The 114,439-nt window shown below is 61.7% G+C and carries 103 protein-coding genes, 3 pseudogenes and 1 riboswitch (2 of these 107 cut by a window edge); of the genes and pseudogenes, 69 read left to right on the forward strand and 37 right to left on the reverse strand.

The window, feature by feature from the left end:
- A protein-coding gene (locus HFO99_RS12365) for a LacI family DNA-binding transcriptional regulator (RefSeq protein ID WP_222361488.1) crosses the window boundary here: on the reverse strand, window positions 1-697 show its 5' portion. The gene continues 311 nt to the left of window position 1, outside the view; 697 of the gene's 1,008 nt are visible here — the first part of the coding sequence; the start codon lies at window positions 695-697; its stop codon lies beyond the left edge, outside the window.
- Between the two features lie 193 nt (window positions 698-890).
- Here HFO99_RS12365 and HFO99_RS12370 point away from each other — a divergent pair, with 193 nt between their 5' ends.
- From HFO99_RS12370 to HFO99_RS12415, 10 genes are all read left to right on the forward strand, one after another.
- On the forward strand, window positions 891-2,816 hold the full coding sequence (locus HFO99_RS12370; protein ID WP_222361490.1) for an ABC transporter substrate-binding protein: 1,926 nt from the start codon (window positions 891-893) through the stop codon (window positions 2,814-2,816).
- A 102-nt stretch (window positions 2,817-2,918) separates the two neighbouring features.
- Window positions 2,919-3,905 (forward strand): ABC transporter permease, encoded by a 987-nt coding sequence (locus HFO99_RS12375; RefSeq protein WP_222309054.1) that lies wholly within the window; start codon window positions 2,919-2,921, stop codon window positions 3,903-3,905.
- A gap of 11 nt (window positions 3,906-3,916) precedes the next feature.
- Window positions 3,917-5,050, forward strand: a complete 1,134-nt coding sequence (locus HFO99_RS12380) for an ABC transporter permease (protein WP_222361492.1) — start codon at window positions 3,917-3,919, stop codon at window positions 5,048-5,050.
- The gene (locus tag HFO99_RS12385) at window positions 5,040-6,089 is read left to right on the forward strand and encodes an ABC transporter ATP-binding protein (RefSeq protein ID WP_261323118.1); all 1,050 of its coding nucleotides are present in this window, start codon (window positions 5,040-5,042) and stop codon (window positions 6,087-6,089) included. Before HFO99_RS12380 ends, HFO99_RS12385 begins: the two co-directional genes overlap by 11 nt.
- Window positions 6,089-7,147 (forward strand): ABC transporter ATP-binding protein, encoded by a 1,059-nt coding sequence (locus HFO99_RS12390; protein WP_222361496.1) that lies wholly within the window; start codon window positions 6,089-6,091, stop codon window positions 7,145-7,147. The genes HFO99_RS12385 and HFO99_RS12390 overlap by 1 nt, the downstream gene beginning before the upstream one ends.
- On the forward strand, window positions 7,147-7,980 hold the full coding sequence (locus tag HFO99_RS12395) for a 5-deoxy-glucuronate isomerase (RefSeq protein ID WP_027688889.1): 834 nt from the start codon (window positions 7,147-7,149) through the stop codon (window positions 7,978-7,980). Before HFO99_RS12390 ends, HFO99_RS12395 begins: the two co-directional genes overlap by 1 nt.
- Window positions 7,981-8,049: 69 nt before the next feature.
- Window positions 8,050-9,915 carry a GH39 family glycosyl hydrolase gene (locus HFO99_RS12400; protein ID WP_222361498.1) on the forward strand — a complete coding sequence of 622 codons (1,866 nt, stop codon included), beginning with the start codon at window positions 8,050-8,052 and terminating at the stop codon, window positions 9,913-9,915.
- Window positions 9,916-9,944: 29 nt separating this feature from the next.
- A complete protein-coding gene (locus HFO99_RS12405) occupies window positions 9,945-10,763 on the forward strand; it encodes a sugar phosphate isomerase/epimerase family protein (RefSeq protein WP_222361499.1) in 819 nt (272 codons plus the stop codon).
- Between the two features lie 4 nt (window positions 10,764-10,767).
- Window positions 10,768-11,784 (forward strand): hydroxyacid dehydrogenase, encoded by a 1,017-nt coding sequence (locus HFO99_RS12410; protein WP_222361501.1) that lies wholly within the window; start codon window positions 10,768-10,770, stop codon window positions 11,782-11,784.
- A complete protein-coding gene (locus HFO99_RS12415; protein ID WP_222361502.1) occupies window positions 11,781-13,202 on the forward strand; it encodes a mandelate racemase in 1,422 nt (473 codons plus the stop codon). The genes HFO99_RS12410 and HFO99_RS12415 overlap by 4 nt, the downstream gene beginning before the upstream one ends.
- Window positions 13,203-13,334: 132 nt before the next feature.
- Here HFO99_RS12415 and HFO99_RS12420 read toward each other — a convergent pair whose 3' ends face one another.
- The 6 genes from HFO99_RS12420 to HFO99_RS12445 are packed head-to-tail and all read right to left on the reverse strand — an operon-like array spanning window position 13,335 to window position 20,374.
- The gene (locus tag HFO99_RS12420; RefSeq protein ID WP_222361504.1) at window positions 13,335-14,171 is read right to left on the reverse strand and encodes an HpcH/HpaI aldolase/citrate lyase family protein; all 837 of its coding nucleotides are present in this window, start codon (window positions 14,169-14,171) and stop codon (window positions 13,335-13,337) included.
- On the reverse strand, window positions 14,168-14,620 hold the full coding sequence (locus HFO99_RS12425) for a MaoC family dehydratase (RefSeq protein WP_011654322.1): 453 nt from the start codon (window positions 14,618-14,620) through the stop codon (window positions 14,168-14,170). The genes HFO99_RS12420 and HFO99_RS12425 overlap by 4 nt, the downstream gene beginning before the upstream one ends.
- Complete coding sequence (locus HFO99_RS12430) at window positions 14,620-16,485, reverse strand: acetyl/propionyl/methylcrotonyl-CoA carboxylase subunit alpha (RefSeq protein WP_222361506.1); 1,866 nt, start codon at window positions 16,483-16,485, stop codon at window positions 14,620-14,622. The genes HFO99_RS12425 and HFO99_RS12430 overlap by 1 nt, the downstream gene beginning before the upstream one ends.
- Before the next feature lie 7 nt (window positions 16,486-16,492).
- Window positions 16,493-18,103 (reverse strand): carboxyl transferase domain-containing protein, encoded by a 1,611-nt coding sequence (locus HFO99_RS12435; RefSeq protein WP_222361508.1) that lies wholly within the window; start codon window positions 18,101-18,103, stop codon window positions 16,493-16,495.
- Window positions 18,100-19,245 (reverse strand): isovaleryl-CoA dehydrogenase, encoded by a 1,146-nt coding sequence (locus HFO99_RS12440; protein ID WP_222361510.1) that lies wholly within the window; start codon window positions 19,243-19,245, stop codon window positions 18,100-18,102. Before HFO99_RS12440 ends, HFO99_RS12435 begins: the two co-directional genes overlap by 4 nt.
- Window positions 19,246-19,303: 58 nt before the next feature.
- Window positions 19,304-20,374, reverse strand: a complete 1,071-nt coding sequence (locus tag HFO99_RS12445) for an AraC family transcriptional regulator (RefSeq protein WP_222334618.1) — start codon at window positions 20,372-20,374, stop codon at window positions 19,304-19,306.
- 82 nt (window positions 20,375-20,456) lie between these two features.
- Here HFO99_RS12445 and HFO99_RS12450 point away from each other — a divergent pair, with 82 nt between their 5' ends.
- From HFO99_RS12450 to lpdA, 7 genes are all read left to right on the forward strand, one after another.
- Complete coding sequence (locus HFO99_RS12450) at window positions 20,457-21,224, forward strand: 3-hydroxyacyl-CoA dehydrogenase (RefSeq protein WP_222361512.1); 768 nt, start codon at window positions 20,457-20,459, stop codon at window positions 21,222-21,224.
- 23 nt (window positions 21,225-21,247) lie between these two features.
- Window positions 21,248-22,456, forward strand: a complete 1,209-nt coding sequence (locus tag HFO99_RS12455) for an acetyl-CoA C-acyltransferase (RefSeq protein ID WP_222361514.1) — start codon at window positions 21,248-21,250, stop codon at window positions 22,454-22,456.
- Window positions 22,453-23,580, forward strand: a complete 1,128-nt coding sequence (locus tag HFO99_RS12460) for an acyl-CoA dehydrogenase family protein (protein WP_222334621.1) — start codon at window positions 22,453-22,455, stop codon at window positions 23,578-23,580. Before HFO99_RS12455 ends, HFO99_RS12460 begins: the two co-directional genes overlap by 4 nt.
- Before the next feature lie 64 nt (window positions 23,581-23,644).
- Window positions 23,645-24,877 (forward strand): thiamine pyrophosphate-dependent enzyme, encoded by a 1,233-nt coding sequence (locus HFO99_RS12465; protein ID WP_131589147.1) that lies wholly within the window; start codon window positions 23,645-23,647, stop codon window positions 24,875-24,877.
- 1 nt (window position 24,878) lies between these two features.
- Window positions 24,879-25,892 (forward strand): alpha-ketoacid dehydrogenase subunit beta, encoded by a 1,014-nt coding sequence (locus tag HFO99_RS12470; RefSeq protein ID WP_017958371.1) that lies wholly within the window; start codon window positions 24,879-24,881, stop codon window positions 25,890-25,892.
- A gap of 3 nt (window positions 25,893-25,895) precedes the next feature.
- A complete protein-coding gene (locus tag HFO99_RS12475) occupies window positions 25,896-27,125 on the forward strand; it encodes a dihydrolipoamide acetyltransferase family protein (RefSeq protein ID WP_222334622.1) in 1,230 nt (409 codons plus the stop codon).
- Between the two features lie 5 nt (window positions 27,126-27,130).
- Window positions 27,131-28,528: a dihydrolipoyl dehydrogenase gene (gene lpdA / locus HFO99_RS12480; protein WP_222361516.1), complete on the forward strand. Its 1,398-nt coding sequence runs from the start codon at window positions 27,131-27,133 to the stop codon at window positions 28,526-28,528.
- A gap of 145 nt (window positions 28,529-28,673) precedes the next feature.
- Here lpdA and HFO99_RS33405 read toward each other — a convergent pair whose 3' ends face one another.
- Window positions 28,674-28,802: a hypothetical protein gene (locus HFO99_RS33405; RefSeq protein WP_261318792.1), complete on the reverse strand. Its 129-nt coding sequence runs from the start codon at window positions 28,800-28,802 to the stop codon at window positions 28,674-28,676.
- Window positions 28,803-29,094: 292 nt separating this feature from the next.
- Between HFO99_RS33405 and HFO99_RS12485 the strand changes: the two genes are divergently transcribed.
- The 3 genes from HFO99_RS12485 to HFO99_RS12495 all read left to right on the forward strand — a co-directional run bounded on the left by HFO99_RS12485 (window position 29,095) and on the right by HFO99_RS12495 (window position 32,197).
- The gene (locus HFO99_RS12485) at window positions 29,095-29,799 is read left to right on the forward strand and encodes a carbonic anhydrase (protein WP_222361518.1); all 705 of its coding nucleotides are present in this window, start codon (window positions 29,095-29,097) and stop codon (window positions 29,797-29,799) included.
- Between the two features lie 4 nt (window positions 29,800-29,803).
- On the forward strand, window positions 29,804-31,330 hold the full coding sequence (locus HFO99_RS12490; RefSeq protein ID WP_222361520.1) for a SulP family inorganic anion transporter: 1,527 nt from the start codon (window positions 29,804-29,806) through the stop codon (window positions 31,328-31,330).
- Window positions 31,331-31,948: 618 nt separating this feature from the next.
- Complete coding sequence (locus tag HFO99_RS12495; protein WP_064245731.1) at window positions 31,949-32,197, forward strand: hypothetical protein; 249 nt, start codon at window positions 31,949-31,951, stop codon at window positions 32,195-32,197.
- 85 nt (window positions 32,198-32,282) lie between these two features.
- Here HFO99_RS12495 and rsgA read toward each other — a convergent pair whose 3' ends face one another.
- From rsgA to HFO99_RS12525, 6 genes are all read right to left on the reverse strand, one after another.
- Complete coding sequence (rsgA, locus tag HFO99_RS12500) at window positions 32,283-33,335, reverse strand: ribosome small subunit-dependent GTPase A (RefSeq protein WP_222361522.1); 1,053 nt, start codon at window positions 33,333-33,335, stop codon at window positions 32,283-32,285.
- Window positions 33,336-33,370: 35 nt separating this feature from the next.
- Window positions 33,371-33,547, reverse strand: a complete 177-nt coding sequence (locus HFO99_RS12505; RefSeq protein WP_222309085.1) for a hypothetical protein — start codon at window positions 33,545-33,547, stop codon at window positions 33,371-33,373.
- A gap of 443 nt (window positions 33,548-33,990) precedes the next feature.
- Entirely contained in the window at window positions 33,991-35,550 is a 1,560-nt protein-coding gene (locus HFO99_RS12510) for a gamma-glutamyltransferase family protein (protein ID WP_222361525.1), read from the reverse strand.
- Window positions 35,551-35,622: 72 nt separating this feature from the next.
- Window positions 35,623-37,104 carry an FGGY-family carbohydrate kinase gene (locus HFO99_RS12515; protein ID WP_222361527.1) on the reverse strand — a complete coding sequence of 494 codons (1,482 nt, stop codon included), beginning with the start codon at window positions 37,102-37,104 and terminating at the stop codon, window positions 35,623-35,625.
- Between the two features lie 15 nt (window positions 37,105-37,119).
- Window positions 37,120-37,920 carry a BtpA/SgcQ family protein gene (locus HFO99_RS12520; RefSeq protein WP_222334629.1) on the reverse strand — a complete coding sequence of 267 codons (801 nt, stop codon included), beginning with the start codon at window positions 37,918-37,920 and terminating at the stop codon, window positions 37,120-37,122.
- A 68-nt stretch (window positions 37,921-37,988) separates the two neighbouring features.
- Complete coding sequence (locus tag HFO99_RS12525; RefSeq protein ID WP_222334630.1) at window positions 37,989-38,840, reverse strand: DeoR/GlpR family DNA-binding transcription regulator; 852 nt, start codon at window positions 38,838-38,840, stop codon at window positions 37,989-37,991.
- Between the two features lie 164 nt (window positions 38,841-39,004).
- On the opposite strand from HFO99_RS12525, the gene HFO99_RS12530 reads away from it, so the two are divergent.
- Both HFO99_RS12530 and HFO99_RS12535 read left to right on the forward strand, forming a co-directional pair.
- Window positions 39,005-39,796, forward strand: a complete 792-nt coding sequence (locus tag HFO99_RS12530; protein ID WP_163879255.1) for an SDR family NAD(P)-dependent oxidoreductase — start codon at window positions 39,005-39,007, stop codon at window positions 39,794-39,796.
- Between the two features lie 46 nt (window positions 39,797-39,842).
- Entirely contained in the window at window positions 39,843-40,991 is a 1,149-nt protein-coding gene (locus HFO99_RS12535; protein WP_222251861.1) for an ABC transporter ATP-binding protein, read from the forward strand.
- 116 nt (window positions 40,992-41,107) lie between these two features.
- Here the strand turns inward: HFO99_RS12535 and HFO99_RS12540 are convergent, their stop codons facing one another.
- The 3 genes from HFO99_RS12540 to HFO99_RS12550 all read right to left on the reverse strand — a co-directional run bounded on the left by HFO99_RS12540 (window position 41,108) and on the right by HFO99_RS12550 (window position 44,305).
- Complete coding sequence (locus tag HFO99_RS12540; protein ID WP_222254121.1) at window positions 41,108-41,926, reverse strand: carbohydrate ABC transporter permease; 819 nt, start codon at window positions 41,924-41,926, stop codon at window positions 41,108-41,110.
- On the reverse strand, window positions 41,923-42,864 hold the full coding sequence (locus tag HFO99_RS12545) for a sugar ABC transporter permease (protein WP_315857382.1): 942 nt from the start codon (window positions 42,862-42,864) through the stop codon (window positions 41,923-41,925). The genes HFO99_RS12540 and HFO99_RS12545 overlap by 4 nt, the downstream gene beginning before the upstream one ends.
- Window positions 42,865-43,018: 154 nt before the next feature.
- Window positions 43,019-44,305: an ABC transporter substrate-binding protein gene (locus tag HFO99_RS12550; protein WP_222361529.1), complete on the reverse strand. Its 1,287-nt coding sequence runs from the start codon at window positions 44,303-44,305 to the stop codon at window positions 43,019-43,021.
- A gap of 219 nt (window positions 44,306-44,524) precedes the next feature.
- Here HFO99_RS12550 and HFO99_RS12555 point away from each other — a divergent pair, with 219 nt between their 5' ends.
- The 6 genes and pseudogenes from HFO99_RS12555 to HFO99_RS33915 all read left to right on the forward strand — a co-directional run.
- A complete protein-coding gene (locus HFO99_RS12555; protein WP_222361531.1) occupies window positions 44,525-45,973 on the forward strand; it encodes an NAD(P)-binding domain-containing protein in 1,449 nt (482 codons plus the stop codon).
- On the forward strand, window positions 45,970-47,007 hold the full coding sequence (locus tag HFO99_RS12560; protein ID WP_222361533.1) for a questin oxidase family protein: 1,038 nt from the start codon (window positions 45,970-45,972) through the stop codon (window positions 47,005-47,007). Before HFO99_RS12555 ends, HFO99_RS12560 begins: the two co-directional genes overlap by 4 nt.
- 18 nt (window positions 47,008-47,025) lie before the next feature.
- A complete protein-coding gene (locus tag HFO99_RS12565) occupies window positions 47,026-48,222 on the forward strand; it encodes an amidohydrolase family protein (protein ID WP_222361534.1) in 1,197 nt (398 codons plus the stop codon).
- Between the two features lie 37 nt (window positions 48,223-48,259).
- Window positions 48,260-49,609 carry an 8-oxoguanine deaminase gene (locus tag HFO99_RS12570; protein WP_222361535.1) on the forward strand — a complete coding sequence of 450 codons (1,350 nt, stop codon included), beginning with the start codon at window positions 48,260-48,262 and terminating at the stop codon, window positions 49,607-49,609.
- Window positions 49,610-49,618: 9 nt separating this feature from the next.
- Window positions 49,619-50,851: an amidohydrolase family protein gene (locus HFO99_RS12575; protein ID WP_222361536.1), complete on the forward strand. Its 1,233-nt coding sequence runs from the start codon at window positions 49,619-49,621 to the stop codon at window positions 50,849-50,851.
- 65 nt (window positions 50,852-50,916) lie between these two features.
- Window positions 50,917-51,003, forward strand: a pseudogene (locus HFO99_RS33915) (alpha/beta hydrolase); the annotation flags it as partial.
- 53 nt (window positions 51,004-51,056) lie between these two features.
- On the opposite strand, the gene fhuB reads toward HFO99_RS33915, so the two are convergent.
- The 6 genes from fhuB to HFO99_RS12605 all read right to left on the reverse strand — a co-directional run bounded on the left by fhuB (window position 51,057) and on the right by HFO99_RS12605 (window position 56,840).
- Window positions 51,057-53,027: a Fe(3+)-hydroxamate ABC transporter permease FhuB gene (fhuB, locus tag HFO99_RS12580; RefSeq protein ID WP_222361537.1), complete on the reverse strand. Its 1,971-nt coding sequence runs from the start codon at window positions 53,025-53,027 to the stop codon at window positions 51,057-51,059.
- Complete coding sequence (locus tag HFO99_RS12585) at window positions 53,027-53,905, reverse strand: iron-siderophore ABC transporter substrate-binding protein (protein WP_222361538.1); 879 nt, start codon at window positions 53,903-53,905, stop codon at window positions 53,027-53,029. The genes fhuB and HFO99_RS12585 overlap by 1 nt, the downstream gene beginning before the upstream one ends.
- Before the next feature lie 13 nt (window positions 53,906-53,918).
- Window positions 53,919-54,713 (reverse strand): ABC transporter ATP-binding protein, encoded by a 795-nt coding sequence (locus HFO99_RS12590; RefSeq protein WP_222361539.1) that lies wholly within the window; start codon window positions 54,711-54,713, stop codon window positions 53,919-53,921.
- Window positions 54,714-55,245: 532 nt separating this feature from the next.
- Window positions 55,246-55,533: a type II toxin-antitoxin system RelE/ParE family toxin gene (locus HFO99_RS12595; protein WP_222361540.1), complete on the reverse strand. Its 288-nt coding sequence runs from the start codon at window positions 55,531-55,533 to the stop codon at window positions 55,246-55,248.
- A complete protein-coding gene (locus HFO99_RS12600) occupies window positions 55,530-55,772 on the reverse strand; it encodes a type II toxin-antitoxin system ParD family antitoxin (RefSeq protein WP_222334641.1) in 243 nt (80 codons plus the stop codon). The genes HFO99_RS12595 and HFO99_RS12600 overlap by 4 nt, the downstream gene beginning before the upstream one ends.
- 165 nt (window positions 55,773-55,937) lie before the next feature.
- Complete coding sequence (locus HFO99_RS12605) at window positions 55,938-56,840, reverse strand: MBL fold metallo-hydrolase (RefSeq protein ID WP_222334374.1); 903 nt, start codon at window positions 56,838-56,840, stop codon at window positions 55,938-55,940.
- Here HFO99_RS12605 and HFO99_RS12610 point away from each other — a divergent pair.
- Window positions 56,818-56,955 (forward strand): hypothetical protein, encoded by a 138-nt coding sequence (locus HFO99_RS12610; RefSeq protein WP_222334666.1) that lies wholly within the window; start codon window positions 56,818-56,820, stop codon window positions 56,953-56,955. The genes HFO99_RS12605 and HFO99_RS12610 overlap by 23 nt on opposite strands.
- Here the strand turns inward: HFO99_RS12610 and HFO99_RS12615 are convergent.
- A pseudogene (locus HFO99_RS12615) lies at window positions 56,943-57,570 on the reverse strand (DsbA family protein). The gene HFO99_RS12610 and the pseudogene HFO99_RS12615 sit on opposite strands and share 13 nt — an antisense overlap.
- A gap of 115 nt (window positions 57,571-57,685) precedes the next feature.
- On the opposite strand from HFO99_RS12615, the gene HFO99_RS12620 reads away from it, so the two are divergent.
- Entirely contained in the window at window positions 57,686-58,579 is an 894-nt protein-coding gene (locus HFO99_RS12620) for a LysR family transcriptional regulator (protein ID WP_222361541.1), read from the forward strand.
- A gap of 30 nt (window positions 58,580-58,609) precedes the next feature.
- On the opposite strand, the gene HFO99_RS12625 is transcribed toward HFO99_RS12620, so the two are convergent.
- Window positions 58,610-58,849 carry a hypothetical protein gene (locus HFO99_RS12625; RefSeq protein WP_128400762.1) on the reverse strand — a complete coding sequence of 80 codons (240 nt, stop codon included), beginning with the start codon at window positions 58,847-58,849 and terminating at the stop codon, window positions 58,610-58,612.
- A 768-nt stretch (window positions 58,850-59,617) separates the two neighbouring features.
- Here HFO99_RS12625 and HFO99_RS12630 point away from each other — a divergent pair.
- The 8 genes from HFO99_RS12630 to HFO99_RS12665 are packed head-to-tail and all read left to right on the forward strand — an operon-like array spanning window position 59,618 to window position 67,802.
- On the forward strand, window positions 59,618-60,268 hold the full coding sequence (locus HFO99_RS12630) for a Rieske 2Fe-2S domain-containing protein (RefSeq protein WP_128400760.1): 651 nt from the start codon (window positions 59,618-59,620) through the stop codon (window positions 60,266-60,268).
- Window positions 60,265-61,110, forward strand: coding sequence for an aromatic ring-hydroxylating oxygenase subunit alpha (locus tag HFO99_RS12635; RefSeq protein WP_128400759.1), 846 nt, complete (start codon window positions 60,265-60,267; stop codon window positions 61,108-61,110). Before HFO99_RS12630 ends, HFO99_RS12635 begins: the two co-directional genes overlap by 4 nt.
- The gene (locus tag HFO99_RS12640; protein WP_222334379.1) at window positions 61,107-61,766 is read left to right on the forward strand and encodes a glutathione S-transferase family protein; all 660 of its coding nucleotides are present in this window, start codon (window positions 61,107-61,109) and stop codon (window positions 61,764-61,766) included. The genes HFO99_RS12635 and HFO99_RS12640 overlap by 4 nt, the downstream gene beginning before the upstream one ends.
- A gap of 1 nt (window position 61,767) precedes the next feature.
- Window positions 61,768-63,147: an amidohydrolase gene (locus tag HFO99_RS12645; protein WP_222361542.1), complete on the forward strand. Its 1,380-nt coding sequence runs from the start codon at window positions 61,768-61,770 to the stop codon at window positions 63,145-63,147.
- Between the two features lie 25 nt (window positions 63,148-63,172).
- A complete protein-coding gene (locus tag HFO99_RS12650) occupies window positions 63,173-64,270 on the forward strand; it encodes a BMP family ABC transporter substrate-binding protein (protein WP_222334383.1) in 1,098 nt (365 codons plus the stop codon).
- 3 nt (window positions 64,271-64,273) lie between these two features.
- Window positions 64,274-65,797 (forward strand): ABC transporter ATP-binding protein, encoded by a 1,524-nt coding sequence (locus tag HFO99_RS12655; RefSeq protein WP_222334385.1) that lies wholly within the window; start codon window positions 64,274-64,276, stop codon window positions 65,795-65,797.
- The gene (locus HFO99_RS12660) at window positions 65,794-66,894 is read left to right on the forward strand and encodes an ABC transporter permease (RefSeq protein WP_222361543.1); all 1,101 of its coding nucleotides are present in this window, start codon (window positions 65,794-65,796) and stop codon (window positions 66,892-66,894) included. Before HFO99_RS12655 ends, HFO99_RS12660 begins: the two co-directional genes overlap by 4 nt.
- Window positions 66,891-67,802, forward strand: coding sequence for an ABC transporter permease (locus HFO99_RS12665; protein WP_222334389.1), 912 nt, complete (start codon window positions 66,891-66,893; stop codon window positions 67,800-67,802). Before HFO99_RS12660 ends, HFO99_RS12665 begins: the two co-directional genes overlap by 4 nt.
- Before the next feature lie 39 nt (window positions 67,803-67,841).
- Here HFO99_RS12665 and HFO99_RS12670 read toward each other — a convergent pair whose 3' ends face one another.
- Window positions 67,842-68,375: an NUDIX hydrolase gene (locus tag HFO99_RS12670; protein WP_222334390.1), complete on the reverse strand. Its 534-nt coding sequence runs from the start codon at window positions 68,373-68,375 to the stop codon at window positions 67,842-67,844.
- Window positions 68,376-68,471: 96 nt separating this feature from the next.
- On the opposite strand from HFO99_RS12670, the gene HFO99_RS12675 reads away from it, so the two are divergent.
- From HFO99_RS12675 to HFO99_RS12695, 5 genes are all read left to right on the forward strand, one after another.
- Window positions 68,472-69,116 carry a DUF47 domain-containing protein gene (locus tag HFO99_RS12675; RefSeq protein ID WP_222334392.1) on the forward strand — a complete coding sequence of 215 codons (645 nt, stop codon included), beginning with the start codon at window positions 68,472-68,474 and terminating at the stop codon, window positions 69,114-69,116.
- Complete coding sequence (locus HFO99_RS12680; RefSeq protein WP_222334393.1) at window positions 69,116-70,120, forward strand: inorganic phosphate transporter; 1,005 nt, start codon at window positions 69,116-69,118, stop codon at window positions 70,118-70,120. Before HFO99_RS12675 ends, HFO99_RS12680 begins: the two co-directional genes overlap by 1 nt.
- A 467-nt stretch (window positions 70,121-70,587) precedes the next feature.
- Complete coding sequence (locus tag HFO99_RS12685; protein WP_222361544.1) at window positions 70,588-71,901, forward strand: CmpA/NrtA family ABC transporter substrate-binding protein; 1,314 nt, start codon at window positions 70,588-70,590, stop codon at window positions 71,899-71,901.
- A gap of 56 nt (window positions 71,902-71,957) precedes the next feature.
- Entirely contained in the window at window positions 71,958-72,851 is an 894-nt protein-coding gene (ntrB, locus tag HFO99_RS12690; protein ID WP_222361545.1) for a nitrate ABC transporter permease, read from the forward strand.
- A gap of 11 nt (window positions 72,852-72,862) precedes the next feature.
- The gene (locus HFO99_RS12695) at window positions 72,863-73,660 is read left to right on the forward strand and encodes an ABC transporter ATP-binding protein (protein ID WP_222361546.1); all 798 of its coding nucleotides are present in this window, start codon (window positions 72,863-72,865) and stop codon (window positions 73,658-73,660) included.
- A gap of 87 nt (window positions 73,661-73,747) precedes the next feature.
- Here the strand turns inward: HFO99_RS12695 and HFO99_RS12700 are convergent, their stop codons facing one another.
- The gene (locus HFO99_RS12700) at window positions 73,748-74,422 is read right to left on the reverse strand and encodes a GntR family transcriptional regulator (protein ID WP_130746342.1); all 675 of its coding nucleotides are present in this window, start codon (window positions 74,420-74,422) and stop codon (window positions 73,748-73,750) included.
- Window positions 74,423-74,762: 340 nt separating this feature from the next.
- On the opposite strand from HFO99_RS12700, the gene HFO99_RS12705 reads away from it, so the two are divergent.
- From HFO99_RS12705 to HFO99_RS12745, 9 genes are read left to right on the forward strand one after another with little or no spacing between them, the layout of a single operon-like run.
- The gene (locus HFO99_RS12705) at window positions 74,763-75,890 is read left to right on the forward strand and encodes a BMP family ABC transporter substrate-binding protein (protein ID WP_222251628.1); all 1,128 of its coding nucleotides are present in this window, start codon (window positions 74,763-74,765) and stop codon (window positions 75,888-75,890) included.
- Between the two features lie 20 nt (window positions 75,891-75,910).
- Entirely contained in the window at window positions 75,911-77,038 is a 1,128-nt protein-coding gene (locus HFO99_RS12710) for an ABC transporter permease (protein ID WP_222361547.1), read from the forward strand.
- Entirely contained in the window at window positions 77,038-77,964 is a 927-nt protein-coding gene (locus HFO99_RS12715; RefSeq protein ID WP_018070738.1) for an ABC transporter permease, read from the forward strand. Before HFO99_RS12710 ends, HFO99_RS12715 begins: the two co-directional genes overlap by 1 nt.
- A 12-nt stretch (window positions 77,965-77,976) precedes the next feature.
- Window positions 77,977-78,993 carry a formamidase gene (locus HFO99_RS12720; RefSeq protein ID WP_222361548.1) on the forward strand — a complete coding sequence of 339 codons (1,017 nt, stop codon included), beginning with the start codon at window positions 77,977-77,979 and terminating at the stop codon, window positions 78,991-78,993.
- Between the two features lie 11 nt (window positions 78,994-79,004).
- Complete coding sequence (locus HFO99_RS12725; protein ID WP_222361723.1) at window positions 79,005-79,706, forward strand: cysteine hydrolase family protein; 702 nt, start codon at window positions 79,005-79,007, stop codon at window positions 79,704-79,706.
- Window positions 79,706-80,761: a cyanuric acid amidohydrolase gene (gene atzD / locus HFO99_RS12730; protein ID WP_222361549.1), complete on the forward strand. Its 1,056-nt coding sequence runs from the start codon at window positions 79,706-79,708 to the stop codon at window positions 80,759-80,761. Before HFO99_RS12725 ends, atzD begins: the two co-directional genes overlap by 1 nt.
- A gap of 1 nt (window position 80,762) precedes the next feature.
- On the forward strand, window positions 80,763-82,313 hold the full coding sequence (locus HFO99_RS12735) for an ABC transporter ATP-binding protein (RefSeq protein WP_222361550.1): 1,551 nt from the start codon (window positions 80,763-80,765) through the stop codon (window positions 82,311-82,313).
- A complete protein-coding gene (locus HFO99_RS12740; protein ID WP_222299920.1) occupies window positions 82,313-82,981 on the forward strand; it encodes a cysteine hydrolase family protein in 669 nt (222 codons plus the stop codon). Before HFO99_RS12735 ends, HFO99_RS12740 begins: the two co-directional genes overlap by 1 nt.
- Window positions 82,974-83,327: a cupin domain-containing protein gene (locus HFO99_RS12745; RefSeq protein ID WP_222299918.1), complete on the forward strand. Its 354-nt coding sequence runs from the start codon at window positions 82,974-82,976 to the stop codon at window positions 83,325-83,327. The genes HFO99_RS12740 and HFO99_RS12745 overlap by 8 nt, the downstream gene beginning before the upstream one ends.
- A gap of 51 nt (window positions 83,328-83,378) precedes the next feature.
- On the opposite strand, the gene HFO99_RS12750 is transcribed toward HFO99_RS12745, so the two are convergent.
- From HFO99_RS12750 to HFO99_RS12765, 4 genes are all read right to left on the reverse strand, one after another.
- Window positions 83,379-84,170: an amino acid ABC transporter ATP-binding protein gene (locus HFO99_RS12750; RefSeq protein WP_222361551.1), complete on the reverse strand. Its 792-nt coding sequence runs from the start codon at window positions 84,168-84,170 to the stop codon at window positions 83,379-83,381.
- Window positions 84,167-84,835 carry an amino acid ABC transporter permease gene (locus HFO99_RS12755; protein WP_222361552.1) on the reverse strand — a complete coding sequence of 223 codons (669 nt, stop codon included), beginning with the start codon at window positions 84,833-84,835 and terminating at the stop codon, window positions 84,167-84,169. The genes HFO99_RS12750 and HFO99_RS12755 overlap by 4 nt, the downstream gene beginning before the upstream one ends.
- Window positions 84,832-85,473, reverse strand: coding sequence for an amino acid ABC transporter permease (locus tag HFO99_RS12760; RefSeq protein WP_222251636.1), 642 nt, complete (start codon window positions 85,471-85,473; stop codon window positions 84,832-84,834). The genes HFO99_RS12755 and HFO99_RS12760 overlap by 4 nt, the downstream gene beginning before the upstream one ends.
- Before the next feature lie 98 nt (window positions 85,474-85,571).
- The gene (locus HFO99_RS12765; protein WP_162117566.1) at window positions 85,572-86,399 is read right to left on the reverse strand and encodes a transporter substrate-binding domain-containing protein; all 828 of its coding nucleotides are present in this window, start codon (window positions 86,397-86,399) and stop codon (window positions 85,572-85,574) included.
- A gap of 230 nt (window positions 86,400-86,629) precedes the next feature.
- On the opposite strand from HFO99_RS12765, the gene hutC reads away from it, so the two are divergent.
- The 4 genes from hutC to HFO99_RS12785 all read left to right on the forward strand — a co-directional run bounded on the left by hutC (window position 86,630) and on the right by HFO99_RS12785 (window position 90,405).
- Window positions 86,630-87,337, forward strand: coding sequence for a histidine utilization repressor (gene hutC / locus HFO99_RS12770; protein ID WP_222361553.1), 708 nt, complete (start codon window positions 86,630-86,632; stop codon window positions 87,335-87,337).
- A gap of 30 nt (window positions 87,338-87,367) precedes the next feature.
- Entirely contained in the window at window positions 87,368-88,300 is a 933-nt protein-coding gene (locus HFO99_RS12775; RefSeq protein ID WP_222361554.1) for a LysR family transcriptional regulator, read from the forward strand.
- A 216-nt stretch (window positions 88,301-88,516) separates the two neighbouring features.
- Window positions 88,517-89,872: an LLM class flavin-dependent oxidoreductase gene (locus HFO99_RS12780; RefSeq protein WP_222361555.1), complete on the forward strand. Its 1,356-nt coding sequence runs from the start codon at window positions 88,517-88,519 to the stop codon at window positions 89,870-89,872.
- Window positions 89,869-90,405: a flavin reductase family protein gene (locus tag HFO99_RS12785; RefSeq protein ID WP_222361556.1), complete on the forward strand. Its 537-nt coding sequence runs from the start codon at window positions 89,869-89,871 to the stop codon at window positions 90,403-90,405. The genes HFO99_RS12780 and HFO99_RS12785 overlap by 4 nt, the downstream gene beginning before the upstream one ends.
- On the opposite strand, the gene HFO99_RS12790 is transcribed toward HFO99_RS12785, so the two are convergent.
- On the reverse strand, window positions 90,385-91,548 hold the full coding sequence (locus HFO99_RS12790) for an aminotransferase (protein WP_222361557.1): 1,164 nt from the start codon (window positions 91,546-91,548) through the stop codon (window positions 90,385-90,387). The genes HFO99_RS12785 and HFO99_RS12790 overlap by 21 nt on opposite strands.
- A gap of 130 nt (window positions 91,549-91,678) precedes the next feature.
- Here HFO99_RS12790 and HFO99_RS12795 point away from each other — a divergent pair.
- Window positions 91,679-91,810: pseudogene (locus HFO99_RS12795) on the forward strand (arginase family protein); the annotation flags it as partial.
- Between the two features lie 190 nt (window positions 91,811-92,000).
- On the opposite strand, the gene HFO99_RS12800 reads toward HFO99_RS12795, so the two are convergent.
- Window positions 92,001-92,585 (reverse strand): cysteine hydrolase family protein, encoded by a 585-nt coding sequence (locus HFO99_RS12800; protein WP_222361558.1) that lies wholly within the window; start codon window positions 92,583-92,585, stop codon window positions 92,001-92,003.
- A gap of 80 nt (window positions 92,586-92,665) precedes the next feature.
- Window positions 92,666-95,038: a putative bifunctional diguanylate cyclase/phosphodiesterase gene (locus tag HFO99_RS12805; RefSeq protein ID WP_261323120.1), complete on the reverse strand. Its 2,373-nt coding sequence runs from the start codon at window positions 95,036-95,038 to the stop codon at window positions 92,666-92,668.
- 127 nt (window positions 95,039-95,165) lie between these two features.
- Here HFO99_RS12805 and HFO99_RS12810 point away from each other — a divergent pair, with 127 nt between their 5' ends.
- Window positions 95,166-95,972, forward strand: a complete 807-nt coding sequence (locus tag HFO99_RS12810) for a transporter substrate-binding domain-containing protein (protein WP_222361560.1) — start codon at window positions 95,166-95,168, stop codon at window positions 95,970-95,972.
- An 89-nt stretch (window positions 95,973-96,061) separates the two neighbouring features.
- On the opposite strand, the gene fdhA is transcribed toward HFO99_RS12810, so the two are convergent.
- Together fdhA and HFO99_RS12820 are read right to left on the reverse strand one after the other, a co-directional pair.
- Window positions 96,062-97,252: a formaldehyde dehydrogenase, glutathione-independent gene (fdhA, locus tag HFO99_RS12815; protein WP_011654396.1), complete on the reverse strand. Its 1,191-nt coding sequence runs from the start codon at window positions 97,250-97,252 to the stop codon at window positions 96,062-96,064.
- Window positions 97,253-97,470: 218 nt separating this feature from the next.
- A riboswitch (cobalamin riboswitch) is annotated at window positions 97,471-97,671 on the reverse strand.
- Window positions 97,672-97,845: 174 nt separating this feature from the next.
- Window positions 97,846-98,757, reverse strand: a complete 912-nt coding sequence (locus tag HFO99_RS12820) for a DMT family transporter (protein WP_222361561.1) — start codon at window positions 98,755-98,757, stop codon at window positions 97,846-97,848.
- A gap of 112 nt (window positions 98,758-98,869) precedes the next feature.
- Here HFO99_RS12820 and HFO99_RS12825 point away from each other — a divergent pair, with 112 nt between their 5' ends.
- Window positions 98,870-99,745: a LysR substrate-binding domain-containing protein gene (locus HFO99_RS12825; protein ID WP_222251870.1), complete on the forward strand. Its 876-nt coding sequence runs from the start codon at window positions 98,870-98,872 to the stop codon at window positions 99,743-99,745.
- Here the strand turns inward: HFO99_RS12825 and HFO99_RS12830 are convergent.
- Window positions 99,720-100,718 (reverse strand): GlxA family transcriptional regulator, encoded by a 999-nt coding sequence (locus HFO99_RS12830; protein WP_315857744.1) that lies wholly within the window; start codon window positions 100,716-100,718, stop codon window positions 99,720-99,722. The two genes, HFO99_RS12825 and HFO99_RS12830, sit on opposite strands and share 26 nt — an antisense overlap.
- A gap of 100 nt (window positions 100,719-100,818) precedes the next feature.
- Between HFO99_RS12830 and HFO99_RS12835 the strand changes: the two genes are divergently transcribed.
- From HFO99_RS12835 to HFO99_RS12880, 10 genes are all read left to right on the forward strand, one after another.
- A complete protein-coding gene (locus tag HFO99_RS12835) occupies window positions 100,819-101,721 on the forward strand; it encodes a 3-keto-5-aminohexanoate cleavage protein (RefSeq protein WP_222361562.1) in 903 nt (300 codons plus the stop codon).
- 7 nt (window positions 101,722-101,728) lie between these two features.
- Entirely contained in the window at window positions 101,729-103,216 is a 1,488-nt protein-coding gene (locus tag HFO99_RS12840) for a carnitine 3-dehydrogenase (protein WP_222361563.1), read from the forward strand.
- 10 nt (window positions 103,217-103,226) lie between these two features.
- Window positions 103,227-104,387: an acyl-CoA dehydrogenase family protein gene (locus HFO99_RS12845; RefSeq protein WP_222299896.1), complete on the forward strand. Its 1,161-nt coding sequence runs from the start codon at window positions 103,227-103,229 to the stop codon at window positions 104,385-104,387.
- Window positions 104,388-104,391: 4 nt separating this feature from the next.
- Window positions 104,392-106,446 (forward strand): acetate--CoA ligase family protein, encoded by a 2,055-nt coding sequence (locus HFO99_RS12850; RefSeq protein ID WP_222361564.1) that lies wholly within the window; start codon window positions 104,392-104,394, stop codon window positions 106,444-106,446.
- Window positions 106,447-106,452: 6 nt separating this feature from the next.
- Window positions 106,453-107,235, forward strand: a complete 783-nt coding sequence (locus HFO99_RS12855; RefSeq protein ID WP_222251650.1) for a carnitinyl-CoA dehydratase — start codon at window positions 106,453-106,455, stop codon at window positions 107,233-107,235.
- 118 nt (window positions 107,236-107,353) lie between these two features.
- The gene (locus tag HFO99_RS12860; RefSeq protein WP_222334417.1) at window positions 107,354-108,943 is read left to right on the forward strand and encodes an ABC transporter substrate-binding protein; all 1,590 of its coding nucleotides are present in this window, start codon (window positions 107,354-107,356) and stop codon (window positions 108,941-108,943) included.
- A 94-nt stretch (window positions 108,944-109,037) separates the two neighbouring features.
- The gene (locus HFO99_RS12865; protein ID WP_222334418.1) at window positions 109,038-110,042 is read left to right on the forward strand and encodes an ABC transporter permease; all 1,005 of its coding nucleotides are present in this window, start codon (window positions 109,038-109,040) and stop codon (window positions 110,040-110,042) included.
- Window positions 110,039-110,866 (forward strand): ABC transporter permease, encoded by an 828-nt coding sequence (locus HFO99_RS12870; protein ID WP_222361567.1) that lies wholly within the window; start codon window positions 110,039-110,041, stop codon window positions 110,864-110,866. Before HFO99_RS12865 ends, HFO99_RS12870 begins: the two co-directional genes overlap by 4 nt.
- Window positions 110,859-112,490, forward strand: a complete 1,632-nt coding sequence (locus HFO99_RS12875; protein WP_222361569.1) for an ABC transporter ATP-binding protein — start codon at window positions 110,859-110,861, stop codon at window positions 112,488-112,490. The genes HFO99_RS12870 and HFO99_RS12875 overlap by 8 nt, the downstream gene beginning before the upstream one ends.
- Window positions 112,491-112,541: 51 nt before the next feature.
- Window positions 112,542-114,439, forward strand: the 5' portion of a protein-coding gene (locus tag HFO99_RS12880; protein WP_222361571.1) for a CocE/NonD family hydrolase. Its footprint extends 106 nt past the window's final position; only the first 1,898 of its 2,004 coding nucleotides appear in the window; it begins with the start codon at window positions 112,542-112,544; its stop codon lies beyond the right edge, outside the window.

Below are 114,439 nucleotides of genomic sequence, written 5' to 3' on the forward strand. Positions count from 1 at the left end.
TTTGCCCGCCTGCCGCGGTCGGATCGCAATAAACGACGCCTTGTGCCTTGAGCCCGTGGGCCGACAGCGTCTTGCGAAAGCCGACAAGCCGGCTCTTGCCGCCAAACGAACTGCGCGGCCCGGCAATGATCGCTATCCTGCGGCGCCCGCGCTCGACCAGATGGTCGATGGCACGCGACGCTCCCGTCTCGTAGTCGGTGACAATCGTCCCGGCGACCTCGTTGGGCGCCTCGCGGTTGATGAGCACCACGGCGCGGTGGGGCGCAAGCGCCTTATGCAGCGCGGCATCGGGCAGTCGCGGGCTGCAGACGATGATCCCATCGACCCGGTGCCGCAGCAGCGTTTCGATGAGTTCCTCCTCCCGCTTGCTGTTCTCGACGACATTGGACAAAAGCAGGTTATAGCCGGCAGCGCTTGCCGCATCCTCTGCTCCCCTGATGACTTCGGGAAAGAACGGATTGGTGATGTCGGGAACAAGTAGGCCGATGGCCTTCGATCGATCGGACCGCAATCCGCGCGCAAAGGGATTGGGCCGGTAATTGAGTTCGCTCGCCGCTAAAATAATCCGTTGACTGGTCTCCGCACTGGCTCCGCCCCGATCGTTGAGCACGCGCGATACCGTCATCGGCGACACCCCTGCGGCGCGGGCGACATCGGCGATGGTTATTTTGGATTCTGGCTCTTTGGAGCTGCTCAACTGGATTGTCTCTTTAGAAGGGGCAGGAAGCTACGATAACGATAACTAACATAATTTCCAGGAAAGCCAAGGCTGCTCCGGCCTAGTATAGGGCATCGAGAATCTCTTTGACAAGATTTGACGGTAACGATAACGTTAGAGGAAGAGGAGAATACGTTAACGATAACCTAGAGCAGAATATTGGGAGGAAAGAATGCAACACGTCATAATCTTAAGACGGCCGGTTGTCTCCACCGTTGCCGCGGCGATCCTCATGGGCGTCGGCTGGGCCGGTGCCGCATTCGGCTTTGAGGAGTCGCCGGAACTGAAGGCGCTGGTCGATGCCGGCAAGCTGCCGCCGGTCGAAAAGCGGCTGCCCAAGGAGCCGCTGGTGCTCACTCCGCTTGAATCGGTCGGTACCTATGGTGGCACCTGGCGCACGGCCACCTTCGGGGGTGGCGACAGCGAGATCGAACGTTCGATCGGCTACACGAGACTGGTCCGCTGGAATCCGGAATGGACCGAGGTGATCCCCGATCTCGCCAAGAGCGTCGAGGTCAATGCCAATGCCACCGAATATACGTTCACCTTGCGGGAAGGCACGCGCTGGTCGGACGGCGAGCCGTTTACCGCGGACGATCTTGTGTGGTGGAACGAGAACGTGATTCGCAACACCAAGATCACCCCTGCCGCACCCAACTGGCTGACCGCGGGCGGAGAGACCGTCAAGGTCGAAAAGCTCGCCGACGACAAGGTCGTCTTCAAATTTGCCGCGCCGAACGGTCTGTTCCTGATGAACATGGCCACCGTGCGCGGCTCCGATATTCTGGCCGCCGCACCGGCGCACTACCTCAGGCAATTCCACAAGGATTTCAATCCCGACGGCATCGATGCCCTGGTGAAGGCGGCCGGCGCAACCGACTGGGTCCAGCTCTTCAACAACAAGATCAGCTTTCCCGGGCGCTGGCGCGATCTCGGTCGTCCAACGCTTGATGCCTGGGTGTTGACCGCACCCTATAACGGCACCACCCAGGTCGTTGCCGAACGCAATCCATACTATGCCAAGGTGGATACCGCAGGAAACCAGCTGCCTTACTTCGACCGGATCACCATCGATGTGATGCAGGATACCCAGGCCATCATCCTGAAGGCGATCAGCGGCGAAATCGACATGCAAAACCGCTTCATCGAGACGACGGACGCCCGTACGGTGATCGTGCAGAACCAGGAAAAGGGCGGCTACGGCCTGTTCATCGCCCGGCCGGCGTGGTCGAACGCCCTACTGATCACCCTCAACCAGACCCATAAGAATCCGGCCTTGCGCGCTGTCTTTTCCAACAAGGATTTCCGCATCGGCCTCAGCTACGCCATCAATCGCGAAGAGCTCAATCAACTGATCTATGCCGGACAGGCCAAGCCTTATCAGGCAGCACCGCGTGAAGGCACCGCGCTCTACGACGAGAAGATGGCGACGCAGTATCTGGAGTATAATGTCGATCTCGCCAATCAGTATCTCGACAAGGCCGGCCTTACCAAACATGACGCCGAAGGCTATCGCCTCGGTCAGGACGGCAAGCGGATTACCTTTGCGATCGACGCCTTGACCGGAAGCCCGATCCAGGTGGACGCCCTCGAGATGATCCAGCGCTACTGGCGGGCCGTCGGCATCGACATGCAGCCCCGCCCGGCCGAACGTTCGCTGATCTTCTCCCGCCTGCAGAACAATGAGAATGACGGCCTTGGATGGGTCGGCGGCGGTGGCTACGACTTCCTCGGCCTGCTCGATCCTAAATGGTATTTCCCGCACGAATACGAATCGAGCTTCGCGACCGCCTGGGGTCTCTATTACCAGAATCCTAAAGATCCGAACGCGCAAGAACCGAGCCTCGCTGCCAAGAAGCAGATGGACCTCTACCGGCAGGTGAAGGAAGCGCCGACGCTCGAAAAGCAGTTGACTGCGATGAAGGAACTGCTGGCGATCACCCGTGACGAATTCTACGTCATCGGCACCAACCTGGAGCCGGATCGCGTCGGCATCGTCAAGACCAATATGCGCAATGTCCCGAAGGTCATTCCCAGCACATCCTTCTACATGACACCGGGACCGGCAAAGCCCGAGACCTTCTACTACCAGCAATAACGGCACGCGACCGACAGGGATGGCGTCCACGGGCGCCACCCCATCAACACCAGCCCAGTCCCAATCATCCGATCGGCGATCGCCGATTGAAGGAGCTTGACCATGGCCGGCTTCATCATCAGACGTCTGCTTTACATGATCCCGATGATGTTCGCGATCTCCGTCGTGACCTTCATCATCATCCAGTTGCCGCCCGGCGACTTCCTGACCGCGATGACGGCGCGTCTGGCCTCCCAGAACGAAACGATCGATCCCGGCGTCATCGCCGGCCTGCGTGAACGTTATGGCCTCGATCAGCCCTGGGCGGTGCAATACTGGAAATGGATCAGCGGCATCCTGCTGCGCGGCGATTTCGGCCAGTCCCTCGACTGGAACAAGCCGGTCAGCGAGCTGATCTGGGCCCGCATGGGCCTGACGATGGTGGTCTCGGTCACCACGCTGCTCTTCGTCTGGGCGGTGGCCTTTCCGATCGGCATCTATTCGGCCGTGCGGCAATATTCGGTCGGAGATTACTTCGCCACCTTCTTCGGCTTCCTCGGCCTTGCCGTCCCGAACTTCCTGCTGGCGCTGGTGCTGATGTATGTTTCGGCACAGTATTTTGGCCAAAGTACCGGCGGGCTGTTTTCACCCGCCTATATCAATGCAGTCTGGAGCTGGGCAAAGCTCGGCGATCTCATGTCGCATATGTGGATCCCAGTCGTCGTTCTCGGCACCGGCGCCACCGCGGCGCTGATCCGGATCATGCGCGCCAACCTGCTCGACGAGCTCAACAAGCCTTATGTCGACATGGCCCGCGCCCGGGGCTTGAGCGAAATCCGGCTGCTGTTGAAATATCCGGTGCGGGTAGCGCTCAACCCGTTCGTCTCGACCGTCGGCTGGGTGCTGCCGCACCTCGTCTCCGGCTCGGTGGTGGTCTCCATCGTTCTCAGCCTGCCAATCACCGGACCACTGCTGCTCAATGCCCTCTTTGCCCAGGACATGTATCTGGCCGGCACGTTCATCCTGCTGATGAGCATGCTGACGCTGATCGGCACGCTGATTTCGGACCTGCTGCTCGCCTGGCTCGATCCACGCATACGCAACGGCTGAAGGATGATACCATGACCGATCAAGCCATCGCGCTATCCCCTGAACTGATCCAGAATTCCGACGCGGTCGCCGGGCAGTGGAAGCTCATCTGGCGGCGCTTCCGTCGCCATCGGCTGGCGCTGGCGGCAGGCATCGTCATCTTTTTGATCTACCTGGTCGCCCTGTTTGCCGAGGTTCTCGCCCCGGTTTCATCGCAGACCTACGATTCCCGCTACACCTATGCACCGCCGCAGCAGATCAAGTTCGCCGGCTACGACGCGGCCGGGCAGTTTCATCCGCTCTACGTCAACGGTTATTCGATGAAGGTTGACCCGATCGCGCTCAGCCGCAATTACGTGCCCGATCCGGCCGTCGTCATCCCCCTCGGCTTCTTCGTCAAGGGCGAACCCTACCGGCTTTGGGGGCTGTTTAATTTCGACCGGCACCTGATCGGCCCGATCGAGATGGGCAAACCATTCTACCTGTTCGGTGCCGATCGCCTTGGTCGCGACGTCTTCAGCCGGACGGTCCACGGCACGCGCGTTTCGATGTCCGTGGGGCTGATCGGGGTCGCAATCAGCCTCATCCTCGGCATCATCCTGGGCGGCATTTCGGGGCTCTACGGCGGCTGGGTGGACGATGTCATCCAGCGTTCCATCGAGCTCATCAACTCGATCCCGACCATCCCGCTGTGGATGGGCCTTGCGGCTGCCGTCCCGATCAGCGCCGATCCGCTCCTGGTCTATCTCTGGATCACCATCATCCTGTCACTGATCGGCTGGACCGACCTGGCGCGGGTGGTGCGCGGGCGCTTCCTGTCGCTCAAGACGGAGGACTTCGTCATTGCCGCCCGTCTCGATGGCTGCTCGCAGATGCGCATCATCTGGCGGCACATGGTTCCATCCTTCATGAGCCACATCATCGCCTCGGTGACGCTCGCCATCCCGACGATGATCCTCGCGGAAACCGCGCTCTCCTTCCTCGGCATCGGCCTGCGCCCGCCGGTGGTGAGTTGGGGCGTGCTGCTCCAGGAGGCGCAGAACATTCTCGCCGTCTCAAGCGCACCCTGGCTGTTTCTTCCCGGTCTCGCGGTGATCGTCACCGTGCTCGCCCTCAATTTCCTCGGTGATGGATTACGCGATGCTGCAGATCCCTATGAATACTGATCCCAATTTTGCCGCAGCCGGCGGCCGGCACGGGGATCGCGACCCGCTGATCGAGGTCGACGATCTCAGGACCCATTTCTTCGGCGGTGCGGGCACCATCAAGGCGGTCGACGGCGTCTCCTTTTCCATCCCGCGCGGCAAGACGGTCTGCGTTGTAGGCGAATCCGGTTCGGGCAAGAGCATCACCGGCCGCTCGATCCTCAACCAGGTCCCGCGCGGAGGCAGGATCGTCTCGGGCGCAATCCGCTACCGGCCGGATCCCGCCGCACCCTCCGTCGACCTGGCGGCGCTCGATCCGCGCGGCCACGACATGCGGGCGATCCGCGGTGCCCAGATCGGCCTGATCAGCCAGGAGCCGATGGCCGCACTTTCCCCCGTTCATACGATCGGCAACCAGATGGTCGAGGTGATCCGCCTGCATCTGAAGATGGGAAAGAAGGAGGCGCGCGAACATGCCATCGAGACGTTGGCTCTGGTCGGCATCCCGCGGCCGGCCGAGCGTATGGAAAGTTATGCCTTCCAGTTTTCCGGCGGCATGCGCCAGCGCGTCTGCATCGCCTTGGCGCTCGCCTGCCGCCCCAAGCTGCTGATCGCCGACGAACCGACGACGGCGCTCGATGTGACCACCCAGGCCAATATCCTCGATCTCCTGGCCTCGCTGCAGGCCGAATTCGGGCTCTCGGTCCTGTTCGTGACCCATGATCTCGGTGTGGTGGCCGAGATCGCCGACGAAGTCGTCGTCATGTATGTCGGCCGGGTCGTCGAGGCAGGCGATGTCGACACGATCTTCCACGCACCTGTTCATCCCTACACCAAGGCGCTGCTGCAATCGGTGCCGCGCATGCATGGGCAACCCACCGAACGGCTCGCGATCATCGACGGCATGGTGCCGTCGCGTTTCAACCGGCCCCCGGGCTGCAGCTTTCATCCCCGGTGCAAAGAGGCGAGGGCGGGCCTGTGCGACCAAAAGGATCCGCAGCCCGTCACCATCGGCGACGGGCATGTCGCCAGCTGTCTGCTTTACGAAGGAAGACAATGATGGCCGATCCCATGACCCAACCAAGCCCGCTGCTCGAACTGAACGATCTCAGGATGCATTTTCCCATTCGCAAGGGCGCATTCCGGCGTGTGGTCGGACACGTCAAGGCGGTCGACGGCGTTTCGCTTCGTGTCGAGGATGGTGAAACACTCGGCATCGTCGGAGAATCCGGCTGCGGCAAGTCCACGCTTGCCCGTACGGTGCTGCGCATCTATCAGCCGACAAGCGGCGAAATCCGTTATCGCAATCGCAGCGGCGGCACTGTCGATCTCGCGGCGTTGTCGGGTTCTGCCCTCGACGAAATCCATCGCGACCTGCGCATCGTGTTTCAGGATCCGCAATCGTCGCTCAATCCGCGCCTTCCCGTCATCGACATCATCGGCGAGGTGCTCAGCGTCAACGGCATCGCCAAGGGCCGCGAGCTCGAGCACCGGGTCGCCGACCTCATGCAGAGCGTCGGCCTGCGGCCCGAATACATGCACCGCTATCCGCATGCGTTCTCCGGCGGCGAACGCCAGCGCATCGGCATCGCCCGGGCGCTGGCCTCCAATCCGCGCCTGGTAATCGCCGATGAGGCCGTTTCGGCGCTCGATGTCAGCGTGCAGGCACAAACCATCAACCTGCTGCAGGACCTGCAGGAACAGTTCGGCCTGACCTATCTCTTCGTCGCTCACGACCTCTCGGTCGTCCGGCACATCTCGGACAATATCGCCGTCATGTATGTCGGTCGGGTGGTCGAAAAGGCGCCGACGGAGCAGATCTTCTCGCGCCCGCTCCACCCCTACACCGAAGCGCTGCTCTCGGCCGTGCCGATCGCCGATCCGAGGATGCGCCGCCACGGCCAGCGCATCCGGCTGGCGGGCGAGGTCGCCGACCCCGCCCATCCGCCTCCCGGCTGCGCATTTCATCCGCGTTGTCGCTACGCCACCGAGCTTTGCAAGCAGGAGGTGCCGGGCTTACGCACCGTCACCGCCGATGGGCACGCAGTGGCCTGTCATTACGCCGAATCCCTGAGGCTCAATCCCTTTGCCGACCGTATCGTTCCGGAGTTCAATTGATGCCCGAATTCATTCCACGCTCCGAGCAGCGTCCCATTGTGGATACCTCCTCCACGACGCTCGATCTCATCTACTTCGATCTCGTCACGCTCGCCTCCAACGAGCAGGACATCCGGCGGCTGCCCGCGCACGAAAGCCTCTACGTCGTGCTGTCGGGTCAGGTGGATATCGAGGTGGATGGCATCATGTTCGAAGCGGTGGGCCGGCGAGCCGATATCTGGGGAGGCGATGCGGACTCGGTTTACGCGCCCGTCGGCGCCAATGTCCGGATATCGGCTCGTGGCGCGGCGGCGGAAGTCGCCATTGCCGGCGGCCTCTGCGACACGCGCTACGCCCCGTTTCGCATCACGCCGGATGAGGTCGATGCGGTCAATGTCGGTTCGTCGGACACGCATAGCCAGCGGCGGATCGTCCATCTGCTCGGCCAACGGCAGAACGGACGCTGCGGCAACCTGCTGGTGAGCGAACTCTATGCCGGCGAGGGCTGCTGGTCCGGCTATCCCCCCCACAAGCACGATACGGAAGACGGCGATGTCGAGACCCGGCACGAAGAACTCTATCACTACCGCTTCCAGCCCGAGACCGGTTTCGGCAGCCAGATCACCTATGACGAAGACGGCCCGGTCAAGATCCTCATGACCCGCAACGGCGACACTGTCCTGGTCGATCGAGGTTACCACCCGACGGTCACCTCGCCGGGGCACCGGGGCTATATCTTTACCATTCTCGTCGGCAAGCATCGCCGGGGGCTGATCCAGCGCTTTGATCCCGCCCATCAGCATCTGACCAAAACCATCCCCGGCATCGATGCGATGCGCGACAAGTTCAAATAATCCGGCTCCTGGTCTCGTGCACCGGCATTGCGGCGCACTGCCAAACTTCCGCCCAAGGAGAGACGACCCATGCGTGAACGTACGCGAATAAACGTTGATGCCGGTGAAGCGGTACGTCCGTTCAACCGGTTCTGGCGCGGCACCGGCTTTTCGCCGGCCGAGCTGCTGCTCGAGCCCGAGATGCGGCAGATGCTTGCTTATATCGGCGGCCTGCCGAACGAGGGCATCCGGTTCCTGCGGGTGCATTATCTCTACAATCTGCTGAGCGCGAAGGGCGAGGCCGGCTACGACTGGTCGCTGCTCGATCGCGCGCTCGACGTGATGATCGAACACCGGCTGAAGCCGTTCTTCGAGCTGATGGGCAACCCGTCGGGTGTCTTCACCGATTATGAGGACATGGACCAGGTCAAGCGCTGGCGGGACCTTGTGACAGCGACGGTCGACCGCTATGGCGCGCGCTACGGCATGGACGAATTGCGCACATGGTATTTCGAAACGACGAACGAGGCCGATTCCGGCTGGTGGACCTACGGGATCAAGGGTTACACCAACTACTACGACGCCTGCGTCGCCGGGCTCGACGCCATCGATCCCAGCCTGCCGATGGGCGGGCCTGGCACCGCCCGCACGCTGTCGCCGATCTTTCGCGCCCTCATGGCCCATTGTGACAGCGGCACGAGTTGCCTCAGCGGTGACGGCCCGCCGCGCATCGATTACATCTCGATTCACGAAAAGGGCGTCAACGGCAGCAAGGAAGACCTGACTCCGAAAACCAACGGTATCGTCGACCGTACGTTGCTCGTCGTCGACTATCTCAAGGAGCATCACCCGCGCCTGGCGGGCCTGCCCATCGTCAACGATGAATGCGATCCGCAGCTCGGCTGGAGCGATCATCATAGCTGGCACGGCAAAGCCTATTACGCCGGCATCATCGCCCGCATCATCGAACAGCACGACCGGCGCATCATCGCCCCGAAAGCAGCGAATTTCACCTTTCTGAGCAATGACCACGCCTTTATCGGCGGCTGGAGCCAGCGCACGATCTTTGCCTATTTCGGTTCGCGCAATTTCACCAAGGCGCAGTGGGAGCACAAGACCAATCTGGATATGCTGGTCACGGACGTCGACAGGGCGCCGCCCTTCGACATCATCAAGAAGCCCGGCCTCACATCGATGGAACTGCTGGCAACGCTTGGCGATACCGTTTGCAAGGTGACGGCCGAACCGCCGCTTGCTGCCGACCAGGATGGCCTGGCGATCCTGCCGACGCGGCTGCCGGGCGGCGGTGTTTCCATCAGCCTCATCCATAGCGTCGATGCCATCAACCGTTCCGGTCGGACCGCCGTCCGTCTCGAGGTTGGCGGTTTGGTTCCCGGCCGCCATGCGCTTTGCCTGCTGCGCATCGACGAGGAGTTCACCAATCCGATGGAGGTCTGGGAAGCCCAGTGCGACGAAAGCAATCCACGCGGTCCCTACGAGCCGGTCGGTGCGCCGCCCGCACCGACCGAGGCGCAGTTTGCCGAAATGCGCCGGGCGCAGGAGCCCGCCCTGCTGCATCCGATCAGCGTCGTCGCGTGCGATGACGGCCGGATCAGCGTCGACCTGGATGTGCCATTGCCGTCGCTGACGCAGGTGCTTGTCGTTCCCGATATCGGCGCGCCCCCGGCGGCACCGACCGGCCTTGTCGTCGAACGCTACCTTGGTCTTGGCGGCCGGGAGGAGCGCATGCTGTTCTGGGCTGCCGGCGATGCCGGGCCGGCCATCTTCTACGATGTCCTGGTCAGCACCGATGGCGGGACTTTTGAAAAGGTCAGTTCCGCGCCGCTGATCTCGACGGCATTCCTGCACATGTCGCCGCCGGAAGGCGTGCGCTATGCGGTGCGCGCCCGCGATGCATTCGGTCGCCGCAGCGAACTTTGTGTCTCCCGCTCATGAACAATGCCGTTCTGCCTGGGATGTGATCCATGGATATCGCCTATTTCACCAAGACCCTCGAAGGTCTACCTCTCGAGAAGGCGGCCGAGATCACGGCCGGTTTGGGGTTCGAGTGCGCTGATCTCCTTATTCGCGATGGCCATGCCGTTGCCCCTGACAGGCCGGAGGAGATCGTCAATGCCGTAAAGATCTTTGCCGCGGCCGGCCTGCGCACCCCGATGGCGACCATCGACTCCACGCGGCCCGACGATGCCGCATCCCGGCTTCTTAGTTGTTGCGGCGAGGCTGGCATCCGGCAGGTCCGGCTTGGCTTCTGGCGCTACGACCCGTCGCGGCGCTGGCAGGCCCAGGTCGATGAGGCGCGGCGCGATCTCGACGGCTTCGAGTGCCTGGCCGAACGCTTCGGCATCACGCTCACCATCCAGCTTCATGGCGGGACCCTGCACAGTTCGGGGGCGCTGGCAGTGCAATTGCTGGCCGAGCGCGATCCGATCCGGATCGGCGCCTATCCCGATCCGGCCAATCAGATCATTCGCGAGGGAAGCGAAGACTGGCGTTTGACCCTCGATATCCTCGATCCGTGGTTCTGCTGCATGGGCGTCAAGAACAGCGGCTGGTTTCCCGGCACTTACGGATCCCACGGCCAGCGCGCCTGGCATTCGGACTGGTATGGGCTCGACGAAGGCATGGTGCCCTGGAACGAAATCGTCCCGCATCTGGTGGCCACCGGATTTGCCGGCGTGCTCTCGATGCATTCTCAATACCGCGTTTCCCGAGAGCAGGCGCTCGACAAGGTCCGCGCCGATCTTGCCCATCTCAGGCGCCTGGTCGCCGCAGCGAAAGAGTAGAACCATGATTGAACAGGCTCCCGTTATCGCCGTACTGCTGACCGAAAAGACCCGCCGGATGATGCTGGACGATGCGGCGATTGCCCAGTTGAACGCCCTTGGCGAGGTGCGTTGGCCGACCGCCGCCACGATCGACGCTGCCGATGTCGACCAGCTGCTGCAGGGCGCCACGGCATGCCTCACCGGATGGGGCACGCCGCCCTTCGATCCCGCTGCGCGCCAGCGCCATCCACAACTCGCCCTTGTTGCCCATTCGGCAGGCAGCGTCCGCACACTGGTCCCGGCGCGTCTGTTCGACGATGGCATTCGCGTCACCCATGCCGCCTCGAAAATTGCCGCCTCGGTTGCCGAGTTCGTCGTCGCCGAAGCGCTTCTGGCGATGCGCGGCATTCATCGGCTGCATCATCAATTGCGCAACGGCGGCGAATGGCTCGATGTTCGCGGCGCCGTGCCGCAGAGGTTGCTGGGCGCCAGAACGGTCGGCATCGTCGGCGCCGGATATGTCGGGCGGGCGGTCATGCGGCTGCTCGTTCCATTCGGTTGCCGCGTGCTGGTCGTCGATCCGTTTCTGAGTGATAGCGAGGCCACGGCACTCGGCGTTGTCAGGGCCGGGCTGGACGATATGCTGGCTCAAAGCGACGTGATCTCGCTGCATGCGCCTGTCTTGCCGGAAACGCGCCGCATGATCGGCGCCCGCGAACTGGCGCTATTGCGTCCCGGCACGCTGTTCATCAACACGGCGCGCTCGCAACTGGTCGACGAAACGGCACTGCTCGCCGAAATCCGCTCCGGCCGTATCGAGGCGGCCTTGGATGTCTTTGACGACGAGCCGCTGGCTGCGGATAGCCCCTTCCGCGACCCTGCACTGACCAATGTCACCATTTCGCCGCATGCCGCCGGTCACACTGAAGAGGCGCATTTAGCCCAGGGCCAGGCCATGGTGGACGAGATCGGCCGGCTGCTTCGCCGGGAACCGCTCCATCACGAGGTGTCGCGCGCCATGCTCGACCGGATGGCATGATCGTGGACAGTAACATTGGAGGTTCCGTGACGGCGCCGCGCATCAGAGTGATCGAGATCGACGCCTTCGAGCGCGATATCAGGCTGCGCCTGCCGTTCCGCTTTGGTGCGGCAACCCTCGAAAAGGCGCCGCAAGCCTTCCTCAGGGTCCGCGTCGAGGATGAAGAGGGACGAACCGCCCTTGGCGCGGCCGCCGAGATGATGGTGCCGAAATGGTTCGACAAGAACCCGGTGCTGACGCCGGCGCAGAATGTCGATCAGTTGCGCACCTCGATCCGCACCGCTGCGGCTGCTTCGCTCGAACCGTCGGCGCCGGCGACATTGTTTGCCGCCGCCCGCCTGAACGAGATGGAGACCGTGCGGCGCCTGCCTGGAAATCCATTGGCCGCCTGTTTCGGTCCGTCACTCATCGCTCGCGCCGCGCTCGATGCTTATTGCCGCCTTGCCGGCATTTCCTTCTTCGATGCGGTGCGGGGCAATCTCGTCGGCATCGGCGGTCCCATGCTGCCCGGCGACATCGACGCGGATGCAGCGTTGGCGGTGCTTTCCGATCTTCGTCCTGCCGGCTCGATCTCGGCCCGGCATACGATCGGGCTTGCCGATCCGATCACCGACGGCGATATCGTCCATCCCGTCGGTGACGGACTGCCGGAAAGCCTCGAGGCGGTGATTGCCCGCTATGGCAACCGCTGGTTCAAGATCAAGCTTTCGGGCGCGATCGATGCCGATATCGACCGCCTGACGCGGATCGCCGCCGTGCTGGACCGCCTGCCCGACTATCGGGTGACGGTCGACGGCAACGAACAGTTTGGCGCCCCCGAACAGCTTGCCGCCTTGCTGGCGCAAATCGAGGCGACGCCTCGTCTGGTGAGGTTGCGTTCGGTCATTGCCTTTGTCGAACAGCCGTTCTCGCGCGCGATCACCATGGAAACGCCGCTAGGAGACCTGGCGGGGCAATTGCCCTTCCTGATCGATGAGAGCGACGACGGCGACGGCGCCTTCGCAGCCGCCAGGCGGCTCGGTTATACCGGCGTCTCCTCGAAAACCTGCAAGGGCATTTACCGATCGCTCATGAAGGCGATCCGCATCAGAACCGGAACAGCGCCGGGACTGTTCCTATCGGGCGAGGATCTGACCTGTCAGGCCGGGCTTGCCGTGCAGCAGGACCTGGCGCTGGTCTCGCTGCTCGGCCTCTCCCATGTCGAGCGCAACGGCCATCACTATGTCGCCGGCATGCAGGTTGCGCCGCAGGCCGAGAAGATGCGCTTTGCCGCGGCCCATCCTGATCTCTATGAGCAGGGTGCTGACGGACCGCTCCTGTCGATCCGCGACGGACGGATCGCCATCGCTTCGCTCGGGGCGGTCGGCTACGCAAGCGGCGCCTTGCCCGATTTCGAAGCGATGACGCCATTGTCATGACGCCCGACCCAGCGTGCAGCAGGTCGCTAAAGACTATGTGGCGGTCGGTGACACCTATAGGACAAGCGCGGCCTGTCGCCTCCAACGGGCGGCGAAGTCGGGCTGAAGGCGGTCAAGCGGGCGGCTTCCTGACTATCGCCCAGTGAGGTCCAGGATGCGCATCGCAAGCTTAAGATGCGGCAAATCCAGCATGCGTCCGCCGAGCTGGATGACGCCCGCGTCGGGCCTGGCGGCGAAGGCGGCGGCGACTTTTTCGGCCCAGGCGATCTCGGAAGGGTCCGGCGTGAAGGCGTGATTAATTGTTTCGACCTGGCCCGGGTGGATGGCCATCATGCCGGAAAAGCCGTCGCGCCGGGCGCGGCCGACATAGCCCCTGAGACCGCCCACATCGTGGAAATCTGGATAGACGGTGTCGATTGCCGCAACGGCGGCGGCATGGGCTGCGAACAGCGTGAGCGAGCGGGCAAGCTCGTAAGGCGGCGTGTAGCGGCCATCCGTCCTCCGCGCGGTCGCGGCCCCTATCGCGGCAGACAGATCCTCAGCACCCCAGGTCAGGCCGCTGAGGCTGCTCGCGACATCCCGGTAGCTGCCGATCTCGAAGATCGCGGATGGCGTTTCGGTTGCGATCGGCAGGATGGGAATTGCAGATGCAAGAGAGCCTGCGAGTTTTAGCACGGAAGCAGCACCCTCGGCCTTCGGCAGCACGATCGAGAAAGGATGAAGGCCGCTCAAAGCGGTAAGGTCGTCTTCGAATTCTTGCGAGGCGAGGGGATTGATACGGATCAGGAGAGGGATCTCGCCGGCATGATGCAAGACGAACTCGTGCACGCTCTCGCGCGCTTTCGGCTTGTTTATGGGAGCAACCGAATCTTCCAGGTCGAGAATGACGGCATCGGCGCCTGAAGCGAGCGCTTTTTCGAAACGCTCCGGCCGGTCACCGGGCGCAAAGAGCAGCGAGCGTAGCCTCATGACGGTTTCACCTTCAGCATTGCCGTGCGCAGGCACTGGCAGACGATCTCGCCGCGCTGGTTCAGCGTGATATGCCGGAAGGTGACGATGCCGGCATCGGGGCGGGAGTTCGAGCGACGCAGCTCCATCACCTCCGTTTCCACCCGCAGCGTATCGCCGATGAAGACCGGCTTTGGCATCGTTACCTTGTCATAGCCGAGATTGGCGACGAGCGTGCCGAGCGTGGTGTCGCCGACCGAAAGGCCGACGGTGAGCGCAAAAGTGAAGGTGCCGTTGACGACGATCCGGCCGAATTCGGTGCCGGCCGCATAGTCAGCATCGAGATGCAGCGGCTGCGGATTGTGGGAAAGCGTCGTGAAGAGCAGATTGTCGGTCTCGGTGACCGTGCGGCGGATGTCGTGGGCGATGCGGTCGCCGACCGTCCATTCGTCGAAATAACGGCCGGCCATCAAACCTCCTCCTTCACAATGCTGACGACCAGCTGGTTTTCCGAGACCCTGATCCCCGAGGCAACCTGCAGTTTCTCGACGATGCCGTCGAAGGGCGCACGCAGAGAATGTTCCATTTTCATCGCTTCGACCGTCAGCAGGCGGTCCCCCTTGGCGACCCGATCGCCTTCGGCGACATCCACCGAAATGACGAGGCCGGGCATGGGCGAAAGGATCGCGCCATCGCCGGCCCCCTGACTTGCCTCGACTTCGCTTGCGACAGGCAGGCTGATCGGCCAGGCATTGCCGGCGTCGAAAAGCACCGTGGTTTCACCGATCGTGACGGTATTTGCCTCAAGCTCCGGACGTGATTGCCCCCAATGGAGGTGATCGCCGATACGGATGCGCACCCTCTTGTCATCCGCGCCGGCGATGCGGAACCCGGTGAGCGCGGACCATGGGTCACCATCTGTGTTTCCTGGGAGCACGGTGGCCGCGGTGTCGATTGCGATTTCGCTTGGCTCCATCGCCACCAGGCTATCGCCATGGCGATCGAGGAAGCCGGTATCGATCCGAGCGGCGCAGAAATCCGGATCGACGGCGATGCGGGCAAGCAGGCCGGCATTTGATTTGACCGGCCAGACCTCGATGCCGGCGCAGGCGGCTGCGAGCTTCGAAAGTGCGGCTTCGCGGTTCGGCCCATGGGCAATGATCTTGGCAATCATCGGGTCATAGAAGGCGGTGATGTCATCCCCTTGTTCGACGCCGCTATCGACACGGACGGTTTGCGGCAGGCTGAGATGTTCGAGCCGGCCGGTCGAGGGCAGATAGCCGGCGGCAGGATTTTCGGCATAGAGGCGGGCTTCGAAGGCCCAGCCGTTCATGGCGATCTCGTCCTGCATTTTCGGCAGCGGTTCGCCGCTAGCGACTTTCAACTGCCAGAGCACCAGATCCTCGCCAGTAATTGTCTCGGTGACCGGGTGTTCCACCTGCAGGCGGGTGTTCATCTCCATGAACCAGATGCGATCTTCTCGGAGGCCTTCCGAGGCATCGGCGATGAATTCGATGGTGCCGGCGCCGACATAATTCACCGCTCTTGCGGCTTTCATCGCCGCGTCGCAGATCGCCGCCCGGGTGGCGGCATCGAGGCCGGGGGCAGGGGCCTCCTCGATGACCTTCTGGTGACGGCGCTGCAGCGAACAGTCGCGTTCGAACAGATGAACACAATTGCCGAACATGTCGGCGAAAACCTGCACTTCGATATGGCGCGGATTGGCGATATAGCGTTCGATCAGAACACGGTCGTCGCCGAAGGAAGCGGCCGCTTCACGGCGACAGGAGGCGAGACGTTCGGCGAAATCTTGCGCGCGGTCGACGCGGCGCATGCCCTTGCCGCCGCCGCCGGCGACCGCTTTGATGAGCACGGGATAACCGATAGTGTCCGCCTCGGCCGCCAGCCTTTCTTCGCTCTGGTCCGCGCCCATATAACCGGGGGTCACGGGCACGCCTGATGCCTGCATCAATTCCTTCGCCGCATCCTTGAGCCCCATCGCCCGGATGGCAGTCGGGGGTGCGCCGACCCAGAGGATACCGGCCTTTTCCACCGCTTCGGCAAATCCGGCATTTTCCGAAAAGAAACCGTAGCCGGGATGAATCGCGGCAGCGCCGGTTTTCCGGGCAGCTTCGAGGATGCGGGTCTGACAGAGATAGCTTTCGCGGGCCGGCGAGGGGCCGATGGCGATCGCCTCGTCCGCCTCCCTTACGAAGGGCAGGCCGGCATCGGCTTCGGAATAGACGGCGATGGTGCGGATGCCGAGCGCCTTTGCCGTGTGGATGATGCGGCGGGCGATTTCGCCCCTGTTGCCAATGAGAAGACTTTCCATCATTGGCGCCTCACATCCTGAACAGGCCGAAGCGCGGCCCTTTCGGGATCGGCGCATTCAGGCAGGCGGAAAAGGCAAGGCCCAGCACATCCCGGGTCTGGCGCGGATCGATGATGCCGTCGTCCCACAGGCGAGCAGTAGCATAATAGGGATTGCCCTCGGCCTCGTAGCCGGCGCGGATCGGCGCCTTGAAGGCTTCCTCCTCTTCAATGGGCCAATTTTCACCGCGCGCCTCCATGGAATCCCGGCGGATCGTGGCGAGCACCGAGGCCGCCTGTTCGCCGCCCATCACGCTGATGCGGCTGTTCGGCCAGGTGAAGAGAAAGCGCGGGCGATAGGCGCGGCCGCACATGCCGTAATTGCCGGCGCCGAAGCTGCCGCCGATGATGACCGTGACCTTCGGCACGCTCGCGGTCGCAACCGCCGTCACCAGCTTTGCCCCATCCTTGGCGATGCCGCCGGCCTCATAGCGGCCGCCGACCATGAAGCCGGAAATGTTCTGCAGAAACAGCAAAGGTATGCGGCGCTGGCAGGCGAGCTCGATGAAATGCGCGCCCTTCAGTGCGCTTTCGGAAAACAGCACGCCGTTATTGGCGATGACGGCGACGGGCATGCCCCAGATGCGGGCGAAACCGCAGACCAGTGTGGTGCCGTAGAGCGGCTTGAACTCATGCAGTTCCGAGCCATCGACGATCCGGCCGATGACCTCGCGCACATCGTAGGGCGAGCGCACATCCTCCGGGATGAGGCCGCAGAGATCCTCGGGATCGAGTTTCGGCGGCCGTGGCTGCTTGAGTTCGATATCAATGGCCTTCACGCTGTTGAGAGTGCTTGCGATATCACGCACGAGCAGTAGCGCATGTTCGTCGTTTTCGGCGACATGATCGACGACGCCGGAGCGGCGGCCATGGGTTTCGGCGCCGCCGAGCTCTTCGGCTGAAATGATCTCGCCGGTCGCGGCTTTCACCAGCGGCGGGCCGGCGAGGAAGATCGTGCCCTGATTGCGGACGATGACCGTCTCGTCGGACATGGCGGGCACATAAGCGCCGCCGGCGGTGCAGCTTCCCATCACGCAGCCGATCTGTGGGATTCCCTCGGCCGACATCTGGGCCTGGTTGTAGAAGATCGCGCCGAAATGGTCGCGGTCGGGAAAGACTTCGGCCTGATGCGGAAGATTGGCGCCGCCGCTATCGACCAGATAGAGGCAGGGCAGGCGGTTCTGCATGGCGATCTCCTGCGCCCGCAGATGTTTCTTCACCGTCATGGGGAAATAGGCGCCGCCCTTCACCGTCGCGTCATTGGCGACGATCATCACCTCGCGGCCGGAAACGCGGCCGATGCCGGCGATGATGCCGGCGCCGGGCGCCTCGTCATCATACATGCCGTTGGCGGCCAGCGTGCCGATCTCCAGGAAGGGGCTGCCGGCATCGAGTAAAAGCTGAATGCGATCGCGCGGCAGGAGCTTGCCCTTGCCGGTATGGCGCTCGCGCGCCGTTTGCGATCCGCCCTCGCGCGCTTTCGCCGAACGATTGTGCAGTTCGTCGATCAGGGCGTTGTTCTTGCTGGCATTGGCCTTGAAGCTCTCGCTGTCGCGATCGATCGCAGTCGAAATCACCGTCATGACGCAATGAGCTCCCGGCCGATCAGGTAGCGGCGGATCTCGTTGGTGCCGGCGCCGATATCGTAAAGCTTGGCGTCGCGCAAAAAGCGTTCGACCGGCCATTCCTTGGTATAGCCGGCGCCGCCGAGCGCCTGGATGGCTTCCAGCGAGACCTTCACGGCATTTTCGCTGGCAAAGAGGATTGCTGAGGCGGCATCGGTGCGTGTGGTGCGGCCGGCGTCACAGGCGCGGGCGACGGCATAGACATAGGCGCGCGCCGAATTCAGCGCGACATACATGTCGGCAATCTTGGCCTGCATCAGCTGGAAATCGCCGATCGGCTTGCCGAACTGCTTGCGATCGCGCACATAGGGCAGCACGACATCGAGGCAGGCCTGCATGATGCCGAGCGGTCCGCCGGCAAGCACGGCGCGCTCGTAGTCGAGGCCGGACATCAGGATATTCACGCCTTCTCCCTCCCGGCCCATCAGCGCCTCGGCCGGCACCGCGCAATCCTCGAAGACCAGTTCGGCCGTATCGCTGCCGCGCATGCCGAGCTTGGAGAGCTTCTTGGAGACGCTGAAACCGGGCAGGCCCTTTTCGATGATCAAGGCGGAGATGCCTTTCGGGCCGGCTGCGGGATCGGTCTTGGCATAGACGACAAGCACATCGGCATGCGGCGCATTGGTGATCCAGAACTTGGTGCCGTTCAGGATATAGCGGTCGCCCTTTTTCTCGGCGCGCAATCGCATGGAAACGACATCGGAACCGGCGCCGGCTTCCGACATGGCGAGTGAGCCGACATGTTCGCCGGAGATCAGCTTCGGCAGATAGCGGCGCTTCTGCTCCGGCGAGGCCCAGCGGCGGATCTGGTTGACGCAGAGATTGGAATGGGCGCCGTAACTGAGCCCCACGGAGGCCGAGGCGCGCGAAACCTCTTCCATGGCGACGACATGATCGAGATAACCGAGACCGGCGCCACCGAATTCTTCCTCGACCGTGATCCCATGCAGGCCGAGCGCACCCATCTCGGGCCAGAGCTGGCGTGGAAATGTGTTGCTTTCGTCGATCTCCACAGCCAGTGGAGCAATATGATCGGCGGCAAACCGCGCCGTCGTTTCACGGATCGCGTCCGCGGTTTCGCCGAGCGAAAAATCAAACATGGCACTCCTCCCGCTGAAATATGTAGCGCGGGTTGCGGCAGGGTCAAAGTGCCCTTGATTATGATGGCTCATCCAATTGCGAGAGAGCTTCCTCCCGGCGAAAGGTTTCGGGACTGTTACCCATCCATTTCCGGAAGGCCCGGAAGAATGCGCTCGGCTCGGAATAGCCGAGTTGCACGGCAATCTCGCCGATGGTCATCGACGTGTTCAGCAGCAGTTCGACGGCGAGATCCCGGCGGATGTCGTCCTTGATGGCGGCATAGCTTTGTCCCTCGTCGTGCAGGCGGTGGCGGAGCGTGGAGGGGGGCATGCGCATATCGGCGGCAAGCTTGGTGAAGCTCGACCAGGCAGCCGGTGTGGCCTGGCTCAGGCGGCGGCGGACGGCGGCGGCGATGCCGGCATCATAGCGGTAGCGCACCAGAATGTTGGCGGGTGCGCCGCGCAAGAATTGCTTCAAGGCCTGTTCACTGCGTGAGATCGGCAGATCCAGCAATGCGCTGTCGAAGCCGAGCCGGCTGATGGCTTGCGAGAAACGCACCGGGGCGCCGAAGAAGAGCCGGTAGTCGGCCCCTTGTTTGGGTTCCGCGCAGCGGAAATCGACGAGCCGGATCGGAATGCGCCGGCCGACCAGCCAGCAGATGATGCCGTGCAGGATGATCCAGTAGGTGCGGTAGGCGAAGGCCGAACGCGGGCCGGCGGCGTCGCTGAGTTCGATCTCGGCCAAACCGTCGCGGATGACGAGCCGTCCCCGGGGATCGTCGAGCACGACATCGAGGAAGCGCAGAGCCCGGCGCAGGGCGTGACCCAGCGTCGGCGCATGCAGCACAGAGTGGCAGAGCAGCGTGAAGCTACCGCTGCGCATCGGCCGTGCGCCCATGCCGAAGAACTCATCGTCGAGCTCGGCAGCGATCGCCAGCCAGAGCGCGCCATAGGTCTCTGCCGAAACCGGCTGAGCGACCGGGGATGCCAGGCCCACGTGGGCAAGGACCGGCGCCGTCGGCTTGTCGAGCCGCCGCAGGCTGTCGAGTGCCTCCTCCACGAAGCCTGGCGCGATCATGCGTCGCTCGATCTCGGCCATTCCATCCTCGCTATGGCAAAACTGGCCGAAATAATGGAGCAGTTCTGTCATCGCTTGCAATAGGTGGAGCGAATAGAATCGTATCCGTCGGTTGCGCCTGGAGGGGGTGCTGTCGACAGGGAGGAAGAGATTCATGCTGATCCATGGAGCAGGTTTCATCGTGACCGGCGGCGGCTCCGGCTTGGGTGCGGCAACAGTGCGCGCGCTTGTGGAGGCCGGCGGGCGCGTGACGATTGCCGATCTCAATAGGCAAGCGGGCGAAGAGATTGCCCGGGAATTTGGAAGCGATGCCTGCTTCGTCAAGGCCGATGTGACCGATGGCGAGCAGGGGGCGGCGGTGATTCGCGCTGCCGTCGAAGCCTTCGGCGACTTGCGCGGATTGGTGAATTGCGCAGGCGTGGCGCCGGCCGAAAAGGTGATTGGCCGCGACGGACCGCACCGGCTGGAGAGTTTTGTCCGCACGGTCGGCATCAATCTCATCGGCACGTTCAACATGATCCGGCTTGCCGCCGCAGCGATCCAGAATACCGAGCCGGATGCGGAAGGCGAACGCGGCGTCATCGTCAATACCGCCTCGGTTGCCGCTTTCGACGGCCAGATCGGCCAGGCAGCCTATGCCGCCTCCAAGGGCGGGGTGGCTGCGATGACCTTGCCGATCGCCCGCGAGCTTGCCCGTCACGGCATTCGCGTCGTGTCGATCGCGCCCGGCATTTTCGAGACGCCGATGATGGCCGATATGCCGGCCGAGGTTCAGGCAGCACTCGGCAAGAGCGTGCCCTTTCCGCCGCGGCTCGGCCGTCCGGCGGAATTTGCCGGGCTGGTGCGCCATATCTTTGAAAACAACATGCTGAACGGCGAGGTCATCCGCCTCGACGGCGCATTGCGGATGGGCGCGCGCTGAGCGCGTTGCCCAGAGGAGGAAACATGACATTGCAGGATCCCATCGTTATCGTCGGTGCAGCGCGCACCCCGATCGGCAGCTTTCAGGGAGAGCTGAAGGAGGCGACTGCGCCGGAACTCGGAGCAACCGCGATCCGAGCGGCGCTGCAGCGGAGTGGCGTCGAGGCCGAGGCGATCGAGGAGGTCGTCTTCGGCTGTGTGCTTCAGGCGGGGCAGGGGCAGGCGCCGGCGCGCCAGGCGGCGATCCATGCCGGTCTGCCCTTCGCCACGGCGGCGAGCACCGTCAACAAGATGTGCGGCTCGGGCATGAAGGCGGTGATGATGGCGCATGACCTGATCGCCGCCGGCAGCGCCTCCGTGGCGGTCGCAGGCGGCATGGAAAGCATGACGAATGCGCCCTATCTCCTTGACAAGGCCCGTGGCGGCTACAGGCTCGGCCATGGGTGTGTCGTGGATCACATGTTCCTCGACGGGCTGGAGGATGCTTATGACAAGGGGCGCTTGATGGGCAGCTTCGCGGAGGATTGCGCCGAGGCCTATCAGTTCACGCGCGAGGCGCAGGATAATTACGCCATCGCCTCGCTGACGCGGGCGCAGAATGCGATTGCCGAAGGCTGTTTCGACGGCGAGATCGCGCCGGTCACGGTGAAATCGGGCAAAGCCGAGCAGGTGGCGAGCCGCGACGAACAGCCCGGAAAGGCGAAGCTCGACAAGATCCCGACGCTGAAGCCCGCCTTCCGCGAGGGTGGCACGGTGACTGCCGCCAATTCCAGCTCGATCTCCGATGGCGGGGCAGCCCTGGTGCTGATGCGCCGCTCCGAGGCAGAGCGTCGCGGCCTGAAGCCGCTTGCCACCATCCTCGGCCATGCCACCCATTCACAGGCACCCAATCTTTTCGCCACGGCGCCGATCGGCGCGCTGCAGAAACTATCCGATCGCACCGGCTTGCCGCTCTCTGATGTCGATCTGTTCGAAATCAACGAAGCTTTTGCTGTCGTCGCCATGGCGGCGATGCGCGATCTCAACCTGCCGCATGAAAAAGTGAACGTGCATGGCGGCGCCTGCGCGCTCGGCCATCCGATCGGCGCTTCAGGAGCCCGGATTCTGGTGACGCTGCTTGCAGCGCTGGAGCGATACGACCTGAAGCGCGGTATGGCCGCGCTCTGCATCGGCGGCGGCGAGGCGACGGCTGTCGCCATCGAGCGGCACGAGCGGGGAGGGCGGAACAGATGATCCTTTCCGACCTCCAGCAGCAAATCTCAGATCTCGCCCGCGACTTTGCCCGCGACCGGCTGGCGCCGGGGGCGGCCAAACGCGACCGGGAGCATCTCTTCCCGCGCGAGGAATTGAAGGAAATGGGCGAGCTCGGGTTGCTCGGCATGCTGGTGCCGGAAGCGTATGGCGGCTCGGATACCGGCGTCGTCGCTTATGCTGCCGCACTGGAGGAGATTGCCGCGGGTGATGGACCTTGTTCGACGATCATGAGCGTGCACAGCTCCGTCGGCTGCGTGCCGATCCTGAAATTCGGCACCGAAGAGCAGCGGCAGCGGTTCCTGCCGAAACTCGCAAGCGGCGAATGGATCGGAGGTTTTGCGCTCACCGAACCGCAGGCTGGTTCCGATGCCTCGAACCTGAAGAGCCGGGCGCGGCGCGACGGTGATCATTACGTGATCGATGGCGCCAAGCAGTTCATCACTTCGGGAAAGAACGGCAATGTCATCATTGTCTTTGCTGTCACCGATCCGGATGCCGGCAAGAAGGGTATCACCGCCTTCATCGTGCCGACGGACACACCAGGCTACGAGGTGATCCGTGTCGAGGAAAAGCTCGGGCTGCATTCCACCGATACTTGCCAGATCGCCTTCAACGAAATGCGCATTCCGGTCGACTTGAGGCTCGGTGCGGAAGGCGAAGGTTATCGCATAGCGCTCGCCAATCTCGAGGGCGGGCGGATCGGCATCGCCGCGCAGGCGGTCGGAATGGCGCGCGCGGCCTTTGAGGCGGCGCGCGATTACGCCAAAGAGCGCACGGCCTTCGGCAAGCCGATCGTCGATCATCAGGCCGTCGCTTTCCGCCTTGCTGATATGGCGGTGCGGATCGAGGCGGCGCGGCAGCTCACCTTTCATGCCGCCGGCTTGAGGGAGGCCGGGCTGCCCTGCCTCTCCGAAGCCTCGATGGCGAAGCTCTTTGCCTCGGAGATGGCCGAGCGCGTCTGCTCTGACGCGATCCAGATCCATGGGGGCTATGGCTACATGGCCGACTATCCGGTCGAGCGCATCTATCGCGATGTGCGCATCTGCCAGATCTATGAGGGAACGAGCGACGTGCAGCGAATGGTGATTGCCCGCAATCTATAACAACCATATCCGGGCCCTGCTTCCGGGCAGGGACGCACGGCCGGCAAAGGGAGGAAGAAAGAACATGGTGGATTCCGCTCGTTTGAGCCTGCACGTCCCCGAACCTGCCGTCCGCCCGGGCGGCCAGCCTGATTTTTCCAACGTCAAGATCGCCAAGGCCGGTTCGGTGCCGCGGCCGGAGGTGGATGTCGCATCCGAAGATATTCGTGACCTCGCCTATTCCATCATCCGCGTTTTGAACCGCGAGGGCGAGGCGGTCGGTCCCTGGGCCGGTTCGCTCTCCGATGAGGCATTGCTGACTGGGCTTCGCAACATGATGAAGCTGCGTGCCTTCGACGCCCGCATGCTGATGGCGCAGCGGCAAGGCAAGACCTCCTTCTACATGCAGCATCTCGGCGAAGAAGCCGTCAGTTGCGCCTTCCGCAAGGCGCTCGAGACGGGAGACATGAATTTCCCGACCTATCGCCAGGCAGGCCTGCTGATTGCCGACGACTATCCGATGGTCGAGATGATGAACCAGATCTACTCGAACGAGAGCGATCCTCTGCGCGGTCGGCAACTGCCGATCATGTATTCCTCCAAGGAGCACGGGTTCTTCACTATCTCAGGCAATCTCGCCACCCAATATGTGCAGGCTGTCGGCTGGGCGATGGCCTCGGCGATCAAGAACGACAGCCGCATTGCCGCAGCCTGGATCGGCGACGGATCGACGGCGGAATCGGATTTCCACTCGGCGCTGGTTTTCGCCTCGACCTACAAGGCGCCGGTTATTCTCAACATCGTCAACAATCAGTGGGCGATCTCGACCTTCCAGGGCATCGCCCGCGGCGGTTCCGGCACTTTCGCGGCGAGGGGCCTCGGCTTCGGCATTCCGGCGCTGCGTGTCGACGGAAACGACTACCTCGCCGTCCATGCCGTCGCCCACTGGGCGGCCGAGCGCGCGCGGCGCAATCTCGGCCCGACGCTGATCGAATATGTGACCTATCGCGTCGGCGCGCATTCGACTTCCGACGATCCGAGCGCCTATCGGCCCAAGACAGAATCGGAGGCCTGGCCGCTCGGCGATCCCGTGTTGCGGCTGAAGAAACATCTGATCGTCAAGGGCGCATGGTCGGAGGAGCGGCATGTGCAGGCGGAAGCCGAAATCATGGACGAGGTGATCGAGGCGCAGCGCCAGGCGGAGGCGCATGGCACGCTGCATGCCGGCGGCAGGCCTTCGGTGCGCGACATTTTCGAGGGCGTCTATGCCGAGATGCCGCCGCATATCCGCCGCCAGCGGCAGAAGGCGGGGTACTGACATGGCCAGGATGACGATGATCGAGGCCGTGCGCAGTGCCATGGACGTCTCGATGGCACGCGACGACAATGTCGTCGTTTTCGGCGAGGATGTCGGTTATTTCGGTGGCGTCTTTCGCAGCACGCAGGGCCTGCAGGCAAAATACGGCAGAACACGCTGCTTCGATACGCCGATCAGCGAATCCGGCATCGTCGGCACGGCGATCGGCATGGCGGCCTATGGGCTGAAACCCTGTGTCGAGATCCAGTTCGCCGATTACATGTATCCGGCCTATGACCAGCTGACCCAGGAGGCGGCGCGCATCCGCTACCGTTCCAACGGCGATTTCACCTGCCCGATCGTCGTGCGCATGCCGACAGGCGGCGGTATCTTCGGCGGCCAGACGCACAGCCAGAGCCCGGAGGCGCTTTTTACCCATGTCTGCGGGCTGAAGGTGATCGTGCCGTCCAATCCCTATGACGCCAAAGGCTTGCTGATCGCGGCGATCGAGGATCCCGATCCGGTCATGTTCCTGGAGCCGAAGCGCCTCTACAACGGCCCCTTCGACGGCCATCACGAGCGGCCGGTGACGCCCTGGTCGAAACATGACCTCGGGGAGGTGCCCGATGGCCATTACACCATCCCGATCGGCAAGGCCGAAGTGCGGCGCGCGGGATCGGCGGTGACGGTGGTTGCCTACGGCACCATGGTACATGTGGCGCTTGCCGCGGCCGAGGATGCCGGCATCGATGCCGAGGTGATCGATTTGAGAAGCCTGCTGCCGCTCGATCTCGATACGATCGTCAAATCGGTCTCGAAGACGGGACGCTGCGTCGTTGTGCATGAGGCAACCCTGACATCCGGCTTCGGCGCCGAGGTCGCAGCACTGGTGCAGGAGCATTGCTTCTATCATCTCGAGGCGCCGGTGGTGCGCGTGGCCGGCTGGGACACGCCCTATCCGCATGCGCAGGAGTGGGACTATTTCCCCGGTCCCGGCCGTGTCGGGCGGGCGCTTGCCGAAGTCATGGAGGCCTGAGCCATGGGCGAATTCATCATCAAGATGCCCGATGTCGGGGAGGGGGTCGCCGAAGCCGAGATTGTGGAATGGCATGTGAAGACCGGAGATCCCGTCCGCGATGACATGGTGATCGCCGCCGTCATGACCGACAAGGCCACTGTGGAAATTCCGTCTCCCGTCAATGGCACAGTCACCTGGCTTGCCGGCGAGGTCGGAGACCGCATCGCGGTCAAGGCTCCGCTGGTGCGGATCGAGACGGCGGGAGATGTCGGCGAGGCGCAGTCTGTTGGGATTTCGCAGACGCCGATTGCCGAAACGCCCACGGCCGAGATTGCAAAACCTGCTCCGGCAATGCCAACTCCTGCGGCAGCGCCGGCGGAAAAGCCGCTTGCCGCTCCCTCGGTGCGGCTCTTCGCCAGGGAAAGCGGTGTCGATCTCAGGCAGGTGCAGGCGACAGGACCAGCCGGGCGCATCCTGCGCGAGGATATCGAGCAATTCCTAGGCCATGGGATCGCGCCTGCAACGGCAAAGAACGGCTTTGCCAGGAAGACAGCGACCGAGGAGATCAAGCTGACTGGCCTGCGCCGCCGCATTGCCGAGAAGATGGTGCTTTCCGCCTCGCGCATCCCCCACATCACCTATGTGGAGGAAGTGGATATGTCCGCGCTCGAGGAGTTGCGCGCCACCATGAACGGCGATCGCAGGCCTGATCATCCGAAGCTGACGGTTCTGCCCTTCCTGATGCGGGCGTTGGTCAAGGCCATCTCGGAGCAGCCTGACGTCAACGCCACTTTCGACGACGATGCCGGCATCATCACGCGCTATGGTGCTGTGCATATCGGCATCGCCACGCAGACGCCGGCCGGTCTGACCGTGCCGGTGGTGCGGCATGCCGAAGCCCGCGGCATCTGGGATTGCGCCGCCGAGATGAACCGGCTGGCGGAAGCGGCGCGATCGGGTACTGCGACACGTGATGAGCTGTCCGGCTCCACCATCACCATCAGTTCGCTCGGCGCGCTTGGCGGCATCGTCTCGACACCCATCATCAATCATCCTGAGGTGGCGATCATCGGCGTCAACAAGATCGCCACAAGACCGGTCTGGGACGGCACGCAGTTCGTGCCGCGCAAGATGATGAATCTCTCCTCCAGCTTCGATCATCGCATCATCGACGGCTGGGATGCGGCAAACTTCGTGCAGCGCATCCGCACGCTCATCGAAACTCCGGCGCTCATTTTTATCGAAGGCTGAGATCCATGAAAGAGATCGTCTGCAAGCTCCTCGTCATCGGCGCCGGTCCGGGCGGTTATGTCTGCGCCATCCGCTCCGGACAGCTCGGCATCGATACCGTCATCGTCGAGGCCGGCAAGCCGGGCGGCACCTGCCTGACGGTCGGCTGCATTCCCTCCAAAGCACTCATTCATGCGGCCGAGGAATTCGGCGCCGCGCAAAAGATGCTTGCCGGCAAGAACCCGATGGGCATCCGCGTCGAAGGCGCCTCGATTGACCTCATGAGGACGATTGCCTGGAAGGACGGGATTGTCGGCCGGCTGACCAGTGGTGTTTCGGGGTTGCTGCAGAAGGCGCGCGTCAAGATCGTCCACGGTCGAGCCCACTTTCGCGACGGCAAGACGGTGGAGGTGGAGACGGAAACCGGCCAGCAGATCATCCGCGCCGAGACCGTGGTGATCGCCACCGGTTCCGATCCGGTGGAGCTCGCAAACCTGCCTTTCGGCGGCCGCGTGATTTCCTCGACAGAGGCGCTGTCGCTGACGCAGCTGCCGAAAAAACTCGTCGTGGTCGGCGGTGGTTATATCGGGCTGGAGCTCGGGACTGCCTTTGCCAAGATGGGGTCTGATGTGACGGTTGTCGAGGCGACACCACAGGTGCTGCCGCAATATGATGCCGAACTGGTGCGGCCCGTCATGCGCAAGCTGACCGAAGCCGATATCCGGGTGCTGACGGGTGCGAAGGCGATCGGTCTTGCCGACAATGGCGAGGCTCTGATCGTCGAAACGGCTGATGGCCGGCGTGAGACCCTGCCGGCGGATCGCATCCTCGTCACCGTCGGCCGCCGCCCAAGAACCGCAGGATCCGGCCTCGAAGAGCTCGATCTCGACCGTGCCGGGCCCTATCTGAGGATCGATGACCGTTGCCGCACCTCGATGCGCGGCATCCATGCGATCGGCGACGTAACCGGCGAGCCGATGCTTGCCCATCGGGCCATGGCGCAGGGGGAGATGGTGGCGGAAATCATCGCCGGGAAGAAGCGGGCCTGGGACAAGCGATGCATACCCGCGATCTGCTTCACCGACCCGGAGATCGTCAGCGCCGGCCTGTCGCCAGCGGAAGCGAAGGGGCAAGGCTATGAAATTCGCATCGGCCAGTTTCCGTTCAGCGCCAACGGACGGGCGATGACGATGCTATCCGAAGAGGGCTTCGTGCGCGTCGTGGCCCGCGCCGACACCAACCTCGTGCTCGGCCTGCAGGCGGTGGGAGCCGGGGTCTCGGAGCTTTCGGCGGCTTTTGCGCTGGCGATCGAAATGGGCGCGCGCCTGGAAGACATCGCCGGCACCATCCATGCGCATCCGACCCGCAGCGAAGCCGTGATGGAGGCGGCGCTGAAAGCTTTGGGAAGCGCGCTGCATATCTGAGATCAGGTCCGGATCGGATATCGCCGTTTCGATCCGCCTGATAACATACATACCGGATGGTGCGCCGGGCATGGTGCCGATCGCTGATTCCGGTCGGCCTCTGTTCGGTCGGGCTCTCAATTATATCGCTATTCAGCGTTCTGCTTCAGTATTTCCAGATGTTAGCAGCAAACCATTCGACCAGATCGAGCAGCAGAGCTGTCCGGTCTCCCAGCCAAGTGAGCGCTTCGCCAGTGCGCTCCGCGATCAGCGAGAGGACGGACGACTTGCCCATCCCAGCCGCGCCTCGACGATGACGATCGGAGTCTGCGCATCCAGGATGCTGGCGACAACCTCGGGCCGATCGAGACGACCCCCTTTGCCTACAGGCCTATATTCCGACTGATTGCCCCGGCGCGGCAACAGCAGATCACATTTGTTCAAAAAATGTTGCGCTGCAATATGCTTCGGGGCTCTTTTTTTGCCCTCGTCTTGTCCTTTATTGTGCACGTGCGAACAGATCGCTTCTGCAACCCGCCGGACGAGAGACATTCCTCCCAGTGTCCGGCCAGAAAGAGGATCCGAATATGGGTGATCTCCTGAAAGGTATCTCCAATTTTCGCGGCGCCGTATTCCCGACCCATTCGGCGCTTTACCGCAAACTCGCGCGCGAAGGTCAGCAGCCCCATGCCCTGATGATATCCTGTGCCGACAGCCGCGTGATGCCGGAAACGATAACGCAGTCCGGCCCCGGCGATCTCTTCGTCTGCCGCAATGCAGGCAATATCGTTCCCCCCTTCTCAACCCTCAATGGCGGCGTCTCGTCCGCAATCGAATACGCCATCCTGGCGCTCGGCGTCAGTGACATTGTCGTCTGCGGTCACTCCGATTGCGGGGCGATGAAAGGGCTGTGCCACCCACAAATGCTGGAACCAATGCCGAATGTCGCAGCCTGGCTGCGGCACAGCCACGCCGCTTATTCGATTGTTTGCCAAGCCTATCCCGACGACCTTTCCGACGCTGAGCGTGTGCGTGCGGTAGCGATGGAAAATGTTGTCGTACAGATTGACCACCTGAAGACCCATCCATCAGTGGCGGCAAAGCTCGCGACCAGCGAAATCACACTCCACGGCTGGTTCTTCGACATCGAGACGGGTGAGGTCCAGGTCTATGACGGGGTTCTGGCCAGGTTTACGGAGGTAAAGGAGGGGGAGCCGCTGCCGGTCGCCTTCACAGGACGAGGCCATCGGCATGTCATGCCGCGGATTGCCGCGGCACTTGCAGGGGAGTAGCGCCATGACAAACATCGGCTCTGTTTCACGCGATCTCGCTTCGTCTCTCGTGGTTTTCCTTGTTGCTATTCCGCTCTGCCTGGGCATTGCGATCGCATCGGGGGTGCCCGCGGCCATGGGGCTGATCTCCGGTATCGTAGGTGGCATCGTTGTCGGCCTGCTCGCGGGGTCGCCTCTACAGGTCTCCGGACCTGCCGCCGGTCTTGCAGTCATCGTTTTCGGTTTCGTCGAAGAGTATGACATTGCCATGCTCGGTCCTGTGCTGCTCGTTGTCGGAGTTCTGCAGATCGTGGCGGGTTTCCTGAGAATTGGCTCCTGGTTCAGAGCGATTTCTCCGGCGGTGGTTCATGGGATGCTGGCCGGCATCGGCATTTTGATCATCCTGGGACAGATCCATGTGCTCATGGGTGCCAAGCCCGCAGCAGGCGGCATAGAGAACGTCACCGCCATCGAGGAGAGCGTCAGCCGGTTAACCGGCACCAGTGTCACCAACGAGGCCGTCGCACTGTTGGTCGGCCTCATCGCTCTCCTTGCGATGGTGTGTTGGGAGAAATTCCGCCCGAAATCACTGTCGCTGGTCCCGGGAGCTCTTGTCGGTGTTGCTGCCGCTACAATCTTGACAACCACGCTTGAACTCCCGATCGCCCGCGTGGACGTGCCCGCCTCTCTTATTGACAGCATATCCTTTCCGACGGCCGGGAATTTAGCCCAGCTTGTGCAGCCGGGCATTATTTTAATGACGTTGATGATTGCCGTCATTGCAAGCGCCGAAACGCTTCTTTCCGCGGCCGCCGTCGACCGAATGCACGATGGAGAGCGTAGCCGCTTCAACAAGGAACTATTCGCCCAAGGCGTCGGTAACGGCCTTTGTGGATTGCTCGGGGCATTGCCGATCACCGGTGTCATTGTTCGTTCATCGGCCAATATCCAGGCCGGAGCTCGCACGCGCACCTCGGCAATATTACATGGGGTTTGGATTCTGGCGTTGGTGGCGCTTTTGCCGGGCGTGCTGGGAATGGTGCCGTTGACGGCGCTTGCCGCCGTACTGCTCGTCACTGGCTGGAGGCTGATCAGTCTCCACCATGTGCGTCACTTGTTCGAGCACCATGGTCTCGTACCGGTCGGAATCTGGGCGGTGACGGTGGCCATGGTCGTCCTACAGGATTTGCTGGTCGGAGTGGCGCTCGGCCTTGCGCTGTCGATTCTGGAAATTCTCCCCTATCTGCGCCGAAAGCTTGCGATCCGGCATGCTGAGGTCGATAACGAAATTCATGTTCGTTTGCGCGGAGCGGTCACCTGCAAAGACGTGCCGGCGCTACTCAGCACGTTCGAAGGGCTACCCGACGGCCGCAAAGTAAATATCATCGGCAAACACCTGTTTTACATGGATCACACCAGCGCTGAGTGGATTAGCGAATGGCTCCGGCGCGAGACGAAATCTGGCCGAATCGTCGAGATCCACCCGCCCCAAGCCGCCGGTCATCCCCGCCTCAAGCCGCTCTTTGACCGATTCTCGGCCGAGGCCGCGTGAACCTGCGAGGGAGGGCAGCTCCATTGCTCTCCCGCCGCTCATCCCCAAACGCAGACGTCGTCAACGGGGCGAATGGTCGGAGGGTAATTGGACGGTTGCAACCGGCGCCGTACACCGCTTCTGCAGATATCTGACAACGGTACACGCTTCGTTCGGTGCTAGCGTGTCTGCGAAACAGTTCTTGTTCCGGCCCACCTTGAGCTCTTGGCACCAACTTTTCATCTCCGCAAATTGCTACAAGCGAACTGGCGCTGGCGGAGGAGAGGAGGCTGGACGACATGCATGCTGCCGCTCCTGACCGTGATGGCGACCAAGTTGGGGAATCGGAACCTTTCCGGTCTACCCAATTCTTCGACGAAGGGAAAACGACGTTGAGACGGAGGGCTTTTGTAACGACATCGGTTCTGACCCTTCAAGAGCACTAAACGGGCGGGAGTCGCACCGATTTACAATGATTGCTTCGAGTCTTTCTCGCAACACCTAAGCGGGAACTGTAATCTTGGACGGATTTGGCTGGATTAGAGCGATTCAGTTGCGGTATCCGTAGGACTGCGAAGCGATTTGCGCGAGCGGGACAGCTAGAGACAGCACATCCGCATCTCCTAAAGCAGGACCTTGATGAACGCGGATATGATAGCCGCCTGGGCGGTGGAAAATGGATTCCATGCGATGGATTCCGGGAATTATCGTCGCCATGACAATGCAGGCGTGATCACGATCGAGATAAAGAGGATGTCATTCCTCCTCATCGATGAGAGGCAAGGATTGCGACCGCGCCTCATATCGCGGTTGTTCAAAGACTTATCCCTCACAAGCGGGAGCGGCCGCTTGCAGGGTCTTCTTCGTGACCGCAATCCCAATCATTGAACGCTCACGCTATCCCCCAGCCCAGCCAATTCAGGTGGCGTATCATGGCTGACGCCGATAGCACCGTCGCAAACGTTCAACACTTTCAATATTTCTTCTTGCGAACGATCTTGTTGCCGCGGGGTCCGCTCACGACCGGTGTTCGGTCGCGGTTTTCGGCAAGCAGGTTCCGCCAGCGTTCCAGGCGATCGGCGACCAGGGCACCGCTTGCGACAGCTGCCTGGACCGCGCACCCAGGTTCATGGGCATGGGTGCAATCGCGAAAGCGGCAAAGCGGCGCCAGTTCAGTTATTTCAGCAAAGAGGGTGTCTATACCGTCGGCAACATCACTGACGTAAAGCGTTCTTATTCCCGGCGTATCGATGACCCAGCCACCGCCTGAAATTGCATGCAGGGATCGCGCCGTGGTTGTGTGTCGGCCCTGCGCGTCATATTCGCGGATGGTGCCTGTCTTTTGCTTTGTGTCAGATTCTGGCCCGGTCATGGTGTTCACCAGCGTTGATTTTCCGACACCAGAAGATCCCACCAACGCAACCGTCTGGCCAACGCCGCACCAGGGCCTCAACAGGGAAACGGCGTCCGCGGAGCGCCCATTCAAGGCAATGACAGGCAGATCGCGCTGCAAAGCTTCGGCTTGCGCCTGGTATATGCCTGCATCTTCCGCGGTGTCAGCCTTCGTCAGCACAATCACCGGATTGCTCCCGGCCTGGTTGGCCATGATCAGGTAACGTTCCAGCCGAGCAAGATTAAAATCGGCATTGCACGAGGTCACGATCAACAGGGTGTCGACGTTGGCGGCAACAAGTTGCTGGCCACGCCCGCCTTCCGGGCGTCGTTGAAAGACGCTTTTTCGGTCGAGATGTCTGATAACCATGTCAGTCAGTGCATCGGCAAGAACCCAGTCGCCCACCGCGTAGTCACCGGTACTGGTATTGGATGGAAATTCCAGTCCGACCGGCCCGGTGACATCGATTGCCTCGATGCGTGCCCGGTGAACTGAAGCGATGCGTCTGGGGATCAAGTCAGCTTCGCTGGGCTGGACCTGGTCCGCGAAGAATTCAGACCACCCAAGCAGTTCCAGCGGCGAAGAAAGTTGGGAGCTGGTCAAATCCTGTTCCACATTCGTTAAGGCTGCCACAAAGGGTTTTTCAATGATCTTCCGCGGCTTCTCGCCTAGCTGCGTGGATGATCCCGTTTTGGCAACGAGGTTGCGTAAGCAGCAGCTTCGCCGGGGTAGGGGAAATCGTCCCCGAGCTGACGGTCGCCATCGTAGACTTTGAAGACAGGCCCTTCAACTTCAACGATCTTATAGCCATTCACGTATTCGATCTTCGGTGTTTTCCAGCCCATCAAAAGCTCTCCTGTCCGGTCCGAGGGTTGTCTCTGAACATGGTGCCAAGACCTCATACACAGCGGTCTATGACCTATCAGGTGCTTCACGATTAGCCAACGCTGGTTCGATCCCGTTCAAGACCGACAGGCACATACCTGTAATTCGGAGCCGAAGGTTGACCCATTATAGGCAAAGCTCTTGATACTGATTTTCAAATGTAATTCGACGCCAGGCAGAGGTCACGGCCATCGCCGATCATGACCCTGAAGCGCCATGGCCGTCCACTGGGACTCTCGGCAAGTTTCGAATCCGTAGCGAAATGATACCCAATGCGGAGAACGTCGCCGATCTGCGAGGAGTCCATGCTTCGGAAGGGTCTTCAGCGGCCAGTCTCATCAATTATTAGCTTTTCCCGCTTCTGTGCGTTTGAAGGCGTCTCGCCGGCGCGTAACCCCATAACTCATGCCCCGGAAGAGATCCCGATCGCCAATCCGTCGCCACGTGGATCATGCGCGCCGGTCGCCGTGCCGTCCTCGTCGATAACGATCACACCTGCCTGCCCTGCAAGCGGGCTCTGCGCCTCGATCGGTGACAGTGCGTGGCCTCGTGCGGCCAGTTCGGCAAACACCGCTTCGCCGGCATCACTTTCCAGCTTGAGGCTGTCACGGCTGTCGGAAAAGGTCTTGCCGAGAAGAAAACGTGGACCGGCCAGCGCTGCTGCTGGTTCCTCGTCGAAGTCGATCAGCCGGGTCAGCAGCATTGCCAGCGTCTGCGGCTGGCCGTCGGCGCCCTGCGTGCCGTAGAGCAGGGCGGGCTTGCCGTTGCGCAGGCCGAGGCCGGGATTCAGAGTATAGAAAGGCCGTTTGCCGGGTGCGATGCCATTGACATGTTTGGGATCGGACGAAAAGGCCGCCCCGCGGTTCTGCCAGAGAATACCCGTATCGCCGACCACTACGCCGCTGCCCCAGTCGAAATACGTGCTCTGCAAGACGCTGACGCTTCCGCCCTCTGCGTCGGTTGCGGCAAAGAACACGGTGTCGCCGCTGCGAAAGGGCGCCGGCCATTCGAGCGCTTGTGCTGGATCAATGGAGGCTGCCGCCTGCGCAAGATGCTGCGCGCTCAGCCATTCCTCCACCGGCTGCGGCACGACATCGGGATCGGCAATGCCGCCGCGGTCGAGGAAGGCGCGTTTGACGGCTTCGACGCAGAGATGGAGATGATCGGCGCTGCCGGCCGTTTGGCTGGCAAGATCGAAATGGGCGAGAATGCCCATGATCGCCAGTGTTGACAGACCCTGTGTCGGCGACGGCGGCGCAAGCAGCTCGAAGCCGCGATACGAGAGACTGAGGGGTGCCGCTTCGCGCGTTCGGGTTGCCTTAAGATCGTCGCTGGTCAGCGGAGAGCCCGCGGCCTGTAGGCCCGCCGCAATCCTCGTGCCGAGTTCGCCCTCGTAGAATGAACGCGGACCATCACGGGCAATCAGCGAAAGCGACAGCGCCAAATTCTCCTGCCGGAACAGGCTGCCCGTTTCCGGCGCCGCGCCATCTGGCATGAAAAGTGCGGCAAAACCCGGCCAGCCGGCTGCCTCCGCCTGCCGGAAGGCAAGCCAGAAACTCTGCGAGTGGGTAACAGGAAATCCCTCTTCGGCATGACGGATCGCATCAGCAAGCAAGACGGGGAAATCGATCTTGCCGCGCCAGTGCCGTGCGGAATAGTCATGGGCGTGCCGCCAGGCATCGACGGCGCAAGCCGAGGTCAGCGCCGAAAGCGGTCCGCGCAGCGGAATGCTGCCGTCGAAATCCGGCAGTTCCCGCGCCGCTTGCCCGATGCCGAGAAAACATGTTTTCCGCCCGCTGCGATCGGCAATGATCCAGACGGAATCGCCGCCAAGCCCGCAGAAATGCGGGTAGACGACCGCAATGGTGCTGCCGATCGCAATCGCAGCTTCCAGCGCATTGCCGCCGGTCCGCAGGATCGCGGAACCCGCCTCGCTCGCCAGCGCATGCGGGCTTGTTACCATGCCGCCGCACCCGACTGCCTGTCTCGTGCAATCCCGTTCTGCCGGTGTCGTCACGCTCAAATCTCGCTGGGTCTATGGCCTGTAAAGCGCACGATAGGTCCGATAACCCCGATCATAAACCCCTGCATTGTCGGGATTGGGTGCTATCCTTTCACCTTGGCCGACAAAGGCGGTAACACCGGACCAATCGTCGGTCAGTCCGGCACCGATTGCCGCTGCCCAGGCGACACCGAGACAGGAGCCGGGATGGCCAGTGAGACCCTGCAGCGGCTGCTGCAGCACGTCCGAAACGATCTGCATCCAGATACGGCTCTGCGATCCCCCGTCGGAAACGATGAAACGCGTCGTCGGATGGCCGATGTCGTTCAGCACGTCGATATGATGGCGCAGCGCATAGGCATAGGCTTCCAGCATCGCCCGCCAGAGATGGCCGATATGATGCGACAGCGTCAACCCGTCGATCAGCCCGCGCGCGCTGGCATCGTGGATAGGCGTCTTTTCGCCGAGGAAGTAAGGCAGGATCGTCAGCCCGTCCGCGCCGGGCGCGCATTGCCCCGCCAGCCGGTCGAGATAGCGGTGCACGGATATTCCCTCTACCTTTGCGGCGATCTCCTCACGCCCGGCGAAGGTGCTGATGAACCAGTTGAGTCCCGAGCCGCCGGTCGACATGCAGCCGTTCGGCATATAGAGCCCCGGAACCAGATGATAGTCGAGAAACATGCGAGGATCGGGCCGCACGACATCCGTTGCCGTCAGGATATCGACCGCACCCCCGAATTTCAGCAGCACGTCGCCCGCCTTGTTGATCCCCGCACCGAAGGCCGAGGCGATCATGTCGGCTGCCCCGCCGATAACAGGCGTTCCAGGTGCGAGCCCCGTCGCCTTGGCGGCCTCGTTGGTCAGATGGCCAAGCACCTCATGCGAAGCGGCCTTCCTGGGAATGGCGTCCCGCCGCACTCTGGCAAGCCCGATCAGTTCGTCATTGAGCTTGCCGGTGTTGATATCGACGAAACCCGCTTCCAGCGCCCAGTTCTGTTCGATCGCCTTTTCGTCAGTCAGCTTCCAGTTGATGAAATCATAGGACCCCATGACTGTGGCAATGCGCTCGAAAACAGTAGGCTCATGCCGGGCGATCCAGCGCAGCTTCGCCGTCACCAGCTGCTGGTTGATGCCGTTTCCTGCCTTGGCGAGAAAATCCGACTCATCCCACTCGGCCTTAAGTTCCTCGACCTCCTCACCGCAGCGCCCGTCGCTCTGCTGGATGCTCGGCCTCAGCACGTAGCCGGCGTCATCGAGCAACACGACGGCCGGCAGCATGCCGGTTACGCCGACGGCCGAGATTTGCCCGGCCTCGATCCCGGTCGTTGCAATCAGTTCCCTGGTGATCTCGCAGACATTCGCCCACCATTCCGCCGGGTCTTCCTCGGCCCAGCCGTGCTGCGGTGAATGAAGCGTCGACCGCCGTGAGGCGAGCCCGAGCACGCGGTTCGGCAGCTCGATCAAGATGCCGATGGTGGAGGTGGTGCCGATGTCGAGGCCGAGCGTGATGGACATGGCGGCTCCTCTCGTTCAGCGCAGCGCCTCGACGATCTCCATGAAACGCTTGACCCGGTCGCCGTCGACCGGGTTCCAGGTATTACCGTCCACCTTGAAATGCGTACCGATGATGACGCCGCTGGCAACGCTCAATATGTCGCGCACATTATCCTTGTTGACGCCGGTATTGGCAAAGACAGGGACATCCCTGACTGTCTCGCAGACACGCCTGAGGTCCGATTGATCGACCGCCTGTCCGGTCAGTGGTCCCGACACCAGGATGGCATCGGCGAGCGACGAGAACACGGCACTCTTCGCCCTGAGTTCAATCGGGCGCTGGTCCAGCGAATGGGCAAATTCCGCGTTGATGTTGAAGAGCATCTTCATCTCGTCGCGGCCGAGGCTATGTCGCAGCCGCGCCGCCTTGGCGCAATCCGGCTGCCAGATGCCCATGTCGGAGGCGAAGACGCCGGTGAAGATCTCGCGAACAAAGCTCGCGCCCGTCACTGCGCCGATAGCAACACTTGCCGAGGGATCCCAGAGATAGTTGACGCCGAACGGCACTGTCAGTTGCGGTTTCACCCGCTCGACGATCGCGGTCATCGCCGCCAGCCCCTCCGGCGGCGCCTGGAAGACGTAAGGCCGGTCGTTCTCGTTGCCGAACATGATGGCGTCGACGCCGCCCGCCTGCAGCTTGTCGATGTCGGAAAGCACGTCGTCGACGAGCTTGTTCACACCGGCGGTGGCGTCATAGGCGGGCGAGCCGGGCAGGGCTCCGATATGCGCCATGGCGATGACTGCCTTCTTCTTGACGCCAAAAAAGTCGAAGACCATGCGGGAACTCCCTGAAGCGAAATCGAGTGGAACAGTCATCCGCCGGGGACGGATGCGGGAAAGGCAAATCAAAGCAGCGGCTGCTCCTCGGGCGCAATGCGCACATCGACCCCAGCGGTGGCGAGCGCATCGGCAAGATCGGCCGGCGGCATCGCATCGGTGATCAGCATGTCGAATTGCTGCAGCGGCGCGATGTGCACCAGCGACATACGCTTGAACTTGGTGGAATCGCAAAGCACCACCTTCTGCGTCGCGCGGCGCAGATAGACTCGTTTCATGTCGGTGTCCTCGAAGGAATAGTCGTAAATTCCCTGCGCCGTAATCCCGGACACGCCAACGAAGGCGATGTCGAACCAGAGTTCCTCGAATTGCGAAACGGCCGATTGGCTGCTGATCGCCATTTCCTCGCCGCGCATGCGCCCGCCGGGCAGATAGACCTCGCCGAAGCCAGTGCCGAGCTGCATGGCATTGCGTACGCTGTTGGTGAAGATCTTCGTATGCGGCTGGTTGAGCAGCAGGCCGGACAGCAGATAGGTCGTGGTGCCGACGTCGAGGGCCAGGGTGCGCGCGCCGGCAGCAACGCCTGCCGCTGCCATCGCGATCGTCCGCTTCGCGGCGGCATTGCGCGTCAGCCGGGATTCGAAGGTCGGCTCCTCGCGATCGACCGTTTCGCTGGCGATCGGCTCGAAGGCCTTGCCGCTGCGCACCGCCCCGCCATGCGTGCGCACCAGCCTGCCGTCCTTTTCGAGTTCGATCAGGTCGCGGCGGACGGTCATCTCGGAAACGGCAAGCTGGGAGGCGACATCGCTGACGGAGACTGCGCCTTTGCGGGCCAGTGTCTCCAGGATGCGCGCATGCCGCACCTGGGCCAGAACCTTCGGTTTTTCCGCTGCGGCGACCATCTGCTGTTCCGCGTCCATGATACCGTTCTCATCCTCCCGCCGTCGCAACTCGTGGCTACGATTGTCTGATAGTTGCTCCCTATGTATCGAATGACTCGAACAAATTCAAACATAAATTTTTCTTGTTGTGTATGATTTTGTTGTTATATGATCGGTGATGTTTCCAGTCGATGAGGGCGAACATGCAGTCTCCGAGCTTTCCAGAACTATCCGGCAAGCGTGCGATCGTCACCGGCGGGGCGACGGGGATAGGGCGCGCGATCGCGACCGCGCTCTCCCGCCAGTCGATCCAGGTGGCGATCTGCGACATCAACCTGGCCGCCGCCGAACAGACGGCGGCCGAGATCGGCAACGGCGCCACTGCCTATGCGATCGACGTTCGCAAGCGCACCTCCGTCGAGGCGACCTTTTCCGAGGTGGTCGAGAGGACAGGCGGTTACGAGATCCTCTGCGCCAATGCTGGTGTCTCCACGATGCAGCATGCGCTGGAACTGACCGACGAGGAGTGGGACTATAATTTCGACGTCAACATTCGCGGCATCTTCCTGACCAACCAGATTGCCGCCCGGCGCTTTACGAGCACCGGCACCGGCACCGGCGTCATCGTCAACACCGCCTCGCTTGCCGCAAAGATCGGCGCACCGTTGCTGGCTCATTATTCCGCCAGCAAGTTTGCCGTGCTCGGCTGGACGCAGGCGCTCGCCCGCGAGCTCGCAGCTTCAGGCGTTCGCGTCAACGCCGTCTGCCCCGGTTTCGTCAAGACCGGCATGCAGGAGCGCGAGATCGCCTGGGAGGCGAGCCTGCGCGGCGTCACGCCCGAACGCGTCGTTGCGGACTATATCGCCCAGACACCGCTCGGCCGGCTGGAAACGCCTGAAGACGTGGCCGATGTCGTCGTTTTCCTCTGCTCGAATTCGGCCCGCTTCATGACCGGGCAGGGCGTCAACGTCACCGGCGGCGTCTACACGACCTGATCGGTCCAGGACCTGCAACAGGCCTCCCGTCCAGCAAGGAAAGAGCATGGCTGAAATCGTCTTCGACCAGATCAGCAAGAGCTACGGCGATGGTTATGCGGCGATCCGCAACCTGAACATGACCATCCGCGACGGCGAATTCCTGGTCCTCGTCGGGCCCTCCGGCTGCGGCAAGTCGACAGCGCTGCGTATGATCGCCGGCCTGGAGGAGATCACCGACGGCCGCCTGACGATCAACGGCGCCGTCGTCAACGACCTTGCCCCGCGCGATCGCGATGTTGCCATGGTGTTCCAGTCCTACGCGCTTTACCCGCATCTGACGGTGGCCGAGAATATCGGCTTCGGCCTTCGCGTCCGCGGCCTCGACAAGGCCGACATCGCCAGCAAGGTGCAGGAGACGGCAAAGCTCCTGGAGCTCGAGGACTATCTCGCCCGCAAGCCCGCCCAGCTCTCCGGCGGCCAGCGCCAGCGCGTCGCCATGGGCCGGGCGCTTGCCCGCAGCCCTCAGGCCTTCCTGATGGACGAGCCGCTTTCCAACCTCGATGCTCGCCTGCGCGGCCAGATGCGCGCCGAAATCGCCCGCATGCAGAAGATGTCAGGCATTACCACGGTCTATGTCACCCACGATCAGGTCGAAGCCATGACCATGGGCGATCGCGTCGCCGTCATGAAAAGCGGCATCCTGCAGCAGCTCGGCACTCCGCGCAGCCTCTATGATCAGCCGGCCAATCTGTTCGTCGCAAGCTTCATGGGCTCGCCAGCGATGAACCTGCTGGCGACCGATCTCTTCGCGACGGAGAACGGCCCCGAGGCCCGCTTCGGCCAGGCCACCATCCTTTTTTCGGGCGAGGTGCTCGCCGAGCGGCCGCGCATCGCCTCCGCCGCCGGGCGTGCCGTTGTGCTCGGCATCCGACCGGAAGCATTCCAGCCGGTCGACGCAGGCGGTCTCACTGGAACCGTTGCCTTCGTCGAGGATCTCGGTGCCAACTTGCTTGTTCATGTCGATGTCGAGGCCGCCGACCGGCTGAAATCGCTTTCGGCCGAAGAGGACGACGTGACGCTATCTGCCCCGCGCCTGCGCCTCATCATTGACGCCACCCGCCGCGTCAAGATCGGCGAGCGCCTGTCGCTTGCCACCGACCCCGCCCGCGTCCACGTCTTCGATGCCGCGACCGAAGCGGCGATCCGCGCTTGAGCGCATCGTCTCTTTACAGCGCCGCGCGTCTTTTCAGACGCGCAAAGGACGCTGTAACACTTTGAATCTACGCATCGTGCTTTCCGAAAATCGATTCCGATTTTCGGGCCGATGCGCTAGTGAATGCCTTTTGTCAGGCCCTGCACGAAATAACGGTTGAGGAAGAGCACGATCAACACGATCGGGATCGTCGAAAAATGCGCCAGTGCGCCGAGCGTGCCCCAGGTGATGTCCTTCGTGCCATAAGCTGAAAGCAGCGCCACCGAGATCGGCTTGGAATCGAGCCGGGTGAGAAACATCGGATAGAGGAAGTCGTTCCAGGAAAACATCAGGCAGAACAGCGTGGAGGCGACGACGCCTGAGCGCACCGCCGGCAGCGCCACGCGCCAGAAGGAGCCGAACAGCGTACATCCATCCGTTAGTGCCGCCTCTTCCAGCTCCTTCGGCAGGCTGCGGAAATAGGAAAACATCATCCAGGTGACGAAGGCCGAATTCAGCATCGCGTTGATGAGCACGACGGCGACCCAACTGCCGAGCAGCCCGATATCGCGCATCATCAGATAGAAGGGGATCAGCGCCGCCACTGCCGGCACCATGCGGATTGCCATGAAGAAATAGGCAACCGCAATGGCATAGCGGCTGGTCGAGCGTGCAAGCGCATAGCCTGCCGGCACGCCGAGCAGCAGCGACAGGATCACCGAACCGCCGGCGATCAGCAGGCTTGACGATACGAGGCTCCAGACGTCGAACAGGCGGAAGACCGTCGCGAACTGCTCGAGGGTCGGTGTAAAAGTCAGTTTTGGCGGGATCGAGAAGATGTCGCGCGACGGCTTGTAGGCGGTCGAGGCCAGCCAGAGGAAGGGCAGCAGGAAAAAGGCGAGCATGACAAGGATGAAGGCGCGCTCGCCGATGCGGCCGAGGGTGCGTGTGCTCATCGCCCGTTCGCCTTTCTGTCCGCCTTGCGGATCAACAGGATGAAGCCTGCCGCGATTACGGCGATGCAGATCAGTGTCAGGTTGGAGATCGCCGAGGCGCGGCCGATATTGAAGAATTCCAGCCCCTGCTTCACCGCATGCAGCATCAGCGTGTTGGTCGCGTTGCCCGGCCCGCCGCCCGTCGTTACGTAAACGCTGTCGAAGATGCGGAAGGCATCGATGGTGCGCAGCGTCAGCGCCAGCAGGATAGAAGGCAACATCAGCGGAATGACGATGATTCTCAGCCGCTGCAGCGCCGTTGCCCCATCCACTTCCGATGCCTCGAGAATATCGCCCGGCAGCGCTTTCAGCCCAGCAAGCAGAATCAGCGCCACCAGCGGCGTCCATTCCCATATGTCGACGAAAATAAGGGTCACCAGAGCCGAACTCGGATTGGCAAAAAGCCCACGCGGATCGGAAAGCCCGAACTCGGCGAGATAATAGCCGACAAGCCCGTAATCGGCGAGCAGCAGCGCCCGGAAGATCAATCCGACCACCAGCGGCGTGATCGTCACCGGTATCAGGATCAGCGCTAGGCAGATCCGGTTGAAGCGGTCATCGCGCCAGAGCGCCAGCGCAGTGGCAAAGCCGAGCAGCAGTTCGACAGTCACAGCGCCGACCGTGAAGATGACGGTGTTGACGAAGGCCCCGCGTGTCACCGGGTCGGAGAGAAGGTCGATATAGTTGCCGAGGCCGACGAAATGCGTCCGCGCCGGCTTGAGCAGATTATATTCGTAGAGGCTGAACCAGATGCCCTGCGCCAGCGGCCAGACGCCGATGACGAGCACGTAGATGAAGGCCGGCAGCGTCATCAGGATGAAGAACAACCGCCTGCGCTCCAGATAGGAAACGCTCAAGGCCGGGGAGGGCTTCAGCGCGGAAGTGAGGGATAGGGTCACGTCATGTCCATCAGGTTCCTGGTTCGATGCGCGCTACCGGGATCGAGCCCGGGGCTCACCCGATCATGAAGCCTGAGGCGCATCGGATCAATGGTCTGGAAACGGTGGAGCCGCGACATAGGCCGCGGCCCCCGGGGAGGAAACCGTTTTGTTCTCAGAAGAGCTTTGCAGCGGCTTCCTGAGCGGCGTCGAGCGCCTTCTTGGGATCGGCATTGCCGACCAGCACGTCGTTGACGGCGGTGCCGAGCAGGTCCTGAATCTCTGGATATTGCGGGATGCGCGGACGATATTCGCCGTCACCATGCTCGAAGGTTTCGGCGATGACAGGCAGGAAGGGGAACTTCTTCAGCAGATCGGGATCGGTCATCTCGCTCTTGCGCAGGAAGCTGCCGGCGCCCATCATGTTGAATTCCTTGTGCACCGGCGGACTGACCAGCCACTTGATGAAGGCCCAGGCGGCTTCCTTCTGCGTGTCCTTGATGCCGGCGTTGATCGCCATGCCCCAGCCGCCGATCCCATAGACCTTCGGCAGACCGGCGCCGCGGGGCGCCGTCGTGATCGCCACCTTGTCGACGATCTTGGAAATCGACGGATCATAATAGCCGGGCGCGCCGACCGACCATGTCTGCATGGTCGCGGCAATGCCCTGGCGGAAGCTTTCCTCGCGTCCTCCCCAGTCATAATTAACGGCGCCGGGAGGTGCCGCTTTCATGAAGAGGTCCTTATAGACGATCAGGCTCTTGATATTGGCTTCGGAATTCAGCGCCGGCTTGCCGTCGGAATCGAGGATCGAACCGCCCATCTCGGTATTGTACTGCATCCAATCCTGTGCGACCGCCGGGCCCTTCTGGCCGTTGGCGACGAAGCCGTAGATCTTCTTGCTGGGGTCGGTCAGTTTGTAGGCGGCCTCGACCATTTCCTCCATCGTCGTCGGCGCCTTCAGGCCGGCGGCGTCGAAGAGATCCTTGCGATAGGCAAGCACGTTGGCATAACCGGCAAAGGGAAAGGCGACCTGCTTGTCTCCCCAGTGGCCAAGCGCGTTGAGAAGCGTCGGATAGATGTCGTCGAGCTTCAGTTCGGCGGCGTCGCGCTTCATCCACTCGGTGAGATCGACGGTGTATTTGTTTTCTGCATATTGGCCCGCCCAGACGATATCCATCGTCACCAGGTCGTAGCCGCCGGTGCCGCCGACGAAATCGGTCGTGGTCTTGGTTAGCAGCGAGCCGTAATCGAGAATGTCGACCTTGATCGTGGCGCCCGTCTCCTCGGTGAATTTGGGGGCGATGGCCGCCAGAACGGCGGCGAACTGGTCGTTCTGCGAGGCAAGCGTGAGCGTGATGCCCTCATATTTCTTGTCGGCGCCGATGGCGGAGCCCACAAATGCGACCGAGACGAGGCCCGCGATCGCCAATTTCCGTGTGAGACTGTTGAGCGATTTCATTTTTGCTCCCCTTTTTTGATTGGCTTGAGGCACTATACATCAAACAAAATCGCACTCAAGCGCACTTGACAAAAAAGCACAAACATTAAAAATCACAAATTAGAACATATTCGCGCATAAATGTCCATATTTTGTGCGCGTTGCATAAAAAATAGCAGGGAGTTGATCATTCCCTGCGCGTCTATACTGTCCTGTCCAACGCGCACGAGCTGCACATTCATGACGACTACGCCCGATGAGCGCCTGAGAGAGCTGGAGCGCCGCGCCCATGATGAAATGGCGCGCATAGAAGCCCTCTGCGCCGACTGGCCGACGCTTGGCGATCACAACCGCGATCTCCATTCCGTCACGATCTGCGGTGCCGGCGTCTCCGGCCTGTCGATCGCCTTTGCCCTGAAGCGGCGCGGCATCAGGTCCGTTCATGTGATCGATCAGAGCGAGGAAGGCCGCGAAGGCCCCTGGATCACCTGCGCCCGCATGCAGACACTGCGTTCGCCGAAATATCTCTCAGGCCCGGATCTTGGCATCCCGAGCCTGACGCTGCGCTCCTGGTACGAGGCGCTAAATGGCGCCGACGCCTGGGAAGTGCTCGACAAGATCAGCCGCCAGGACTGGATGGCCTATCTCGTCTGGTTTCGAAGGACCGTCGGCATCGACGTCGAAAACGACACGACGCTTTCCTCGATCAATCAGGCGGAAGGCGGACTTGCTCTCACGCTGTCAAAGGCTGACGGCACCAGCCGCACAGTCACCTGCCGCCAACTGGTGATGGCGACCGGCATCGACGGCTGCGGCGGCCCGCGCATACCGGCTATGGTCAAGGCGCTGCCGAAATCCGCCTGGACGCACAGCAACGAGCCGATAGCGATCGATTTCCTCAAGGGCAGGGATGTCGCGATCCTTGGCGGCGGCACGTCGAGCTTCGACTGGGCGGTGGCGGCGCTCGAAACCGGCGCCCGAGAGGTGACGATGTTTGCGCGAGGCGCCGATCTGCCGCGCACCGAGGTTCTCGCCTGGACAAATTTCCCCGGCTTTCTCGGCCATTTCGCCGACCTGCCGGATCTGGAGCGCTGGCGGTTCGCCCACCTCTACTTCAATTTCAAGGTGCCGCCGACCCAGGAGCAATATGACCGGGCCCGCCGCCACCCCGGCTTCACCATGCAGCTCGGCTGTGGCGTCCGCGAACTCTCGATGGACGGCGGCAGGATCAGGCTGACGACCGCAAATGGTAGCCACTATGCCGATCATCTCCTGCTCGGCACCGGTTACGACATTAATTTCGCCCTCAGGCCCGAGCTTGCCGGCCTCGTCGACGCCGCAGCGTTTTGGAAGGACCGTTTCGACCCGCCGCAGGGGGAGGAGAACGCCATGCTTGCCGACTATCCCTATCTCGGGCCCGGTTTCGAACTCACGCCCAGGCATGCCGAAGCCGGCTGGGTCTCGCGCATCCATATGTTCAATGCCGGCGCCCTACCGAGCCTTGGGCCGATCAGCAATGGCGTCACCGGTCTCAAATACGGCGTGCCGCGCATCGTCAGCGCCTTGGTGAAAGCTCTGTTCATCGAGGACTCCAACCGGTATCTTGAGGCATTGGCCGCCTATGACGAACCGCATTTCGATCCTGGCATAGACGAGGACGTCACGACATCAAGGGAGGTTTTGGCATGAGACAGGCTGCCGCCGTTCAATTATCGGGATTGGAGGCCGTCCTTTTGCGGGCACGCGAGGATAGCGTCGAATTTCCCTATCTGTTGGCCAACCACGTTCCGATGGTGCTGATCGCGCTCGATCGCCTCGGCGCCTCGGCGGAGCGGCTGGAACAATGGTACGAGCAGTATCGCGAGAGCCATGCACTTTCGCTGATGCCGCCGCCGGTTGCCCCGATTATCAGGGCGGACTGGGCCGACGCGCTTGGCGATCGTACGCGCGAGGCGGATTACCGTGCCTTCTTCATCGCCGAAACCCGCCGGCTCGGCATCGATGCCGTCATCCGTACCTATTTGCCGGCCATGGTGAACGGCCTTGCCGGCAGCGCCACGCATCCGCTGATGCGCCTTGCCTATGGTGTGCTGAAGAAGGACGACCAGGAGGTTGGCACTGCGCTCGGCTATTGGGCGGCCTGCTATCTGCCGCTGCCATCCGCGACCGATGCCGCCCCCGATACGGATGATCCGGGGAGCGTGCTTGCCGATGTCGGCAATATTGAAGGTATCCGCGATTATGAGCCGGAAACCGATCTGCTCTGGCATAATATCCGCGCCGTCGCCGCACTTCCGGGCTTCCGCCCCGTTATCGACCGCCTTGCCTTCAATGCCGATACGCCGCGCCGTATGGCCGCGACCTCGCTTGCCCTCTTTGCCGGAACCATGGATTTCACCGCACTTCATTCTGTCACCGGCATGCACTGGCTGCGCCTCGTCTCTCCGCACCTCGAAAATGCCGAGCCTTTCTACCGCGCCTTCTGGCAGGTGATCGCCTCGCTGGTGCCGAAGATCGGTTTTCCAGCACTCCCCACTGCCGAGGCGCTGGAAGAAATACGCAGACGACAGGCGCCCGCCTGGGCGGAGATCAAACGCGCCGCGGTATCCTCGGACGACGAACACGATGTCAGCCTGGTCTTTTCTGCCCTGCAGGAGGAAGAGGTGTGGAAGGATCCACTCTATCGCGTCGTCGCGGCGCGCCGGGTCGGGCTGATTGCATAGCGGATGATGGAAGAATTGATGACGCCGAGCCTCGTAGTCGAAAACGCTCGGACCGAAGCCGGCGAGATCGTCTCGCTCGTCCTGAACAATGACCGGATCGCCGCGATCGGCCCGAATGCGGCCGCCGGCATCGACCCCGCAGTGCCGCGTTTCGATGCTGCCGGCGGCCTTCTCTGCCTTCCCTTCGTCGACGGCCATATTCATCTCGACAAGACGTTGATCGGCCTGCCCTTCATACCGCATATTCCGGGCGGCACGGTCGCCAAGCGCATCGAGGCAGAAAAATCCCTGCGGCGCACGGTGGCGCTGCCGGTCGAAGCCCGCGGCGGCGCCCTGCTGGAGAAGCTTGCAGCCTACGGCACTCTCTCCGTTCGCAGCCACGTCGACATCGACACCGAAGTTGGCCTGAAAGGCCTCGAGGCCGTGCTCTCGCTGAAGCAGAGCCATGGTCACCTCGTCGATATCCAGACCGTTGCCTTCCCGCAATCCGGCGTGCTGCGCGATCCCGGCACGGCCGGGCTGCTCGATGCGGCCATCGCCGCCGGCGCCGATCTCGTCGGCGGCCTCGATCCCGCCGGCATCGACAACGATGTGACCGGCCATCTCGACGCGATCTTTTCCGTCGCATCCAAATACAGCGTCGGGCTCGATATTCATCTGCATGACGGCGGTGCACTCGGCGCCTTCGAACTTCGCCAGATCGCCGATCGCACGGCAGCACTCGGCCTCGAAGGCAAGGTGGTCGTCAGCCACGCTTTCTGCCTCGGCGAGCTGGAGGATGCCGAATTCGGCCGCACTGCCGCGGCCCTCGCCAGATCGGGCGTGGCGATCATGACCAGCGCGCCAGGAGCCGTGCCGATGCCACCGGTCAAGCGGCTTGCCGCCGCCGGCGTCCGGCTCTTCTGCGCCAACGACAATATCCGCGATGCCTGGTCGCCGTTCGGCAATGGCGACATGCTGGAGCGTGTCGGCATCCTCTGCGATCGCCAGGATTTCCGTTCGGATGAGGATCTGGCGGCGGCTTTCCGCCTGGCCACCCAAGCGCCGGCCGAAATCCTCGGCCGTCCGGTCGAGCCGCTCCGGGCCGGCTCGCGTGCCGATTTTGTTATCTTGCCCGCCGCGTCGCTGGCAGAAGCCGTCGCTACCCGTCCTCTCGATCGCATCGTCTTTCGCGGCGGCACTATTATCGCCCGCGGTGGGCGGCTGGTCGTCTGATTTCTCCATCAATTTATGGCGCATGGGAGCACTGCAGATGAACGGCCGACTTTGGATCCAATCGCCGCTCGCCATCATGTCAGAAGGCGCCGGGGGAGGCATCGTCATCGAGGGTGGCCGCATCGTCGAGCTGGTGGCGGCTGGACGGCAGCCTGCGACCCCCGTCGATGCACACTTCGACGCCGGCCGGCATGTCGTCATCCCCGGTCTCGTCAACACCCATCACCATATGTTCCAGACGCTGACGCGCGCCCATCCGGCCGCGATCAACAAGTCGCTTTGGCCATGGATCCGCGCGCTCTATCCGATCTGGGCACGACACATGACGCCCGAAGCCTTCCGTCTTGCCGTCCGTCTCGCGCTGACCGAGCTCCTCCTCTCCGGCTGCACCACCACCTCCGACCACCATTATCTCTATGCCGCCGGCCTGGAAGACGCGATGGATGTCGAAGTCCAGGAGGCGGCTCGCCTTGGCATGCGCATCACGCTGACGCGGGGCAGTCTCAATATCAAGGACCAGCAGGGCGTGATTTCGCCCGCCAATGTCGTGCAGGAAGACGACGTGATCCTCGCCGACAGCGAGCGTGTGCTCCGGCGTTATCACGACCGCTCCGAAGGGGCGATGACGCAGGTTGCGCTCGCGCCATGTGCGCCCTTCGACGTCACGCTGGAGCTGATGCGCGAAACGGCGGCACTGGCGGAACGCTACGATTGCCGTCTTCACACCCATCTGGTCGAGACCAGGGCGGAAGCAGAATTCTGCCGCAGCAAATTCGCCTGCACGCCGGTGGAATATCTCGACCGCTGCAACTGGCTGAGTGCCCGCACTTGGCTCGCCCACGGCATTCATTTCGACGATGCCGAGATCGTCGAACTCGGCCGGCACGGCGTCGGCATCTGCCATTGCCCGACATCCAACATGGTGCTTGCATCAGGCATGTGCCGCACCTGCGAGCTGGAAGCCGCAGGAGTGCCAGTCGGTCTTGGCGTCGACGGCTCGGCTTCCAATGACAATTCCAACCTGATGGAAAGCGTGCGTCATGCCCTGATGCTGAACCGCCTGACCTATGGCGCCGAAGCCGTTACCCATCTCGACGCGCTGCGTTGGGGAACCGCTGGCTCGGCAAGGCTGCTCGGTCGCGACGACATCGGGATCATCGCGCCGGGCCGCCAGGCGGACCTAGCCCTCTACAAGCTCGACGAATTGCGTTTCTCCGGTGCCGGCGATCCGCTGGCAGCCCTCGTGCTCTGCGGCGCCACCACGGCTGATCGCGTCATGATCGCAGGCGAATGGCGCGTCACCGACGGCATCCCGGAGGGTGTCGATATGGAGGCGCTGATTGCCGATCACAACCGCGTCGCCCGCAATTTTCTCCTGTCGGTCTGAGGAGGCCCCATGGCGATCGATTTCGTCATCCGCAATGCCCGTATCACCGGCTCGACCGAGCCGACCGACATCGCCTTCGAGGCGGGCCGCGTCGCGGCAATCTCGCCTCGTTTTGTCTGCGACGCGCCGCACCATGATGCCGGAGGGAAATTCGCCTGCGCCGGCCTGATCGACACCCATATCCACCTCGACAAGGCCGGCATCATCAGCCGCTGCAATCTCTGCACCGGGACGCTCTCGGAGGCCGTCAGCGAGACCTCGAGGGCCAAAACGGCCTTCACCGAAGAAGATGTCTATGCCCGCGCTGCCGCGGTGATCGAAAAGGCGATCGTCAACGGCACCACCCGCCTGCGCACCTTCGTCGAGATCGACCCGCGCGCCGGCTTCCGCTCGTTTGAGGCGATCAGAAAATTGAAGGCCGACTATACCAGCCTCATCGACATCGAAATCTGCGCATTCGCGCAGGAAGGTCTGACGAACGATCCCGGCACGGAGGGCATGCTCGAACAGGCGCTGAAGGCGGGGGCCGATCTGGTGGGGGGCTGCCCCTACACCGATCCGGAGCCGACCGAACACATCCGCCGCATCTTCGACCTCGCCGTGCGCCACGACGTCGCCGTCGATTTCCATCTCGATTTCGACCTCGATCCCGCAGGCTCGAATCTCCCTGTCGTCATAGCCGAGACACTCGCTCGCCGCTACCAGGGGCGCGTTTCGGTCGGCCACGTCACCAAGCTCTCTGCTTTGCCGCCGGAAGAGCTGGAGCCGATCGGCCGCCGTCTTGCCGAGGCCGGCATCGCGTTGACCGTCCTGCCGGCTACCGATCTCTTCCTGACAGGCCGTAATTCGACCCATCTCGTGCCGCGCGGCGTGACACCCGCTCACCGGTTGGCAGGGCTCGGCGTCGTCGCGACCATCTCCACCAACAATGTCCTGAATCCGTTCACGCCCTTCGGCGACGTCAACCTGATGCGCATGGCCAATCTTTACGCCAACATCGCCCAGATCGGCACTCCCGATGGCCTCGACGGCGTCTTCGCCATGATCACGACACAGGCTGCCACCCTCCTGGGAAAAAAGGCTTACGGCATTGCGATCGGCAGCGCGGCAGATATCGTCCTCTTCGATGCCCGCTCGGCTGCCGATGCCGTCGCGACAATCGCCCCGGCGAGCGCCGGGTGGAAAAATGGTCGCCGGAGCTTCCTTCGCCCGCGGCCGCAGCTTTTCCTGGACCAAGGCTAGGCACCACATACGCTTCGTGCTGGCGGGCAGTCTCCTCCAGCAGCTTCGGGCCGCACGCCGTCATGTCCGACGAGCCCTATGATCCGCTCCGTCGGTCTTGGAACCTGGGCCCTCCGCCGGTCAAATCCTATCCGCCGTTCGAACCTGCCGGCGAATGAGATAACGCCAAGGTGAGATCGTTGATGGTGTTACGTGGGCAACCCCCTCAGCTGACGCCGCGCTTCCGCATCATCAACATCAAGAACGGCGCTCCGATGAGTGCGGAAACAAGACCGGCCGGGATCTGGTAGGGCGATACGATCGTGCGGCCGACGAAGTCAGCCGCAACCATAAGTCCCCCTCCGATCAGAGCGGCGCCAACCATTTGCGGCAGCGCGCGCGCCAATCCCGCCTCCCGCGCAAGGTGAGGTCCCATGAGGCCGATAAATGACAGTGGGCCAACAGTGAGCGTCGCGGCGGCCGTCAACAATCCTGCGAGGCCAAAAAGCGCAAATCGCGATTTCGCCAAGGGTATGCCGACCGCCGCCGAAGGCGACGGCCCAAGCGGAAGGATGTCAAGCCAGCGGCGAACGGCGAGCGAGACGGCAATCAGCACGGCGCCGAGCGCCACCTCCATTGCGGCAGTCGGCCCCTCGATCAGATAGGTGGAACCGCTCATCCACCGCATCAGCAGAGCTGCTCTCGGATCTCCAGTCGAACTCAACACGCCGACGACGGCATCGACCATCGCGCTTAAGGCAATGCCCGCCAGCAGGACTCGCTCAGGCGCGAAGGCGGATCGCCGGGAGCTGACGAAGATGACAAAAAGAACGCTGATCGCACCGGCCACTGCAAATGCAAATTGCCCGGAAAACCCTGGAGCGACGGCAAAGAGGCCAATTGCAACACCGAAGGTCGCGCCGGCACTGATTCCCAGAACTTCGGGACTTGCCATTTCGTTTCCGGTCAGCCGCTGAAGGACAGAGCCCGCGACCGCAAGCATCGCGCCCGATGTCAGGGCGGCGAGGATTTTAGGTATCCTGATAGCAAGGACATCGACCGAAAATTCGCCTGATATAAAAGCCCAGCCGCCATTGACGTCGCGTCCGAGAAAGGCGCTGACCATCAACAGGACGAGCAGGCCGGCGGCCGCGATGATGACGGGTGCGCTTCCATCCCACCGACGGGATCGTCTGAACGGCGGCGATTGCTGCAGTCTATGACGGATCTTCAGCCGCGGCAGGAGCGCGAGAAGCAGCGGCGACCCGAAGATGGCTGTTACCGCCCCCGTCGGCAAGAAATCGCCAAGTCCGCCGGCGACGAGTTGCAGGATAGAGTCGGCGAAAAGCAGCAGCCCGGCACCGATCAGCGGAGACCAGAGGATAAGCTGCGCGGGACGCCGTGCTCCGGACAATCGCGCAATCGTCGGCGCGACCAGTCCAATGAAACCAATGACCCCAACAGCGCTCGTGACAAATGCGGCAAGCGCGACGGCAAGGGCGACGACAACGAAACGCAGACGGACCAATCGGACGCCGAGTGCCGTGGAACTGCTCTCGCCAAGATCGAGCAGCGAAAGCGGTCTCATCACGAAAACGCAGCCGATGGCGATGACAGCCAACTTCCAAAGAAGCGACAGGGGAATGACCCAGCTTTGCTGTGCCAGCGAGCCGGCGCCCCAGATGAACAGGCTCGAGAGGTAGCGCTGGTTCAAATAGGTCAGGATGGCAGCGAGGCCGCCGCACCAAAGACTGAGAACCAGCCCCGACAGAACAAGCGAATAAGGTGAAAAACCGCGGCGCGCCCCAAGGCTGACGACGATCACAGCAGCCGTCGCACTGCCGATCAGAGCGACAAGATCACGGCCGGCGCCAAGCAAGTCGGGGAGAAACAGCGATGTTACCACCAGCGCCAGGTTTGCTCCGGCCGACACGCCGAGGGTGGTAGGATCGGCGAGCGGGTTGCGCAAAACTTGCTGAAACAGCGCCCCGGACAAGGCAAGCGCGGCTCCGGCAATCAGCGCCGTCGCAAGACGGGGAAGCGTCGAATAGGTGAACACCATTCGCGTGACATCGTAATCCGGTCGCGCCATTTCTGACATCGCAGGAGCGGCAAGAAACCACGATGCCACGCCTCCACCGCACATCAGGAGTAGGAAGACAATTGCTGGCCCGATATTATCGCGGCGGGAAACCATCAAGCTTCCTTTTCCAGAAGATCTGTCAAAAGGCCGGCGAAACGCATGGCCTCGTTCACCATCCCGAACATCAGGGCTGGCGGCAGAATCGAAAGATGGCCTGGACGCGCAAACGCGAGCCTGTTCCACAGCGGGCTCTGAGCGAGCTTCGGAAGAACGTCCGGAGGAACGGGGTCAAAGGCGATCAGACGTGCGTCCGGATCGGTGATCTTGGAGAGATCTTCAATCCCGATCGTTTCGAAACCCCAGTAGTTCGACTCTCTGGTCCAGGCATTCCGGACACCGATGCGCTCGAGCACGTTGTGGAACAGTCCGGGAGTCGAGTAGATGCGGGCATGGCGGGCATCCATGAAATTCACCAGGGCGACCGGCGGCAGGTTCTTGCCCACCAGGCGGCTGCGGCATCGCTCAAAGAAGACGTCGGCTCGCGCCAGGAACAGCTCTGCTTCGTTCTCACGGCCAAGCTCAACGGCCAATTTACGCGTCGCCGCGATGGCAGCGGTAAGAATAGGTCCAATGCCCGGCGTAAAGATTTCCAGCCGAACGACTTTCGCCACCGACTGAAGCTTGGGCAACAGCTCATCCAGGTAGGGTGTGGTCAAAATGATGTCGGGATTCAGCGCGACGAGAATTTCAAAATTGACCTCGAACGAACTGCCGATATCGACGACGGATTTTGGCATCGGCGGTTCGACAACCCATCTGTCCCAATCGGCGAGGTCCGAAATCCCGACCGGAGGCAATCCGAGGGATAAAAGAGTGGACGCAAGACCGTAGTCGAGGCTGACGATCCTTGGGCCCATCGACTGGGCAATCAGCGGAGCGGGAATGAGCAAGGCCCCGGCAAACTGCAAAAAGAACCGCCGCGAAACCCCCATTGATCGGCCGGCCTCAGCAAACATAAGCGAGCGGATAGGGCAGGTTGGGCGCGGAGATCACATCCATGTCGATCCCATAGATCTCTTGCAGCGTGTTCGGCGCGAGGATCGCGTTCGGTGTTCCGCTGGCAACCACGCGACCGCGTTTCAATGCGTGGATCCGATCGCAGAAGCGAGCGGCCATGTTGATGTCGTGGAGAACGATGACGACACTCCTTCCGCCTTCATGCGCCAAGCGTCGCACAAGTGAGAGCACCTCGACCTGATGAGCAACGTCGAGTGCCGCAGTCGGTTCGTCGAGCAACAGGCAGCGAGCATCCTGAGCGATCAGCATCGCAATCCAGGCACGTTGCCGCTCGCCGCCCGATAGCGTTCCCACAATACGGTCGGCGAACGTCTCTATATGCGTGGCTCGAAGGGCGTCCTCGACTTTCTCTTCATCATTTTGGGTGAACCGGCCGAGCGCCCCGTGCCACGGATAACGACCGCATCCTACAAGCTCGCGGACCGTCATTTCCGATCCGGTCGTGACGTCCTGGGGCAGATATGCGACCGAACGCGCAAAGGCGCGTTCGCTATACATCCTCAGATCCTGGTTTCCGTAAGAGATCGATCCAGTGCTCGGCGCAAGCTGGCGCGCCAGCATTTTAAGAAGACTGGATTTGCCGGAGCCGTTGTGGCCGACCAGTGCGACAACTTCTCCTGCGGGAAATTTAAGAGTGACGTCGCAGAGAATTTCGTTCCGCTCTATCAAAAGACCTATGTTTTCGGCGACAAAAGTTTCAGCCGTTCGAGGCGGATCTTGCATCGGGAGTATAGCCACGTGACATCCTTTAACCGGGTGATAGGTCGGTACTAAAGATGAGAGCAGCAATCAACTATTTTCGTTGCTCCTCAGGCAGCTCCTCGTCATCCTCGTGCAGACCGCCTCTTTCGGCCAGCAACGCCCGCGTCTGTGCCACTCGCGTGAATAGCGACCGGGATGGCGAAGCAAAAATCCTCTCTCTGTGCATTTCTCAAGAAACTTTGCTTTTATCTTTATTTATCAGTTTCTTGGTATATTTCGCGGGACGTGCTGGAAAGGGGGTTATACAACTATAAATTGTGGAATATGGCATAAGCTGAATTATGGAACTAGAGCACGGGAATGCCGCCCTATGCTGCTGCCGTCGTCCGATGCGGGGCACACGTCTCGCGCAGCTGGAACTGATCGATCAACTGGAGGAGTGCTCGTCTCGTCGGCAAGTTCTCCCTGAGCCAAGAATGAACCCGGGGGGTATTGATCGCCATGAACCGATTCGAACCTGAGACACACCAAATCCCACAGCTCCATCCGTGCGCTAAATTGAATCACTTGCCCAATCATGCGCGTGGCGAATTCGTATTACAAAAATTGTGTCATCATCTTCGATCCCATAAACGATTAGATGCGCTTTGGGATAAATTCTAACAGGCGGATCAATCTCATCCCGTTCGCGCGCGATGCCTGGATTGACAGCTATCGGATCAAATAATGCGAAAAGTTCATCGTGGTATCGCTTTGCCTGGCCCGCCCCGAACATACGGACACCTTGCTCGGCGATCGCAATAATGTCCTCTTCCGCTTCGGCAGAAAGCTTAAAACTCATGACTTGCTGGCACGAGCCATCGCCTCAGCAAAGAGTTCATCCGTCGATCGGATGCCGACACCGCTTTGGAGTCCGGCCTCGACGAAGCTTTGCATGGCGGCGATCTTGTCGTTTCGCGTCTGGTCGCGTCGGATCAGGTCGCGCACGTAGTCGCTAGCATTCGAGTATCGCCCAGTCCTGGCCTGGGCCTCCACCCAATCCTTCATCGGGCCTGGAAGAGATACGTTCATCGTGGCCATTGATAACCTCCATTTGAAGGCAACATAACCGATTTTGGCAAAGTTTGCCAAAGGCTCGAACGCCTTGATGAGATGGGGACCTGACGACTGCATCACCACTTTTGCGGCCTTCCTGGAGGTGAAGGGCCCTCCCAGGCCCTTCATATCAGTTTGAAGATCGGCCGTTCAGCCCCACTTCATTTCTCCCTTGGCAACCTTGGAGCCGATGTCGAGCGCAACGCCCATGCCGAGACCGGGGAAGCGGGCTTCCATGGCGGCCTTCAGCGCGGCGGAATCGGCGGCCTTGGCGAGTTCTTCCTCGAAAGCGACCAGATAACTCTTCGTGTATGCGACGGCGGACAGATCGGTTGCCGCTTCCGGCATCATGTGGCCGGGAACGACAATCGTTGGCTTGCGGGCGCTGATCTTGTCGAGGGTGGCCACCCAAGCGGCACGCTTTTCCGGAGCCTGGGTGTCGGCCGTCCACACGTGGACGCCGGAGAAAATCATGACGCCCCCGAAAACAGCGTTCAACGACGGCACGAACAGGTACCGGCGATTGCTTAACCCTGCTTCGGCCGCGACAATCTCGACGGTTTCACCATCGACTGTGAGGCTTGGAGCGTCGAAGGCTTCCGGCATGACGATGTCTGCAAGGGTCTGCGGGCCGTTCTCCTTGAGCTGCGGCCCCCAAACGGCAAGCTTTTTCTCGACGTTGCCCTTGATCGCTGCAATCGTATCGGAAGCGGCCAGCACTTTTGTGCCGGGAAAGGCTTCGAGGACCGGCTTGAGGCTGAAGTAATAGTCCGGATCGGACTGGCTGACATAAATCGCGGTCAGCGTCTTGCCGGTGGCCTTGATGGCCTCCGCCAGCGCACGGCCGTCGGGATAGCTGAACCCGCCATCGATCAGCAACGCTTCGCTGGGGCCGGTCAGCAGCACCGGAGCGCGAAAGAAGCCATTCTGACCGGCGGGGAAGTGCTTCCAGGCCAGCTTTGATCCGGCCGCGTTGCCGAGACCGGCAGGCGCAAAAACGGCAACGGCGCCGGCTGCGAGGGTGGTTTTCATGATTTCTCTCCTTGAATACATGGTTGTCTCCGATGATCGCCAGTTTCGATTTTCTGCTACCGTCGGTGTTGCCCCGGCAGGGTTTGTCGGTGGTTCATGGAACGGTCTGCTGAAAATGAACGATCACGCCGCCTGAAGCTCGGCAGCAAGTCGGTCAAAGCCGCCGAACAAGGCATCGCCGCGCAGCACGCGGCGCTTATCGCCGTCGCTGACCAAAAGCGTGGGGACACCATCCATCCGGAATGCAGCCATGAGTTGGCGGGACTTCCCGATCCTGTTGCGATAGATTTCGAGCAGAGCCCCGTCCGGAGCCCGGACACGAGCGGCGGAATCGGCAAAGCCGGCCTGATCGAGAACGTCGGCCACGACAGCGATCTCCGAGGTGTTGCGGCCGTCAACATAACGGGCGATTTGAACTGCCTTCAGAGCTTCGCGCTCTTTGCCGCGTTGCCTTAGCCCGACCGCAATGATTCCGAGCGTCGCAGGGGCGGAGTCGAACATACTGGCTGCGCCCGCGAGAACCTGATCGCGATAGAGCTGGCTGAAGACCTGTCCCGTGAGCCGGTTGATCCGCTGGTCATTATGCCAGGCATAGGCTGCGAAACGTTCATCCAGCGGCCGCGCGCCTTCGCCCGAGGCCGCTCGGCGCAAGCTCGACGGTGAGATTGTCGAGCTTGGCCATTTTGTCGAGCGCGGGTGCCGCACCATAACACCAGCCGCAAAGCGGATCGTAGAGATAGGTAAGGTGCATATCGGACCATCCTTGCAGGTGATGGGCAACAGATAGCGCACTTCTATTGAGCGATAAATATTGTTAAATGTGACAGAATGTATGTCAAAAACTTACAATCAAGGGGAAGAAGGTTATGGAGGCTGTCAACCTCAATCGGCTGGCCTACTTCGCAGCCGTCGTCGATACCGGTTCGTTCACGAAAGCTGCCGAGCGCCTCGCGATCACAAAGACGGTCGTCAGCCAGCAGGTTGCGCGGCTGGAAGCTGAGTTGAAAACCAGCTTGCTCCTCCGAACAACGCGACGCGTCGAGCCGACCGAGGCCGGCAAGCTTCTCTACGCGCGCTGCGTCATGATCTTCCGCGAAGCCGGGGACGCTGTCGATGAAATCACCCGCGCAAATGCCGAGCCGACCGGCTTGCTACGCATTGCTGCGCCCAATGATTATGGTGCGAGCACGATCGCTCCGATTGCTGCGACCTTTATCCAGAAGTACCCCGCTTGCAGAGTCGAGCTTCTGCTCGCCGATACGAAGATGGATCTGCTCGTCAATCAGATCGATCTGTCGATCCGTGTTGGTTGGCTCGATGACTCCAGTCATCAAGCGAGACGGATCGGTTCGTTCCGGCAGTTTCTTGTTGCGTCCCCCAGCTTCTCCGCCACGCTCAGTTTGAATAGCCCAGAGGATGCGGCGGGCCAGCCGTTTATCGGCAACCTGGCCCTCAAGGAGCCGGTGGTCTGGAGGTTTATCCAGGGCGATTTCAACCGGCGGACTGTGCGGATGCAACAGAGCCTCATGAGCAATTCGACGCCTGCGGTTCTCGCGGCCACGCTTGCTGAGGCAGGCATGTCCGTGCTGCCGGATTTTCTAGCTGGAGAGCATATAGACGCTGGCCGACTGACAAGATTGTTGCCGGACTGGAGCCTGCCGGCCGGAGGAATCTATGTGGTCTATCCGGCGGCTCGGTTCCGCACACCCAAAGTCACGGCTTTTGTCGCAATGCTGACGGGGGGCCGCTCGCGCGACTAGGCTGCGCCATCGGCGCCGCCCTGCAGTTGTTTACTTCCACTGCGTCGCGTCGCCGGCGCCACAGCCGTAGGGCGGCAAGGAATTGGCAAAGGTGTTTTTGAGCTTGGCGCAGCCCCAGCTGTTGATTGGGCCGGGCATGGAATTGTTGAGCGTGATTCCGATTTCATCATAGGGGCTGTCGCTGTTGGTCACATAGCGATACCAGCGGAAACCGGTTAGAACGACAACGGCAAGAGCGATCGTCAGCAGCAGGCGAACCAGTCTTTTCATGATATTTCCTTTAAATAAAAACGTCGCCGTGTAGCACCCAGATGTCGAAGCTGAAAGCGCTGCTGCCAACGGGCAAGGCGATACGGAGAAAGATATCTCCAGTGCAGGACCAGGCGGCGTGTTGAGGCGTGTTTATGCGCGCCCCCTTAAAGACCATCATATGGCGGATCTGATGGCCAGATCTGAATCGACTCATCTTGGGCAGCACACGCCAGCTGACGTTGAAGCGAACTGTCAGGCTATGCAGGGCTTTGCAAAGCAAACTCCGACGCCATATTCTCGCCTTGACAATGACCCCTTCCCCAAATTCCTTCAGGCGCTATGGTGTCGGAAAGCAAGGGCGAGCATGGGACAAGATAAGAGCCACCTCCTGCAGCGGATGACGATTGTTGGTGATCTCGAGGTCGCCTCCTTTGTCCCATGGATCCGGCGCCATGCCGCTAAGCTTGGGCTCTCGCACACCATATCTCATACGAGTTCGATGCGGATTGAACTTGAGGTTGCTGGGCCAGAGGAACTCATCGACATGATGGAGATGGGATGCTCTCTCGGGCCCATCGACGTATGGGTCGAGAGGATAGATCGGACGGCGATCAGCGGCGAAAGGACCTAGTGCCGGGCTGTGGCACATTTCCTCCGTGCATATTATTTACTCATTGTTGCCAATGCGAAATAATTATGCAAACCTGATAAGGTTGAGCGGAATTGCCTCGATGCAGAGGTGGGACGTGCTCGGCAAGCATATGATCTTGTTTGGGAACTCTAGTCATGCCATCCGCTACGACCGGCTTTTGGACGCCAGTCGCCCTGTCCCGGGATTTGCCGGCCGGAACCGTCATACCGGCACGGACGGCAGCCGGATCGATTGCCCTGTGGCGCAGCGCTTCGGGGCGCATATCGGCATCGGCGGATCGTTGTCCGCATCGTGGCATGCGCTTGTCCCACGGCTTCGTGCGCGGCGAGACGCTCTCCTGTATCTATCACGGGTGGAGCTACGGCCAGGCCGGAAACTGTCTCCGCATTCCGGCCCATCCGGGGCTGACGCCACCGGAAACCATTCGCGTCGCCACCCATGACGTCGAGGAAACAGATAACGTGATCTGGGTGGCTGTGGGTACGCCCGCTTCGAAGCCGCCGAGGCTTGATGGTCTCGCTCCCTTGCGTTCGCTGACGGCGTTCGCCGGCATCGCGGCGATCGAGGCGGCGGCCGGTGCGAAGGCGAGCCCTGACGGTCTTGTCGAGATCGACGCATCCACCGGGGCCGTCTGTCTGCTATTATCCGCTTGGGAAGACGGACAGACGCTGATCCATGTGCTGCTGAAGGCTGACACCGACCCCGCGGCGGGCATCGGCGCCTCACGGGTCGCCGAGAGCTTGCGTCGCCGGGCTGAGGGTCTTCAGAGGGAGATCGCGCAATGACCATGCAGGCGATGATCGACGAATGGTATCCAGTCGGGCTTTTCAGCCAGCTCGACAGCGCAGGTCGCACGACGGCGCTGATGGGCGAGCCGATCGAAGTGGCTTGCGATGCCGATGGCAATGCGAAGGTGACGGGCGGCGATGGCCGCGTTCTGCCGGTTCGTGTGCGTTACGGTCATGTCTGGTCCTCCCTCGGCGAGCCGAAGAAGGAACTTTTCCCCATTCCCGAGGCTGACCAGCCCGGCCGCCGCTTCGTCGATGTCGGCGTGGTGCGGGTGCGCTGCTCGCCCCTGCGTGCCGTCGAGAACTTTCTCGACATCGCCCATTTCCCCTTCGTCCACACCGACATTCTCGGTGCAGAGCCGCACACCGAGGTCCAGAACTACAAGGTCGAGATCCGCGAGGAAGAAGACGAGGTCTGGGCAACGCAGGTGAAATTCTACCAGCCGCAGGCCGCTAAGTCGGCAAGCGGCGGGATCACGACGGAATACATGTACCGCGTGCCGGCGCCCACCTGCTCCGTGCTTTACAAGACCTGCCCGCCGCGCCCGAGCGAATGGGATGTCATCACGCTCTTCGTGCAGCCGCTGGCCGAGGACCTCTGCGACGTCTGGCCATGGATGGCGCTCTTCGACGACGAAACCGCGATGACCGACCTCATCCATTTCCAGCAGACGATCTTTCTGCAGGACCGTTCGATCCTCGAAAACCAGATACCGCGGCTGTTGCCGCTCGACCCCGGCATGGAAATCCCGACGCGGGCCGATCTGACATCGATCGCTTACCGGCGCTGGCTCAAGCGTCACAACTATACCTACGGCGCACAGCTGGTGGCGCAATGAAGCTCTACGACTACATTCTCTCGCCCAGTTGCTACAAGGTGCGCCTGATGGCGGCGCTGATCGGCGTGAAGCTTGACCTGCGCCCGGTGGATTTCCATCCCGGCGCCGAGCATCGCGGCCCCGAGCTGCTTGCGCTCAACCCGGCAGGCTCCATTCCGATCCTGGAAGATGGCGATCTGATCCTGACGGAATCGTCGGCGATCCTCGTCTATCTCGCCGCCAAGGCAGCACCCGAATGGCTCGGCAGCGGTAAGGCCGAGGAAGCGGCGCGGGTGCAGCAATGGCTGTCCTTCTCCGGCCGGCTGACGGCAAACCTCGGGGCAGCACGGCTCCATGAAATGCTGTTGCGGCCGGGCGATATTGGCGCTCTGCAGGCGCAGGGCATCGCCGCCCTTCGCGAGCTTGAAGCCGGGCTTGTCGAGCAGGGTCTTCGCGGCATGCGCTTCCTCGCTGCCGACCGGCCGACAATTGCCGACATCGCCTGCTTTCCCTATGTGGCGCTGGCGCCCGATGGCGGCGTCACGCTGGATGCTTATCCCGCCATCCGGCTCTGGTCCCGGGCGCTGCGCGCCCTCGACAAGTTTATCGAGATGCCAGGCATTCACCGGCTGCACGAGTTGAAGCCCGAACCTCATATCGAACCGGGTGAGGCGTGACATGGCTGGATATCTCCTGAAGAACTGCGCAGCCGTGATTGTCGACGAGGGCAAGGGGCCGGTCGTTCATCGCAATGTCGATCTTCTGACCAGCGGTCCGGCGATCCTGTCGATCGGCGAAAATCTGGAGGCGGACGCACTGCCTGTCGGCACGGCCGTTCAGGATGCTGCTGGCTGGTTTGTCTATCCCGGTCTCGTCAACACCCATCATCACTTCTTCCAGTGCTTCGTGCGCAACCGCGCCGATCTCGACTGGACGAAGCTCTCGGTGATCGAGTGGCTGGACCGCATCTACCCGATCTTTTCGCAGCTCAACGAGGAGTGCTTTTACCACTCCTCCGTCACGGCGATGGCCGAGATGATCAAGCATGGCTGCACCACGGCCTTCGACCACCAGTACAATTTCCCCCGGCATGCCGGGAAGCGGTTGATCGACCGTCAGTTCGAGGCGGCCGAACTGCTTGCCATGCGTTTCCACGCCGGCCGGGGCGGCAATACCCTGCCGAAGTCGGAAGGCTCGACCATTCCAGACGAAATGCTGGAAACGACCGACGAGTTCATCGCCGACTGCGCCCGGCTGATCGAGAGCTACCACGATACCAGCCCCTTCAGCATGCGCCAGGTCGTGGTCGCGCCCTGCCAGCCGGTGAACTGCTATCGCGAGACCTTCGTGGAATCGGTGGCATTGGCGCGCGATCGCGGCGTCATGATGCATACCCATGTCGGCGAAGGCGAAAGCCCGGGCATTCAGGCTCGCCACGGCATGCGTACGGTCGACTATCTGGAAGAACTTGGCTTTGCCGGGCCCGACGCCTTCTATGCCCATTGCTGGGAGCTCACCCACGACGAACTCAGGAAGATGGCTGCCAGCGGCACCGGCATCGCGCACTGCCCGGAGCCGGTCTATCTGGTCGGCGCTGAGGTCACCGACATTCCCGCCATGGCCGCCTTCGGCCTGCGCATCGGCCTCGGCTGCGACGGTGCTGCCTCCAACGACAATTCCAACCTGATGCACTGCCTGCATTCCGCCTACATGTTGCAGTGCCTCGTCTCCTCCGGCCGCTCCCATCCCGTGCCGCCGCCGGTCGATTTCCTCGGCTACGGCACGTCAGGGGGTGCCAGCCTGCTCGGCCGGCGCGATATCGGCCGGCTGGCGCCCGGCATGGCCGCTGACCTGTTTGCGATCGACACCCGCCGCATGGATTATGTCGGCACGCGGCACGATCCGCTGAGCCTGATTGCCCGCGTCGGCATCGGCATGGCGACCGACATGACCATGATCAATGGCCGCATCGTCTGGCAGAAGGGCGAATTCCCCGGTCTCGACGAGGCCAAGCTGTCTGCCGATGCCGAGGCCGCACTATCCGCCGTGGAATTTTAAAAAACCAAAAGAGGGAACTGAGAACATGACCAAACTGACCCGCAGAAATCTGATGACGGCAGCTGCCGCCACCGGCCTTGCCGGCGTGCTCGGCAGCCGCCTTGCTTTGGCCGCCGACGAGCCGCTCGGCATCACGCTCGTCGTCCCGTCGCCGATCGGCGACGTCGGCTGGGGGCATGCACTTGCCGCCGGTCTCGAGCCGATCAAGGCCGCTTACGGCGACAAGGTGAAGGTCACCGTGCTCGAGAATATCGCGGAAGGCCCGGACGCCGACCGCATCATGAACAAGACCGTCGCCGACGGAAACAAGTTCCTGGTCGCCGGCTCTTTCGGCTATCAGAACGGCGCCCTGCAGATCGCACGCCGCGATCCGAGCGTCACGGTTCTGCACGCCTCCGGCTTCCAGGTCGCTCCGAACTTCTCGCCGTTCGCCGCCAAATATTTCCAGGGCACCTATCTGCTCGGCATGGCTGCCGCAGCCCTCTCCAAGACCGGCAAGCTCGGCTCCGTATCCGCCTTCGCGATTCCCGAACTGATCACGTCCATCAACGCCTTCACCCTCGGCGCCCAGGCCGTCAAGCCGGATATCGAGGTCTCGGTGGTGTGGGTGAACTCCTGGTTCGACCCGGCCAAGGAGCAGGAGGCCGCCAAAGCCCTGATCGCGCAGAAATGCGATGTGATCTTCTCCAACGCTCAGGACACGCCGTCCGTCATCTCGGCCTGCGAGGAAGCCGGCGTCTACGCCTTCAACCTCAACTCCTCGATGAAGAAATACGCACCGAAAACCTATCTCGGCTGCATCTCGACGGACTGGTCGCCGTTCTTCAAGGCTTCGGTCGACGCCCATCTCGCCGGTACGTTCAAGGGCGCCAATGCGTTCCTCGGCGTCGCCGACAAGGTCGTCGAAGTGGTGGACTGGAGTCCGGATGTTCCGGCTGACGTGATGACCAAGATCAAGGAGATCGAGGCAAAGATCGCCGACGGCAGCTTCTCGCCTTTCACCGGGCCGATCACCAAGGCCGACGGCAGCCAAGGTGTCGCATCCGGCGCAACCATGGCTGACGCCGAGATCATCGCCATGAATTGGCACGTCAAGGGCGTGTCTACGCCGCTGCCGAAATAAGTCATGACGACCCCGCTTCTGTCGCTGCGCGGCATTTCGAAGAGCTACGGCCAGATCCACGCCAATCAGGCAATCGATCTGGACGTGGCCCCGCAATCGATCCATGCGATCCTCGGCGAAAACGGGGCGGGAAAATCGACGCTGATGAAGCTGATCTACGGCGTCGAGCAACCGGACGACGGAGACGTCATCTGGGAAGGAGAACCCTTGCGCCTCGCCTCCCCCGCCGAGGCGAGGCGCCACGGCATCGGCATGGTCTTCCAGCATTTTTCGCTGTTCGAGACCCTGACCGTCCTGGATAATATTCGGCTGGTCGTGCCGGGTCGCAAGGCTGAGCTCAAGGACCGCATTCGGACGCTTGGACGGGAATTCGGCCTTGAGGTCGACCCGCTCGCCCATGTGCATGCGCTGTCCGTCGGCGAGCGGCAACGGGTAGAGATCATCCGAAGCCTGATGACCTATCCGAAGCTGTTGATCCTCGACGAGCCTACCTCCGTCCTGCCGCCGCAACTGGTGGAGAAGCTTTTCGACACACTGCGTCGGCTGCGCGACGGCGGCGTTTCCATCCTGTTGATCTCCCACAAGCTCGAGGAAATCCGGGCGATCTGCGATCGGGCGACGATCCTGCGCGGCGGACGCGTGACCGGGGATGTCGACCCGCGCGAACATGATGCCCATGACCTTGCCCGCATGATGATCGGCCGCGACATGCCCGCTCCCATCTCGGCGCTGCCATTGTCTGGCGGCGAAAAACGGCTGGAGATCATCGGTTTGGACTACCAACCCGACGACCCCTTTGCCGTGCCGCTCTCCGGCATTAGCCTCGAAGTGCGTTCCGGCGAAATCCTCGGGATCGCCGGTATTTCGGGCAACGGCCAAAGCGAGCTTGCCACGTTGATTTCGGGCGAAGCGGTGCTGGGGCGCGACCAACGCGACCGGATCTACATGATGGGGATGGATGTTGGCAGGCTCGATGCCGCCGCGCGGCGGACACTCGGATTTGCCTTCGTTCCGGAAGACCGGCTCGGACGCGGCGCGGTTCCCGAAATGTCGCTCGCCCTCAACAGCCTGCTGACGGCCCACCCGCTCAAACTTTTGCGGCACGGTCTCGTCGACAGGGCGCGGGCGTTGGCGTTCACCAAGGATTGCATCCGTCAGTATGACGTCCGCACACCCGGCCCGGACGCGGAAGCCGGCACTCTATCCGGCGGCAATCTGCAGAAGTTCATCGTTGGCCGCGAAATCATGCTGTCTCCGAAATTGCTTTTCGTGGCGCAGCCGACCTGGGGCGTCGATATCGGCGCCGCATCCGCCATCCGCAGCCGTCTGGTCGCATTGCGCAATCAGGGCATGGCGATCCTCGTCATTTCCGAAGAGCTGGAAGAACTGTTCGAGCTCTGTGATTCCATCCAGGTGCTGCATCACGGCCGGCTCAGCCCGCCGCTCGCGACACGGGACACGAAGCCCGAGGAGATCGGCCGATACATGATCGGGGCACAAGCCTCGCCTGAGAAAGTCCAGCAATGAGCGCTTGGTCCCTTGCTTTCGTTCCCACCTTGGTCCGCCGGGAGCGCGCCTCGCTTGCCGCGACCTTGCTCGCGCCCGTCATGGCACTTGTCATAGCGATCGCGCTCAACCTCGGCCTATACATCTTGATGGGCCGCGACCCTCTCGCGGTCGTTTATGCGATGCTTTTCGAACCCTTCCTTTCCTGGGCCTCATTTTCGGAGGTGCTTTTAAAGGCAGGACCGCTCCTTCTGATCGCACAGGGGCTTGCGATCGGCTTTCGCGCCAAGGTCTTCAACATCGGCGCCGAAGGCCAGTTCATTCTCGGTGCGATCTTCGCCTCTGCTATTCCGGTCTGGTTTCCGCAAGCGACGGGCCAGTGGATCTGGCCGGCAATGCTGCTGCTCGGCGCCATCGGCGGCGCACTTTGGGCTTCTCTCACCGCCTTCTGGCGCGTGCGCCTTAACGCCAACGAGATCCTCGTTTCGCTGATGCTGAGCCTCGTTGCGGCGCAGCTGCTGAACTATCTGCTGCTCGGCCCCTGGAAGGATCCGAACGGCTTCAACTTCCCCCAGTCGGTGATGTTTCAGTATGATGCCATGGTGCCGACCCTGATTGCCGGCACCCGCGTCAATGTCTCATTCCTCATCACGCTGGCTTTGTCGGTTGCGGCCTGGGTCTTCATGCAGAGGAGCTTCATCGGCTACAAGCTGCAGGTCGGCGGTCTGGCGCCGCGGGCTGCCGGCTATGCCGGCTTCAGGGAAGGTTGGGCGATCTGGCTTTCGCTGCTGATCGGCGGCTTTGCAGCCGGCCTTGCGGGGGCTGCCGAAGTCGCCGGTCCGCTCGGTCAACTGCAGCGTTCGGTCGCGAGCGGTTATGGCTATGCGGCCATCATCGTCGCCTATCTCGGCGGCCTGCATCCGATCGGCATCGTGATCTCAGGGCTGGTCATGGCCGTCATCTATATCGGCGGCGACAATGCCATGGTCTCGGCCAACCTGCCGATCGCCGCCGTCCGTGTCTTCCAGGGCAGCCTGCTGCTCGCCTATCTGATCGCCGTCGCCTTCGTGCGCTATCGCCTTGAATGGCGCCGCGCCGCCCACCGGAGCCCGTCATGAACGCCATCGAGTTCATTCTTGCCGGCATGCTTGCGGCTGCGACACCGTTTCTTCTCGCAGCCCTCGGCGAGCTGGTGGCCGAGCGTGCCGGCGTCCTCAATCTCGGGGTCGAGGGATTGATGGCCTTCGGTGCCGTGCTTGCCTTCATCGTCGTCTACCAGGGCGGCGGACATCTCCTGGGTTTCGTCGCAGCCGGGCTCGGCAGCGCTGTCCTTTCGCTGCTCTTCGCCTTCGTCACTCTGGGATTCCGGGCAAACCAGGTGGCCGCGGGGCTTGCCATCGGCATTCTCGGCCAGGGCCTTTCCGCGCTCTTCGGCAAGACCTATGAAAGCCTCACGGTCAGGGGACTTCCGAAGCTCGCCCTTCCAGGGCTTTCGGAATTGCCGGCTATCGGCGGCCTTTTCGTCCAGGACATCGTCGTGTGGATTTCGCTTGCTGCGACGGTGGCTTTGTGGGCCATATTTGCCTACACCAAGCTTGGCCTGATCGTCCGCGCCGTCGGCGAGAACCCGAAGGCCGCTCACGCCATCGGATATTCGGTGATATCAGTCCGCGTCCTCGCCATCGTCTTCGGCGGTGCGATGGCAGGCTTCGCCGGCGCCTACGCGTCGGTGGTCTACACCCCGCTCTGGGCCGACGGGATGATTGCCGGGCGCGGCTGGATCGCCATCGCCCTCGTCGTCTTCGGGACTTGGCTCACCGGCCGTATCTTCCTCGGCGCCTGCCTCTTCGGCGCGGTCTCGCTGATGGGGCTTGCAGCCCAGGCAACCGGACTGGACGTTCCCTCGCAACTGCTCTCGAGCCTGCCATATCTCGTCACGATCATCGTGCTCGGCATCATCTCCGCCGACCGTCGTCTGCTGAAACTGAACGGCGTGGCTTCGCTCGGCGAACCATTCGAGCGATAAAGACGCGCGGCGCTGCAACGCCGGCGAAGAAGCCCGTGGTCAGCCGCGATCGCGTTTCTTGCGACCGTGCGCCTCAAATTGGACGAGCAGCGACTTGAGTTCGATCTCGCGAACGCGTCTTGCTGCTTCATCCGGGCTGACCCATTCGAGAATACGCTGACCCCGCTCCTTGAAATCGCCGCTGATGTCCGTGACTTCAATCTGAAACATGTCGACGATGCAGGGCGCCACATCGCCATTGTCCAGTTCTTTCAGATAGGTATAGCGGCCAACCGGCTTCTTCTTCACCACCCCGCGCACGCCTGCCTCCTCCCAGGCCTCGATTGCTGCTGCTTCGAAAGGCTTTTTCCCTTTCATCGGCCACCCTTTCGGGATGACCCAGCGTGCGCTCTCGCGCGATGTGATCACCAGGATTTCGACCTCGGATCCACCATTGCCGTGGCGGAAGCAAAGTGCGCCGTATTGTTGACGGAATGCACCGGCGAACAGCATTTCAGGAACAGCAGCGAGCTGCCGCAGCAGTGGCTGGGACTTGTCCGGTCGAGGCTTCCTGTTTTTTTTGCTCGGCGTCATAACTGATGAATTACCGAATTCGCTTGTTGCTTCAATTGCCTGAGCGTGTTTATGACACATTTATGACAATCGGCCGCACGAGGAAGGTTCGCAGGCATGATGAGCATTTTTCGCAAGCTGATGCCACGGGAAGACAGATTCTTTGAAATGTTTTCCAAACACTCGAAGACCGTCGTTGCCGCGGCGCATGCCCTCGATCAACTCCTGAAGGGCATTGACGTTCAAAAAAACTGTGAACGAATCGTCGCCTTGGAAAACGAGGCGGACGACGTCACGCGTGACGTTCTTCTTGCCGTTCGACGAAGCTTCATCACGCCCTTCGACCGGGGTGACATCAAGGATCTCATTCAGTCGATGGATGATGCGATCGACATGATGCACAAGACAGTCAAGACGATCCGCTTGTTCGAGCAAACGAGCTTCGATCCGCTCATGCAGGAGATGGGCAGTGAAATCATCAAGGCGGCAAACCTTGTTGCGGAAGCAATACCCCTCCTCGACCGATTGGGAGCCAATGCGCAGCGTCTGGCGACCATCGCGGAGGAGGTCACCCGAGTGGAGGAACGTTCCGATGAACTCCATGACCAGGGTTTGAAGGATCTGTTTGTACGTCATGGCACCGGCGGCAATGCAATGGCCTACATGATCGGAAGCGAAATCTACGGAGAGCTGGAGAAAGTTGTCGACCGCTTCGAGGATGTCGCCAACGAAATCAGCGGCATTCTCATCGAGAACGTCTGATGGATGCCTCCCTCGCTCTGCCGCTGCTGGTCGGCCTGGTCGTCGTCGCCCTGTTCTTCGATTTTCTCAATGGTCTGCATGACGCGGCCAATTCGATCGCCACGATCGTCTCGACCCGCGTCCTGCGGCCGCAATATGCGGTCGCCTGGGCGGCGTTCTTCAATTTCATCGCATTTCTGTTCTTCGGTCTGCATGTGGCCGAAACACTGGGAACCGGCATCATCGACCCTGCGATCGTTTCGCCTCAAGTGATCTTCGCCGCCCTGATGGGCGCGATCATTTGGAATATCCTGACCTGGATTTTCGGGATTCCATCCAGCTCGTCGCATGCGCTTGTCGGTGGGCTGGTTGGGGCCGGTCTGGCAAAGGTTGGCTTCAGCTCGATCGTCTGGAACGGCCTTCTAAAGACGGTCGGCGCTATTTTCCTGTCGCCAGCCATCGGCTTCCTGCTTGCCCTGGTGCTGGTGCTCGCCGTCTCCTGGCTATTCGTCCGGCAAACGCCGTTTGCGGTGGATCGGACATTTCGGGTCATGCAGTTCGTGTCCGCTTCGCTCTATTCGCTTGGCCATGGCGGGAACGATGCGCAGAAGACGATGGGCATCATCGCGGTGCTCTTGTTCAGCCAGGGATATCTCGGCCCGACATTCTACGTGCCTTTCTGGGTGGTCATTTCGTGCCAGTCGGCAATGGCTCTCGGTACGCTCTTCGGCGGATGGCGCATCGTTCATACCATGGGGTCGAAGATCACCCGGCTCAACCCCATGCAAGGTTTCTGCGCAGAGACGGGCGGAGCGTTGACGCTCTTCGGAGCGACGTGGCTCGGTATTCCCGTTTCGACGACCCATACGATCACCGGAGCAATCGTTGGAGTGGGCGCGGCTCGTCGTTTCTCAGCCGTGCGCTGGGGATTGGCCGGCAACATCGTGATAGCCTGGATCGTCACGATGCCGGCGGCTGCAGCAATATCCGCGGCGTTCTACGGCCTCGTCTCTTTGCTGCAATGAAATGAGGTGGCGAGGCAATCGCCACGCATTGACCTTCCCCTCCTCCAGAGCTTTCCCGGCGGCAATACCGGCGAATAAGCCGCGCAGAATACGCTCTGCGGTGTGCGTGATCGCGACTTCCATATTGCGTGCACTGCACAAATAGAGCGCTCCCATGGCTGCGATTACGTTAGCAATCGCACAAAACGAAAGCAGAAAATAATAAGGCCTAAGAAATAGGCATTCGTCAATTCGTCGCATTTCTCCTTTTGCTTCATGCCGTTACCATCTCCTCTCGAAATTGGCACGCTGCTTGCAGGTTCTGAGACGCATCGGTCAATGGCGACCGGCGCGGATAGGCGCGGCATAAGCGCCTACAATAGACACCGACGTCGCAAGGTTTTTGCTCCGGGATTCTCCATCCCCTGGACGCAATTTCCGGCGGCGTTTTTTTGTGTCCAAATTCAGCCAGCAGAGGGAACCTGCGCATGACAAAGAATTTGCAGACTGGGATTTTTACAACCGGCATGACCCGCCGCAGCATGCTCAAGACGACCGCAGCGGCTGCCCTCATCGGCGCTGTCAAGACGGCCTTTCCGTCCGGCGCCTTCGCAGCCGGAGCAGGCCCTGAAGTGACAGGCGTCAAGCTCGGCTTTATCGCGCTCACGGATTCCGCGCCGCTGATCATCGCCAAGGAAAAGGGCTTTTTCGACAAGCATGGGCTTCCGGAAACGGATGTGGCCAAACAGGCCTCCTGGGGAGCGACCCGAGACAATCTGGTGCTGGGCGGCGCAGCAAACGGCATCGACGGTGCGCATATCCTGTCGCCGCTCCCCTATCTCATGCATACCGGCAAGGTGACGCAGAACAATAAACCGGTGCCGATGGCGATCCTCGCCCGGCTCAACCTCGACAGCCAGGGTATTTCGGTCGCCAAGGAATATGCCGAAACCGGCGTGCAGCTCGATTCCTCCAAGCTGAAGGCCGCATTCGAGAAAAAGAAGGCGGAGGGCAAGGAGATCAAGGCCGCCATGACCTTCCCGGGCGGCACCCATGACCTCTGGATCCGTTACTGGCTCGCAGCCAGCGGTATTGATCCGAACAAGGATGTTTCGACCATCGTCGTGCCGCCGCCGCAGATGGTTGCCAACATGAAGGTCGGCAACATGGACGTCTTCTGTGTGGGCGAACCGTGGAACGAGCAGCTCGTCAACCAGGGTATCGGCTTTACCGCAGCCACCACCGGCGAGCTCTGGAAGGGTCATCCTGAAAAAGCGCTCGGACTGCGCGCCGACTGGATCGAAAAGAATCCCAATGCTGCCAAGGCCCTGCTGATGGCCGTCATGGAGGCTCAGCAATGGTGCGAAAGCATGGACAACAAGGCGGAGATGGCTGACATTCTCGGCAAGCGCCAATGGTTCAACGTTCCGACGAAGGACGTGCTCGGCCGCCTCAAGGGCGATATCAATTATGGCAACGGCCGCGAGGTCAAGGCCACCGACCTCTATATGAAATTCTGGAAGGACGGTGCCTCCTACCCGTTCAAGAGCCACGATACATGGTTCATGACGGAAAACATCCGTTGGGGAAATCTGCCGGCGAGCACCGACATCAAGGCGCTGGTCAACCAGGTGAACCGCGAAGACATCTGGCGCGAGGCTGCCAAGGATCTCGGCGTTGCGGCGGCCGATATCCCCGCATCGTCTTCTCGCGGCAAGGAAACTTTCTTCGACGGCAAAGTCTTCGACCCTGAAAATCCCTCGGCCTATCTCGACAGCCTTTCGATCAAGGCTGTCTCCTGACCCGCTCCGGCGCGCAACGAGCGCGCCGGCCTTTCATTCACGTGAGGAGCGCGTTGATGTCCGCCCTGGCAAATAAAGAAAATCCCTCCACGGCCGCCTCTGCCAAGCTGGCGGCAAAGGTTCTGCCATTTTCCGGCAAGCACGGATCGCGGATCGATTTTCGTCGAGCGGCACTGACCGCACTTCGCAACGTCGTTCCGCCAGTCGTCGTGCTGGCACTCATCCTGCTCGTCTGGCAGGTGCTCTGTTCGTCGGCGGATGCGTCTTTGCCCTCGCCGCACCGGGTCTGGCAGGATAGTTATGACCTGATCGCCTATCCGTTTTTCAACTACGGCTCTCAGGATATCGGGCTCGGCTGGCGCGTGCTCGTTTCGTTGCAGCGCGTTCTCTATGGCTTTGGGCTCGCCGCGGTCACCGGCGTCATCATCGGTGCGATCATCGGTCAGTCGATCTGGGCAATGCGTGGCCTCGATCCGATCTTCCAGGTGCTGCGTACGGTTCCGCCGCTCGCCTGGCTGCCGCTGTCGCTCGCAGCCTTCCAGGATTCCAATCCTTCGGCGATCTTCGTGATCTTCATCACTTCGATCTGGCCGGTGATTATCAACACCGCCGTCGGTGTCCGCAATATCCCGCAGGATTACCGCAACGTCGCCGAGGTGCTGCGTCTCAACCAGTTCGAGTTTTTCTGGAAGATCATGCTGCCTTCGGCAGCGCCTTACATCTTCACAGGCCTCAGGATCGGCGTTGGCCTCTCCTGGCTCGCCATCGTCGCGGCCGAAATGCTGACGGGCGGCGTCGGCATCGGCTTCTTCATCTGGGACGCATGGAACTCGTCGCGCCTTCCGGACATCATCGTCGCGCTCGCCTATATCGGCATCGTCGGCTTCGCCCTCGACAAGCTGGTGGCAGCACTCGGCAAACTGATCACCCGCGGGGCCATGGCCAACTGAGGAACGCACCTATGAACGCCTATCTGAAGCTTGATCATATCGACAAACATTTTGCTCGAGGCGGCGTGCGCGCCGAGGTCCTGAAGGACATCAATCTGACGATTTCCGCAGGTGAATTCGTCTCGATCATCGGCCATTCGGGCTGCGGCAAGTCCACCCTGCTCAACCTCATCGCCGGCCTGACCCCGGTTTCGGCAGGCGCCGTGCTGCTTGAAAACCGTGAGGTCAACGGACCCGGTCCGGAGCGCGCCGTCGTCTTCCAGAACCACTCGCTGCTGCCCTGGCTAACGGTCTACGAGAACGTCAATCTCGCCGTCTCCAAACTCTTCAGCCGAACGAAGACCAAGGCCGAGCGGCATGAGTGGGTGATGGCCAACCTCGACCTCGTGCAGATGGCGCATGCGAGGGATAAGCGGCCTTCGGAAATTTCAGGCGGCATGAAACAGCGCGTCGGCATCGCCCGCGCGCTTGCAATGGAGCCGAAGATCCTGCTGCTCGACGAACCCTTCGGCGCGCTCGACGCGCTGACCCGCGCCCATCTGCAGGACGCGGTGATGGAAATCCACGCCCGCCTTGGCAACACGATGGTGATGATCACCCATGATGTTGATGAGGCGGTGCTGCTGTCTGATCGCATCGTGATGATGACGAACGGCCCGGCGGCCCGCATCGGCGAAGTGCTCGATGTGACCATGCCCCGTCCCCGCCATCGCATCGAACTCGCCTCCGACCGGACATATCTCAAATGCCGTGAAGCCGTGCTGAAGTTCCTCTACGAACGCCACCGCTTCATCGAAGCGGCGGAGTAGAGACCGGGACATAACTTCGGCGTTTGCCGGCCGTGATTTTCTCGCCTTCGTAGCTAGCGGCGCCTGATTTTGGGCGTCGCGCGCTGTTTACTCCCCGGGCGTTGCAAATACCGCGCTGGCATCGCTGACAATTTCCACATGGGAATATGCCGCCTGCCCCGCGGCGGCGGCGTCCGCGCGCATGATCGCGGTGACGATCCGGCCGTGCTCCTCATAGGATTTTGCCAGTCGCCCGGGCAGGCGGAACTGCGCCCGCCGAAAGGGCGCGAGCCGCGCCCGTGTCTGCGTCACCATCTCGAAGACATGGTCATTATGCGCGCCACGATAAAGCCGGGTGTGGAATTCGGTGTTGTGAGCCGAATATTCTTCTTCCGCGCCGGCATGCACGAGCCTCATCGATCCCCGATGCTCCAGTTCCAGCGCGCGCCGCTCGTCGACCGTCATACGCTCGGCCGAGAGCCTGGCGCAGATCGCTTCGAGTTCCGCCATCGCTTCGAACATCGAATGCAGATAGGCTTCGGTGACATTGGTGACGACCGCACTGCGGTTTGGCTCGCGCGCGACCAATCCCATGGCGCCCAACTCACGCAGAGCCTCGCGCACCGGCGTGCGCGAAACGTCGAAACGAACCGCGAGCGATACCTCGTCCAATTTCGCGCCCGGCAGCATTTCACCTGTGACGATCATGTCGGCAATCGCCCGCACCATCTGTTCGACGGTGGTTCCGGTGCGGATCACTTCTCTGCGCCTGGTCTGCTTCACGATACGAATCTGCTCACCTCAACACTCTGTATACAGATGACGTTCAAGACCCGATAAGTCAAATCGGACGGTGAAGATATTGTTAAATTTTCGCTTTCTGATGCAGGAGATACCTCGGATAACTCGACTTTGTGCCAATTACACAGTCACAATGAACAAGAAATATCTATTGATTACTTTTTGCGCAAGAATTCGATCAATCTGTATGCACTTTGCAATGCACAATTCTTACTGGAATGGATAAACCAGAAAAAACAATAGATTAATTTCTGGCACATGCATTGCATGCACTTTTCTGTACCCGTTCACAACCGGCCCAGCGCCGCAAGGAGCATTTCCGATGACCAAACTCCTTTCCATGAACCGCCGCAATTTCCTCCAGGCTTCCGCTGCCGGTGCGCTTGCCGGCGCGATGCCGGGTCTGATCGCCTCCTCCGCCGCCGCCCAAACCGCGCTGACCGTCGGCTTCATCTATGTCGGCCCCAAGGACGACTACGGCTACAACCAGGCGCATGCCGAAGGTGCGGCCGTCATCAAGGCGATGCCCGGTGTGACGCTGGTCGAAGAAGAGAACGTGCCGGAGACCGTCGACGTCCAGAAGACGATGGAATCCATGATCAACCTGGATGGCGCGACCCTGCTCTTTCCGACCTCCTTCGGCTACTTCGACCCACACATGCTGGCCGTGGCCGCCAAACATTCCGACGTCCAGTTCCGCCACTGCGGCGGCCTCTGGCAGGAAGGCAAGAACCCGGCCAACACGGGCTCCTATTTCGGCTATATCTTCCAGGGCCAATATCTGAACGGCATTGCCGCCGGCCATGCGACGAAGAGCAAGAAGATCGGCTTCGTCGCCGCCAAGCCGATCCCGCAGGTTCTGCAGAATATCAACGCCTTCCTGCTCGGCGCGCGCGCAGTCGATCCTGGTATCACCTGCCAGGTAATCTTCACCGGCGAATGGTCGCTCGCCGTCAAGGAGGCCGAAGCTACAAATGCGCTGGTCGACCAGGGCGCCGACGTCATCACCTGCCACGTCGACAGCCCCAAAGTGGTCGTCGAAACGGCTGCCGGCCGCGGCGCCTTCGTCTGCGGTTATCATGCCAATCAGAGCCCGCTTGCTCCCGAAAAATACCTCACCGGTGCCGAATGGGCCTGGGGCAACGTCTACAGCGACTTCGTCAAGAAGGCGCAGGCCGGCGAAAAGCTCGGCAACTTCGTGCGTGGCGGCCTCAAGGACGGCTTCGTGAAGATGAGCGCGCTCGGCCCCGGGGTATCCGCGGAGGGCCGCAAGGCCTTCGAAGCCACGCAGGCCGACATGATGAAGGGCGGCTTCTCGGTCTTCAAGGGACCGTTGAAGGACAACAAGGGCGACACCGTCGTGGCTGCCAACAAGAGCTACGCCGAAGACGCGATCGAGCTCGAAAGCATGAATTATCTGGTTGAGGGCGTCGTCGGGTCCACGGCGTAAACCGCGAAGGGAGAAGCGCCATGACCATCGAGGCCAATGATCCCGCAATAGCCATCGTGGAAAGACCGGCTTCCCTGCGCCCCGTCCTCGAATGGATCGCGCGGCGGGCCGAGCCTGTTGTCATCGGCCTCGCGGCCATCCTGATCGGTCTTTCGCTCTTCTCCCTCTTCATCCTGGCGGTCGGCAAGTCGCCGGCCACTCTCTTCCAACTGATGTACACCGGCGGCTTCGGCAGCTGGTTTTCGGTGCAAAACAGCTTAAGTCGTGCCGCACCCCTTCTCCTGACGGCACTCTGCGTCGCCCTGCCCGCCCGTCTCGGCCTCGTCATCATCGGCGGGGAAGGAGCGGTCGTGCTGGGCGGCGTTGCCGCCGCAGCCATGGCTCTGCCGCTCGCCGGCACCGCGCCTGTCTTCCTCACCCTCATTCTGATGGCGATCGCCGCCATGGTGGTCGGCGGCATCTGGATCGGACTTGCCGGTTTTCTGCGCCACTATCGCGGCGTCAACGAAACCATCTCGTCGCTGCTGCTCTCCTATATCGCCATTGCCCTGATGAACCAGTTCGTCGAAGGGCTGCTGCGCGATCCGGCAAGCCTCAACAAGCCGTCGACCAGGCCGCTGCCGCCGGAATATATGCTCGGCAATATTCCCGGCATGGACGTGCATTGGGGCCTGATCATCGGCATCCTCGCCTGTGTGGTCTGCTGGATCGTGATCGAGGCCACGAGCTACGGTTTTGCCGCCCGCATCGCCGGCGGCAACGTGCGCGCCGCGCAGATCCAGGGACTGCCGGTCGGCAAGCTGATCGCCGGATTTACCGCGCTTGCCGGCAGTTTTGCCGGCCTGGCGGGCATGATCGAAGTGGCGGCGGTGCAGGGAAGTGCCAATGCCTCGCTTGCCGCCGGGTACGGTTATACCGGCATCCTCGTCGCCTTCCTCGCTAGGCACAATCCGCTGGCGATCATTCCGGTGGCGATCCTGCTCGGCGGCATCGACGCCTCGGGCGGCCTCATCCAGCGGCGCATGGGCCTGCCGGATGCGACGGTTCTGGTGCTGCAGGGCACGCTCTTCATCGTCATTCTGTTCTGCGAGACCTTCTACGGCCGCTTCAAGATCTTCAATCCCGACCTCTGGAAAAGGAGCCTCTGATGGAAGAGACAGGCATCGGCATCTGGGGCGTGCCGCTGGCGATCTTCGCCGGCGCCATCCGCGTTTCCACCCCCTTCATCTTCGTCAGCCTCGGCGAGACGATCACCGAACGCTCCGGCCGCATCAATCTCGGCCTCGAAGGCACGCTCGTCTTCGGCGCCATGACGGCCTATGCGGTGGCCGTCATGACTAACTCCCCGACCCTCGGCGTGCTGGCCGCAATGGTGGCGGGCGCGATCTTCGGCCTCATCCACGGCTGGATCTGCAAGTTCCCCAAGGTCAACGACATCGCCATCGGCATCGCCATGATGCAGTTCGGTCTCGGCATGGCGTTCTTCCTCGGCAAATCCTTCATCCAGCCGGTTGCCCCGAAACTGCCCTCGATCCCGCTCGGCGGCTGGTCGAGCACGCCGCAGATCCAGGCGGCGCTCAATATCAACGTGCTGTTCTTCATCGGCGCAGCCCTTGCGCTCTTCCTGTTCTGGGCCTTCAAGAACACCCGCATCGGCCTGATCCTGCGCGTCGTCGGCGACAGCACCGACGCGGCCCGGGCCATGGGCATCCACCCGGACCGGGTTCGCCTGCTGGCGACGGCAGTGGGCGGTTCGCTGGCCGCAATCGGTGGCGCCTACCTCTCGCTCTATTATCCGGGCTCATGGAACGAAGGCATCTCGTCCGGCCAGGGCCTGATGGCCGTGGCCCTCGTCATCTTCGCGCGCTGGAACCCGATCGGCTGCTTCCTGGCCGCCCTGCTATTCGGCGGTGCCGGCGCGCTCGGCCCGGCGCTGCAATCGGTCGGCGTCACACAAGGCTACTACCTTTTTTATGCGGCACCTTACGTGCTCACCCTCGTCATCCTGATCGCCACGTCCTCGCCCACCCGCTCGCTCGCCGGTGCGCCGGGCGCGCTGTCGCTCACGAAATAACGGAGCCTTCCGATGAACGGACTTGGCGGTCTCAACAAATCCGAACACGGCGTCGGCATCGGCCTGGTACAGCTCCAGTTGCCGGTCACCGTCACCAAAGCGGACTTGGCAAAACAGACGCAGGTGATCGTCGATCTGGTGGCCAAGGCGCGGCGCAATCAGCCGGGCATGGACCTCGTTGTCTTTCCCGAATACGCGCTGCACGGCCTCTCCATGGACATCAATCCGGAGATCATGTGCACGCTCGACGGGCCGGAGGTCGCGGCTTTCAAGCAGGCCTGCAGGGACAACCGGATCTGGGGCTGCTTCTCGATCATGGAGCTCAACCCTGGCGGCATGCCCTACAATTCCGGCATCGTCATCGACGACCAGGGCGAGTTGAGGCTCTATTACCGCAAGATGCATCCCTGGATCCCCGTCGAGCCCTGGGAGCCCGGCGATCTTGGTATCCCCGTTATCGAGGGCCCGCGGGGCGCCAAGCTCGCGCTGATCATCTGCCATGACGGCATGTTCCCGGAGATGGCACGCGAATGCGCCTATAAGGGCGCCGAAATCATGATCCGCACGGCCGGCTACACGGCGCCGATCCGCGACGCCTGGCGCTTCACCAACCAGGCCAACGCCTTCTGCAATCTGATGGTCACCGCCAATGTCTGCATGTGCGGCTCGGACGGCACCTTCGATTCCATGGGTGAAGGCATGATCTGCAATTTCGACGGTGCGATCATCGCCCACGGCACCTCCGGCCGGGCCAACGAGATCATTACCGCCGAGGTGCGTCCTGACTTGGTGCGCGAGGCCCGGCTCGGCTGGGGCGTGGAGAACAACATCTACCAGTTCGGCCATCGCGGCTATGTCGCCGTTGCCGGCGGCGCAAAGGATGCGCCCTACACCTACATGCACGACCTTGTCGCCGGCAAATACCGCCTGCCATGGGAAGACGAGGTAAAGGTCAAGGACGGCACGTCCTGCGGATTTGACAAGCCGATGCGCCGCTACGGCGAACCCCTCAAACCTGCCGCGGAATAGGAGAGAGAATGATGGACGCGATGGTCGAAACCAAAGGGCATTTTATCGACGCCGATCCGTATCCGTGGCCCTATAACGGCGCTCTGAGGCCTGATAACACCGCCCTCATCATCATCGACATGCAGACCGATTTCTGCGGCAAGGGCGGTTATGTCGACCATATGGGCTACGACCTGTCACTGGTGCAGGCGCCGATCGAACCGATCAAGCGCGTGCTGGCCGCCATGCGGGCCAAGGGCTACCACATCATCCATACCCGCGAGGGCCACCGCCCGGACCTCGGCGATCTGCCGGCCAACAAACGCTGGCGCTCGCAGCGGATCGGCGCCGGCATCGGCGATCCCGGCCCCTGCGGCCGCATCCTGACGCGTGGCGAACCCGGCTGGGACATCATCCCCGAACTCTACCCGATCGAAGGCGAGACGATCATCGACAAGCCCGGCAAGGGTTCATTCTGTGCCACCGACCTCGAACTCATCCTCAACCAGAAGCGCATCGAGAACATTATCCTCACAGGAATCACCACCGATGTCTGCGTCTCGACGACGATGCGCGAGGCGAACGACCGCGGCTACGAATGCCTGCTGCTGGAGGACTGCTGTGGTGCGACCGACTATGGAAACCACCTCGCCGCCATCAAGATGGTGAAGATGCAGGGCGGCGTCTTCGGCTCCGTCTCCAATTCCGCGGCTCTAGTCGAGGCGCTGCCCTGATGCCGTCATTGCGTGCCCATGTCTTTCGCGTGCCAGCCGACGGCCCCGATGACGTTGCCGGCGTCGAGGGGCTCTTTGCCAGCGGCCTTCAGGCGAACAACGTCGTCGCCGTTCTCGGCAAGACGGAAGGCAACGGCTGCGTCAATGATTTTACCCGCGGTTATGCCACCCGCAGCTTCGAGACATTGTTCAGTAGATATGGCGTCGACGGCGTCTCGATCATCATGTCCGGCGGCACCGAGGGGGCGCTCTCGCCGCATTGGACGGTTTTTGCGCGTGAAACCGTAGAAACCCCGGGCGAACGGGCGCTGGCCATTGGTGTGTCGCGTACCCCCGCGCTGCCCCCCGAACATCTCGGGCGCCGGGAACAGATCCTGCTCGTTGCCGAAGGCGTGAAGTCCGCGATGAGGGATGCCGGCATCGATGATCCCGCCGATGTCCATTTCGTGCAGATCAAGTGTCCGCTGCTCACCTCGCGCCGGATTGCCGAGGCCGAGGCAGCAGGCAGGACGGTCGCAACCCACGACACGCTGAAATCCATGGGCCTCTCGCGCGGCGCTTCGGCTCTCGGCGTCGCCGCGGCACTCGGCGAGATAGATGCGACATCGATCAACGATGCCGACATCTGCACACGTTTCGATCTCTTTTCCCGCTGCGCCTCAACCTCGTCCGGGGTCGAACTCACCGATCACGAAATCATCGTCCTCGGCATGAGCGCAAAATGGTCCGGTCCGCTGTCGATCGACCACGCGGTCATGCGGGATGCGATCGACGCGCATTCCGTCAGGAAAGCCCGCGAACGCCTGCCGGAAAACAGCCGGCTGGCAGCGGTTCTCGCCAAGGCCGAGCCGGACCCGTCCGGCAGGATCGGCGGCAGGCGCCACACGATGCTCGATGACTCGGATATTGCAGGCACCCGCCATGCCCGTGCCTTCGTCGGCGGCGTTCTCGCCGGCATCTTCGGCATTACCGATCTCTATGTGTCCGGCGGCGCCGAACACCAGGGTCCGTCCGGCGGCGGTCCCGTCGCCATCATCGTCGAAAAGGAGCAATGAAGTGAGCACAGTCCGCGACACGCCCCTTCCGCAAGCCGGCAAGGCCGTCGGCATCGAGACGCTCGATATGACCATGCGTTTCGGCAGCTTCACCGCGCTCGACAATGTCTCGATCGCCGTTCCGGCCGGCTCCTTTCACGCGCTTCTCGGCGAAAACGGCGCTGGCAAGTCGACGCTCGTCAAATGCATCATGGGCTTCTATCACGCCACGTCAGGCTCGCTGTCGGTCGACGGCCGCGAGGTGGCGGTCGCCTCACCCAAGGATGCCGCGGCCTATGGGCTCGGCATGGTCTACCAGCATTTCACATTGGTTCCCTCTCTGACCGGTGCGGAAAACCTGGTCATCAGCCGTACCGAAGTACCCGCGGTGATCAACTGGTCCAGGGAGCGTAAGGATCTGGCGGTGTTCATGGAACGCATGCCGTTCAAGATCCCGCTCGACAGGCCGGTGAGCGAGCTTGCGGCCGGCGAAAAGCAGAAGCTCGAAATCGTCAAGCAGCTCTATCTCGGCCGCTCCTTCCTCGTGCTCGACGAGCCGACTTCGGTGCTGACGCCGGCCGAAGCCGATGAGATGCTCGGCATCGTCCGCGGGATGACCGAGCGTGGCGAGCTCACCGTGCTGATGATTTCCCACAAGTTCCACGAGGTGACCAAGTTTGCTGATGCCTGCTCGATCCTGCGGCGCGGCAAGCTGGTCGGCACCGGCAAGGTCGGCGAGCTCTCCACCGCCGAGATGGCGGCGATGATGATCGGCGACGTCAAGCTCGCCGAGCTCGACAGCCGTTTGCCGGTGGCGGAGGCGGCCAAATCCGTGCTCACTGTAACCCAGGTGAAAGCTCCGGATCGCTCCGGCCTGAAGACGATCGAGATCGACGCGCTTACGGTCCGCTCCGGCGAGATCGTCGGCATCGCCGGCATATCGGGTAACGGCCAGAAGGAGCTGACGGAAATACTGGCCGGCCAGCGCCCGACCGATAGCGGCCAGGTTATGGTCAATGGCGAGACTTACGGCGCCACCCGTGACGAGACTCGCAAGAACAGGGTGCGTTTCATCCCGGAAGAGCCGTTGCAGAATGCCTGTGCGCCCAAGATGACCGTGAGCGAGAACCTTGCGTTCCGCACCTTCGATTTGAAGCCGGATGGCACGGACGCGGTCTGGCTGAACAAGGGCAGCATGAAGAAGCGTGCCTCGGCGCTGATTTCCGACTTCAAGGTCAAAACGGCCTCTTCCTCCTCGCCGATCGCAGCGCTTTCGGGCGGCAATGTGCAGCGCGCAGTGCTCGCCCGCGAACTGACCGGCGATGTCGATCTGCTGATCGTCTCGAACCCCTGTTTCGGCCTCGACTTCTCGGCCGTTGCCGAAATCCGCGCCCGCATCATGAAGGCCCGCAATTTAGGTGCCGCCGTGCTGCTGCTCTCGGAAGACCTCGATGAACTGCTCGAGATGTCCGACCGCATCATGGTCATTTCGGAAGGCAAGCTGGTTTACGAGACACCGGCGCTCTCGGCCGATATCGGCGTAATCGGCGCCCACATGGCAGGGCATCATTGATGGCTGAGATCAAAGCCGAACCTTTCGCCTTTCCGGTGAAGCACGATGAGCTCGCCCTCATCGTCATCGACATGCAGCGCGATTTCGCCGAGCCCGGCGGCTTCGGCGCTAGCCTCGGCAACGACGTCAGCCGCATCACTAGGATCGTGCCCGATGTCAAACGCCTCATCCAAGGCTTCCGCAATGCCGGCCTGCCTGTGATCCATACGATGGAGTGCCACCGGCCTGATCTCTCCGACCTGCCGCCGGCCAAACGCGACCGCGGCAATCCTGCGCTCAGGATCGGCGACGAAGGCCCGATGGGCCGCATCCTGATCGCGGGCGAACCAGGCACGGCAATTCTTCCGGAACTCGCTCCTGTGAAGGGCGAAATCGTCATCGAAAAACCCGGCAAGGGCGCCTTCTACGCGACCCAACTCGGCACCGTGCTGCAGCAGAAGGGCATCAAGCAGCTCGTCTTTGCTGGTGTCACCACCGAAGTCTGCGTGCAGACGACGATGCGCGAAGCAAACGACCGCGGCTATGAATGCCTTCTCGCCGAGGAGGCGACGGAAAGTTATTTCCCCGAATTCAAAGCCGCAGCCATCGCCATGATCCGCGCCCAGGGCGCGATTGTCGGCTGGACCGCTCACGTCGACGACATTCTGGAAAGCATCGCCCATGCCTGAAACGACCCGCGAACGCCTGACGTCAGGCGGCTGGAAGGAGCTGGAATTCGGACCTTTCCGTGATGCTGTCACCATTCACTGGATCCGCCCTTTCGAGGGCGATCAGCCGGGCGTGGCGCTGTTGAAATATGAGCCCGGCGCTTCCGTTCCCCGCCATCGCCACGAGGGGCTCGAGACGATCCTGGTGCTCGATGGGGTTCAATCCGACGAGACGGGCGATTACATCAGCGGCAGTTATATCGTCAATGCGCCGGGCAGCGAACATTCGGTCTGGAGCGAGACCGGCTGTGTCGTGCTCATCCAGTGGGACCGGCCCGTGAAAATACTCGAAGAGGAAATTGCGTGAAGCCGACACCGGCCGTGGAAGTCTGTCCGACGATAGGGAAGGACATAAACGTCACAGCAGCATCGAGGCTCCGCGATCGATATAGGTATCCAGGAATTGCTCGAGCCGGGGGTTTCTAGGTCGTTTGAAGACTTCTTGCGGCGGGCCGGTGAACAGCACCTTGCCGTGATCGAGAAAGACGATCTGCTGGCCGACCGTTGCGGCGAATCCGATCTCGTGGGAGACGACGACCATCGTCATGCCCTCGGTGGCGAGATCGCGCATGACGTTCAGCACTTCGCCGGTCAGCTCGGGATCGAGTGACGAGGTCGGCTCGTCAAAGAGCATGATCTTCGGGTTGAGGGCTAGCGCCCGGGCGATGGCGACGCGCTGCTGTTGCCCTCCCGAGAGCTGCGACGGATAATGCCCTGCCCGGCCCTCCAGGCCGACCTTGACGAGCTGGGCCATGGCCCGCTCCTCCGCACCCTTGCGACTCATCTTGTGAACCGTCTTCAGCGCCTCGCTGACATTGCCGAGCGCCGTCATATGCGGCCAGAGATTGAACTGCTGAAAAACCATGCCGATCTGCGATCGGATCCGCCGGTTCGCCGCCCCCGGCACCCGCTCCCGGACGCCCTTTGCGTTTTCCGCGAAGCCAAGCACCTCGCCGTTGACGGTGATCGTCCCTTTGGTCGATTCCTCGAGAAAGGCCATACAGCGCAACAGCGTACTCTTGCCGGATCCGGATGGGCCGATGACGCAGGAAACCTGTCCCTGCACGATATCGAGGTCGATGCCGTGCAGCACGGTGGAGCCGCCGAAGGACTTGACGAGATTTTTGACTGCGATCGCAGGAACGCTCATATGTTGAAAAACCTGAATCTTGAGAGTTTCGTTTCGGCGAGGTGACCCAAGCAACCGGTGATTTCCACCAGCGCCCAATAAAATAGGGCAAGCACGAAGAGCGCCTCGACGAACGCATATTGCTGTGAACCGATCGCACTCAGCGTTGCCGTCAACTCCGGCACGGTGATGATGGACAGCACGGCCGTCTCCTTCATCAGGATGATCGTCATGTTGACCGAAGGCGGCAGCACCAGCATGGTCATCTCCGGCAGCAATATGCGTCGGACGATCTGCCCTTGTGTCAGGCCAACGCACAGGCCGGCCTCGATATGTCCCTTCGGGACGGCGGCAAAGCCCGAGCGGAATATCTCGCTGAAATAAGCGGCGCCGTAGATGGAAAGGCCGATGACGCCGGCCGGGATCGGATCGAGTGACAAGCCGACGAAGGGGCCACCATAGTAGACGAGGAATATCTGAATCAGGAACGGGGTGCCGCGCAGCACCGCAATGATCATGCCGAACGCCTTGTCCGGGACAACGCCGCCAAAACGCCTGGCAACGGCGACAAGGAAGCCGAGCGCGGCAGCGGCCGGCGTGGTGACGATCCAGATGACGATGGTGAGCCATGCGCCGCTGACGATTTCCGGCAAGTTGTTGAAAATCACGTTGATGTCGAAGGTCATCGCGGCACTCCCGGCAGGGAGCGTTCGATCAGGCCGCCCGCTAGTGCGACGATCCAATTGATAATGAAATAGATCAGACCGGCGGAAGCGAAAATCTCAAGCGGCAGGAAGGTGCTTCCGGCAAGGTCCTGGGCCATGCGCGTCAGCTCGATGACGCCAACGACCGAGACCAGCGAAGACGCTTTCAGGATAAGGATCGCTTCGTTGACGAGTGCTGGAAAGGTCAGGCGCAGGGCAATCGGGGCTTTGATACGACGGAAGATCTGAGCGGGAGTCATGCCGACCATTTCGGCTGACTCGACAAGGCCCATGGGAACGCTGGCAAAACCGCCGCGCAGATTTTCAGCCTGGTAGGCTGCAGTACACAGCGACAGACCAACGATGGCCGCAACGATGCTCGGCACGTTGATGTCGATCGCCGGCAGCAGGTTATAGATCAGCAACAGCTGCACCAGCAGCGGCACGCCACGAAAAAAGCTGATGAAAATCTTCGCCGGCAGCACCAAAAGACGTTGCTGCGAAAGCAGCATGGCGGAAATAACGATTGCGATCGCAAAGCCGATCAGGATAGAAACCACGCTGATCGTCACCGTATAGATCGAGGCTTGTAGAAGCAGTTCGAAAAGCTTGATGGACATGGGCGATGTTTGCCTGGGCGCTGCGGCCGTGAACTCTGATGCCACGGCAGATTGCGCCCCGACCACCGGCGGGGCGCGTTCGTTTCACCGGCGGCTAATCAGAATGCCGGATCCTTGACAGCGTCCGGCGTATCGAAAGATGCACCAAACCACTTCTTCTGCAGCTCTGCCATACGCCCGTCTGCCTTGATCTTGAGCATCGCGGCATCGATCGCATCCATCAGGGGCGCATGATCGGCATCCTTGAGACCGATGAATCCGAAATAGGACTTCTTGCCGAATGGCGGCAGGACGACTTCGAACGTGCCTTTTCGCTGGCTGGCGACGAAAGCGATATTGGGCAGCGAGTTGGCAACGCCGGCAATGCGCCCGGCGGCGAGATCGGCGTAGGATTCAGTAAAGGCGGGATATTCGCGCACGTCGACTTTGGTCGGCAGCGTGCCGGAGAATTCCTTCAGCTGGTCGAGCTGGGCAGTTGCCTTGCCGACACCGATCGTCTTGCCGGCAATATCTTCCGGCTTGCTGATCGTCGTGTCGCCAGCCTTCTTCAGAATGGCAATCGTCGCTTCGGCGATCGGCGGCGTAAAGCGATAGCGCTCCATGCGCTTCTTGGTGATCGTTGCAGGACCTGCGACGACATCGAACTTGCCAGCCTCCAGCGCGGGGAAGACGCCGTCCCAGGGAAGGGCGACCCACTCGATCTTAACGCCGAGTTCCTTGCCGATCTCGGCAAAGAGGTCGACGTTCAAGCCGGTATGTTCGCCGGCATCGATATAGTCGAACGGTGCGAAAGCCGTTTCGGTGCCAACCTTGAGGGTGCCGGCCGCCTTGACGGCTGCCAGCGTGTCGGCTGCATGGGCGGAAACGGCTGCTCCGAACAGGAATGCAGCGCCGACCAGACCCTTCAGCAGTGAATGTGCCTTCATCATCATCATCTCTCCAGTTTTTATTCCCCCGGCGGAGGAGTTTTGCTTCCCGACTTCGATTTCCTCTGCGCGGATTTCTATGCTCCGCTTTTGACTATACAAATAGATATAGGCCGGCCTAGAGTGTCAATGTAAAAGACGAGGAACGCAAAATTTGTGCCGGATGGCGTCGATCTCGCTGGCATGAGCGTTCCGGATTTATGGTCGCTGACGCCGGATGAGGTACGGGATTGGTGTCGATTTATCAGCGCATTTTCACCGATATCGAGACGAAGATCATCAGCGGCGATTGGCGGCCCGGTGACCGTATTCCCGTCGAACACGAACTCGCGGCGGAATATCGGTGCTCGCGGATGACCGTCAGCAAGGCGCTGTCGGCGCTCGCCGAGCGCGGCATGATCGTCAGACGGCGCAAGACAGGCTCGTTTGTCGCATCGCCCCAGATCGACCGCACGGTGATGGATATTCAGGATATCAGCACTGAGGCGGAACTGGCTGGGCACGAACACCGCTTCGAAATCCTCGCCCGCAAGGTCGAGCGCCTTGGAGAGGCCGAGGCGCAGCAGCTGTCGGAGCCAGCTGATGCGGAAGTCCTCAGGCTTCAATGCCTGCATATCGTCGATGGCAGACCGAATGCCATCGAGCGGCGGATCATCATGCTCGATGCTGTCCCACGGGCGAGAGAGGAGAGCTTTGCTTCAATTCCGCCCGGCAAATGGCTGCTTGACGAGGCTCCCTGGTCCAAGGCCAAACATGTCATTCGCGCCGTTTCGGCCGACACCACGACGGCGCGGATTCTGCAGACGGAACGCGGCGAGGCCTGCCTCAGCCTCATCCGCCAGACCTGGCAGAACGGTCGTACCGTGACCTATGTCGAGTTTACCCATCCAGGTGACCGGTTCCAGTTCGCGGGAACGTTTCATCCGGCAGCAAATTGAGTTTGGTGCACATCACGGGGGGTTCTGCAAATGACCGACGAGCGCCTTAAGGCGATCCCGCTGAAAAGTTTGCAGGCGTTCGAGGCGGTGGGGCGCTGCGGCGGCGTGACGGCCGCAGCCCTGGAACTCAAGGTGTCGCCCGGGGCCATCAGCCAGCAGATTCGCAAGATCGAAAGCTTTCTTGGCGTTTCGCTTCTGGAGCGCAGCGGGCGAACCGTCGAGCTGACCGCCTGGGGCCGGCTCTACCACCAGGAGATATCGAAGGGGTTCGAGCAATTTGCGCTGGCCCAGCAACTGTTGGAGAAGGCGCGCAACGAGACAGCGTTGGTGCTCAGTGCGCTTTCCTCCGTCGTCAACAAATGGATCGGCAGGCGCATCTTCGACTGGCAGGCGCTTCATCCCGACGTGCAGGTGAGGATTATCGGACGCGACAAAGAGCCCCGCATCGGCTTCGACGATGTCGATTTCCGCGTCAGCTATGGGTCGGACGTGCTGCAGCACGAACATTATACGGAACTGTTCCGCGATTGGGTGGTGCCTGCCTGCTCGCCGGCGCTGATGCAGGATCGCGCGCATGCGGCTCGCGATCTCTTCGAACAGCCCCTTCTCCATGTCGAGTGGGAACGGCACTTCACCCCCTATCCCAGCTGGGCGGAGTTTGCCGCCAAGGCCGGTGTCCCCCTCGATGCGTCGACGCCGGGTCTCTCCTTCACCCTGTCGAGCAGTGCAATTGACGCCGCCGTCAACAAGCGCGGCATCGTTCTCGCGCAGATGTCGATGATATCAGATGAGCTTGCGGCGCAAACGCTGGTCATTCCCGTCGATATGCGTATTGCACTGCGCGAGAGCTACTTTCTCGCCTGGGATCGGGCGGCCTTGCAGAAACCCCACGGGCGAGAATTCCGCGATTGGCTCATTGCCATTTCCCGTCAGCAGGCCTTGGCATCAGCTCCTGCTGCATAATTTCTCAAATCGGAATCGATTTGAGAAATTATGCATCGATTCAAAAATGTTACAGCGTCCTTTGCGCGTCAGAAAAGACGCGCGGCGCTGCAGTCAACACTTTAGAAAAACTAAAACGGAACTCAGCTGCGTGATATTGATGAACATTTGCGCCTGGCGATAATTTGCGCAGTCGCCTTCAAGAGGCGGCGTGGCGGACAATGGCAGGAGAGCTCAATGGCGCGGACCGACAAGATGAAACTCGGGACTTTCGTCTATACTTTCGGCTTTCACCCTGCCTCCTGGCTGCATCCGGCAAGCAATGTCAATGGCGCCAACGACTTCGCTCATCTGCTCGATGTTGCCAAACGATCCGAAGCGGCCAAGTTCGATTTCATGTTCATGGCGGATTCTCCCGCCGCCGCCGTTGGCGATCCGAAGGCGCTTGCCCGCATTCCGACCAAGATGAACCGCTTCGAACCGCTCTCGCTGCTTTCAGCTCTGGCAGTCACCACCAACGATCTCGGCCTCGTGGCGACGGTGTCGACGAGTTACTACGAGCCATACAATGTCGCGCGCCTGTTCGCCTCGATCGACCATCTGAGCAAGGGCCGTGTCTGCTGGAATGTCGTCACGTCCGACCACGACGAAACCGGCTACAATTTCAATCGCGAAGGGCTCGACCCGCATGCGCTGCGCTACGAGCGCGGCAACGAATTCGTCGATGTCGTTTTCGGCCTCTGGGATAGCTTCGAGGACGGCGCGCTGCTGCTCGACCGTGAAAACGGCATCTACTACGACAAGGACAAACACCACGCGCTCAATCACAAAGGCAAGCACTTCCAGGTTCGCGGGCCGCTCAACATAGCGCGAACGCCCCAGGGCCGCCCGGTCATCGCCCAGGCGGGCGGTTCGGAACCTGGAATGGACATGGCGGCGCGCACGGCCGAGATCGTCTTCAGCCTCGCATCGAATATCGAGCGCAACCGGGCCTTCTACGAAAACGTCAAGAGCCGGATGCCGGCCTTTGGGCGCGATCCCGACGACCTGAAAATCATGCCGGGCATCGTGATCAACGTCGGTGAAACCGAAGCCGAGGCAAAGGCGAAGGTGGATTATCTGATCGACAAGATGCATCCGGATGTCGGCCGGCTGATGCTTTCCGAATTCCTCGAGGCGGACCTGCGCGATGTCGCTCTCGACAAGCCCTTCCCCATGGATCGGCTGCCGGCGACGCCGAAGGGATCACGCGCCCTGTTCGACGAGCTGGTCGATTTCGTGAAAAGCGGTCACACCGTCGGCGAACTCATCCGCCACTATGCCGAGAAACATACGGGAAACGGCATGACAGGCACGCCGGCCCAGATCGCCGATTTCATGGAGGAATGGTTCGAGACGCGTGCGGCCGACGGCTTCATCCTGATGTTTCCGACCTTGCCGTCCAGCCTCGACGACTTCGTGCGGCTTGTCCTGCCCGAGCTTCGGCGCCGCGGACTGTTCCGCGAGGAATACGAGGGCAAGACCTTGCGCGAAAACCTCGGTCTTTCAATGCCTGTCAATCGCTTTGCCAAAACACAAGAGCCAGCCCGATGAGTGTCGAGGCTTTGATCAGCGAAGCGGACTTCAAGCTTTCGATGCGTCATCTGGCAGGTGCCGTCAGCGTGATTACGGTCGGCGACGGGCAACACCGCACCGGCTTCACGGCAACGTCGGTCTCCTCACTTTCGGCAGAGTTGCCGTCCGTCATCGTCAGTGTCAACCGAGCGTCTTCCTCATGGCCGGCGCTGCAGCGGTACGGCTGCTTCTGTGTCAACGTACTGGCCGCCGACCAGCAGCAGGTGGCGCAATCCTTTGCCGGTGTTGACGGGCGAAAGGGCGCCGAACGTTACGGCGATGCGGGATGGTATCGCCTCAAGACCGGCGCGGCGGCCCTTGAAAATGCCCTGACGGTCCTGGACTGCAAGCTCGAAACCGCATTCCACTACAATTCCCACGCCATTTTGGTCGGACATGTCTGCGCGATGGAAATCCGGCAGGGCATAGGGCCGCTGCTATATTGGCGCGGCGGCTATCATGAACTTCCAGCGGACGTCGATCGCCGCAAGCTAACGAAGGCGCTCGGATAATAGCCCGATCGAGGCGACATCCGCATTGGCAAAGGCAAGTCTGAGATAACCCTCCTGCCTCTCGCCGAAATAGGCGCCGGGCAGACAAACCATTCCGGATTCCTTGGCGAGTTTTTCGGCAACCTCGGAAGACGATTTATCGGCGTAGGGATGGCGGACAAAGGCGAAATAGGCGCCGATCGCGGCGATCTCCCAATCCGGCAGCCCGGAAAAGACCAGCCTCAACGCCTCCGCCCGGCGAGCGATCTCCAACTGGTTGCCGGCTCGCCAATCGGCGAGCGCCGGGATCGCCGATGCAACGGCGACCTGTGCCGAACGCGGCGCGCAGATCTGCATATTGTCCATCACCTTGGCGATCTCGGCGACAAGTTTGGGGCCCGCCGTGATTGCACCCAGTCTATGACCGGGAATGCAGAAGGATTTCGAGAAGCTGTAGAGAAGAACGAGCGTGTCCTCCCAACCCGGCTCGGAGAGTAGAGCGTGCGGCCGCCCGTAACCCTCGGCTAGGAAATCGCGATAGGTTTCATCGAGAACCAGCCAGGCACCATATTTCCGGCAGAGCACAAAAAGCTCGTGAAGCAGGCTCGGCGGATACACGGCCCCTGTGGGATTATTGGGGGTGACGACGGCAAGCATCTTCGCGCCGGCCGCAAGCGCCGCCTCAGCCGAACCCGGATCGGGAAGAAAGCCGCCGGCTGGGTCGCAATCGACCAATCGACGCCCGATCCCCAGCATTGATAACGTCGTGTCGTAGTTGAAATAGAAGGGATTGGTCAGCGCCACCGTATCGCCCGCGCCCGCCAGCGCGATCGCCGTACACATGAACGCCTGATTGCAGCCGGCGGTAATGTGAATATTACCGGCGGAAAGGTCGGCGCCATAAAGCGCGGCAAGATGAGCCGCGTAGGCCTTGCGCAGCAGAGGTTCACCTTCGATCGGCCCGTAACCCGTCATGGCCTGTTGCCCAGCCGCTTCGCCCAGAAGCCGCAGCATCTCCGGATGCGCGGGATAGCCGGGAACGGCTTGCGACAGGTCGATGAGCGGTCCTTTTTCTCCTTTATATTCGCGGCTCCAGGCGATGACGGAAGGAATGGGTGGGGCAGAGAGGCGGGCAACGAGCGAATTGGGTTTTGCAGCGATCATATCGATTTCTCTTTGATACCGATTGCTATAACGATACCAATTGCTTTCTCAACCTCTTTGTCCGATCTCCAAGAACGGCACGAGACTGGCGCCATATGCCGGAGTGCCGACCTTGCTCAGCGCACCCTACATGGTGGGTGGTGACGTCGTCGAAGTTGCCCCGCAATATGGCGCAACGACCAACACGGCGCACGCCGCAACACAGGCGCTCTTCGAGGTCCTGAGCCTCATGGTGTTTAGTCCATCGATCGGCAGGCGCTAAGGCCGACCTCTCGATTATCTGTGGGAACCGGCCGGATGGGCCAAGACCATGTCATTCACACGCCAGCAATGGTGGAAGCAAGGATTATCGCTCCCATGATCGTGGCCACCGCCCCTCCCTCTTGCAGCCGCCCGTTGGTGGAGGCGATGTGCAGTATTGCGGCGAAGCCGTCATCGTCACGCCATGCGTTCTAGGCAACGCACCTCAAAAACTCTTCGGTCTCTATGAGTTCGAGCTGCACGGAAAACCGATCGTGCAGAAGTTCCAGTGACGCGTCGTGCGTCTCGTCGGAGCCGCTGCAGACGGCGTCCTTGAGCACGATGACATGATAGCCGAGATCGATCGCGCCGAGCGTCGCGGCCAGCACGCAGACATCGGTTTCTCCGCCGGTTACGACAAGCGTATCGACCCGCTCCGACTGGAGGATCGTATGAAGGCGACCGTCGATCCAAGGGGAATAGGTGCGTTTGTCGAAATGCCTTGCCGGCGGAACCAGCGACGCCAGCGATGAAACGAGATCGATCAAGTCGCGCGGAAGATGTTCGCCCGTCATCATCCACCATTTCCGGTAATAATCCCGCCATTTCCCCGGCATGTCGTCCGCACGCTCGGGCGGCAGGAAGCGGGTAAAGATCGTTCGCGACGGGTGCCGCCCGGCCAGTTCTTCGATCTGGGGAGAGATCCGTACCATCCAGGCAACCTGCCACGGCGTGTCTTCGGCAAACATCCGCTGCATGTCGACGCAAAGGTGCCGCCACTCCCCGACCTCGCCCATCAGATCCTCCATCCGGTGTTCGGGGCATCAACTGTCGCAAGGGGCGAAAGTTCCCCTGGCCAGCGAAGATCAGAAGCCTCTTACGCGACGGCGCCTGGAGCGGTCGAGAGTAACCCGGCGCTTTCAGCTTTCCCGAAACTATCAAGGTCGCCAAGAGGAACCGGTTTCGAAAAGAAGTAGCCTTGGAGGTCAGTGCAGCCAAGGGCGGCCAGAAAGTCGCGTTGATATTCCGTTTCGACCCCTTCCGCCGTCGTCGAGATACCAAGGTTGCGGCTGAGCGCGACGATGGCGCCGATGATTGCCGCCCCGTTGGCTTTGGTGCCGAGCTGTGAGACGAACGATCGATCGATCTTGATGCGGTCGATATCGAAGCGCAGCAGATGGCTGAGGCATGAAAAGCCGGTCCCGAAATCGTCGAGCGAAACCTGAACACCCCGGCTGCGCAGCGACTTCAGCACCGTATAGACGTCCGAATTATCTTCGATGAGCGAGGACTCGGTGAGCTCGAGCTCGAGCCGGGACGGCGGCAGACCAGTCTCCTGCAGCACTGTGAAGACTTCCTCGGCGAAATTTGGTCTTCTCAACTGGGCGGGAGACACGTTGACGGCAACAAACGTGTCCTCCGGCCATTTGCAAGCGGCTCTGCAGGCTTCGCGCAAGACCCAGAAACCGAGAGCGTCGATGAGGCCGCCCTCCTCGGCGACAGGGATGAAGCTGGCAGGCGTCAATAGTCCGCGCTGACTGTGACGCCAACGCACCAGAGCCTCGGCGCCCGACGCCGCGTATCCTGCCTCAGCGCGATGGACCGTCTGGTAATAGACCTCGAGCGATCCGAAGTCCGGCCGGTTCGCACTCGGATCGACGTGTGGGCCATCAGCGGATGATGCCATGCCTTTGGCCAGAACTTCCCGCAATTCGTTCTTGAGAATGTCGCGCGCATTCCGGCCGCCGTCCATGGACGATGAATAGAGACGCCACTGGCCTCTGCCGCCCATCTTTGCCTCATACAGTGCGACGTCGGCGTAGCGCATGATGTCATCGGCATTCCGCCCTGCATCCGGCACGACGGTCACGCCGATCGAGGCGCCGACGCGCGCGACCGCCTCGCCCCTCAAAAGCGGGAAGGGTTTGCCAAGTTCGGCAACGATCGCGTCGCATATTGCCGGCAAAACGTGGTCATGATCTCTGATGTCTCGGAGAAGCAGAGCGAATTCGTCCCCTCCGAGCCGGGCAAGCGTGTCGCCCGGACGAAGCAGGGAGCGGATCCGCTCCGCAGCCATCCTGATGAGTTCATCGCCGGCGGCATGGCCGAACGTGTCGTTTACGGCTTTGAAGCGGTCGAGGTCGAGAAGTGCGACCGCCGAGCGCTCGGCCGAGTTCCGCGTCTCGGCTAGGCACTCGTCGAACCTGATCGCGAACAAAGCGCGGTTGGGAAGGCTCGTAAGCACATCATGCAAGGCAAGCTGCCTTGCATGCAGCTCACTTTTCTTCAACTCGCCGAGACTGCTTCGCAGGCGCACCAGCAAGACCGAGAACAGGATCGCGATGACCAAGGCGGCAATCGAAAGCGCCGGCATCAATCGGCCGATCACCCTCGAACCTGGAAGATCGGGTCGCCATACGATGAAGCCGATCGGTTCGCCGTTTGCCGTGGCGTCAATCTGGAACGCAACTTCGTTTTCGTCTGCATCGGCCGTGCGCGCGAAGCGGGCGCCGTTAAGGCCCTGTTGCCGGCTCAATTCGTCCAGCGCCGCACCATCGATAAAGCGCACGACGATCAGGAATTGCCGCATTGGCTGGCTCTGCCTCTCAGTTGCCTCGTTGATGGCGACGATGCCGACGATCGTCGGCCGACCTTCCAGCCGCATCAGATTGGCGAGCGCAAGTTTCGAACGGGCGGCACTCGCAAGGCGGCTTTCCATTGAAGACGGTGTTCGTTCGTTGGAAACCGTACCTTGTCTTACCCCAAGCCGGGCATCCTGAAGGAGGGGCAAGAAGAGAGGCTTCATCCAGCGATAACGCTTTTCCGTCTGGGCATCCGCCAGCATGAGCAGTTGCGCCTTCTCGTCGACGACAAAAGCTTGATCATAGCCGAAGGCAGACATTGCAGTCTGGCTGATCGCACTTCCGGCCGCCGCCGACAGAACAGCATCGAGGCTGGAGGAGGAGCCTCCGGTTGACCGGGCCGCCGGATAAACACGTGTGAGATAGCCGTTGCCGAACTGGCCGATAACATGCGCGACTTCATCGACCTGTTCCCGTAGGCGCGCATTCACAAGCTGGCGCTGTCGATCAAGGGCGGCAGCGTCGCTCTCGGTTCCCGCCCACAACGCCGAAAGCACGACAAGACCGATAGCCCCAAGTCCGCTGACGGCAATCAGAAACAGAATTCTTCCCGAAGCGATCCAGGATTTCTGAAACGTGTTGGAGCTGGAAGGAAGAACGATGTGCAAGCCTGGACCCCTGAACACCCCCGACGCGGGCGCATTCGTCGACGCTAACAAAGAAGCGTTCACGTAGAATTAAAGGCTGCGGCGCACTATAGCGCGAGATCGACTACGCCCTAAGGAGCTCCTGACGATGTTGCGCATATCTATACAGACTATATTGCGCGGAGCGCTGATGGCAGGCGGGATCGGTATCTTTTTCGCCGCGACCTCGCCGCTCGATGCGGCTGCGCAAGATCGCATGCCGATGAGAATAGCCGTCGAGGGTGCATTTCCACCCTTCAACTATCTCGATGCCAATGACAAGCTGCAGGGCTTCGACATCGATATTGCCAATGCGTTGTGCGAGGTTGGCAAGTTCGAATGCCAATTTATCATCGAGAAGTGGGACGACATCATCCCCGATCTCGTTGCCGACAAATACGACGCGATTATCTCATCCATGTCGATGAGCCTTGAGCGGCGTCAAAAGGTTGCCTTCACGGAGAAATACTACAACAGCCCCTCCGTGTTCATCGCTCGGAAGGCTTCGTCGATCAGCGATGTCAGCCCAGCTGGCCTCAGCGGCAAGATCCTCGGGGTGACGTCGTCGACGGCGCAGGAATCCTATGCCAACCATCTCTATCCGGAGATGAAGAAGAAAGTCTTCCGGTCTTCGCCTGAATTGTACAAGGGGTTGTCGGACGGCAGCGTCGATATCATCCTGGAGGACAAACTCGCCATCTACGACTGGATCGCCAACACCAAGGCGGGAACCTGCTGCGAGTTCAAAGGACCGGATCTGGCCGACGTCACATACTTCGGCGAAGGTGCCGGCATCGCGCTGCGCCTGGACGACAAGGAGCGTCTGACGCGTTTGAACGAAGCGTTGAAGAGCATCAAGGCGGACGGGACCTACGACATGATTAACGCAAAATACTTCCCGTTCAGCATCCAGTAATTCGTCAAGCAAATTGTCATGTGACAAACGCGGAATGGCCGGGTTTCCGCCGGCCATTCCTGTCAGGTAAAGTACCTCGGTCGTAATCGCTATGCGGCTTTCGCCACCTCTCCGTGCGGATCGAGGACATATTTTGTCGCCGCTCCATGATCGAAGCTCTCATATCCAGCGGCGGCATCGTCGAGCGGGATGACCTTGGCGTTGACGATATCGGCAATTGGCAGTCGGTCGTGGAGGATCGCCTGCATGAGCTGACGATTATATTTGATCACCGGAGTCTGGCCGGTGTGGAAGGACTGCGCCTTGGCCCATCCGAGGCCGAAGCGGAGAGAAAGATTGCCGTGTTTGGCGGCATTGTCGACGGCGCCCGGATCCTCGGTAACGTAGAGGCCGGGAATGCCGATCGAACCCGCGGCACGGGTAATCTCCATCATCTGATTGAGCACGATCGCCGGCTGTTCCCCGCCCGAGTGGCCACGCGCCTCGAAGCCGACCGCATCGATGGCGCTGTCCACTTCGTTGGTGCCGACGACCTGTGCGATCATATCGCCGAGACGGTCGCTCTTCGATAGGTCGATCGGTTCGAAACCGACCTTTGCCGCATGCGCCAGGCGGTCCTTGTTGAAATCGCCGATCATCACGACAGCAGCGCCGAGAATGCGAGCCGAGGCGGCAGCGGCAAGGCCGACCGGGCCGGCGCCTGCGACGTAGACGGTCGAGCCGACCCCAACACCTGCACGCACGGCGCCATGGAAGCCGGTGGGCAGAATGTCGGAAAGCATGGTGAGATCCCGGATCTTCGCCATTGCCTTGTCCCGATCGGGGATTTTCAGCAGGTTGAAATCTGCGTAGGGAATGGTGACGTAGCGTGCCTGTCCGCCGATCCAGCCGCCCATGTCGACATAACCGTAAGCACCGCCGGCGCGGGCCGGGTTTACTGTCAGGCAGACGCCGGTATCCTGAGACTTGCAGCAGCGGCAACGGCCGCAGGCGACATTGAACGGCACCGAGACGATATCGCCGATGTCGAGCATCTCGACATCGATGCCTTTCTCGATGATCTCGCCGGTGATTTCATGACCGAGGACCAGGCCCGGCATCGCCGTCGTGCGGCCGCGGACCATGTGCTGATCGGAGCCGCAGATATTGGTCGAAATCACCTTCAGGATGACGCCGTGTTCGATGCGGCGGCCGTCGGGCGCTTCCAGCTTCGGATCGTCGATGTCGCGAACTTCGACCTTGCCCGGCCGGAGATAGACGACGCCTCTATTTTTGCTCATGGATTCCTCCCACTTGTTTGAATGTCTCGATCTGCAACCGATGCAGTCGATGGCAACTTCCCTCCGGCCTGCCTCCTCTGCAGCCCGGTGTCCAAAACACGCGGATACCGCCGCACCGGGCGATATTCGAATTTTCAAATCGGACAGATTGGATGCAGTAGAGGAGTGAACGCCACGGTTTTCGCCTGTCGTTCCGCTCGTGACCGTCTGCCGCAATCCGTCGATTTGCTACGCAAGAGCTGGTTTCCGGCTCCAGAATCTCCTTCCGATCCATCTCGATATCTTTCCGGATGTCGATCCGGCGATTTCCTTGAGGATTTCAGTTCTTCTACCGCTGCGGGGCAGCGCCGGCGTCGGGCCGCCTTGCCAATGTCCATTTCGCCAGTTTGCGAGATAGCGCCTTGAACATCACAAACAAACCATGCCTGACAGAAAACAGCGATCAAGAAAACGACATGGGCGCAACTCAAAGACGACAGTCGGTAAAGTCGCAAAAGATCGCTGCGCAGGGGAAATAATTGATCCCGCGAATACGGCGGTTTTCCGGATCGCCCGGGAAGATTTGATTGCGGCCTGCGTTGAGGATGAGAGGTTTACGCGCGATGCGGCCGGCGGCTGCGGCTGCGGTTGACGTCGATGGCCGTGTGCCAGAGCACGGCGCCAAGGATGATCGCACCGCCGAAAAAGGTGGCAACGGGCGGCTGCTCGGAAAACAACAACCAGACCCAGAAGGGTGTAAGCACGATTTCCATCGTGCCGATCAGCGCCGCCTCCGCCGGCGGCATCCGCTTCGCCCCGGCAAGGAAGAGCACCAGCGCGAGCGAGAAATTGGTCGCTCCAAAGGCGGCAAGAACGATCCAGTTGTGCAGGTCGAGTGAGCCGACCGAACCGAACGGGGCAAAGATGGCAAGCGTCAAGAATGCGCTGACCACGGTCGGTGGCAAGCTCGGCACATCGGGGCTGATGCGCGGAATGATGATGACGAGCGCGAAGGACACGGTCATCCCGAGCGCCAGCAGATCGCCCCAACCGGTGCCGCCGCCGATCGACGAGGCGACGATGACCGTGACGCCGAGGAGCGAGATGCCGCCGGCAATCAACGTCCGCCTGGCAACTCTCTCCCTGAGGATAAGCCAGCCGAGCAACGCTGCGATAAACGGCGCGGTCGCATAGATCATCGTCACATTGGCGACGGTGGTCATGTAAAGCGCGCCGATGAAGCATCCCTGACTGAAGGTCTGGCATGCGATCATCGCAAGTCCTGTGGGATGGAAGACGGAACGCCATTGCTGCCGCGAAATACCCCCTTCGAGGAAAAGGCAGGGGATCAGCAGGAACAGGCCTCCGAACAACGACCGCCAGGCGATCGCCGTCCATACGTCGGTGGTCAGCAGTCGCGAATAAACACCGCTCGCGCTCCAGGCAAGTGTCGCGGCAATGATGAGAAGCACACCCTTCTCGTGCTCGCTGCCTGCGAGGCGTCTGGCCGGATTTTCAATGTTCACGCAGATATTCTCAAAGAAGGAAGTCGAACGCGGCTCTTTTGTGCGCTGAGAATTGACATCAGACAAACGAATAGTAGTGATAACTATCATCGATTTTTTCTATGGCTATTCCATGCATCAGCCGATTGAGAGCGACCTGCTGAGAACCTTCCTGGTCGTTGCCGAAACCTCCAATTTCTCCGCCGCTGCCCAGCGCATCGGGCGGACGCAGTCGGCCGTCAGCACCCAGATCAAGAGGCTTGAGCAGACGATCGGCGAAACGCTGTTCGAGCGTGGCGCCCGCGGTGTGCTGCTCACACGCCAGGGCATACAGCTCGTGCCCTATGCCCGCAGGATCATTGATCTCCTGAACGAGGCCGCCGCGACGATCCGTAGCAAACCGCTGGACGGGCCGGTACGCATCGGAATTCCCGAGGAATACAGCCAGACGGTGCTGCCGGCAGCCCTTGCGGCTTTCGCAGTACGCCACCCGGCCGTCGAGGTCACCGTGTCCTGCGACTACACAGTCCGCAACTTGGCGGCCCTTGAACGGGATGAGCTTGATCTGGCCGTCGTTTTCGACTGGAGCGATGAAACGAAAGGCGAGGTCATCTGCATTGATCCCACGGTCTGGGTCACATCGATGGTGCACCGGCTGCACGACATCGATCCCCTGCCGATAGCGACCTATCGCAACTCCACCTGGTCGCGCGATTTTGCGCTCCGGTCGCTGGAGCAGATCGGCCGCAACTATCGGATCGCATTCATTGCCGATACCGGCTCGGGGCTGAAGAATGCCGTGACCGCAGGCCTTGCCGTCACCACGCTTTCCCGCAGCAGCATTCCGCCCGGCTGCCGGGAACTCACCGCTGAAGACGGTTTCCCGCCGGTCGATAACTCTAAGGTCGTGCTCCGCCGGAGCACCTACCGTTCCAGCGAGGCCGTCCGGGAACTCGCCGAAATGATACGGGATGCGTTTCAGCCTATGCCCGCATCTCCGGTGACGTGATGCGGCGGCGCAAGCGGCGCCGAGTCTCGGACGGGCTCTCGGAAAAACTCGCCCGGTAGCTTCTCGCAAAGGCTGAGGCCGAGTTGAAGCCGGTCGCCGCCGCGATGTCGGCAAAGGAGGCTGTCGTCTCGATTACCTTGCGGCGCGCCGCATTCAAGCGCAGCGCGAGATAATGCACATGCGGCGGCGCGCCGATGCTCTGCTGGAAGAGATCCTGCAGATGCCGAGCGCTGATGCCCACCCGCCTGGCCAGCCGCGTGAGGATCAGAGGCTGCTCGATATGCTCCTCCATCAGCCGTACTGCCTGCGTCACGCGGGGATCGTGCATGCGCAGTCCGGCCGAGGCTGCGGAAAGTGATTCATCGGCATGGAAGGACGGCTGCTCGTAACGGAACAGCCGGCTGACCTCGAGCGCCAGCGAATAGCCCTGCCGTTGCCGGATCACCTCCAGCATCAGGTCGACGGTCGGAAGCGAACCCGAGGTCGTCAGCCGCTTGCCGTCGATGACGAAGCGATCCTTGACGGCCCGCACCTCAGGATAGGCCAGGGCAAAATCCTCGTAGTCTTCCCAGTGGACGGTCGCCGGTAACCCGTCGAGCAGGCTGGCTTCAGCCAGCAGCCATGTGCCGGACTCTATGCCGGCAATCACCGTGCGATAGCGGGCGGCTTGGGAGAGCTGCATCTTGAGTGCCGGCGTAGCACTTCGGCGCCAGTTGTAACTGGCCAGCACGAACAGCGGCGTATCCTCGGTCGTCGCCTTGAAAGCGCCTTGCGCGGGCACGGCAATATTGCTGGTGGTCGGGACCGGTGCTCCGTCCGGCGTGAGCAGCCGCCAGCGATAGAGTTCGCTGCCGGAAATGCGGTTGGCGCCGCGCAGCGGCTCGATAACTGAGGCGATCAGGATCAGGTTCGCGTCCGGCAGGACAAGAAGGTCGATATCGAGCCGTTCCGTCGATCGCTGCAGCAAGATCACCTCCCTGGAGTTCCCATAATGTATCGATTGCTTCCGAAATTGCAATGCATTGCCATCCATCCTGTCGCGTAATGGGCACAAGACGAGGGAGAACAAAAACATGCCTCTTGCGATGAACCGCGATGTCTTCATCACCTGCGCCGTCACCGGCGCCGGCGATACGGTTTCCAAATCCAGCCACGTGCCGATCACTCCCAAGCAGATCGCCGAGTCCGCCATCGACGCTGCAAAGGCCGGTGCGGCCGTGGTCCACTGCCACGTCCGCGATCCGGAAACGGGTGCCGCCAGCCGCCGCAACGATCTCTACAGGGAAGTCACCGACCGCATCCGCTCGGCCGATGTCGACGTCGTCCTCAATCTCACTGCCGGCATGGGCGGGGACCTGATTTTCGGGGATGTCGAAAGCCCCCTTCCCCTCAATCCGAAGGGCACTGATATGGCGGGTGCCACCGAGCGCGTCAGCCATGTCGCCCAATGCCTGCCAGAGATCTGCACGCTCGACTGCGGCACGATGAATTTCAATCTTGGCGACTATGTCATGACCAACACGCCAGCGATGCTGCGGGCGATGGCGAAGAAGATGACCGATCTCGGCGTGCGGCCGGAGATCGAGGCCTTCGACACCGGCCATCTCTGGTTTGCCAAGCAGCTTGCCGAGGAAGGCCTGATCGAAGACCCGGTGCTGATCCAGCTGTGCATGGGCATTCCATGGGGCGCGCCCGACGATCTCAACACGTTCATGGCAATGGTCAATAACGTGCCCGCGAGCTGGACCTTCTCGGCCTTTTCGATCGGCCGCAACGCCATGGCCTATCCAGCGGCAGCCGTTCTGGCCGGCGGCAATGTCCGCGTCGGCCTGGAGGATAACCTGTTCGTCGGCAAAGGCCAGCTCGCTACCAACGCGCAGCTCGTCGAAAAGGCCGTGCAGGTGGTCGAGGGCATGGGTGCGCGGATCATCGGTCCGGAAGACGTTCGCAAGAAACTCAAACTGACGAAGCGCTGAGGACGGCATGACAGGGATCAACAAGGCGGCATGCATCGGCGGCGGCGTCATCGGCGGCGGATGGATCGCGCGTTTTCTGCTGGCCGGGATCGACGTCGATGTGTTCGACCCGCATCCGGAGGCGAGCCGCATCGTCGGCGAAGTCATCGCCAATGCCGAAAAAGCCTATGCCATGCTGACCGGGGCACCCCTGCCGCCGCGCGGCAGGCTGACCTTCTGCAAGACGCTGGAAGAGGCTGTTGCCGGCGCCGACTGGGTTCAGGAAAGCGTGCCCGAGAGGCTCGACCTCAAGCGCGGTGTGCTGAACGAGATCGACGCCGTGGCGCGACCGGACGCCCTGATCGGCTCTTCCACATCAGGCCTGCTGCCGACTGACCTGCAGCGCGACATGAAGCATCCGGAACGCCTCTTCGTCGCCCACCCCTACAATCCCGTCTATCTGCTGCCGCTCGTCGAAATCGTCGGTGGCGAGAAGACCTCGACGGCGACCATCAAGGCGGCGATGGAACGCTTGCCGGCGATCGGCATGAAGGGCGTCCACATTGCCAAGGAGATCGAGGCTTTCGTCGGCGACCGGCTGCTCGAAGCGCTCTGGCGCGAGGCCCTGTGGCTGATCCACGACGATATCTGCACCGTCGAGACGCTCGATGACGTCATCCGCTACTCTTTCGGCCTGCGCTGGGCGCAGATGGGCCTGTTCCAGACCTACCGCATCGCCGGCGGCGAGGCAGGCATGCGCCACTTCCTCGCCCAGTTCGGCCCCTGCCTTGCCTGGCCCTGGACCAAGCTCACCGATGTCGTCGATCTCGACGATGCACTGATCGAAAAGATCGGCCGGCAATCCGATGAACAGGCGGCCGGCCTGTCGATCCGTGAACTCGAACGCATCCGCGACGAAAACCTCGTCGGCATCCTGCAGGCCCTCAAGGGCGGCGATGGCGGCAAGGGCTGGGGCGCCGGCAAGCTGCTGAAGGACTTCGAGCAATCGCTCTGGGCACAAGGCGGCGGGACGACGTCTTTCGACCCGTCGAAGCCGCTGAGGCTCGTCGAGACGAAAGTCAGCCCTGCCTGGGTCGACTATAACGGCCATATGACCGAACACCGCTACCTGCAGGTTTTCGGCGACACCTCAGATGCGCTGCTGCGCCTCGTCGGCGTCGACGTCGCCTATGTCGAGGCGGGACACAGCTACTACACGGTGGAAACCCACATCCGCCATCTCGGCGAGGCGAAGCTCGGGCAGGCGATTCATTCGACCTGCCGGATCCTTGATTTCGACGACAAGCGGCTGCACGTCTTCCACACGCTTTACGATACGGCGACGGGCGAGCCCATTGCCACCGCAGAGCACATGTTGCTGCATGTCGACAGCAAGGCCGGTAAGGCCACTCCCGCGCCGGCCGCTATTCTCGACAAGGTCAAGGCGATCGCTGAAGCCCATGCGAAGTTGGCTGCGCCCGAAGGCGTCGGCCGTCACGTCGGCCAGAAACGGTAGGAGGATCGGCATGAATTTCGGACTGAGCGAAGAACAGGAAATGATCGTCGAGACGGTCCGCGCCTTCGTCGAGACCGAAATCTATCCGCACGAAAACGAGGTCGAGCGCAGCGGCATCGTCCCGCCGGAGCTCGGAGACGAGATCCGTCGCAAATGCATCGATCTCGGCTTTTACGCTTGTAATTTCCCGGAAGAGGTTGGCGGCGCCGGTCTCGACCATGTCACCTTCACCCTGGTCGAGCGGGAGCTCGGGCGCGGCTCCCTCGGGCTGACGGTTTTCTTCGGCCGACCCTCCGGCATCCTGATGGCCTGCGAGGGCGAGCAGCGAGAGCGCTACCTCCTGCCCGCAGTGCGCGGCGAGAAGATCGACGCGCTTGCCATCACCGAGCCGGACGCCGGTTCGGATATGCGCGGCATGAAATGCGCCGCCCGCCGCGACGGTGGCGACTTCGTCCTCAACGGTACGAAACACTTTATTTCGCATGCCGATGTCGCCGATTTCGTCATCGTCTTTGCAGCAACGGGCGAGGAGGAAACGCCGAAAGGTATCAAGAAGAAGATCACCGCCTTCCTGGTGGATCGTGGTACGCCGGGCTTCGAAATCCTCAGGGGCTATGATTCCGTTTCGCATCGCGGCTACCACAACTCAACGCTCAACTTCACCGATTGCCGGATTCCCGAAGCCCAAGTGCTGGGCGAGGTGCATCGCGGCTTAGATATCGCCAATCAATGGCTCTACGGCACGCGGCTGACGGTGGCCGCCACCTGCGTCGGCCGGGCGCGGCGCGTCTTCGACCTGGCTTTGCCCTACGCCGCCGAGCGCAAGCAGTTCGGCAAGCCGATCGGCGCCAATCAGGGCGTGTCGTTCAAGCTCGCCGACATGATCACCGAGATCGACGCGGCCGACTGGCTGACCCTTGCCGCCGCCTGGCAGGTCGATGCCGGCCGCCCCGCAGACCGGCAGATCGCCTCGGCCAAGCTCTACGCCTCCGAAATGCTGGCCCGGGTCACCGATGAAGCGATTCAGATCTTCGGCGGCATGGGCCTGATGGACGACCTGCCGCTCGCCCGCTTCTGGCGTGATGCGCGCGTCGAACGCATCTGGGACGGCACTTCTGAAATCCAGCGGCATATCATCAGCCGCGATCTGCTTCGACCTTTGGGAGCGTGAGCCGATGATGCCTCGCCCGCTCGACCGCCTGCTCAGACCGCAAACGATCGCCGTCATCGGCGGCCGTGAGGCGCGCAGGGTGATCGAGCAGTGCGACCGCATGGGCTTTGCCGGCGAGATCTGGCCCGTCCATCCCAAACTCGACGAGGTGCTCGGGCGGTCCTGCTATCGCTCAGTATCCGACCTGCCTTCGGCGCCGGATGCCGCCTTCGTCGGCGTCAACAGGATGCTGACCGTCGAGATCGTCCGCAGCCTTTCTGAGGCCGGTGCCGGCGGGGCGGTCTGTTACGCGTCGGGTTTCAGCGAGGCGACGGCGGAACTCAGCGACGGCGCCGAGCTGCAGCAGGCCTTGCTGGACGCAGCCGGCGATATGCCGATCCTCGGGCCGAACTGCTACGGGCTGATCAACGGTCTCGATGGCGCGCTGCTCTGGCCCGATCAGCATGGCATGCAGCGTATCGAACGTGGCGTCGCGATCCTCACACAGTCCTCCAATATCGCCATCAACCTGACTATGCAGACTCGCGGCGTGCCGATCGCCTATGTGGTGACAGCCGGCAATCAGGCGCAGACATCGCTTGCCGATGTCGCCTGCGCATTGATCGACGACCCGCGCGTCACGGCGGTCGGCCTGCATGTCGAAGGTTTCGGCGATCTCTCTGCACTCGAACGCCTGGCCACCATGGCCCGGCGGTCGAGGAAGCCCGTCGTCGTGCTGAAGGTCGGCAGATCCGAGCAGGCAAAACGCGCGGCGGTTTCGCATACCGCCTCGCTCGCCGGCAGCGATGCCGTCGCAGACGCCGTGCTCGCCCGCCTCGGTCTTGGCCGTGTCCAGACCTTGCCGGCGCTGCTCGAAACCCTGAAACTGCTGCATGTCGCCGGCCCGCTCGCAAGCCATTCGATCTCGTCGATGAGCTGTTCCGGTGGCGAAGCCTCGCTGATGGCGGATGCCGCCGTCGGTCGCAACGTGGAATTCCCCGCGCTGCAGCCGCAACAATTGCCCCGTCTGCGGCGCGTTCTCGGCGAGATGGTGACGCTGTCCAATCCGCTCGATTACCACACCTTCGTCTGGGGGGATCTTGCACGCCAGACCGAAGCCTTCAGCGCCATGTTCGAGGGCGGTTATTCCCTCAATCTCGTCGTCCTCGACTTCCCCCGCAGCGACCGCTGCGATGCGTCCGAATGGGCGATGACGGCAGACGCGGTCATTGTGGCTGCCGCCGCAACCGGTGCGCTGGCCGGCCTTCTGGCAACCCTTCCGGAAAACATGCCAGAGCCCATCGCCGATCGGCTGATGGCAAATGGCATCATTGCCTTCTGCGGTATCGACGAAACCATCACGGCTGCGGAGGTCGCCGCCGGCATTGGCCGAACCTGGGCAACGCCGTCTTCCCTGCCGCTGCTCGACGTGCCCTTTATTGACGGCGAGATCGAGACGCTTACGGAGGCCGATGCGAAGGCTGAGCTTGCTGCCTTCGGCCTTCCGATTCCAAAGGGGCTGTTGGCGTCCTCTCCCGGTCAAGCGGCCGAGCAGGCCGGACGGCTCGGTTTTCCCGTCGTGCTTAAAGCGCTCGGCATTGCCCACAAAACCGAGGCTGGGGCCGTCGTACTCAACCTGGAGGATACTCAAGCCGTGTCGAATGCGGCGGCGGCCATGCCGCCGAATGCCGGTTATCTCGTCGAGAAAATGATCGATCCGCCGGTCGCCGAGCTCATTGTCGGCGCCGTCCGCGACCCTGTCTTCGGATTGTCGCTCACGCTTGGAGCGGGCGGAATCTTCGTTGAATTGCTTGACGATTCCGTCATCCTGCCCCTTCCGGCGACGAAAACCGACATTCACGCGGCAATTTCGCGCCTCAAACTTACAAAATTGATCTATGGCTATCGAGGGCGGTCAAAAGGCGATCTCGAGGCCGCTGTCGGCGCTGTCTCAGCAACGGCAGATTATGTCGTAAAGAACGCGGCACGGCTGGAAGAACTGGACATTAATCCATTGATGGTTCTTCCCGAAGGGCGTGGCGTGGCCGTGGTCGATGCTCTGATACGGCGGAGGAGGTAGCATAGGTTGAGCGATCCCATTCGCACACGACAGGACGACGGAGTGCTCGAAGTCGTCATCGACCGGCCGAAGGCGAATGCCATTGACCTTGCGACCAGCCGTGCCCTGGGGTTGATCTTCCGCGATTTCCGCGATGACCCGGCGCTGCGCGTCGCCATCGTGTCGGGCGCCGGCGAGAAGTTTTTCTGTGCCGGCTGGGATCTCAAGGCGGCGGCATCAGGCGATGCGGTCGACGGAGATTACGGGGTCGGCGGCTTCGGTGGGCTGCAGGAACTGCGCGACCTCAACAAGCCGGTTATCTCAGCGATCAACGGTATCTGTTGCGGCGGCGGTCTGGAAATCGCGCTGTCGACCGACCTGATCCTCGCCGCCGAACATGCGACCTTCGCCCTGCCGGAAATCCGCTCGGGCACGGTTGCCGATGCGGCTTCCATCAAGTTGCCGAAACGCATCCCCTACCACATCGCCATGGACATGCTTTTGACCGGGCGCTGGCTCGACGTTCACGAGGCGCATCGCTGGGGTTTCGTCAACGAGGTCCTGCCGGCCGAGCGGCTGATGGAGAGAGCATGGGAACTTGCCCGGTTGCTCGAGAGCGGGCCGCCGCTCGTCTATGCGGCCATCAAGGAAATCGTGCGCGAAGCGGAGGGTTCGACCTTCCAGACTGCCATGAACAAGATCACCAAGCGGCAGTTTGCGACGGTCGACAGGCTCTATTCAAGCGAGGACCAATTGGAAGGCGCACGGGCCTTCGCCGAGAAGCGAAGCCCCATTTGGAAAGGAAAGTAGCCAGGCGGCAGCAACCGCAACATCTTCCCGCATGATGCGGGCACCGGAGGTGGAGAGGAAACCGCCTGCGGACCTGCCCGGAAGTTCAGTCAACGCACCACAAAGAAGGAACAGGGGAATGACCGACTACACGAAATATCTCACAAGCCGCGTCACTGCCGGCGGGCTCAGCCGCCGCGAATTCATAGGACGCGCGATGGCGGCAGGCATCACACTTGCCGCTGCCGACAAGCTCTTCACCGAAAGTGCCGAAGCCGCCGAACCGAAGCGCGGCGGCCACCTGAAGCTTGGCCTCGAAGGTGGTGCCGCCACCGATTCCAATGATCCGGCAAAATTCCTGTCGCAGGTCATGTTCTGCATCGGCCGCTGCTGGGGGGACATGCTGGTCGAGTCCGATCCGCTGACGGGTGCTGCCGTGCCGGCGCTCGCCGAATCCTGGGAGCCGTCAAAGGACGCGGCGACCTGGACCTTCAAGATCCGCAAGGGCGTCAAGTTCCACAATGGCAAGGAACTGACGATCGACGACGTTGTTGCGACGCTGAAGCGCCACACCGATGCGAAGTCGGAATCCGGCGCGCTCGGTGTTCTCGGCTCGATCAAGGAGATCAAGGCCGACGGCGGCAATCTCGTCTTGACGCTCAGCGAAGGCAATGCCGACATGCCGTTGCTGCTGTCGGATTACCATCTGGTCATCCAGCCGAACGGCGGCGTCGATGATCCGTTGGCGTCGATCGGCACCGGCCCCTATAAGATGACGAGCTTCGAGCCCGGCGTCCGCGCCACCTTTGAAAGGAACAAGGACGACTGGCGCACCGACCGAGGTTATGTCGATTCGATCGAAATCATCGGCATGAATGATGCGACCGCCCGTATCGCCGCACTTTCGTCCGGCCAGGTGCACTACATCAACCGTGTCGATCCGAAGACCGTCAATCTGCTGAAACGCGCCCCGAACGTCGAGATCCTCTCGACCGCCGGCCGCGGCCACTACGTCTTCATCATGCATTGCGACAAGGCGCCGTTCGACAATAACGACCTGCGCCTCGCCCTCAAATACGCCATGGACCGCGAGACCATGGTGCAGAAGATCCTCGGCGGTTACGGCAAGGTCGGCAACGACTTCCCGATCAACAGCACCTATGCGTTGTTCCCCGAAGGCATCGAGCAGCGCGCCTACGATCCCGACAAAGCGGCGTTCCACTACAAGAAGTCGGGCCATAGTGGCTCCGTCCTCCTGCGCACCTCCGAAGTCGCCTTCCCCGGCGCCGTCGACGCGGCCGTCCTCTATCAGGAAAGCTGCAAGAAGGCCGGCATCGAGATCGAGGTCAAACGCGAACCGGGCGACGGCTACTGGACCAACGTCTGGAATGTCCAGCCCTTCTCGACCTCCTACTGGGGTGGCCGCCCGACGCAGGACCAGATGTATTCCACCGCCTATCTCTCGACGGCGGACTGGAACGACACCCGTTTCAAGCGTCCTGACTTCGACAAGCTGCTGCTGCAGGCCCGCTCCGAACTTGATGAAGCCAAGCGCAAGGACATGTATCGCACCATGGCGATGACGGTCCGTGACGAGGGCGGGGTGATCCTGCCGATGTTCAACGATTTCGTGAACGCCTCCACCAAGCAGGTGAAGGGTTATGTCCATGACATCGGCAACGACATGTCGAACGGCTACGTCGCGACCCGCGTCTGGCTGGACGCTTGATGGCAAGGGGCGTTTGCCCCTCTGATCTCCAACGAAGCCGGGACCGTGGGATGAACCCGCGGTCCTCCCGACGTTTTAGCGCGAGGTCCTCGCCATGACCAATCCTGCCCCAAGCATCTTGCCAGGCCTCGGGTTCCGGCAGCGTTTTCCGCTGCTTGCCCTTATCCTCGAGCGCTTCGTGCTCAGCCTGGTCCTGCTTTTTGCCGTCTCTATCCTGATCTTCGGCGGCCTGGAAGCTTTGCCTGGCGATTTTGCCACCACCTATCTCGGCCAGTCGGCGACCCCGCAGGCCGTCGCCAATATTCGCCAGGATCTCGGGCTGAACCGCCCGATAACCACGCGCTACGTCGAGTGGCTCGGCAACGCCGTCCAGGGTGACTTCGGCACCTCCTGGGCCAGCAAGAATTCGGTGAGCGAACAGATCGGCAAGCGCCTCGGCAACTCGCTGTTCCTGGCGGGTTTCGCAGCGGTGATTTCAGTGCCGCTCGCCGTCGGTCTCGGCATGCTGTCGGTGCACTTCCGTAACCGCCTGCCTGACAAGATCATCAACGTGATCTCGCTTGCGGCGATCTCACTGCCGGAGTTCTTTATCGGCTACCTGCTGATCCTGTTCTTCGCGGTGAAGCTCGGCATGGCGACCTTTCCAGCGACCGTCTATGACAGCATGGGTTTCGTCGAGCGGTTGAAGGCGATCGCGCTGCCGACGGCGACCCTCGTCCTCGTCGTGCTCGCGCATATGATGCGCATGACGCGGGCGGCCATCCTCTCCGTCATGTCGTCGGCCTATATGGAAACCGCCGAGCTGAAGGGCCTCAGCGCCTTCCGCTCGATCGTCAAGCATGCCGCTCCCAATGCGCTTGCGCCGATCATCAACGTCATCGCGCTGAACCTTGCCTATCTCGTCGTCGGCGTCGTCGTTGTCGAAGTGGTCTTCGTCTATCCCGGCATGGGACAATACATGGTCGATGCGGTCACCGTACGCGACATGCCCGTCGTGCAGGCTTGCGGCCTGATCTTCGCGGCCGTCTATATCTTCCTCAACATGACGGCCGATATCCTCGCCATTATCGCCAATCCCCGGCTGAGGCATCCGCGATGAGATTAAGAGACATTCCCATCACCGCCTGGATCGGCATGGTCGGTATCGCCGTCGCCTTCATCTTCGCAATCTTTGCACCCTGGCTCGCTCCCTATGGCGAGACGCAGGTCGTCGGCGACGTCTGGCAACTGCCGGATAACCAGTATATTTTCGGTCTCGATAATCTCGGCCGCGACATCTTCTCGCGGCTGATCTACGGCGCGCGCACGACGCTGACGGTCGCATCCGCCGCCACCGTCATTTCCTTCTCGCTCGGCATTATCCTGAGCTTCACCGCTGCCGTCTCGCGCGGCCTCATCGACACAGTCTTTTCGCGCTTCAACGATCTGATGATGTCGATCCCGACGCTGATCTTCGCGCTGGTGGTCCTGGCGGTACTGCCGCAAAACATGGTCGTGCTGATCCTTGTCATGGCGATCCTCGATTCCACCCGCGTTTATCGTCTCGGCCGTGCCGTGGCGCTTGATGTCGCGGTGATGGAATTCGTCGAGGCGGCGACGCTGCGCGGCGAAGGCAAGCTCTGGATTATCTTCCGCGAAATCCTGCCGAACACGCTGTCGCCTCTGCTTGCCGAATTCGGGCTGCGCTTCGCCTTCTCGATCCTGTTCCTCTCGACGCTTTCCTTCCTCGGCCTCGGCATTCAGCCGCCTGCGGCCGATTGGGGCGGCATGGTCAAGGACAACAAGGACGGCATCATCTTCGGCATCTCGGCAGCGCTGGTGCCGGGCACGGCGATCGCGACACTTGCCGTCTGCGTCAATCTTGTCGTCGACTGGCTCCTGAAACGCACATCCAGCCTCAAGGGAGGGCGCGGCGATGCCTGAGCTTCTTTCCGTTCGCAATCTGAAGATCGAAGCAACCAGCTATCCGCCGGGCGAACCGCCGAAGCGAGTGACGATCGTCGACCGGGTTTCCTTCGACCTGCAGAAGGGCAAGGTCCTCGGCCTGATCGGGGAATCGGGCGCCGGCAAGTCGACGATCGGCCTTTCCGCGCTCGCCTACGGCCGGGGTGGCGCCGAAATCACCGGCGGCGAGGTGCGGCTCGACGGCGTCGATATCCTGCCGCTCGGCAAAAATGGCATCCGTAAAATTCGCGGCGCGCGGGTCTGCTACGTTGCCCAGTCGGCGGCGGCCGCCTTCAATCCGGCGCACAGACTCGGCGATCAGGTGATCGAAGCTTCGGTCAAACATGGTTTGATGAGCAAGGACGAGGCGCGAAAACGGGCGCTTTATCTGTTCGGGGTTCTCGGCCTGCCCAATCCCGAAACCTTCGGCGAGCGCTTTCCCCATCAGGTCTCCGGCGGCCAGCTGCAGCGGGCGATGACGGCGATGGCGCTCTGCTCCAATCCCGAACTGATCGTCTTCGACGAGCCGACGACGGCGCTTGACGTCACCACGCAGATCGACGTGCTGGCGGCGATCAAGCATGCCATCGAGGAAACGCACACGGCCGCCCTCTACATCACCCATGACCTTGCCGTCGTCGCCCAGATTTCGGACGACATCATGGTCCTGCGTTATGGCAGCCAAGTAGAATATGGCAGCGTCCAGCAAATCATCGAGGCGCCGCGGGAGGACTATACCCGCGCTCTCGTCAATGTCAGGCAGGCCTACCGCGAAGAAGCCGCCGACCAGTCCACGGCACTTCTCAAGGTCGAAAATGTCAGTGCCGAATATTCCAACGGCTTCAAAGTGCTGCACGATGTCACGCTGCACGTGCCGAAGGGGCAGACGCTCGCGGTCGTCGGCGAATCCGGTTCCGGCAAATCGACCCTGGCGCGCGTCATTACCGGCCTGTTGCCGCCGAGCAGCGGGCGCATTGTCTTTGACGGCAAGCCGCTGATGCCGGGTCTGAAGAGCCGGCCGAACGACGATCTGAGGCGCATCCAGCTGATCTACCAGATGGCCGATACGGCGATGAACCCGCGCCAGACGGTCCGCGACATCATCGGCCGCCCGCTGACCTTCTATTATGGCCTGAGAGGTGCCGAGAAGACCGCCCGGGTGAAGGAACTGCTCGATCAGATCGAGATGGGCAAAGGCTTCGTCGACCGCTACCCGGCCGAACTATCCGGCGGCCAGAAGCAGCGTGTGGCGATCGCAAGAGCGCTTGCCGCCAAGCCTGAACTCATCCTCTGCGACGAGCCGACCTCGGCGCTTGATCCGCTGGTGGCGGAGGGCATCCTCAAGCTGCTTCTCCGCCTGCAGGAAGAAGAACAGCTGTCCTATGTCTTCATCACCCACGACATCGCCATCGTCCGGGCGATTGCCGACAGCGTGGCGGTGATGCATCGCGGCCAGCTGGTGCGGTTCGGTCCGAAATCGACGGCGCTGTCGCCGCCGTTTGACGATTACACCGATCTGCTGTTGAAATCCGTGCCGGAAATGGAAATCGGCTGGCTGGAACGGGTGCTTGCCACGCGCCGCATGGAGAGCGCCGGTAACTGACCTGACGGGGGCGGAACCCTCGTCTCATGAAATGTGCATCAAGGAATGAGCATGATCTCGCGCGGCTTCACCACCATCGAGAATGAATGGATTACGCTGAAGGATGGGACGCGACTGGCCGCGCGCATCTGGATGCCTGACGGTGCGGAGGAAGACCCCGTCCCCGCTGTCTTCGAATTCCTGCCGTATCGCAAGCGGGACGGAACCAGTTTGCGGGACGAGTCCACCTATCCGGTCTTCGCGACCGCAGGCATTGCCGGCGTGCGTGTCGATATCCGCGGATCCGGAGAATCCGACGGGGTCATCGACGGCGAATATACCGAAAGCGAGCTTGCCAATGCCTGCGAGCTGATCGCCTGGATTGCCGCGCAGCCATGGTCGAACGGCGCGGTCGGCATGATGGGCATTTCCTGGGGCGGCTTCAACAGCCTCCAGGTCGCAGCATTGCGCCCGCCGGCGCTGAAGGCCGTCATCTCGATCGCCTCGACCGTCGACCGATACAACGACGACATCCACTACAAGAACGGCTGCCATCTCTCCGCCCAGCTCTCATGGGCGGCGACGATGCTTGGCTACCAGTCGCGGCCGCCCGACCCCGCGCTTGTCGGCGAGCGCTGGAAGGAAATGTGGCTGGAACGCCTGGCAGGCGAACCCTTCTTCATGGAGGAGTGGCTGGCCCATCAGCGGCGCGATGATTTCTGGCGTCATGGCTCGATCTCGGAGGATTTTTCGCGCGTGGAAATCCCGGCGCTTGTCATCGCCGGCTGGGCCGACGGCTACCGCAATACGCCGCTGATGGCGGTCGAAGGCCTGGGCGACAAGGCGAAGGCGCTGATCGGCCCCTGGGTTCACAAATATCCGCATTTCGCCTGGCCGAAACCGCGCACCGATTTTCATGGCGAGGCAATTGCCTGGTGGAACAAATGGCTGCGGGGCGAGGACAATGGGATCGACAGGCTGCCGCAGGCCCGCGCCTATATTCTCGATGCCATCCGCCCTGCCCCGCGACGCGACAGCGATCCGGGTTTCTGGATCGCCAAGGATCTCTGGTTGCCGCCGCAGCTGCAGTGCTTCTATGTCGAGCAGTTCGGCAAGTTGACGGAAGGCATGCCGATTCCGCACGCGCCCGAACATCCCGTCCATCTCCGCTCTCCGCTCGACACCGGGACGGCATCGGGTGAATATTTCACGCTGAAACCCGACGCGGAAATGGCGGTCGATCAGCGTTTAGACGATGCCGGCTCGCTGGCCTTCGATACGATGCCGCTTGCTGGCGATTGCGACTATCTCGGCAGTCCTGTGCTCACGCTTGCGCTGCGCTCCCGGGCAACCGGTGGAAATCTCTGTGCCCGGCTCGTCGATGTCCATCCGGATGGCACGGCAACGCGCGTGGCCTTCGGCGTCGTCAATCTCACTCACCGGGACGGCAATGCAGATCCCAAGCCGCTGACCCCAGGCGAGACGGTGTCGATCCGGCTCGTGCTCGATGCCTGCGGTTATCGCTTCCGCAAGGGGCATCGCATCCGCCTTTCGCTTTCTACCGCATATTGGCCGATGATCCTGCCTCCGCCTGATGACGAGGGCATCAACATCGATATCGCGGCACTCGGTCTGGGGCTGCCGATGCTCGGCGAGCACCAGCGGATCGACATCAAGGAACCGGCCAATCCCGATCCTCTGCCGAAATACATCGAGCACGCGGCCGCCGCGACGAAGCGGCAGGTCGTCCGCGACCTCTCGGCCAACCGGACAGACTATCACATCCACGAGGATACCGGGCTCACCGAACGCCCTGAGACAGGTCTCTCGACCCGGCAATTGCGCGAGGAAGTCTGGTCGATTTCACCCGATAATCCGCTGTCGATGACCGGGACCTCGACCTGGACCTGCGACATGCGCCGCCCCGGCTGGTTCATTCGAACGGTCGCGACCGCGCGGATTGCATGCAC

The sequence above is a fragment of the Rhizobium leguminosarum genome (genome assembly GCF_019798305.1).
Classification (GTDB): domain Bacteria; phylum Pseudomonadota; class Alphaproteobacteria; order Rhizobiales; family Rhizobiaceae; genus Rhizobium; species Rhizobium leguminosarum_U.

Excerpts from the sequence above, each read along its gene's own strand:
- HFO99_RS12370 (WP_222361490.1), top strand. The coding sequence starts at position 891 with ATGCAACACGTCATAATCTTAAGACGGCCGGTTGTCTCCACCGTTGCC.
- HFO99_RS12375 (WP_222309054.1), top strand. The coding sequence starts at position 2,919 with ATGGCCGGCTTCATCATCAGACGTCTGCTTTACATGATCCCGATGATG.
- HFO99_RS12380 (WP_222361492.1), top strand. The coding sequence starts at position 3,917 with ATGACCGATCAAGCCATCGCGCTATCCCCTGAACTGATCCAGAATTCC.
- HFO99_RS12385 (WP_261323118.1), top strand. The coding sequence starts at position 5,040 with ATGAATACTGATCCCAATTTTGCCGCAGCCGGCGGCCGGCACGGGGAT.
- HFO99_RS12390 (WP_222361496.1), top strand. The coding sequence starts at position 6,089 with ATGGCCGATCCCATGACCCAACCAAGCCCGCTGCTCGAACTGAACGAT.
- HFO99_RS12395 (WP_027688889.1), top strand. The coding sequence starts at position 7,147 with ATGCCCGAATTCATTCCACGCTCCGAGCAGCGTCCCATTGTGGATACC.
- HFO99_RS12400 (WP_222361498.1), top strand. The coding sequence starts at position 8,050 with ATGCGTGAACGTACGCGAATAAACGTTGATGCCGGTGAAGCGGTACGT.
- HFO99_RS12405 (WP_222361499.1), top strand. The coding sequence starts at position 9,945 with ATGGATATCGCCTATTTCACCAAGACCCTCGAAGGTCTACCTCTCGAG.
- HFO99_RS12410 (WP_222361501.1), top strand. The coding sequence starts at position 10,768 with ATGATTGAACAGGCTCCCGTTATCGCCGTACTGCTGACCGAAAAGACC.
- HFO99_RS12415 (WP_222361502.1), top strand. The coding sequence starts at position 11,781 with ATGATCGTGGACAGTAACATTGGAGGTTCCGTGACGGCGCCGCGCATC.
- HFO99_RS12420 (WP_222361504.1), bottom strand. The coding sequence starts at position 14,171 with ATGAGGCTACGCTCGCTGCTCTTTGCGCCCGGTGACCGGCCGGAGCGT.
- HFO99_RS12425 (WP_011654322.1), bottom strand. The coding sequence starts at position 14,620 with ATGGCCGGCCGTTATTTCGACGAATGGACGGTCGGCGACCGCATCGCC.
- HFO99_RS12430 (WP_222361506.1), bottom strand. The coding sequence starts at position 16,485 with ATGATGGAAAGTCTTCTCATTGGCAACAGGGGCGAAATCGCCCGCCGC.
- HFO99_RS12435 (WP_222361508.1), bottom strand. The coding sequence starts at position 18,103 with ATGACGGTGATTTCGACTGCGATCGATCGCGACAGCGAGAGCTTCAAG.
- HFO99_RS12440 (WP_222361510.1), bottom strand. The coding sequence starts at position 19,245 with ATGTTTGATTTTTCGCTCGGCGAAACCGCGGACGCGATCCGTGAAACG.
- HFO99_RS12445 (WP_222334618.1), bottom strand. The coding sequence starts at position 20,374 with ATGACAGAACTGCTCCATTATTTCGGCCAGTTTTGCCATAGCGAGGAT.
- HFO99_RS12450 (WP_222361512.1), top strand. The coding sequence starts at position 20,457 with ATGCTGATCCATGGAGCAGGTTTCATCGTGACCGGCGGCGGCTCCGGC.
- HFO99_RS12455 (WP_222361514.1), top strand. The coding sequence starts at position 21,248 with ATGACATTGCAGGATCCCATCGTTATCGTCGGTGCAGCGCGCACCCCG.
- HFO99_RS12460 (WP_222334621.1), top strand. The coding sequence starts at position 22,453 with ATGATCCTTTCCGACCTCCAGCAGCAAATCTCAGATCTCGCCCGCGAC.
- HFO99_RS12465 (WP_131589147.1), top strand. The coding sequence starts at position 23,645 with ATGGTGGATTCCGCTCGTTTGAGCCTGCACGTCCCCGAACCTGCCGTC.
- HFO99_RS12470 (WP_017958371.1), top strand. The coding sequence starts at position 24,879 with ATGGCCAGGATGACGATGATCGAGGCCGTGCGCAGTGCCATGGACGTC.
- HFO99_RS12475 (WP_222334622.1), top strand. The coding sequence starts at position 25,896 with ATGGGCGAATTCATCATCAAGATGCCCGATGTCGGGGAGGGGGTCGCC.
- lpdA (WP_222361516.1), top strand. The coding sequence starts at position 27,131 with ATGAAAGAGATCGTCTGCAAGCTCCTCGTCATCGGCGCCGGTCCGGGC.
- HFO99_RS33405 (WP_261318792.1), bottom strand. The coding sequence starts at position 28,802 with ATGGGCAAGTCGTCCGTCCTCTCGCTGATCGCGGAGCGCACTGGCGAA.
- HFO99_RS12485 (WP_222361518.1), top strand. The coding sequence starts at position 29,095 with ATGGGTGATCTCCTGAAAGGTATCTCCAATTTTCGCGGCGCCGTATTC.
- HFO99_RS12490 (WP_222361520.1), top strand. The coding sequence starts at position 29,804 with ATGACAAACATCGGCTCTGTTTCACGCGATCTCGCTTCGTCTCTCGTG.
- HFO99_RS12495 (WP_064245731.1), top strand. The coding sequence starts at position 31,949 with ATGAACGCGGATATGATAGCCGCCTGGGCGGTGGAAAATGGATTCCAT.
- HFO99_RS12505 (WP_222309085.1), bottom strand. The coding sequence starts at position 33,547 with ATGGGCTGGAAAACACCGAAGATCGAATACGTGAATGGCTATAAGATC.
- HFO99_RS12510 (WP_222361525.1), bottom strand. The coding sequence starts at position 35,550 with ATGGTAACAAGCCCGCATGCGCTGGCGAGCGAGGCGGGTTCCGCGATC.
- HFO99_RS12515 (WP_222361527.1), bottom strand. The coding sequence starts at position 37,104 with ATGTCCATCACGCTCGGCCTCGACATCGGCACCACCTCCACCATCGGC.
- HFO99_RS12520 (WP_222334629.1), bottom strand. The coding sequence starts at position 37,920 with ATGGTCTTCGACTTTTTTGGCGTCAAGAAGAAGGCAGTCATCGCCATG.
- HFO99_RS12525 (WP_222334630.1), bottom strand. The coding sequence starts at position 38,840 with ATGGACGCGGAACAGCAGATGGTCGCCGCAGCGGAAAAACCGAAGGTT.
- HFO99_RS12530 (WP_163879255.1), top strand. The coding sequence starts at position 39,005 with ATGCAGTCTCCGAGCTTTCCAGAACTATCCGGCAAGCGTGCGATCGTC.
- HFO99_RS12535 (WP_222251861.1), top strand. The coding sequence starts at position 39,843 with ATGGCTGAAATCGTCTTCGACCAGATCAGCAAGAGCTACGGCGATGGT.
- HFO99_RS12540 (WP_222254121.1), bottom strand. The coding sequence starts at position 41,926 with ATGAGCACACGCACCCTCGGCCGCATCGGCGAGCGCGCCTTCATCCTT.
- HFO99_RS12550 (WP_222361529.1), bottom strand. The coding sequence starts at position 44,305 with ATGAAATCGCTCAACAGTCTCACACGGAAATTGGCGATCGCGGGCCTC.
- HFO99_RS12555 (WP_222361531.1), top strand. The coding sequence starts at position 44,525 with ATGACGACTACGCCCGATGAGCGCCTGAGAGAGCTGGAGCGCCGCGCC.
- HFO99_RS12560 (WP_222361533.1), top strand. The coding sequence starts at position 45,970 with ATGAGACAGGCTGCCGCCGTTCAATTATCGGGATTGGAGGCCGTCCTT.
- HFO99_RS12565 (WP_222361534.1), top strand. The coding sequence starts at position 47,026 with ATGACGCCGAGCCTCGTAGTCGAAAACGCTCGGACCGAAGCCGGCGAG.
- HFO99_RS12570 (WP_222361535.1), top strand. The coding sequence starts at position 48,260 with ATGAACGGCCGACTTTGGATCCAATCGCCGCTCGCCATCATGTCAGAA.
- HFO99_RS12575 (WP_222361536.1), top strand. The coding sequence starts at position 49,619 with ATGGCGATCGATTTCGTCATCCGCAATGCCCGTATCACCGGCTCGACC.
- fhuB (WP_222361537.1), bottom strand. The coding sequence starts at position 53,027 with ATGGTTTCCCGCCGCGATAATATCGGGCCAGCAATTGTCTTCCTACTC.
- HFO99_RS12585 (WP_222361538.1), bottom strand. The coding sequence starts at position 53,905 with ATGGGGGTTTCGCGGCGGTTCTTTTTGCAGTTTGCCGGGGCCTTGCTC.
- HFO99_RS12590 (WP_222361539.1), bottom strand. The coding sequence starts at position 54,713 with ATGCAAGATCCGCCTCGAACGGCTGAAACTTTTGTCGCCGAAAACATA.
- HFO99_RS12595 (WP_222361540.1), bottom strand. The coding sequence starts at position 55,533 with ATGAGTTTTAAGCTTTCTGCCGAAGCGGAAGAGGACATTATTGCGATC.
- HFO99_RS12600 (WP_222334641.1), bottom strand. The coding sequence starts at position 55,772 with ATGGCCACGATGAACGTATCTCTTCCAGGCCCGATGAAGGATTGGGTG.
- HFO99_RS12610 (WP_222334666.1), top strand. The coding sequence starts at position 56,818 with ATGATTTCTCTCCTTGAATACATGGTTGTCTCCGATGATCGCCAGTTT.
- HFO99_RS12605 (WP_222334374.1), bottom strand. The coding sequence starts at position 56,840 with ATGTATTCAAGGAGAGAAATCATGAAAACCACCCTCGCAGCCGGCGCC.
- HFO99_RS12620 (WP_222361541.1), top strand. The coding sequence starts at position 57,686 with ATGGAGGCTGTCAACCTCAATCGGCTGGCCTACTTCGCAGCCGTCGTC.
- HFO99_RS12625 (WP_128400762.1), bottom strand. The coding sequence starts at position 58,849 with ATGAAAAGACTGGTTCGCCTGCTGCTGACGATCGCTCTTGCCGTTGTC.
- HFO99_RS12630 (WP_128400760.1), top strand. The coding sequence starts at position 59,618 with ATGCCATCCGCTACGACCGGCTTTTGGACGCCAGTCGCCCTGTCCCGG.
- HFO99_RS12635 (WP_128400759.1), top strand. The coding sequence starts at position 60,265 with ATGACCATGCAGGCGATGATCGACGAATGGTATCCAGTCGGGCTTTTC.
- HFO99_RS12640 (WP_222334379.1), top strand. The coding sequence starts at position 61,107 with ATGAAGCTCTACGACTACATTCTCTCGCCCAGTTGCTACAAGGTGCGC.
- HFO99_RS12645 (WP_222361542.1), top strand. The coding sequence starts at position 61,768 with ATGGCTGGATATCTCCTGAAGAACTGCGCAGCCGTGATTGTCGACGAG.
- HFO99_RS12650 (WP_222334383.1), top strand. The coding sequence starts at position 63,173 with ATGACCAAACTGACCCGCAGAAATCTGATGACGGCAGCTGCCGCCACC.
- HFO99_RS12655 (WP_222334385.1), top strand. The coding sequence starts at position 64,274 with ATGACGACCCCGCTTCTGTCGCTGCGCGGCATTTCGAAGAGCTACGGC.
- HFO99_RS12660 (WP_222361543.1), top strand. The coding sequence starts at position 65,794 with ATGAGCGCTTGGTCCCTTGCTTTCGTTCCCACCTTGGTCCGCCGGGAG.
- HFO99_RS12665 (WP_222334389.1), top strand. The coding sequence starts at position 66,891 with ATGAACGCCATCGAGTTCATTCTTGCCGGCATGCTTGCGGCTGCGACA.
- HFO99_RS12670 (WP_222334390.1), bottom strand. The coding sequence starts at position 68,375 with ATGACGCCGAGCAAAAAAAACAGGAAGCCTCGACCGGACAAGTCCCAG.
- HFO99_RS12675 (WP_222334392.1), top strand. The coding sequence starts at position 68,472 with ATGATGAGCATTTTTCGCAAGCTGATGCCACGGGAAGACAGATTCTTT.
- HFO99_RS12680 (WP_222334393.1), top strand. The coding sequence starts at position 69,116 with ATGGATGCCTCCCTCGCTCTGCCGCTGCTGGTCGGCCTGGTCGTCGTC.
- HFO99_RS12685 (WP_222361544.1), top strand. The coding sequence starts at position 70,588 with ATGACAAAGAATTTGCAGACTGGGATTTTTACAACCGGCATGACCCGC.
- ntrB (WP_222361545.1), top strand. The coding sequence starts at position 71,958 with ATGTCCGCCCTGGCAAATAAAGAAAATCCCTCCACGGCCGCCTCTGCC.
- HFO99_RS12695 (WP_222361546.1), top strand. The coding sequence starts at position 72,863 with ATGAACGCCTATCTGAAGCTTGATCATATCGACAAACATTTTGCTCGA.
- HFO99_RS12705 (WP_222251628.1), top strand. The coding sequence starts at position 74,763 with ATGACCAAACTCCTTTCCATGAACCGCCGCAATTTCCTCCAGGCTTCC.
- HFO99_RS12710 (WP_222361547.1), top strand. The coding sequence starts at position 75,911 with ATGACCATCGAGGCCAATGATCCCGCAATAGCCATCGTGGAAAGACCG.
- HFO99_RS12715 (WP_018070738.1), top strand. The coding sequence starts at position 77,038 with ATGGAAGAGACAGGCATCGGCATCTGGGGCGTGCCGCTGGCGATCTTC.
- HFO99_RS12720 (WP_222361548.1), top strand. The coding sequence starts at position 77,977 with ATGAACGGACTTGGCGGTCTCAACAAATCCGAACACGGCGTCGGCATC.
- HFO99_RS12725 (WP_222361723.1), top strand. The coding sequence starts at position 79,005 with ATGGACGCGATGGTCGAAACCAAAGGGCATTTTATCGACGCCGATCCG.
- atzD (WP_222361549.1), top strand. The coding sequence starts at position 79,706 with ATGCCGTCATTGCGTGCCCATGTCTTTCGCGTGCCAGCCGACGGCCCC.
- HFO99_RS12740 (WP_222299920.1), top strand. The coding sequence starts at position 82,313 with ATGGCTGAGATCAAAGCCGAACCTTTCGCCTTTCCGGTGAAGCACGAT.
- HFO99_RS12745 (WP_222299918.1), top strand. The coding sequence starts at position 82,974 with ATGCCTGAAACGACCCGCGAACGCCTGACGTCAGGCGGCTGGAAGGAG.
- HFO99_RS12750 (WP_222361551.1), bottom strand. The coding sequence starts at position 84,170 with ATGAGCGTTCCTGCGATCGCAGTCAAAAATCTCGTCAAGTCCTTCGGC.
- HFO99_RS12755 (WP_222361552.1), bottom strand. The coding sequence starts at position 84,835 with ATGACCTTCGACATCAACGTGATTTTCAACAACTTGCCGGAAATCGTC.
- HFO99_RS12760 (WP_222251636.1), bottom strand. The coding sequence starts at position 85,473 with ATGTCCATCAAGCTTTTCGAACTGCTTCTACAAGCCTCGATCTATACG.
- HFO99_RS12765 (WP_162117566.1), bottom strand. The coding sequence starts at position 86,399 with ATGAAGGCACATTCACTGCTGAAGGGTCTGGTCGGCGCTGCATTCCTG.
- HFO99_RS12775 (WP_222361554.1), top strand. The coding sequence starts at position 87,368 with ATGACCGACGAGCGCCTTAAGGCGATCCCGCTGAAAAGTTTGCAGGCG.
- HFO99_RS12780 (WP_222361555.1), top strand. The coding sequence starts at position 88,517 with ATGGCGCGGACCGACAAGATGAAACTCGGGACTTTCGTCTATACTTTC.
- HFO99_RS12785 (WP_222361556.1), top strand. The coding sequence starts at position 89,869 with ATGAGTGTCGAGGCTTTGATCAGCGAAGCGGACTTCAAGCTTTCGATG.
- HFO99_RS12790 (WP_222361557.1), bottom strand. The coding sequence starts at position 91,548 with ATGATCGCTGCAAAACCCAATTCGCTCGTTGCCCGCCTCTCTGCCCCA.
- HFO99_RS12800 (WP_222361558.1), bottom strand. The coding sequence starts at position 92,585 with ATGGGCGAGGTCGGGGAGTGGCGGCACCTTTGCGTCGACATGCAGCGG.
- HFO99_RS12810 (WP_222361560.1), top strand. The coding sequence starts at position 95,166 with ATGTTGCGCATATCTATACAGACTATATTGCGCGGAGCGCTGATGGCA.
- fdhA (WP_011654396.1), bottom strand. The coding sequence starts at position 97,252 with ATGAGCAAAAATAGAGGCGTCGTCTATCTCCGGCCGGGCAAGGTCGAA.
- HFO99_RS12825 (WP_222251870.1), top strand. The coding sequence starts at position 98,870 with ATGCATCAGCCGATTGAGAGCGACCTGCTGAGAACCTTCCTGGTCGTT.
- HFO99_RS12835 (WP_222361562.1), top strand. The coding sequence starts at position 100,819 with ATGCCTCTTGCGATGAACCGCGATGTCTTCATCACCTGCGCCGTCACC.
- HFO99_RS12840 (WP_222361563.1), top strand. The coding sequence starts at position 101,729 with ATGACAGGGATCAACAAGGCGGCATGCATCGGCGGCGGCGTCATCGGC.
- HFO99_RS12845 (WP_222299896.1), top strand. The coding sequence starts at position 103,227 with ATGAATTTCGGACTGAGCGAAGAACAGGAAATGATCGTCGAGACGGTC.
- HFO99_RS12850 (WP_222361564.1), top strand. The coding sequence starts at position 104,392 with ATGATGCCTCGCCCGCTCGACCGCCTGCTCAGACCGCAAACGATCGCC.
- HFO99_RS12860 (WP_222334417.1), top strand. The coding sequence starts at position 107,354 with ATGACCGACTACACGAAATATCTCACAAGCCGCGTCACTGCCGGCGGG.
- HFO99_RS12865 (WP_222334418.1), top strand. The coding sequence starts at position 109,038 with ATGACCAATCCTGCCCCAAGCATCTTGCCAGGCCTCGGGTTCCGGCAG.
- HFO99_RS12870 (WP_222361567.1), top strand. The coding sequence starts at position 110,039 with ATGAGATTAAGAGACATTCCCATCACCGCCTGGATCGGCATGGTCGGT.
- HFO99_RS12875 (WP_222361569.1), top strand. The coding sequence starts at position 110,859 with ATGCCTGAGCTTCTTTCCGTTCGCAATCTGAAGATCGAAGCAACCAGC.